The following is a 111,730-nucleotide window of genomic DNA, read 5'->3' as shown; positions in this document are numbered from 1 at the left end:
CACTACGGCGCGGTCGTGATGGACGGCGACCGAGTAGTCGAGTTGGTCGAGAAGCCCGAAACCGACGAGTACCGACTGCTCAACGCTGGCGTCTACGCCTTCGACCCCTCCATCTTCGACGCAATCGAGGCCACGCCCCGAGTGCAGGGCGAACTCGCGCTGACCGACACGCTGGTCCGACTCATCGAGGGGACCGACGGGAGCGGAGAGGGGGTCGATGGGGACGAAACCGGCCGCACGCCGCCCGAGAAGGCCACCGTCCGGGGCGTCGTCACCGGGGAACTCTGGGAGGACGCCACCTACCCGTGGGACCTGCTGGACATGTCGCGCGACCTCCTGCTCCACGGTCGGGTCACCGAACCCGAGCGCGACGATTCGGTCTGGGTCGCCGACAGCGCCACGGTCCACGACGACGCCACCTTGCAGGGACCGGTCGTGGTCGGTCCCGATACCGAGGTCAGACCCGGTGCGGTCGTGGGTCCCTACGCCGCCCTCGGCCGGAACGCGACGGTCGGCGCGAACGCCGTCGTCGCCCGGTCGGTGCTGGACGCCGACGCCCGCGTCGGCCCGAACTCGACTCTGCTCGACTGCGTGACCGGGCAGGGAGTCGCCTTGGGGGCCGAGACCACGGTCCCCGGCGGTCCCGGCGACGTGCGAGTCGGCGACACCGTTTTCGAGGGCCAGCGACTCGGCGCGGTCCTCGCCGACCGGGTGCGGGCCGAGGGCGACGTGAGCGTCGCGCCCGGCACGCTGGTCGCGCCCAGCGCCACCCTCCACACGGGCGTTACCGTATCCGAAAATATAAGCGAGCGCGCCGAGGTATTCCGTTGACATGTGCGGGATAATCGGGTACGCCGGCCAGACTGGGGATACGCTCGACGTGCTCCTCGACGGCCTCGAAGGCCTCGAATACCGGGGCTACGACTCGGCGGGGGTCGCGCTCTCGAACGGCGACCTCTCGGTCTGTAAGCGCGAGGGCGAACTCTACCATCTTCAGGAGGCCGTGGACGGCGCTCTCAACGGCCCGGTCGGTATCGGCCACACGCGATGGAGTACCCACGGCCGGCCGAGCGACGAGAACGCCCACCCGCACACCGACTGCTCGGACGACGTGGCAGTCGTCCACAACGGCATCATCGAGAACTACAGCGAGTTGCGTGCCGAACTCGCCGACCGCGGTCACGAGTTCGACAGCGACACCGACACCGAGGTCGTTCCCCACCTCATCGAGGAGCATCTCGCCGAGGACGCGACCTTCGAGGAGGCCTTCCGGTCTGCGGTCGGCCGACTGGAGGGCAGTTACGCGCTGGCGGCGGTCTCCGACGACTCCGAGGCCATCCTCGCAACGCGGCGGGACTCCCCGCTGGTGGTCGGCGTCGGCGACGACGCGGCCTACCTCGCCAGCGACGTGCCCGCCTTCCTCGATTACACCGACCGGGTGGTCTACCTCGAAGACGGCGAGTTCGCCCGCCTCGAATCCGGGTCGTGGACTGTCTCGGACGCCGAGGGGAAACTGCTCGACAAGTCGATTTCCCGCGTCGAGTGGGACGCCGAGGAGACCGCCAAGAGCGGGTACGACCACTACATGCTCAAGGAGATTCACGAGCAACCCCGCGCCCTCCGGAAATGCCTCCGGGGCCGGGTGGACGAACTCACCGGGTCAGTCGATGTCGAGGCCCTCGAGGGCCTGAACCCCGATTCGGTCCAGTTCGTCGCCTGCGGGACTTCCTACCACGCCGCGCTGTTCGGTGCCCGGACCCTGCGAGAGGCGGGCGTCCCCGCCCAAGCCTTCCTCGCCAGCGAGTACGCCGTCGCACCGCCGCCGGTCCCCGACGACACCCTCGTCGTCGGCATCACCCAGAGCGGCGAAACCGCAGACACCCTGTCGGCGCTCCGCGAGGCCCAGCGCCGGGGCGTCCGGACGCTGGCGATGACCAACGTGGTGGGTTCGACCGCGGCCCGCGAGTGCGACGACGCGCTCTTTATCCGGGCCGGGCCGGAAATCGGGGTCGCGGCGACCAAGACGTTCTCGTCGCAGGTCGTCGCGTGCAACCTGCTGGCGTCCTCGCTCGCCGAACGAGGAGACGCCCGCGAAGTCGTGCAGGCCCTCCGCGATTTGCCCGGACAGGTGCAGGAACTGCTGGACTCCTCGCGGGCGGAGGCGGTCGCCGAGCGGTTCCTCGACAGCGAGGGCTACTTCTTCATCGGGCGTGACTACAACCATCCGGTCTCGCTGGAGTCCGCGCTTAAGATGAAGGAAATAACCTACAAGCACGCCGAGGGGTTCGCCGCGGGCGAGTTGAAACACGGCCCGCTGGCGCTCGTGACGAGCGAGACGCCCGTCTTCGCCATCGTCACCGGCGACGACGAGACCACGGCCAAGACGGTCGGCAACGTCAAGGAGGTCGAAGCGCGCGACGCGCCGGTGGTCGCGGTCACCGACGGGGCCTCGGAGGTCGAACGCTACGCCGACGAGGTGTTGACGATTCCCGAAACTCACCCCCGCATCGCGCCGGTGCTGGCGAACGTCCAGTTGCAGTTGGTGGCCTACTACGTTGCGAAGAAACTGGGCCGGAGTATCGACAAGCCACGGAATCTGGCCAAGAGCGTGACAGTGGAGTAAGCTACTCTTCGGGTTCTGCTGGCGCGAACACTGCCGCCAGTATCCGGATAGACGCCGACCCATCGAGACACGCCGCCACGTCGAATCGCTCGCTCGCGGCGAGCGCCGAACCCGCGAGCGATACCAGTCCCAGTCCACCCAGTACTCCGTTCCCTGCGACGATAGCCGAAGCGAATAACGCACCCGAGACGACCGCGAGGCCGGCACGAACTGGGTCCGCCAGCGCACTCGCTCTCGTCGTTCGACCGACTCGTAGCGTCACCGCGGTTCGGAAGGCGTCGGACGGGATTCGACCGAACAACTCGACGACCGGTCCGAGCGTGCGACTCTCCCGGAGGTCTACCGTCGCCGCGTCCGGTTTTGGGCCGGCGGTTAGCCAGCGATACACCGCGGCCTCACGGCCCCACCGTCCGAGAGTCCGAACACACCGCGCCATCAGCGAGGTGCGAACTGCGGTCAGCGCGGTTCCGAACTCACTGCGGCCCGCACGTCCGTCTCCGCCGACGAGTCGTCGCATCCAGCGAATTATCCGGACGACCGCAGAGCCTTCGAGCGCCGAGGTCTGTTTCTCGGTCATCGTCCCCTCCCGGTCGATGCTCCCGGCATCACTCCTCGGTTCCGACCGCGGTGATGGGACCCTCGACCGTCACGCGACCGAGGTCGAGCGTAACCGTCCGTCCGACTTCCAACTCTTTCCCCTTGAACGTCGGGTCGTCGCCCGCCCCGGTCACGTCGAGTTCGACGCTGAGTTCGACGGTCCGTTTGCGGGGATGCTCGCGCTGTCGCAGTGTCCCGTTCGCGGTCGTGACCGTGACGATGGCGGGACCGACCGACTTGTTCCGGACTGCGACGACCCCGTCGCTACCGACGGGTCCGGTCGAAATCGCGTCGGCCACGTATGGTTGGACCTCCGTCACTTCCATCCGGACGGTCGCGGTCTGGTCCGCGCCAGTGCTATCACCGCCTCCGCCGAGGACGAACGCGCCCCCAACCCCGACGACCGTGAGGACGAGGAGCAGGACGAACGCATCGACCACGTTTACCTTGCCGAAAAGTCGCCCCTTTTCGTCGATTATAGCCATAATTCCGTAACTCCGTCTCCGTGTTTGAATTCGTGGTCGGTCAGCGTGCTAAACTGTTGTGCTTTGCCCTTCGGCGTTCGGTGGAACTGTCCGGCGACGACGAGCGGGTCCTCGCTATCACCTCGGATGAACTAATTTTATATATGTATAGAAAACAAATATATTTCTTTTAGAATTGCTTGTGTTTCTCTACTCGAACGATGGTGGACGCACTGGCGACGGCCACACCCGATTCGAGAATCGGGCGTCGGCGAGGACTGCTCGCTTTTCGACCGAGGAGACCGACGGGCTACCCGAGAGAGACTCGCCGGAACACGCCGATGGCCTCGGCACCGGTCCAGACGACGCCCGCGACGACGACGAATAGGCCGCCGAGAAGCGTCTGGAGGCCCGCCCACGGCGGGAGGACGAACAGCACGCCGTTCACCGCGAGTCGGAGGGTCGGCGGGAACTTCGCAACGATGCCGTAGTCGGCCGACGACCCGGCCGTCTCGAGAGCGGTCGCTGGTTTCCCGGTCGCGCTTTCGTCACCGGTCCCGAGGCGCTCAGCGTCGTATCCACCGGGGACTTTCACGCCCCAGAGAACTTCACCGGACGGGGACACCTCCACGACACGATGACCGCTCGTGTCCGTGACGAGTGTGTTCCCGTTCGGCAAGCGGTCGGCGTCTCGGGGCCACTTGAGTTCTTGGTCGGCCCACACCCACGTCTGTCGCCACTCGCCGTCCTGCCGACTGTACTCCACGATGCGGTTGTTCTCCGAGTCGGCGACCAACACGGCGGGCGGTTCGCCTTCCGCGGTCAGATAATCGGGGTTGTGTTGCTCGAACAGCACGTCGTAGTTGTCGTCGGAGCCGAGCGTGAGCGAGCGGTTTACCCCTTCGTCCAGTCGGACGAATATCACTTGGTCGAAGTTCCGAGGACTCGCCATCACGTACCCGTTCGACAGCATCTCCACGTCGTTGAGGTGCGCCCAGTCGTGTTCGTCGCTGGCCCCGATTTGCTGTCGGTCGAACCCGTCCGAGAGGTTCCACTCCTTGACGATGCGGTCGGTGGTGACGTTGACGACGAGAATGCGCTCCTCGGCGATGTCGGCGAGGAGGAATCGGTGTTCGTCCAGTCGGTCGGCATCGTGCCATCGACTGTTGGTCACACGGGGAGTCTTGGCCGCGTAGAGGCGTTCGACCTCGCCGGTCGAGAAGTTGAGTCGCTCGATGAAGTTTCGGGTACAAGGGTCGCTCTCGAACTCTGCACACGCTTGTCCGGACAGTTTCTCGGCGGCGACGTAGTTCACTGTCCAGCGCCCCTCGGGACTCGGGTCAACGTCGTCGTAGACGTTGTAGGAGTTGTTCACGTACACTTCTCGTCCGGCCGAATCGACCACTACGAGCGTCCCTTTCTCGCGGGCCGACGAGATAGCTCCGTTGACGCTCGTGATGACCGTGTAGTTCTCGGGGCGGTACTCGCTGGCGGTCGGAATTGGTTCGACGGCCGACGAGTCCACTCGGTCGAGCGCACCGCTGTCGCCGCCCGAGTCCAATCGCGCCCCGACGTAGTCTGCACCGACGAGACCAGCGCCGAGGAGAACCAAGAGGAGACACCCGATGCGGAACTGCCGACGACTCACTACGCCGAGGTTCATGTACTACGAATATGGTCAAATGATTCGTAATACACGTTCTGGTTCGAACTGCCCGACGGCCGTCCGTACCGGGCAGTCCTCAGAGGTACTTCCACGACGGAGTCTGACCGCACGCACTCGACCGTTCTGCGCCGATGGTCTCCAAGTAGACCTCCTCGGTATGCGACATGCGGAGGTGACACGACTCTGCTATCTCGGCCTGCCAGTAGAGGTCCGAGAGGTCTTGTGGGGCCGAGTACTGGACGATTTCGACGCCGCGGAGTGCCCAGAGGTCGCCCAGAATCAGGCCGACGGCGGCGACGACGACCACACCAGCGATTACCGCCGGGACGCCATCGTAGCCGAAGTCGGTCTCGGAGGCCTGCGAGACGAGCAGTCCGACGCCGACGGCGAGGAACAGGTAGAGCGGGAGCAGGTCCGGCGGGCCGTCGAGGTCTAATTCGAGAATTTGGACGAGATAGAGTCCTGTTCCCGCCGCGACCCACCACGTCTCTCGGGAGCGCAACGCCGCCCAGACGACGCCGAGACAACCGAGTGCCCCAAAGAGGCTTGCCCGTCCGAGCATGTTCCGCGCCCGGAGTGTCCGGTGCAGAACGGTGCCGGACTCTGATGCGAACAGTTGCGCGAAGACGACCTGATTCAGCAGTGCCGTGACCTCTCCTGCGAGAACGTACGGGGCGACAGCGAGTGCCGTAACTGTCACCATCCCGGCGACGACGCGCCCGAGGTCACGCTGTCGGGAGTGCTGGACGGTGAGACCGACGACGAGAAGCGGGAACACGATACCGAGTTGCCAGTAGCCAGCGGCCGCGGCCGCCGACAGGCCGCTCCAGAACGGTCGCCTTCGATAGCAGAGATAGACGCCCAGCAGACCGAAGAACATGACGTACATCTTCGGGCGGAGTCCGTAGGCAGGGAAGGTGTAGAACAGCGAGAACGTCGGGACGGCGAGACCAGAGACGACGCCCGCGGTTCTGTCGTCGGTGAGTTCGTAGGTCAGTAGCGACGCGAGCGTGACGACGCCGACCAGCAGGCCGCCCATGACGAGAACGTTCAGTTGGTGGGTGACGAGCGGGTCGCCGCCTGCGAGAGCGGCGAGACCGGACGCCGTCGCGTAGGTCAGCGGCGGCTTGACGTCCCAGATGTGGACGTATGGGAGGGAACCTTGGAGCGAGATGAGACCGGCGTACTCGAAGACCCACGCGTCCACGCCGAGCGGTGGCCGACGAGCGGTAAGTACGGGGAGCGTGGCACGAAGTTGGAGAAGTGACGCCACGACGAACGGCACGACGAGCAAGCCGCCGGGCCGGTCCGGAGAGACCTGCCCGGCAGTTTCTCCCATCTTGCGTACCACTCGTCGCAGACCTGTCATCACGTCCGGCACAAAACTCACCACCGTAATCAGTCTTTCGTGACTCACGTCGGAGCGAACTTCGAGGCGGTTTTCGTTACCTAAACCGGGACACGGAGGTTTAACTAACCTGAGAATCGAGGGCAACAGTATGGACCGTCGAACGTTTCTCCGATGGAGTACAGCGGCCACTGGCGTCTTTTCCGCGGGATGCACGCAGTCGGGTCTCTCGCCGCCGAGCGCGCCGCCCCGAACGGAGACCTACGGTCGAGAGCGAGGAGACAACGTGCGTTCAATCTCGACCCGTTCGGGGTGGCTCTCGGGGCAATTCGACGGGACGCAGGCGACGCTCTCGGGCACGCTGGCCCTCGACGACCAAACTGTTCTCGAAGACGACTTCACGTAGTCGGACCCGAGCGAAAGCGAGTTTGGCTGGCGGCTGAGAGAACCCGGCGGGTCGTCGGTCACGCCCCATCCCGACGAGGAGTACGTCGAACTCCAGACGGCGGCGACTGACGAAATCGTCGAACTGATTCAAGACGAGAACCTCCTCGATTTCGAGGCCCATCCTGACTGGCGATTCAACGTCACCGAGCGCAACGCACAATCGACCGTCGGGGCGGCGTGGGAATTCTGGTTCAACAATCCCGACGACCGTGTTCCGTGGTTGTTGCTCGACGCCGGCGGGGGCGGCAACATCGAATCGACGGAATCGGAAGACGACTCGTGTGGTGACGGGTTCTACGTCCGGAAGGACCAACTACTCACGAGGTACGTGGAGGACGGGTCGCCAAAGTGGTGCTGGGACGAGTTCGAGGACGCCCCTATCGACCACTCGGCTCCTCGCGTGCTGAGCATGGAACGTCTCGGGTCCCGCGGGACGGTCAACGCCTACGTTGACGGTCGGTTTCAAGCCAGCCTACAGGCCAGCAACGACCAGTACATTCTCGGCGGCGACGACATCGGGACCGCCATTCGCCTCCACGACCGGGGTGACCACGCGGAGAACGGCTACGTCTACCACGCAAGCATTCAGAAGGTCGGCGTCAAGCGCGCTCGGGGGTCGTTCACTCGAACCTTCCGCACCGACCGCCCCGTCGAGTGGAAACGACTGGAAGTCGTCGGCGAGACGCCGACCGAGACCGGCATCGAGACCCGGTTTCGGCGTCCCGGCGACGACCACTCGTGGCACTCATCGCCCGAGGACGTTCCGGTCTCGGCGGCTATCACGGTCGAAGTGGCCCTCGAAACCGACCGTCCTCGCAGAACGCCTCGAATCCACGAACTGCGGATGTCGTACGACTCGACCTGAGTGTTCGAAACTCAGAGTTTGTATCCGAGTGCTTCCAGTTGCCGGTCCACGTCTTCGGTCGCGGAGTCCGATTCGGGGGCCTCCGAGACGATTTCCTTGCGCTCGCCGTTGTCGTAGACGTGCCACGGTACCTTGACCAGTTCCTCGGTGTAGAGTCCGACGAAGTGGCCGTAGGTCTTCACCGGGATGGGACCGCTCCGGTCGCCGAGGTGTTCGCCGTGGTCGGCGGTCACGACGGTCTTCCCCGGTAGGTCTGCTATCAGTTCAGACACCGAGTCAAGAGCGAGTTCGAGATTCTCGCGGTAGGCCTGCCACAGCGTCTCGTCGGAGACGTCGCTCTCTTTGACCTGCTTCCACATCCCTTTCTTTATCTCGAACTCCTCTCGGCCGGTCGGACCGAGGTAGGGCGTATGGGGCTGGAGATAATGGATGAGAAGTCGTTTGTTCGGGTAGTTGTCGTTCGCCTCACGCGCCTTCTCCGAGACCGGTTCTGGCCCGACAGTCAGTTCTTCGATACTGTCGGCCTCCTCGCCTGCCTTCGACCGAACCGGGACGTACTGATGTAGAGACGACCCGAGTTGGTCACGAATCTTCTGATACCACGGGTTCGCCGAGACGTACACCGTGTCGTGGAGTTCCCGTCCGGTAAAGTTCGCCGTCAGAAACTCGTATGTCGCACCGGCGCGAGAGGTCCGCGATTCCACCCGTCCCCCGTCGGGTGATTGGCGCTCGTACTCGTCGTATCGACACGCGTCGAGAACTATCAGATTGTCCCAGTCCTGCTCAAAGATGTCGATGCCCGCGGGGTTGTAGTCGCACCGACCGAAGCGACTGTGGACGAACGTGTTGAGTTCCACTGCCGTCCGCCACGGATTCCGTAACCCCGTCTTTATTTGGGCCAGACTATACATATGCGTCGGCTTTTCCCCACCACGGTTTAAACTTAGTGAAAGATACTTGTCTTTGCCCGGTCTACGCGTAGCCGAGGTCCTCTAACTGCTCTTGGAGTTCGTCAGAAATCTCGCCGCGGCCTTCGTCGCTCTGGCGCTTCTGGAGCGATTCGACGGCCTCCCGAAGGGTCTCCTCGGGCGACTCCGGCCGGTCGCCGACGTGCTGGAATCCGTCGTCGTGGGTCTCGTAGCCGTAGTAGTCGCTCCCGACGGCGATGCCGTTCAGCGGGTCGTCGAGGGTCTCGACTCGCTCGTCGTCGAGGCCCTTCCGGGCGAGTTGGTCGCGGTGGCCCGGCATCAGGCCGTGGTACTCCACGAGCGCGTTCTCCCGGTCGGAGTCGTCTCGGAGGTCACGTCCCCGCGACTCCACGTCGATACCTGCGAGTTCCGCGACGGTGCGGTGAACGTCGAGGAGGGTCACGAGTCGGTCCGAGGACCCCTCGAATCCGGGACCGTGTATCGAGAGCGGGACGTGGCCGAGTTCGGGATAAGTACCGTAGCCGTGGTTCCACATCCCGTGTTCGCCCAGACACTCGCCGTGGTCCGAGAGCGTCACCACGTAGTCGAAGTCCTCGCGGAGTTCCGCGAAGGTCTCCCGGTAGAGGTCCGAGAGGTACCGAACTTCGTCGTCGTAGGCCCGCCGGAGTCGGTCGGGTTCCTCGACGGTGCCCGCCAAGGCGTCGCCGATAACGACGTTGAGCGGTTCGTCCTCCGACCGGTACTCCTCGGGCGGGTCGTAGGGCGTGTGGGCCTCCATGAAGTTGACAAAGAGGAACTCGTCGTCGCCGAAATCGGTGTCGCGCACTCGCTGGAGAATCGACTGGCCGCCCTCGTCGGGCACGTCCTTCACGAGTCGCTGGTGGCCCCGGAGTCGCCCCAGACCCGCCCGGACCGACGCCACCGTGTCGTTGTCGCTTACCAACACCTCCCAGAGGGCGCGGAGATACTTCTCGGGACCGTCGTCAGCGTGTCGGGCCGCGAACGACTCCCAGTCGAAGATTCGGTCGGCGTCGGCGTGGGTGAATACCCGTCGGGGGACGAACTCCTCGAAGCCTCGGTCCCAGTCCCAGTGGTCGCCGAGGTTGGGGTTGGTCGTCCAGCATCGCGTCGTGTAGCCCGCGTCCCGGAAGGCTTCGGCGAGGACCGGCGACTCCACGTCGAGGCTCGGCGACTTCGCGGTGACACCGGCCTCGGAGGCGTATTGGCCCGTGAACAGCGACGCGTGGGCCGGAATCGTCCAGTTGGCGGTCGAGTAGGCGCTGTCGAACCGTGCGCCGGGGAGCCAGTCGAAATGGTCGTCGAAGGCGTCCTTCCGGAGGGTGTCGAGGACCACGACGGCGACGCTCGTCATATCTTCGTGGAATAAGTTCGAACGTATAGTTGCCACGGTCGCTTACTAATCTCCGGCCGCGAGGACAAGGCCGACGAGGAGTATCGACAGGGCCGCGACGACCACGAGCGCGCCGAATAGCAGTTCTGGAGTCAACGCTACCGATTTCCGGCCGGTGTACCGCCGGATGCCGCTGACGAGCGAGACCTCGCCGAGCGCGAAGCCGACGAGTACCCCGAGACCGACCAAGGTCAGTGTCGGAATCCAGTTGTCTCTCATGCCGACGAGTTCACGGTCGGTATCCGAGTTGTTCGACCGAGACGTATCCGCCGGGGGTCGTCCAAGCCCTGTTTCGAATCCGCGAGAGAGTACATATCCCGTGTATCCAACAACGTGAGTATAAAGCTGTGACTTTTACTCCCGACCCTACCGGTCGTCGTCAGGGATGTAGCGTCTGACGACCGGGACTCGAACGCCGAGGGCGTCCTCTACGAGTTCGAGGATAACACCGTCCTCGGACTGGAGGCCTCCGACGACGCCAGTCAGTCCGAGCGAGAGGAGACCGACCGAAACCAAAAATACCGGAAGCGTAACTGCTGTCAACTCCGTCCAGCGCGAAAGCAGGAGTGCAGTGGGAACGACGATAGCCGGCGGAACGACGAACGTCCGCAGGGTCTCGTCCGAGAGCGGAGTTATATCGAACTTCAGCTTCAGCGTCGCGTAGACGACGGCGTTCAGTGTGATGAAAGAGATAGCAGAGGCGTACGCCGCCCCGACGAACCCGTATCGGGGTATCAACAGGAGGTTCAGTCCGAGGTTGCAGATGAACGCGAACAGGTTCGCCGCGAGTATCGGCGTCGTCTTACCGAGCGCCGAGAGGGTCTCCCGGTTTCGACCGACTGCGGCGTTCGTGAAGAACCCGAACGTAAGCACGGCGAGAGCGGGCGCGGCGAGCGCGTATCTGTCGCCGAAGAACAACGTCACCACGTCTTCGGGGAACGCGACGAAGGCGACGAACGCGGGGAACGTGACGAGGTATATCCACTTCGTCGTGACCGTGTAGATGGACTCGATTTCGTCGCGCTCGTCGGTCGAGTCGAGCCGCGACGCCAATGGGAGATAGAGAAATCCGAACGCGGCGTGAGCCAGCAACAGGCCGTTCGCCAGCGGGTAGGCCGCTCCGTATAGCCCGACCTCCCGAGAGGGCTGGAAATATCCAAGCATCACCGTATCGGTCTTGGTCAACAGGAGCATGAGCGTCGTCGAGACGACGAGCGGAGCCGAGAACGCCGTCATCTCGCGGGCGTACGTCCGGAATCTCCCGACGAGCGGCAAGAGCCGTCGGAGCAGGAGGTGGGCCGCGACGAGCGACGCGATAGCTGACGCCAAGTAGGCGTATCCGGCGGCGTAGATTCCGATTCCGGCTTCGAGGAGGACCCAGAGCAGGAGAATCCGACCGCCCGGATACAGGAGGTCTTTCACGTAGGTCTTGTACATGGTGTGTTCGAACCCTCGAATCGCGCCGACCGTCACCCGGAGTCCGGCGACGAACGGAATCGAGAGGACGAACAGTCGGAGGAGTCGCACGCCCTCCTCGCCGTCGAGTAAGAGCGCGTCGAGCGTTTCGAGGTTCAGCAGGAAGACGCCGGTGACGACCACCGAGACCAGTCCCGTCACGCCGATGCCGGTGAGCCAGACGCCCCGCTTGTCGGCCTCCGCGTCGAACCGGGGCATGTACCGGGGGACGCCCTGTGCGAACCCGGCCATCGAGATGATGCTTCCGAACGAGAGGATGGCGAGGCCGATGCTTATCTCGCCGTAGGCGCTTGGGTCCAGCGCCCGCCCGACGAGGACTCGCTCTATCAGCATCGATGCGGACCCGACGACGGTTCCGAGGAAGACGACGGCCGCGCTGGAGAGCAGTTGGCTCAACTCGCTGTTGGTGTCTGCCATGCTCTCACTCCGCGTATCCGAGGTCTCGGAGCCGTTCGGCTACGTCGTCGTCGTCACCGCTGGACTCGCGTTCGGGCGGTTCCGCGACGATTCGCTTTCTCGACTCGGACTCGACAACCAACCACGGCACGTCCACGAGTTCGTCGGTGTACTGACCGGCGGGGTGGCCCCACTCCCGAATTGGTATCGGAAATGACCGCTCGCCGACCATGTTGCCGTGGTCGGACGTGACGACGGTCTTGCCCGGCAGAGAGTCGAGGAGCGTCTCGACGTGGGGAAGCGCCGTCTCCAAGTTCTCGGTGTAGGCGTCCCAGATGGTGTCGGTGGGAACGTCGAGGCGTCCGCGCATGATGCGTTGCCAGAACGATGGCGGCGCGTCCGGGTCTTCGAGTTGCCCCTTGTCGAAGTCGGTGTCGGACTCGATGAACGGGTAGTGGGGCTGGATGTAGTGGACGACGAGGCGTTTGTCGGGGAACTCGTCTGCGACTTCGAGTGCCCGCTCGGTCGTTGTCTCGGGCGTCACCGTCCCGAGTTCGTCGTCCCAGTCGTCGCCCTGCCAGATGTTCCGGACGGCGTGGAGCGTCGGGTCGAGCCAATCGCGGTGTCGGTAGAGTTGCGGGTTGGCGGTCACGTACACCGTATCGGTCAGGTCACGTCCCGCGAAGTTCCCGCGGAGGAACTCGACGGTGTTCGACCCGCGAGACCGACGCTTCTCGGCCCGGCCGGGGAGCGAGTCGCGTTCGGCGAACATGTCGTATCGGCACGCATCGAGGACGACGAGGTTGTCCCAGTCCTCCTCGAAAATATCGACTCCGCTCCGGTTGAACTCGTACCGTCGTCCGCGACTGAAATAGAGCCTGTTCAGTTCCCGAAGCAGTAGCTTCGGATTGCTCAGACCCCGGCGCAGTTGCGCGCCCGTATACATTCGTGTGACAAATCGACGCCCCGCCCGTGGTAGCCTTTTCGATTCGCGTCCCCCTGCGCGGTCTCCCGCACAAAGACATATTTGTATTTCCCTTAGAAATAATTTAGATTCTAAAAGAAACCCGAAGGTGGCTAAAACCCGGCCGCTGAGGGCGTCCCCCGGCGACCGAACCGCTCTCAGAATCGCCCGGTGGCTTTATACGCAAAGTAGAAAAGTACCCGCTGTCATCGTCTATTCGTGTTGCGAGTGACTCTGCTCGGTCTGGCAGTTCTGCCGCTCCTCGGGGCGGCGCTCCTCCGGCGTCGATGGGCCGTGTACCTACTCGCCCTCGCCATCCCCCTCAAGACGCTCGACGTCGCCGTCGCCGCGAGCCATCCGTTCGACTTGCCCGAACTCGCCTTGCTCGTCGTCTGCGGCCACTTTGCGGTCGGCGTCTGGAACCGGCGCAGTCTGCGACTCGACCGTTCGACGACTGTCGCTTACGCCTTCGCGTTTGCCGTCGTCGCGCTCCTCACGGTGCTGTCTCTAGCTGTCAGACCTGCGAACGTCCTCGTCCATCCCTACGATGTCGCCACTGGTTTCGGTGCCTTCGAACTCGCGCGCCTCTCGTTTACGTCCACGAACGTCACGCAACTGTTTCTTCGGTGGTTCGTGGTCGGCGGTGCCGTCGTCCTCGCACTGACGATGACGCGACGCGAAGTGCGGGTCGTGACCCGATGGGTCGTCCTGAGCGCCGTTCTCGTGGGACTGTTCGGCGTCGCGTATCAGGCGAGCGTCCTCCTCGACGCCGGACTCGCCGACGCGCTCCACCTCCTCGGCTTTCGGCGGTTCCCCGCGTCGCCGTCAGTCGTCGGACCCCTCCCTCGGATGTATTCGTTCACCGGCGAACCGGGTGCGACCGCGAGCTATCTGCTGTACGCTCTCGCTATCGTGACGCCACTCGCGCTCTCTAATCGAGCCAACGACGTGTTCCGACGAGGAGAGGCCGTCGTCGCTGGCGTCGTCCTGTTCGTCCTGCTGGTCCTCACGACGGGCACGACCGGATACGGCGGGTTCGCCGTCTTCGTCGCCGTTCTGGTCGGGACGACGCTCGTCGTCGAGACGGTGCCGACGAGGCGTGTCCTCGCGCTGTCGGTTGCCGGTGTCGTGGTCTCGGTGGTCGGCGGAGTCGCGTTGCTCGTCGTCTCGGGCGTGGACGTGACTTCGATGCTCGCGTACCAACTCGGAAAACTGACGTTCAGCGAGGGGTCGGGGTCGCTCCGCGTCCAGTATCTCCGGTACGCCTTCGAGTTGGTCTCGGTGCGTCCGTTGCTGGGTCTGGGCGTCGGAACCCACCAGACGACGTCGCTGTTCGGGACGATACTCGTGGAGACGGGAGTCGTCGGCCTCGCGCTCTTTGTCGGGTATCACCTCCGGGCCTTCCGGGACTGCGCGATGCTCGAAACCGACTCGGCCTCGGACCGCCCGCTCGCCGTCGCGCTCGCAGTCGGCGGACTCACCCTGTTTCTGACGCTCCTCGTCGCCCGGTCAGCGTCCGCGCTCCAGTTGCCGTGGTACTGGTTCGCCGTCGCCCTCCCGCTTGCGTACACCGGGAGCGCGGTCCGGGATTCGAGTCGGGATAGCTAAGTAGTCCGGCGCGCGATGGAGACCTAACGCCGAATGATATCTGTCTGTTACGTCGTCTCGACGCTCGAACGGAGCGGCCCGACGAACCAACTATTCGATACCGTCTCGCGTCTCGACCGTGACAGATTCGCCCCCTCAGTGCTGACCCTCTCGCCCGAACCGGACGACTCGCTCCGCCCGAAGTTCCGGGACCTCGGCGTCGATGTCTCGTCGCTCGGCTTGTCTCGTCTCGATGGCTTTCTCCGAGGACGGTCGGCGATTCGTTCGTTCGTGGCCGACCGCGACCCGGACGTGGTTCACTCTCACGGCGTCCGCGCGGACTTCCTCTCGGCCACCCAGTTGGCCGGGTACGAGCGCGTCTCGACCATCCACAACTACCCCTACGACGACTATCCGCGGCTCTACGGCCGCTTGAAGGGGATTCCAATCGCGTGGCTCCACTGTTACTCGTTGCGCCGACTCGACCACCCCGTCGCCTGTTCGCCGACGGTCGAACGCCAGATGGCGACCCACGGCGTGGCGGCCGACTGCATCCCGAACGGGGTCGATGCGGAACGCTACTCGCCGCCGAGTCGAGAGCGTGTCGCCGAGGCCCGCCGGTCGCTCGACTTGCCGCCCGACGAAACGGTGTTCGTCTCGGTCGGCGCGTTCATCGAGCGCAAGGACCCCGAAACCGTGATTCGGGGGTTCTCGGAGAGCGGTCTCGGCGACTCGGCGACACTCGTGATGGTCAGCGACGGCCCGCTGTTCGACCGATGCCGTGACCTCGCCCGCAGAGACGAGTCGATTCGACTCCCCGGTCGCGTCGAGGAGGTCGGCCCCTACCTCGACGCCGCCGACTGCTTCGTGTCGGCGTCGCACGCCGAGGGGTTGCCGCTGGCGGTCCTCGAAGCACTTTCGACTGGACTCCCCGTCTGCCTGTCGGACATCGGCCCCCACCACGACCTCCTCGATGTTCGGTCCGGGGCTGGCGTCACCTTCGAACCGGGGTCGCCGAGCGCGCTGGCGACTGCTATCGAGTCCATCGACGACGCCGACCGCGATGCGATGGCGACGGCCGCGCGGGAGACGGTGACCGAAGAACTGAGTGCCGGGCGGATGGCCGAACGATACCAGCGTCTCTACGAGCGAGTCGCCGAGTCCCGGAGTAGCGTCGAGTAAATCCAGCCCCGAACCCGCGTCGGGACGAGGCGAATCGGTGCGCGAACGAGGAGGTTGGCCACCATCCGCGGTCGGGTTATCAGTCCTATCCGCCGGAGTTCACGCTGGAGTTCGGCCTCTTTGCGGACGTAATCGAGTCCTCCTCGGCGGTCGTAGAGGTCGTCGCCGCCGTGGGCGTGGACCAGCACCGCGTCGAGGTTCGTCAGGGTCGCACCGTTCGCCAGCATCCGCGCCCAGAGGTCGTAGTCCTCCACGGTGTTGGTGTCTCGGTAGTTGCCCGCGGCGACGACCGCCTCTCGCCGGAACATCACTGTCGGGTGATTGATGGGGTTTCGCGTCCGTGCCGTGGTCCGAACGTCGTCGACCGTCGTCGGGACTCGCCGGACCCGCTCGGGGTCGTCGGGGTCGGTCTCGAACTCGGCGACGTGGCCACCGACCGCATCCACCTCGGGGCGTCGTTCGAGGTATTCGACCTGTCGCTCGAATCGGGTCTCGACCGCTCGGTCGTCGGCGTCCATCCGGGCTATCAGGTCGTGGGAACACTCGGTGACGCCGACGCGGAGGGCCTCTCCGAGCGTCTCCCCGCGGTCTAAGGCGACGGTCTCGACCTGTTCGGGGTGGGACTGCTCGTATCGCTCGACGACCGCGAGGAGTTCTGGCGTCGTCGTCCCGTCGAGGACCACCAGTACCTCGTCCGGCGGGAGCGTCTGGTCGAGAACCGAGTCCAACGCCGCATCGAGTTCGGTCGGCACGTCTCCAGCGTAGACCGACAACAGCACTGAGAAGGGTGGCGGAGACATGAGGTATCCGAGATACCTGATAGAAACCTGTACGGGTGAATTAATGCTTCGGTACGAGTTACGCCCCGCGGTCTCCGAAAACGACCTCGCTTCCGTCTTTGAGAACGTCCCAAACCTGTCGCAGGACTATCTTCACGTCGAACCAGAACGACTGACTCCGGACGTATTCGACGTCGTACCGAAGTTTCTCCTCGGGTTGCTTGCCAGTCGCGCCGTGTATCTGGGCCAACCCGGTCAGTCCCGGCTTGATGAACCACCGCTTTCGCCACTCCACGACGCCGGTCCGGATGTCCGCGTCGAGTTCGGGCCGTTCCGGACGCGGGCCGACCACGCTCATATCGCCGACGAGAATCGACCAGAGTTGCGGAACTTCGTCTAAGTGGGTCTGGCGGAGGAACTTCCCGACACGAGTGATTCGCGGGTCCACGCCACCGGCGTCCTCGTCGCTGATAGTCGCGCCGGTCTCGGCCTCTGCGTCGGTCACCATGCTCCGGAACTTGTACACCTCGAACGTCTCGCCGAACTCCGCGGTCCGCTCCTGACTGTAGAAGACGGGACCGGGACTATCGAGTTTGATTGCGATAGCGATGACTGCGAGGAAGGGGGCGAACGCGAATAGCCCAGTCGCCGCGAACACCACGTCGAAGATTCGCTTGAACACGTAGTCCTGCCAGTCCCACGGTTCGAGTTCGATGTCCACTATCTCCTCGCTCGTGGCCGACGCGGCGGTCAACACGTTGTCGGTGTGGTCCCGGTGGACTTTCGCGTCCACGCCGTGTTCGTAGCAGGCGTCGAGCGCACCGAAGAACTCCGCTCGGTCGGGTTGAGCGAACGCCAGTACCGCGGTGTCGATGTCGTACTCCACGAGGACCTCGTCGAGGCGTGAGAGGCCCCCGAGGCAGTCGAGGTCGTTCGTTATCGAGTTGCCGCTCCCGTCGGCGACCGCCGGAGGAGCGACCTGTCGGTCCTGTTCGGAGTAGTACGGACTCGGTGGCGAGACGTAGCCGAGAACCGGGACGTCGGTCGCGTCGAGTACGTCCCGAATCTCGTCGGGGTCGTCGCCGATGATGACGGCCCGCTCTCTTCGGCCGGGTCGGTATCCGATGGCGACGAACCATATCGGGAAGACCACCAGCAGGCCGGCCACCGTCAACGCGAGCGTCGAGCGCGGAAGCGGATACGTGTAGTCGAAGTAGCCGACGGTCGCCATCGCAAACCCGGCGACGACGACCCGCTTCTGTGTGAGGAGAATCGTATCGAGGATGCGCCGGGGTCGGGGTTTGAACAGCGGAAGGAGGCTTCCGACGATGACGAGGGAACTCGTCGCCGTGGCGAGGAGCAACTGGTCGCCGGTCAACACGACGGCGGGAAGCCGTCGGAAGACGGGCACGACGGTCGTCAGCCATTGTGCTCCGGGGTGGTTTGCGACCACCACGGCAGTGACCGCTCCCAGAAGCGTGCCGACGATGCTCACGGCGCGGTACCAGTGTCCGGAGACCATCACGCTATCGAGCGCATGGAGTCCGCTTAAAAGCTATGAACTATCTTTCCCGTTCCGATTGCTGACACGTTTCAGTCGTCGGAGTCGCCCCCGAAAGCCGACGGCTCAGACGAGGACTATCCGACGGTGACGTTTCCGCCGTTCTCGACCTGACTCTCGGTGACGTTCACCGTCCGACTGCCGACCGAGTACGTGCCCGGATACGGAACCGTCACCGAGAAGTTGCCGTTCGGTCCGGCCTCGACTGCGCGCCGGTAATCGAACGACGCACCCTCGATTTCGACCGATTTCGAAACCGTCAGCGTCTGGTTTGCCGAGGCCGTACCGGTGATGTTTGCGCCGGGCACGAGTTCGAACACCTTCGCCGACCCATCGGGGCTAGCGTACACCGCTCGGTAGTGGCCCGCCCCGCTCGCACCGTTCGGCCCGGCACTGCCGAAGCGTTTGTGGAACCGGGCGTAGTTCGTCTTCGGCGGTGCCTTTCGGGGCAGGTCGAGGTTTTTCGTGACGACGAACCCGACCTTGGAGTGTAGTTGCCGGTAGTCTTCTGCGGGCTTGGGCGACCTGAGGAACTTCTCGTAGTGTTTCTCGGCAAATCTGTAACCCTTGGATTCGCCGCTCACGAAGTAGTTGTACATCCGGTTTCGGCCCCACTTGCTCAGCACGTAGTTCTGGGGATACTCCATTCCGCGGTCCTCGGCGTACGCGTCTATCCACGTCGCAGTCTCGAACTTGTCGTTTGCTATCTTCACCTGCTCGTGTCGGACCGCGGTCTGGACCGCACCCGCGCTACTCACGAACAACAACAGGATGACGAGCGCCGTAATCGCCCCTTTGTCGGGCATCGTGAGCGAGGGCACTCGGGACTTTCCGGACGGACGTGAGGTCTCCTCGCGGTCGAACGTCGGGGGTGCGGTTATGTCGAGTTTCGCAGAGACGACGACGAACCCGTATCCCGCCAGCACCGCGAGGAAGGGTGCCAGTTCCCCGACGAACCGACGCTGGAACGTCGCCAATACGAGGAAGTACCAGCCGTAAGTACAGACGACGAGCCACGCCCGGTGGTCGCGGTGGTAGGCCCGCCAACTCGCCAGCACGAACATCGGGAGCGCCAGAAGCCACGCGAACCCGGTCCCGAATATCGGGCCGAGGACGACGCCACTCGGTCCGCCGGCGAACAGGGATTTCGTTTCCGCCGGCCCGGAGTTGAATAGGAGCGTGCCGAGACGCTGATTCAGTCTCGCACCGTAGGACGGAAGGACCGTCTGGAGTGTCACTATCCCGACGAGCGCCCCCGCGACTTCTGCGCCACCGAGGACGAACGCGGGCATCTCGACTCGGCGAACGGCCTCTGAGACGAGCGACACGCCCAACACGCCGAACAGGAGCAACGCCGGGGAGTACGTCACCACGTCGGTGTGCCAGCCGAATCCGGTGTGAGCGAGGTGGGCCAACACCGAGGCCAGCGCCAGTCCGGCGAGTATCGGCACGTTGCTCACCAGCGACGACCGGTCTGCCCGCACGTCCGTGGCGGCCCGAACTGCCACGTAGACGCCGAGCGCGCCGATGAGGAGCGGTCCGGCATTCCACGCCATCACCTGTCCTGCCACCGCGAGGCCCAGCGCGCCGACTGCGAACCACGTCCGCGTCGTTCGGAGGTCCTCGCGGTCAACGTCGGCCAGTGCGACCAGCGACAGGGCAGTTAGCGCGAGCCACGGATAGTCGAACGCGTGGTGGTCGGCGAACCCGAGACCGGTCCGGAAGGCGAAGGCCGGAACCACCGCCAGAAACACGACCGAGGTCAGTCCGACGCGCCGGTCGCCCGTCACTCGGACCGCCATCACGTACACCAACAGACTGACGACGAGCGCGGACACGACGGGATACCACGCCAGCACCCATCCGGCGGCGTCGGCCCCGCCGAACAGGTTCGTGAGCCACCAGAGGGTGGCGACCATCAACGGTTCGCCCTTGGCAACCGGTCCCGGCAGACCGGACAGGACGCTGAGGTCGAAGACGCCCGTCGCGTTCACCGCGAGTTGTTCGACCCAGTAGCGGTAGTAGTAGGGGTCGTTCGACGGGAGGACGACGTACTCGCCGCGGAACACGCTCGGGAAGATGTAGGTCCGCATTACGACGACGAACGCCAGTGCGGCCCCGAGTCCGCCAGCGTCGGTTCGTGACACGTCGGGGAGCGAGAGGGAGGGCAGGGTCGGCCCGCTGTCGGAGTCGTCGTCGGTCGTCGCTTCGGCCTCACCGTCAAGGCTCGCCCTGACCGCGCTCGGGTCGGCGACTTCGTACTCGCCGCCGTCCTTCGCAACGATGTCCCGCGAGACGAGTTCGCCGAAGCTTCCCGAATCGAGCGGAACCTCGTCGAAGGTCCACCCGTCTGCGCGCTCGTCGATTGCGAGGACTTCGCGGAGGTCGGATTCGAGGTCCGGCTTCTCCGCCAGAAGGTCGTCGGTCGCCTCGCGTACACTACTCATGCTCGGCGAATGTCGTGATGAGGGTATAAACTCTGCGAACACTTGGTAGGGTCCGGCCGCTCCGACCCGGACGCGGCCCGGACCGTGCGAACACTCCAGCGACCGAGAGACGAGACCGCTCTACGGGTGGCGCTCACCCGACACCGACTGGCCGACACGACCGCCGGTTTTCCACCGATAGTTTGATAGTTGAGCACCCGCCCGTTCTGAATAATGCAATCCACGACACGACAGGACACCTCGGAATCTCTCCTCGGTTCGCTGGTCGGCGACGACTGTAGTTGGTGTAGCGCCGGCACGCTGGCCCGCGAGGAGTTCAAGGGCGACGACGCGGTGGTCTGCGACGAGTGCGGGACGCCCGGCGCGCGAGTCTGGTAAGCCGAATCGCCACGGCGTCGGTCAGAACAGCGCTTCCAGTTCGTCGTCGTCGTCGTGAACAAGGCTCTCCAGATTGTCGTCGCTCTCCTCGCGGATGTCGTCGATGTTGTCCTGCGTCTCGACCGCGACCTCCTGAAGCGCCTTGATTCGGGGCACGTCGGTCACGCCCGACAGAAGCGTGACGGCCCCGACGTGGTCGGTGTCGCCGACGGGGTAGTCGCCGCCCCGGACCTCCATGCTGGCGGTCTCGTTTTCTAGCCACTTCCGGCCTCGCTCGATGCCCTTCCGGTTGAGGTGGTCTTGGGGACCGCTGACGACCACCAGCGACCGGTCGGTGCTTCGGACCTCGCAGGGCAGGGTGAGTCGCCCGAGCGCGGCCTTTCGGACGAGACTGGTGATTCTGTTCGTGGTCTCGGTCGCGTCGAGGTCGTCGTCGGAGAAGCGTCCGAGGAGGCCGCCCGCACTTTCGGTCTGGACCGTCTCGGTGGCGTACCCGACCGTCGAGACGCCGCCGCAGGCGAGGGTGTTGATGATTTCGCTCGAATCCACGACGCTCTCGGCCACGTTGTCGCCCTCCCGGACCTCGCCCGCCGAGAACAGGATGCCGAACCGGCGGACGATTTCCTCGTTGATGCGGTCGTAGCCGCCCTGAACCGACTCGCCGGTCTCGCGCCACGCGCCGTTGTCGAACACCAATAGGTTGTCCACCTCGTCCACGAAGGTCTTGAACGACCGGGCGGCGTTGAGGGTGTAGATGCCGCCTTCGTCCTCGGCGGGCAGGATGCCAAGCCCATAGACGGGTTCGGTGTAGATGCGCTTGAGGTGATTTGCGAGGACCGGCGCGCCGCCCGACCCCGTGCCGCCGCCCATCCCCGCGACGACGAGGAAGGCGTCGATTTCGTGGACCGCCACTTGGTCGATTGCCCCCTGAATCTCGTCGATGTCCTCCTCGGCGATGTCCGCGCCGAGTTCGTTGTCCGCGCCCACCCCGTGGCCCTTCACGCGGGCCTGTCCGATGAGGACGCGGTTCTCCTCGGGAACGTTGTCGAGTCCCGCGAGGTCCGCCTTCGCGGTGTTGACCGCAATCGCCGACCGGACCACCCCGCTTCCGGTCCGGCGGTCGTACTCCACGAACTTGTCCACTATCTTTCCACCTGCCTGCCCGAAGCCTATCATTGCGAGCTTCATGTTTAGTGTCCCTAACGCCGATGTCCGCGAGTTACCCGGCGACTGACCGCGAATTGTGCCGGGCTTATCGGCTGTACTCCCACAGGACACCCTTCGTACCCATAGTTATACAGCGGCATACGGGGCTTCAGGCAGAGCCTCAGTCGGTCGCGCGGTCGATTCAGGCGGTGTTTATCGGGGATGGCGACCGTCGCGCTCCGCATTCTGTCGGAGCGATAGCGACAGTTCCCTGTCCGTCGATTTCCGGCCCGTAGGACCTCGTTACGCCCCGGTGGTGTCGGCGACCGCCCCGTCTCCTCGCGGGGTTCCGACGCGCGTATTATCCCCGGCCGACAACGCCGAAGTATGCGCCAGTTCATCGTCCTCGGTCACGACGCGCCCACGACGCCCGACTTCTCGCTCGACGACCTCGCGGGCGGCGCGGGTCGCCTCGACGTGTTGTGTCGGTGCGTCAACTCCGCCTTTTTCCTCTCGCACGACATTCGGGAAGACGTGCGTGTTCATCTCGTCCTCGGCGACGAGGTGACGATTCGGTTCGAAGGCTCCGAACTCCGACGCCTCAACCCCGACGAGCGAAGCACGGCGGCGCTGATTCGGGGCGCGCTGGAGGCCAAAGACGAGGCCATCGGCCACATGGAGGCCGAGGGGTCGCCGGGCGTCTACCTCTCGAAGCGCGGCTTCGAACCGGTCCTAGAGGAGACCACCCGCGAGGGCACCGTGGTCCAACTCCACGAGGAGGGCGACCCGATTGTGGACGTTGAACCGCCCGAGAATCCGGTGTTCGTCCTCTCGGACCACCACGACTTCGAGGCCGAGGAGGCGGAGATGCTCGGCGAGGCCGCCGACCAGCGAGTTCGGCTTGGTCCGGAACTCCTCCACGCCGACCACGCGATTACGGTCGCGCACAACTATCTGGACACCGAAGGGTTCACGTCGTACTGAATGTGATTCGTCTGATTTGGCGGAACACGCGTAACTGATGACCCGACTTCCAACTCGCTTTCTGACCTAATTACTCGGCGCGCGCTGGCGTCTTGCCGAACGGAGTGAGGCAAGGCCCGTGGGAGCTTGCCTCCCACGGCGCGGGTTCATCTCGCGCCATTTCGTGCGAGGTCGTCGGGAGCGGAGTCGTTCGAAAATCGAAGATTTTCGGGCTGTGGCGAATCGCTGATTCGCAACAGCACGGAAGACGCGGTTTGTCTTCCGGCGGCCGAGGCTGGCGAGACGCCTGTGGCGTCTCGCTGATCTGCGAACGTGGTTCGCAGAGACCGCAATCGGTTGGAGGGGATGTGGCCCGCGGTTGCGGTGCGATTGCGGTGACGCCTCGGCTTTGGGAGTAGCTAGCTTCGTCTTCAGAACTACGGTAACGGACGCAGTTCGCCGACCGAAAACAGCAAGAAGCTAGCTTCAGGCGTGAGCAACGCCGTCTCCCGCACAGCACCGTACTGCTACTGCGAACCTCACACCTCCCCAACCTCCTCGGTCACACCGGAAGACGTCGCTTCGCTCGTCTTCCGAGCCCTGCTTCGCTACGCTCAGCAGGACTCCGCTCCCTCGTCCCTCGCGCGCCAAGATTTAACCATTTTCCGAGCGACAAATCACTCCACTGTCTTCCGAACGACACCCTCACGGTCCCCGAATCCCACCACCGAGTATGAGAGTCAGCGTCATCGGCGGCAGTACCGTCACCGACGAGCAAGCCGAAACCGCCGAAGCCGTCGGGAAACTGTTGGCCCAGCGAGGACACGCCGTCGTCTGCGGCGGCCTCGGTGGTGTGATGGAGGCCACCTGCCGCGGCGCGAGCGAGGCCGGCGGCCGGACCATCGGCATCTTGCCCGGCGAGGACCGCACTGCGGCCAACCCCTACGTGGACACCGCAATCGCCACCGGACTGGGCCACGCCCGCAACCCGCTGGTGGTGATGAACGGCGATGCCGTCATCGCAATCGACGGCGGCGTCGGCACCCTCTCGGAACTCGGCTTCGCCGGAGTGTTCGAGCGACCGACCGCGGGCCTCGGGACCCACGACGCGCCGGGCGTGGAACCCGTCGCGTCGGCCAACGAGGCGGTCGAGTTCGTGGAGTCGGCGGTGTCCGAGCGTGAAAGTGCGGTGGCAGGAGAAATTTAGAGTTGCATATAAGAATTGTAAATGTGTTCTAAACATATGTGATTAATTGTTTGCTAGCGCCTGATCGACCAACCGGGGCTTCAAGCAGTGTTTACACCCCATCTCAGTTGCTATCGAATTCGACTTGCGATAACTCTCAAGAAGATTCACGCCCTATGTTTCGCAATGCCACTTTCCGAGGCCCAATGGGAGCAAGCCGAACCAGACGACAACGTTATCGCGCTGGTCTATAGCTTCCTCGAAAACGAGAAGCCGACCGCCTACTCCATCGAGGAGATATTCACCCACGCCGAGGCCAACGTCCAGCGCGAGTCGGACTCGACGTGGGAGGACGTGGGCGCGCTCCTCGGCGAGGCGTCCGCCGAGGACCAGTACCGGTGGGCGTTCGAGTATCTGGTCCACGCCGGGGAACTCGAAAAGCGGGTCCTCTACGACGGCGGCGAGAAGGTCGAGTACTACCGCGCGACGTAGCCCTCCGGCGGTCGGCCGAATCCGGAAGGATTAAACTTCGGACGCCCTTTGTTTCGATTGCGGGCCGGTGGGGTAGCTTGGTATCCTTCGGCCTTCGGGTGGCCGTAACCGCGATTCGAATTCGCGCCGGCCCACTTCTCCCGCATTCGTTTCGACTGACGAGCGCCGCGTAGCGTGTGCGAGAGTTTTATTTGGGTCAGAAATCGTACCACAGAACGTCAACCCTGACTGGCGGGGAGGCTGATTTCTCTCCCTACAATCGAACCTGCGGTGACAGGGTTGACGCGGACGGCCAAGGGCCTCGCTACGAAAGTAGCGGGAGTCAGCGCCGCGCAACATCCTTCGGCATCGAAAATCACGAGCGCCGCGTAGTCGTTGTAGTCCTCCAGACACATGGCTTTCATTGGACAACCGAAGCGCGACTGCTTCATCTGTAACTGAACACGCCCAACTGGGTGGCCGAACGCTTATACTTCTCATTCCATAAGTACGACTATAATGGCTATTTCGTCCCGGAACGGTGTCCCACACAACGGCGAAATCCGACTCTGGCCCGAGGACGAGTGGTGGATTGCGAGAGACATCGACACGGGTGTCACGTCTCAAGGGCAGTCCCGGCAGGCCGCACTGGATAACCTCGACGAGGCCGTCGCGCTCCACGACGACGAAATCGGGCGCGAACCGACCGACGAGGAGCCTCGTGAGATGGGCATCGACCGTTACGCATAGCCACGAGAAATCCGACGCACGCTATCATTTGGTCACAACCCTCTTGCGGACGCGCCCCGTCTTCGAAACGTCATGCACGTACTCGTAGCCGGTTCGCACGGACAGGTCGGCCAGCACGTCACCCGACTGCTGGCCGAGAGCGACCACGAGGTCAGGGGGATGGTCCGCGACGACGACCAACAATCGGACATCGAGGCCCTCGGGGCCGAACCGGTCGTCGCCGATTTGACCGACGACGTGACCCACGCCGTCGAAGGGGCCGACGCTATCGTGTTCGCCGCGGGGTCCGGCGGCGGCGACGTGTGGGGCGTGGACCGCGACGGTGCAATCAACATCATCGAGGAGGCCGAACAACAGGACGCGGACCGGTTCGTCATGCTGAGTTCCATCAACGCCGACTCGCCCGACGAGAGTCCCGAGGAACTCCGGGAGTACCTCGAAGCGAAGGCCGAGGCCGACGAACACCTCCGCGAGAGCGACCTCACGTACACCATCGTCCGACCGGGGGCGCTGACCGACGACGAGGGGACCGGTCGGATTCGGACCGGCGCGGACCTCGACAGGAAGGACGCCGAGATTCCACGCGAGGACGTGGCCGAAACCCTCGTCACCGCGCTCCCGATGGAGAGTACCCACGGCCACACCTTCGAGGTCCTTTCGGGCGACGACCCGATAGCCGAGGCGCTGGAGAATCCCCGCAGACAGCCATAAGCGCGCCGAAATATCAGCATTCGGTGAGAAACCGCGGCGAACAACGTTTTATAGCTCCGGTGGAACCGATGCACAACGACCAATGGACGCCGGGGACCGCGACGACGAGTTCGAACCCGCAGAGCCGATAGCCGCCCCTGCCGATTCGGCCGCCACCCGAAATTCGCCCCCGAGAACCGACGACGACCGACTCTGGATTCCCCTCGACACCATCGCGGTCCTGAACTGGCTCGGCGACGCGGGCGTCGATGGCGTCGAGGCCCGACTCGGCAGGGTGCTGGCCGACGACCCGACGGTCGAAACCGAGCAGGTCCGCATCGACCACGCCGAGTCCGAGGGCGTCCTCTCGCGGTTCGGCCCTGAGGACCGGGCCGGGGCGCGGGTTCCGCTCCGGAAACCCTTCGCCGGGACCCTCCTCGTCCTGTTTCCCGTCAAGAGCGCCAACGCGGCGGCGTCGCTGATGCTCGAACGCGCGGTGGACGACGCCGCGTCGGTGGTCTCGACCGAGATGGGCCGGGACGCGCTGACCGAACTCTGCAACATGATGGCAAACGGGTTCGTGGACGAGTGGGCCACCGCGTTCGACACGCCGTTCGACACCGGCGCGCCCGTCGCGGTCCAGAACCCCGAGATGACCCTGCTTCACCGCATCTTCTCGGCCTCGGAAATCGGTCTCTACCTCACCGCGCGCCTCCGCATCGAGGAGTACGACATCGACGCGACAATCTTCGCGTTCCCGAGCGAAGCCGAGTTCGTGACCAGACTCTCGCGGGTCGGCACCGAGGTCATCGACCGGTAGTCCGCCGACTTCGCCGACCTCGCGCTCCGAGAGAGAGAGGGTCCGCGACCTACTCCCAGAGCGTCACGCACGGCAGGTCCGGGTGGTCGAGTCGCAGGAGGGTGTAGCCGATGCCGGCCTCGCCCTTGAACAGGGAGGGGTTGTGCCAGTTGTCGGTCTGCTTCGGGACCGTGAACCGCCCCGTCTCCGAACGCAGTGCCCGCCGAACCGTCGCGCTCGCCAGTTCTCTGGCGGCGTCACGGTACCGGGGGTCGTCCAGTACGCGCCCGGCCTCCAGCAAGAAGTCCACGCGCGAGGCGTTCCCGCAACAGAGGTGGTCGAACTCCTCGACCCCGCCGAAGTCGGTCCCGGCGAGCGCGCGCTCCGCGCCCGTCGAAATTTCGTTACTTTCTAACACATCGCACATCCCGACCCGAGACAGTCCGATTCCGGACCGCCCCCAGCACCAACTGGTCGGCGAGGAGGGCAGGTCGGGGTTGTCGTTCAGCCAGTTCTGGGCGTCCGACGAGTAGGCGGCGTCCTCGTACTCGACTGCTTCGAGCGCGGCCGACCGGAATCTGTCCTCGCCGGTCGCGTCGGCGAGTCTGGCCAGCGCGTAGGCGATGCCTGCGGTACCATGGGCCATTCCGATTGCTGGCCGGTCGTCGGTCACGCGCCAGACGCGCGCGCCATCGACCTCGATTCGGTCGGCGAGGAGTTGCTCGCCCGCTGAAACTGCCTTCCGGAGCGCGGCGTCGTCGCCGGTCCGGTCGTGGAGCGCGAGGAGCGCCAGCACCGCGCCGGCGTTTCCGCTCATCACGTCGGCGTGGGGGTCGGCAGAGAATCGCTCGGGCGTCAGGCACTCGGCGCTCCGGCGAGCTGTGTCGGTGAACTCCTCGGCGTCGAGCAGTTCGCCGAGGACCGCGAACCCGTAGACGAACGACCCGACGCCGGTGCCCGCGCCGACCTCGCGGTCCGCCAGCAGGCCCTCGCCGACCGCCTCGGCGACCGGCGAGGCCACGCGCTCGGCGAACTCGCGGTAGGTTTCGGGGTCCTCGCCGGGGCCGGTCTCCTCGCTGTCTCCGGCCGCCTCGTCCGCTGTCGCTGTGAGCGCGCCGCAGAAGACGGCGATGCCGAGACGCCCCCGGTAGAAGTCGTCGCCGACGTTCGAGAGCGCGACTCCCTCGCCCGTCCCGTCGCACTGGAACCACGTCGGCGTCCCGTCTCTCGCGCGCGCAGACAACTTTAATATACGGTCGAAGATGGCTCTGGAGGCCTCTCGGCGGTCCGGGTCCTTCGACGCGCCCGCGGTGCCCGATTCGGAGTCGTCCGAGGAGGTCGGCGCGTCGTCCGGCGTCTCCGCGCCGTACGCCAGTCTCAGGAGGTCGAGTTGCGCGCCGAGGTCCGACTCGGAGAGGGATTCGATTCGCCGGCGCACCTGTTTGAGAGGACTCGCGTCGAAGGCGTCGGCCACCGGGTCGCCGTCGTGGCGCAGGGTCGTCTCGTCGGCCCGGACTGAGAACCGGGGCACGTCGGCCCGCCAGAGCGCCTCTCGCTCGGCCTCGTAGGCGGGCCAGAGGTCCCGGTCCACCTCGCCGGTTGCGAAGGGTCTGGCGAGTCGTTCCATCTTGCATCCCAACGCCCGGCCCGACCGGAGGAACTTGGGCGTCGTGAGCGGCGTGAGAACCGTCCCGTAGGTTTGGGTCGGTCGGTAGACGAATCGGACTTCCGCGTCGGCGAACGCGGCGAGCGGGCCGGTGTCTGCGAGGAGGTCGCCCCGATTGTCCAGCAACGCGCGGTAGGTCTCCCGGAACCCCTCGGCGAGGTCGTCGGCGTGGTCGCGGGGACCGATGCGCTCGCCGTCGAGTTCGGGAAGGCTCTCGCCCGAGAAGGTCACGCGCTCGTCGTACTCCAGTTCCATCACGTCGGTGTTGATGCGCTCGAAGGTCGGAACCTGCACGCCGGTCTGCTCGGCCGAGGCCGCGTCGAGACCCGCGGCGTTCTGCACGTCGCTGTTCGGCGAGTCCTCGGGGAGCATGTCAGTTCGCAGGAGGGAGTTCTGGCGCACCGCGGGCAGTTCGCTGGCCGGGGGCGTCGCCGACGCCGGCAGGTCGGGGTGGAGCAGAGTCTCCAAATCGACCACGACCGGATACTCGCCCTCGGCGACGAGGTTTTCGATGTGACCGTCGGTGAAGTTGAGCGCGTAGAGCAGACAGAGGAGCGCCCCGGCCCGGCGATAGTATCGGGAAACCGCCGTCTCGGTCCGGCAGGGTTCGGCGTCGGCCCACGCCATCCACCCGTAGTCCTCTCGGGGGAGGCAGTCGAGGGCGTCGAGGTCGATTTCGGTCCGGTCGTTTAGCCACGCGACGAACTCGGCGAATCGGGCCTCGGGGCGCACGTCGCGGGGCTTGTAGGCGAGTTCGAGGCCCGAGTCGAATGTGAGGTGGAAGACGACCCGGCCGCCCTGATGGGGGTCGCCGCGGTGGTCGAGGTCCGCGACTCGTCCGAGCGATTCGCTGGCGTCCGGGTCCGCTCCCGCCCCGAAGGTCTCGGCCAGCGCGTCCCGGTCGGCCCGGAGGCGCGCGCAGAACTCCTCGACGGCGGCGACCCACTGGTCAGTCAGAGTTACGACCATTCGGGCGAGGGTGGCGTACTCCTCGAACAGCGACCGGAGTTCGCCCTCGTGCATCTCGGCGACGAACCGGTCGTAGTACTGCCGGGGCGAGTCGGGCATCGCGGGGTCGTCGGCCAGCGCCAGTTCCCGGTCGTGGTCCGCGAGGAAGGTCTTGAACTCGATAAAGAGCGCGTGGGCCGAGAGTCGGGAGAGTCTGTCGAGCAACCAGCGTTCGAGTTGCGACCGAGCGCGTTCCGAGAGGAGGTCGGCCGAGGATTCCCAGTCCACCCGGTCGGACGCGAACCCGACGAACCGACCGAGGAGGTGGACGAACGGCACGTCGTCGGCGTCGTCTTCGATTTCCTCTGCCAACCGCGGCGGGTCGGCAGGATTGCGGGCCTCGACGTACTCGATGAGGTCGGCCAGTCGGTCGGTCCAGTCGGCCGAGGACGCCCCCTCGGGGAGCGCCCTGCTGTGGAGTCGTTTACGGCACTCCTCGGGCGAGAGACCCGCGATGCCGAGGCGGCGCTCGAACGCCGAGGAGTCGTCGGTCACGTGGTCTCGCCACTGGGCAATCCACTCGTCGGCGTCGTCTTTGAGGAGTTCCGCGTCGTCGGTCGGCGTGTCGAGGCGTTCGCGGAGGGTCCTCGCTCGGGCGGCGATACGTCTGGTGGCGTCGGTACTCTGGGGCATGTGAATCAGAATTGACGGAAATCGTCGCTTCACGTCTCGAAACGTTCGACGAGGACGCACTGCGCCCGTCGAGGGAAAAGCTGTTCAGTAGTTGCAACCATACCACGTCGGCGGAATCTCCTCGGCCTTCTGTACGTCGGGGGAGTCGTGGGAGTACTGTGCTTCGAACTGCGCCTTGGTATTGTCGTTTGCGGACATTACGCATGCAACTAATTCTCAGTGTCGTATAAGCTTTTCTACTGAATTCTGAAAGTAAGATGAAACAGCCTGCGCTACGATTAGAAGCAGAGTCGAACGCCGAAATACGTCTATAAGTCGTTACTGCCGAACGAATCGCCGACGAGACTGAAGCCGTGAGTCACGTCACGAACGTCGTCGGATGACACGTCACACTCGGCGTCGATGACGCCGAGGGTAGCGCGCTGTGGCCGAACCGCGTCGATGAGCAGTCGTCAACGAGAACGCGTCTCGCTCGAAACGTCGGTCCTCAGTAGCCGCAACCTTGGAGCGTCGGCGGAATCTTGTCGGCGGTCTGCACGTCGGGGGAGTCGCGGGAGTACTGTGCTTCGAACTGCGCCTTGGTATTGTCGTTTGCGGACATTGCACATGCAACTGCATACCACGCCTACATATAATTTTCTATAGTTGGATTAAATTATCAATTAGTAGGCTTGATATAGATTAGGTGGGGAAAGTACACTGAGTCGGATTCGCGTAAAAAGAGCGTCAGTCAGTAGTTGCAGTTGTGCAGGCGTCGGCGGAATCTCCTTGGCGGTCTGTACGTCGGGGGAGTCGCGGGCGTATTCGGTCTCGAACTGAGCCTTCGTGGTATTGTCATTCGTTGGCGTTTCACACCTAACCCATTCCTCCGTTAATCAGCGTGTTTCGAGCGGTTCGATGAGAAGGGCCGGCAGTCGTTGCCTCGGAACGGTCGCGTCGGCAGGAAAATAAGCGCGCGTTGGTTCAAACGCTACCGCGGTAGTGAAAACCGCTACGTCTTTCAGTAGTCGTTACAGCCGTACGTCGGCGGAATCTCGTCGGCAGTCTGCACGTCGGGGGAGTCTCGGGAGTACTGTGCTTCGAACTGCGCCTTGGTGCTGTCGTTTGCGGACATTGCACATGCAAATGGTTGCCATACACAAATATGCCTTTCTACAAATAAATTATATAATAATAAAGCATAAGAGTAATAATTTTTCTAACTATCTCGTAGATTCGAGGCGGGTCGGATTCGCACCCTGCGCGTTCGACGCGGGCCACTGCTTGCGCATCGAGAAAATGGGAGAGTACGAGTCGGGTCGCACGGGACTGTGCTGGCGAACCGGTGGGTGCCGACTTCGGACCGTGACCCCGATACACTGACGTCCGCCTGACGACGCATTCGGCGACAGAGACTACGCTATAATTCCTTCAGAATTGAAAACAATTCCTTCAAACAGGAATATTTATGTAGGGTTCTTCGTCCCACGTCGTAACCGCGGTACTCCGACCAACTACGCTAACTCGTCGAGGAACCGCCCGAAGACCTCGGCCTCGACTTCGCGGAGTTCCACCTCGTCGTCGGGACCGACGCCCGATTTGAGGTCCTCGGGGTCGGTATCGGTCTCGCCCTCCGAGAGGCGTTCGAAGAGCGCCTCGGCGGCGTCCGAGAGCTTCGGCCGGTAGTCCGCGACGAACTCCAGCATCTCGTCGGTGTCCACGTCCCGGTCGTTGAGTTCGGCGTAGGCGGCGTAACCGACCCCCGCCGCGAGGACGACCCGGAACTGGCCGACCTGCTCGCGCACCACGTCTCTGCGCTCCCACGTCGCTTCCAGCAGGTCCGCGCCGCTCTCGTCCTCGCCGCCGAGGAGTCGGTTGAGCGCGAACCCGTAGAGGCGTCCGGCGCTGTCCTCGCTGTGAATCTGGTCGGCGTACTGGTGGATGAGTCGCTCGCGGCGCTGGTCGGACACCTCGCCCGGTTCGGCCTTGCCCAGAATCATCAGCGCGTGGCCCCACCACTGGGAGAGTTCGTCGTCCTGCTCCTCGTCGTCGAGGACTTCCAGCATCGGTTCGAGTGCGTCGAGCGCACCCTTGGCGTTCTCCCGGCGAGCGTAGAGTTCGACCACGCGCTCGTACTGGCTTTTGGCTACCTCGGGATTGCCGTTCTTCCGGGCGACCTTCGCCATCCGAAGGCCGAGTTCGACCGACCGGTCGCTGTCGCCCAGCCGACCGCGGACCTTGATTGCCCGGTCGTAGTAATCGAGGGCGTCGTCGTAGTTTCTACTGTCCTTGGCGCTCTCGGCGCGCTTCTCGTAGTACACCGCTTGTGCCCGCCGCTTCCACGGGAGCAACTCCTCGACGTACTCGCCGAGCCACCGGTCGATTCGGCTCGTGTTCCCCGTGACGCTGTTCGTTCCCATGTGTGACCAACTCACGTGGAGTTTTATAAATCTCTCCATCGGGGAATTTAACGTCGCAGTCGCGCTGAACAGACCGTCGGCTGACGAGTGACGACAGCCCAAAAGAAAGACGGGATACGTCTCGACGTGGCGCGACGTTTACGCGAGGTCTTCGATGTTGTCGCAGATTGCCTCTGCGTACTCCGTGGTGCTGACCTTCTCGGCGTCCTCGCGCTGACGGGCGAGGTCGTAGGTGACGGTCCCCGACGAGATGGTCTTCTCCACGGCGTCGCGGATGAGTTTGCCGGTGTCGTCCCAGCCGAGGTACTCGAACAGGAGGCGACCCGAGAGGATGAGCGCGGACGGGTTGGCCTTGTCCTGTCCGGCGCGCTTGGGGGCCGACCCGTGGACCGGCTCTGCGAGACAGCGGTGTTCGCCGAAGTTCGCGCCGGGCGCGATGCCCAGACCGCCGATTTGGGCACCCGCGGCGTCCGAGAGGTAGTCACCGTTGAGGTTCGGCATGGCAAGCACGTCGAACTCGTCGGTGCGCAACTGCATCCACTGGAGCATCGCGTCGGCGAGGCGCTCCTCGACCATCACGGCGTCCTCCGGGATGTCAACCTCGTCCTGCTCCTCCCAGAGCGAGTCGGGCGCGGCGAACACTTCGTCGTCGGGGTACTCCTCGTCGGCGACTTCCATGCCCCAGTCACCGAACTGACCCTCGGTGAACTTCATGATGTTGCCCTTGTGGACCAGCGTCACCTTGTCGCGGTCGTTCTCGATGGCGTAGTCGATGGCCTCGCGGACCAGTCGCTTGCTCCCCTTCTCCGAGATGGGCTTGAGACCGAGACCGATGGGACCCTCGTGCATCGTCTCGTCGAAGCCCATCTCGTCCTCGACGAAGTTCCGGACCTTCTCGACTTCCTCGGTGCCCTGCTCCCACTCGATGCCGGCGTACACGTCCTCGGTGTTCTCCCGGAACGTCACCATGTCCATCTCCTCGGGCGCTTTCATCGGGGACGGAACGCCGTCGAGGTAGTAGGTCGGTCGGACGTTGGCGTAGAGGTCGAGCGTCTGCCGGAGCGCGACGTTCAGGCTACGGAAGCCAGCGCCGACCGGCGTCGTGAGCGGACCCTTGATGGCCACTCGGTGTTCGCGGATGGCCTCGACCGTCTCGTCGGGGAGGTTGGTGTCCTCGCCGTACTTGTCTCGGGCGCTCTGGCCGGCGTAGACGCGCATCCAGTGGGGATTTCGGCCTGTCTCCTCGGCGGCCTTCTGAAGCACCTTCTGGGCGGCCGGACCGACGTCCTGTCCGATGCCGTCCCCGTGAATCATGGGGATGATGGGGTTCTCGGGTACCTGCAGTTCGTCGTCCTCGACAGTAACTTTCTCCCCGCCTTCGGGGACTTCGACCTTGTCGTAGCTCATGACAACAGAACCTGCGAGGGAGAGGAATAAAAGGCCTGCCGTTTGGCCGCGTGAGTGCCACATACTCCCTTAAACTCCTAATATCTCCGACGAGTCGTCTCCTCACCCCATCCGCTTTTCCCGGCTTAGCCCGTACCTCGCGGACATGACCCGACCCGACACCGACCTTCACGAGAGCGTCGAGGAGGCCGCCGGAGACATCGCCAGCATGGAAATCCGGGGCGCGGCGACCATCGCCGACGCCGCCGCCGAGGCGCTGGCGGTCCAAGCCGAGGACAGCGACGCCGACTCGCCCGAGGCCTTCCGGGCCGAGATGCGCGCCGCGGGTCGCCGTCTTCGAGAGACCCGACCCACCGCGGTCAGTCTGCCAAACGCGCTCCGGTACGTCCTCCGGGGGATGGAGGGCGACACCGTGGCGGACCTCCGCGAGAGCGTCGTCGAGAGCGCCCACGAGTTCCAGCGCGAACTCGACCAAGCCCAAGACAACCTCGGGCGAATCGGCGCGAACCGCCTCCGGGACGGCGACACCGTGATGACCCACTGCCACTCGACCGACGCCCTCTCCTGCGTCGAGAAGGCCTTAGACCAAGGCAAGGACATCAGCGCCATCGTCAAGGAGACCCGGCCCCGAAAGCAGGGCCACATCACCGCCGAGCAGTTGCGCGACTGGGACGTGCCCGTCACCCTCGTCGTGGACAACGCCGCCCGCCGGTATCTGGACGACGCCGACCACGTGCTGGTCGGGGCCGACTCCATCGCCGCGGACGGCTCTGTCATCAACAAAATCGGAACCTCGGGCCTCGCGGTCAACGCCCGAGAGCGGGGCGTCCCCATCATGGTCGCGGCCCAGACGTTGAAGCTTCATCCCGACACGATGACGGGCCACACCGTCGAAATCGAGATGCGCGACGAGCGGGAGGTCCTCGGCGAGGACGACGAGCGCGACATCAACGGGGACCTCGACGGCGAGGGCCTCACGGTCGAGAATCCGGCCTTCGACGTGACGCCGCCCCGCTACGTGGACGCCATCGTGACCGAGCGCGGCCAGTTCCCGCCCGAGAGCATCGTGACGCTGATGCGCGAACTGTTCGGCGACCAGCAGGGCGGCGAACCGTGGGAGGAGTAGCCGAAACACTCGCTTTCTCGGCAGTCTGACGCCGAAACCCGGATTTCGACGCCGGAACCGCCCGGATAACTTTCCGTCGGAGCGTCGTCTCCGCGGTCATGGACGACACCGAGCGACGCCGGTTCCTCCGGGCCGCCCTCGCCGGGGCCGGTCTCACCGTCGCGGGTACTGCGGCCGCCAGCGAGTCAGACCGCAACGATAGCAACCGGAACGATTACGAGAGCAATCAAGAGACGACTCAGACGACGACTGCGGATGCTGGCGGTGCCGAGGAGGCCGGCCTCGTCACCGTCGAGAGCGACGAGAGCGTGGGCGCGACCGTCGAGCGAATCGAGGAGGACATCGAGGACAACGACGACCTTATCCTCGTGACGGCAATCGACCACGCCAGAAACGCCCAGAACGCGGGCCTCGACCTCCGGCCGACCGTCCTCGTGCTGTTCGGGAACCCCAACCTCGGCACGCGACTCATGCAGGCCAGTCAGACCGCGGGCATCGACCTGCCCCAGAAACTGCTGGTCTGGGAGGCAGAGGACGGCACGGTCAACGTGACCTACAACGACCCGGCGTGGTTGGCCGACCGCCACGACATCGCGGGACAGGAGGAGGTCCTGAACAGAATTGCGGACGCGCTGGAGACGCTGGCGACCGGTGGGTGACGGTTTCGAGTCCAGAATGCAGAAGCGAGAGACGTCCCGGCGCGTGGGGCACGCGCAGAACTGCGCGTGCTCCTCGCGCGAGGGACGACTGAACGACCAGCGGGAGTGAAGGAGGAGGCTGGGGAGGTGTGAGGTTTGCGGTCGCGGTGCGGTAGACGGCGTTGCTCAAGCCTGAAGCTAGCTCCAAGGAGTTCGTCGGTTTGAGGGAGTGTACGGGGAACTCACGGAAACCGCGACTGTGGTTTCGAAAGCCCTCGCACGGTTCGCGGTCGCTCACCGACATATCCTCCGCTCCCTCCGGTCGCTCCGGATAGGGGTCGCTGAGACGACCACGCAGACGCGAACCGCGCTCGCCCTTTCAGTCCGCCGAGGAATGGTGACTGTCGCATCGAGCGAAACGATTGATTGCCCCCGTTGCGCGGATTTCCCCCATTTCCGGCACCCACACCTTCTTTGGACTCACCGACGCCAGTTGACCCATATGTCACGATTACCCGAGAGCGTCGTCGGCGACGCCTACACCAGCCAGTTCGCGTGGGAGACCCTCGAGGAGTTAGTCGAGGTCGGCAACCGGATGGCCGGCCAAGCGGGCGAACGCGAGGGAGCCGAAGTCGTCGCCGACGCCTTCGAGGAGGCCGGACTCCGCGAAGTCGAAATCGACGAGTTCGAGATTCCGGGGTGGTGGCGAGGCTCCTCTCGACTCGAACTCGCCGACCCCCACGCCCGAACCTACGACGCCAGCCACGAGGTCATCGCCCTGCCGGGAACCCCCGCCGGAGACGCCGAGGGCGAGGTCGTAGACGTCGGTTGCGGCACTCCCGAGGAGTTCGCGGACGCCGATTTGGCGGGCAAGATTGCGATGGCCTCCAGCGAGACCCCCGAGGGTCACGGCAGATGGATTCACCGGATGGAGAAGTACGTCTCGGCGGCCGAGGCGGGCGCAGAGGCCTTCATCTTCCGGAATCACGTCGAGGGGTGCCTGCCGCCGACCGGCGAAATCGGCTACCACAACCGGCCCGGTCCGATTCCGGCGGTCGGCGTCTCCGCGGAGGTCGGCAAGCGCATCGCCCGGTACTGCGCCGCCGACGAGGCCAGCGCCGCGCTCTCGGTCGAGTGCCGGAACGAGGAGACCTCCTCCCGCAACGCCGAGGCCGTGGTCGGCCCGGACGACGCAGAACGCGAGGTTCTCGTCACGGCCCACGTCGATGCCCACGACATCAGCGAGGGTGCAAACGACAACGGCGCGGGGTCGGTGCTGGTCGCGGAGGTCGGCCGCTTGCTGGCGCAGGTCGAGGACGACTTGGATACTCGCGTCCGCCTCGTCACCTTCGGGTCGGAGGAAATCGGTCTCTGGGGCGCGTACCACTGGGCAGAGACCAACGACCTCGATTCGGTCAAGGCGGTCGTCAACGTGGACGGCGCGGGCAACTCCCGCAACCTCGGGGTCATGGCCAACGAGTTCGACGCGCTCGCAGAGGTCTTCGCCGACGTGACCGACGGCCTCGGGGCACCGCTCTCGCGCCGGGACACCATCAGTCCTCACGGCGACCAGTGGGCCTTCGTGCAGGAGGGCGTCCCCGCGGTCATGGCCTACACCGAGTCCGACGAGTCCGGCAGGGGATGGGGCCACACCCACGCCGACACGCTCGACAAACTCGACGTGCGGGACCTCCGAGCGGTCGCGGTCCAACTCGCCGAGTCGGTGCTGGCAGTCGCCGACGACGGCCGAGAGATACCCCACAAGTCCCGCGAGGAGATTCGGGACACCATCGACGAGGGCTACGTGCAGGAACTCAAGCGCGGCGGACGCTGGCCCTACGACGAGGGCGCGCGCGACTGACCGAACGGGTACGGCGACTGACCGAACGGGTACGTGACGAACGGATACGTGAGTCGGCCGACGCGACGAGAAATACAAATCATTCTAAAGAACAGCTATCTATTTGTTTCCGATAACAGACTATTTGTTTGTCCTCTCGCCGAGCGGTCGCCCGACCCGCGTGAAACCACGCGAAAGGTACCGAAAGCCGAGCTTACTCCCGGAACGAAACCCGGAAACGCCGGATTTCTCTCGAAACGGTAGGCCGGGTTCATGACGGGCCGGGAGAGTGCGCGGAAGTGATGGCACTCAGCAGACGCGAACTGCTCGGCTACGCAGTTGCTGGCGCGACTGGCATGGGAATCACGGCGACGGCCCAAGAGGGCGGCTCCGGCCCCGGCGTGGGACAGCAGTGGCAGTTGGGCGGCGTCTACGCCCGTCCGGCGGAAATCGGCGACTCGGCGATTACCTTCCGGGCCGTCGCCCAGTCGCGGTTCGACACAGACTACGAGGTCGAAGTAACGCTCTCCTACCGTCCGAAAGCGACCGACGAGACGGGCGATAGCAACGCGACCGGCGGCGCGACGAGCGCCGAAAGCGCCGAGTGGCGACGACTCGCCACCGAGTCCGGACCGCTCGCCGAGGACCTCTACCTCGAAGCCACCGCCGAGAACCTCGAACCCGGCCGGACCTACCAGTACCGGGCCGAGGCCTCCCTCACCAACTACGACGGCCAATCCCGCCGGGTCAGCGACACCTTCGAGGTCACGGCGGGCCGACCCTGCTCCGGTCCCTCGACTAACTGCCTGCGCGTCGAGACGCTGGCCCCCGAGACCAGCGACTCCGGCAGGGAGGTCACGCTCCGCGGGTCCGCAAAGGGTCTGAGCGCCTACAGCGAGGTCACGGGCCACTTCTTCTACCGGCCGCAGGGGAGCGACGAGAAGCACTGGACCGACTACGTGCCGGTCGAGACGGAGGGTGGACAGTCGGAGGGCGGCGATTCGGGCCAGTTCTCGGCGACGCTCTCGGACCTCCCACCGGGGACCTACACCTACTACGCCGAGGCCCGCGGGGAAGGTGGCAACCTGAAAAATATGTACGCTGAAGGCCGGGAGCGGACTTTCAGGGTGGAGTAAGATAGGGCGGGAGAGAGTGGAAAATTCGGTGGCGACTGGATTCGTCGGTCAGTCGGTCAGCCCGTACCCGCGCTTGAACAGCACGATGTCGAGCGCCAGAATGGCCGCTGTCAGGCCCGAGAGGACCGCCAGCGACCAGTTCGGGTCAACCTCCGAGACCCCGAGGAAGCCGTACCGGACGCCGTTGACCATGTAGACCATCGGATTTAGCATCGAGAGTTCCTGATACGGCGAGGGTAACTCTCGGACCGCGTAGAACACCCCGCCGAAGAAGACGAGGGGTCGGACGATGAACTGGTTCATCATGGTGAGGTTGTCCCAGTCGTCGGCCCAGAGACCGCCCACGACGCCGAAGCTGGAGAACAGGAGCGTGATGACCACCGCGAAGGCGGCCAGATAGAGCGGTTGGGCGACCCCGACCGGGGTGAAAAACGCCCCGATGACCGCGATGAGCGACCCCACGAGGAGGCCCCGAGTCGAACCGGCGACGATGTAGGCGACCACCATCCGGGAGTAGGACATCGGCGAGGTCAGGGTCTCCTCGATGTAGTCGTTCCACCGCCCGTGGAAGATGGAGAACGAAGCGTTCTCGAAGGCGTTCGAGATGGCCCCCAGCACGACCAGACCCGGTAGGATGAACAGGATGTAGGGAATCGGCTCGCTGGCCCCGCCGATGCTGATTTCGCCCACTCGGTCGCCCAGAATCACGCCGAACACCGAGAAGTACAGCACGTTGGTCACGAACGGCGGGACGAAGGTGTTGCGAGGACGCCGGAGGAATCGCAGAATCTCTCTGCGCGCGAGGGTCTTGAACCCGGTGAGTCCCGAGAAACTCATTCGGAAACACCCCCGTCTGCGGCGATGGTCTCGGCCGACTCCTGACTACTTCCGCCCTCGCGGGTCATGTCCACGAAGACCTCCTCCAGCGAGGTCCGGGAGATGTCGAAGTCCACGATTTCGTGGCCGGCGCGGTCCAGTGCCCGAACCAAGTCCGGTGCGACCAGTCCGCCCTGCGTGGCGGTCACGACCAACTGGTCGCCGTCCATCTCGACCGATTCGACGCGGGCCTCGTTCGCCCCGGTGCCACCGCCGCCGCTGGCGGAGAGCATCGGCAAGTCGGGTTTCCCGGCGGGAGCGTCCCGGAGCGTCACCCGAATCTTGTCCGGGCCGCGGTCCATCAACTCCTCCGGGGTAGCGACCGTCAGGAGAGTTCCGGAGTCCAGAATCGCCACTTCGTCGCAGAGACGCTCGGCCTCCTCGATGTAGTGGGTCGTCAGCAGAATCGTGGTCCCCGACTCGTTGAGTTCCGTGATGAGGTCCCAGAGGTCGTGGCGCAGTTGCACGTCCACCCCGGCAGTCGGTTCGTCCAGAATCAGCAAGTCCGGGTCGGTGATGAGCGCCCTCGCCAGCATGAACCGGCGCTTCATCCCACCGGAGAGCCAGTTGAATCGGGTGTCGCGCTTCTCGTAGATGCCGACCTGCTTCAGCACCTCGTCGGCGCGCTCTCCGGCCTCGTCGCCCGGAATCCCGTGGTATCCGGCCTTGTGTTCCAGCACCTCTTTGATTGGGAAGAAGTGGTCCACGTTGAACTCCTGCGGGGCGAGACCGATTGCGTCTCGGGCCTCCCGGTAGTCGTCCTCTACGTCGTGGCCGAACACCTCGGCACGACCGCCAGACCGCCGGACCAGTCCGACGAGGATGTTGATGAACGTGGTCTTGCCCGCGCCGTTCGGCCCCAGCAGGCCGAAGAAACTCCCCTCCGGCACGGACAGCGATACCCCGTCGAGCGCCTGAACCCCCTCGTACTGCTTTCGGAGGTCCTCGACTTCGATGGCCCCAGTCATTGGCGACTCGTAGACGAGTCCCGGCGAAAAGGGCGTTGATGCGCGTCGCCGGTCAGGCGAACTGGCGTTCGAACTCCCGAATCGTCACGTCGGTTCCGGCGACTACCAGTCGGTCGTCGGACTCGATTCGAATCGTCGTGTCGGCGAGGAACGCGCCGTCTCGCTCGACCCCGACGAAGACGTAGCCGTCTCGGGTTCCGTCCCGGACCTCGGCCAGCGACTCCCCCCGGAACGGGTCGCCGGGGGTCCGAATCACTCGAAGCTGACTGACCGGCGTAAGCACGTCCTCGCCGCGTAGCTCTCTGGCCAGCAGTCGGGCGCTGACGCGCTGAGTCGAGAGAACGTAGTCGGCCCCGGCGTCGAACGCGGCGGGCGATTTCGCGGTGTCGTCCACCCGAACGAGGATTTCGAGGTCCTCGGTCAGCGTCCGTGCGATGGCGACCACGAGGAGCGCCGTCGAGTCGTTCTCGACAGTCACGACGAGGGCGCTCGCGTCTTCGATACCCGCGGTTTCCAGCGTCTCGGGGTCGCGCAGGTCGCCGGTCACGTCCACTCGCGGTCCGTCCTCGCGGTCGATAGTCGTCGCGTCCACGTCTCGGTCCAGTGCGTCGCGGGCCGCTCGACCCCCGGCACCCATCCCGGCGATGACGACGTTCGAGTGGCGTCGGGGCGGTCGGACTCCGGCCGCTAACTCCCGCACGTCGGCGATGGTCTCCTCGGGACCGACCACGATGAGGACCGAGTTCGCCGTGACGCGCTCGGTCGGGTCGGGCGGGAGTCGCAGGTCGCCGTCTATCCACGCGCCGACCAGCGTGAGGTCCGAGTGGTCCGCGACGATTGTGTCCTCGATTTGAACGCCCGCCAGCGGACTGTTGCGCCTGACCAACACCTCCCCGATTCGAACGTCGCCCACCGCGGCGTCGTCCAGCGATTTGGGGAGTTCGGACCACGCGTTCGTCTTCTGGCCCAGTCGATGACCGATGAGGGCGTCCGGTGACGCAACGGTGTCGGCACCGACCTGCTTCAGCGCGCCTTCGTGGGTCGGCGAGTCCGTGAACGCGACTGTCCGAAGCGTCTCGTTGAGTCGGCGCGCGGTCAGGACGACGCTCGCATTCCGGTCGCCAGCGTCGGTGACCAGCGTTCCGGCCTCGTCTATCATGGCGCGTTCGAGCGTCTCGACCGTCTCGGGGTCGCCGTGAATCGCCTGATACCCGTCGTCGGAGAGTTGCTTGGCCTCGTCGGTGTCGGACTCGATGAGCACGTAATCGACGTTCAACCGCTCCAGTTCGTCCAGTAGGACGCCGGTGTCGCGCCGGTACTCGCAGACGATAACGTGGTCGTCTTTCGCGGTCAGGCGGTCACTGAGGTCGAGTGGCGCGCGCTCGAAAAGCGGAATGACCAGCACCCGGAGCGTGGCGAATCCGATTGCCACGCCGGTCAACTGCATGAAGACGACGAACGTGTTCATCAGCGGCGACGACCACGGCGCGTCCGCGCCGTACCCGGTCGTGGTCATCGTCTCCACGACGGTCTGGAACGACCGGAACAGCGAGTGGTCGTGGCCCTCCAGCGTCCGCATCCCGTAGTTGTAGAGGACGCTGTAGAACAGAATCACCGAGACGAGGACCACGGCGTACGCGATGATGAGGCGCTGGCGTCTGGTCAGCCACGGAATCGGCGAGTCCTCGCCCGTGAACCACTTCGACCAGTTGTTACTCATCGGTACTCGTCGCGCCGAGGTCGGTCACTGGTCACACGAGAGGCCATGTCGATTCGAAAGACGGTCTCGAAACCCAAGAGTCGTACTGCCGAGTCGATGCGTCTGGAGACCCGGTTTCTCAGAGATACCCCATCTGTTCGAGGTGTTCTCGGGCCTGTTCGTCCACCTCCTCGGTCTGCTTCTCGCGGTAGGCGCTGGCCGACGAGTCGGCCACGATTTCCTTGCGCTCGCCGTGCTGGCTGACGAACCACGGGACTTCGACCATCTCGTCGGTGTAGACGCGCTCGGGGTGGCCGTAACTCCGAATCGGGATGGGGAACTCGCGTTCGCCCAACAGCATGCCGTGGTCGGCCGTGATGACCGATTTGCCCGGTAAGTCGGGAAGCAGGTCCTCGACTTCGGTCAGCACGAGTTCGAGGTTCTCGCGGTAGACCTCACGGAGGAGGTCCTCGGAGGCGTCGATGCGCCCCAAGAATTTGTCGGCGAGGGGATTCGGCCGGTAGTCGGGGAACGCCCGCTTGCCCGTCTCGCCGAGGTAGGGGGCGTGCGGCTGAACGAAGTGGACGAGGAGGCGCTTGTTCGGGTACTCCTCGATGGCCTCGCGGGTGGCCTCGGCGACCGGTTCGGGGGGCACGCCGTCGTCGCCGTAGTCGATGTTGTCGCCCCACACGTCTACGACCTCGTGGAACTCGGCGTCCAACTCGTCCTTCCAGACGCGCTCTTGGTAGAAAATCGTGGACCCGGTGACGTAGACGGTATCGGACAGGTCCCGGCCGTCGAGGTTGCCCCGGAGGAACTCGGCGGTGGCCGACCCACGGGATTCTCGGAAGTCGAGGACCCCCTCGAGGTCGAACTGCCGCCCCACGTCGGCGAAGGTGTCGTAGCGACACCCGTCGAGGATGAGGAGGTTGTCCCAGTCCTCGTCGAAGAAGGCGGTGCCGTCGGTGTTGTACTTGCGTCTGCCGAGGCGGGTCCAGTAGAGTCGGTTGAGTTCCCGGAGGGCGGCGCGGGGGTTCTCGAACCCCTGCCGGAGTTGGTCCAGAGAGTACATCGGCGACGGTTTGCACTCGGCCGGCCTTTGTTATTCTCTCGTTGTGGCGGGCTTTCGGAACCGACGAGGCCCCCGAGACCGCTTCACCGCTTCTTCCGGAGGTCCACGGTCCGGAGTTCGTCGCGGGCGTGCCACGTCCGAGGACGGAAGGCGACCACGACCGCTGTGAGGTAGGCCGCGAACACGACGGCGGTCACGACGAGGCCCGGAATCTGCCCGATGGCCGCGCTGGCGGGCCACGTCGCCGGGTCGAAGGCGCTGACGCGGATGACCCACGCGCCCAGCAGGACCGTAAACAGCGGGAGATAGACCCTGCGAAGGCGGTGGGCCAGCGCCTCCTCGGACGTGATTTTCAGCGTCGGGGTCCGGTAGTCGTCGGCGAGGTGGGTGCGCCAGTCGTCGTCCACCAGTCCCTGCGAGGGGTCGAGACCGTAGGCCCAGACGTTCTCCTGCAACGCTCGGACCCGAGAGCGCCACACGTCGTAGGCCCGGTAGCGGTGGGCCTCGACCACGAGGAACAGCGCGATGGTGGCCGCGCCGACCAGAATGACGTAGTGGGGGTTGCCCGCGCTGGAGAACGCCCACGTCAGGATGGCCGCCATCACGAGGACCGACCAGTTGGTGGTCTTGTCGAGGCGCTCGCGCCAGAGCTTCATCCGGTGAATCTCCCCGCGGTAGAGGTGGGCCAGCGCCGAACTCGGTCCCATCTCGGCGTCCAGCAGGCCCTTCCCGACGGTGGGGTCCGCCGGGAGCGCGTCGTCGTCGCTCGGGCGCGAATCGCTCTCCGGGTCGGGCGCAGACCGGTCCTCGGGGTCGGGAGCGGACCGGTCTTCGGGGGTGGGTTCGTCGCTCATATTTTCGGACCTCCTCGGTTCATTCGATATTGTGTAGAAAGCGGATTACTACACAAAACAGTTCCGAACGAGCGGGTTGATAGCAAGTGCCACTACGGGGCGGCGGGTTCGGAGACGAGAACGGGAGAAACCAGCTTAAGACAACAGGACAATTATTAAAGAACCAAACTTAGGGTCAAGACAATCAAAAATATTTCTCTGCGGCGAGGAGAACCGCCCCACTCAGAAGTCGGTCAACTTCGCCTCGGTCGCGCCCTTGGCGTCGGTGTCGAACTCCGAGAGTTCCACGAATTCGAGGCCGTTGTCCCGGAGCGCCCGCCGGACGCGCTCGGACGCGCTCGGGGCGACCAGCATCCCGCGCACGTCCTCTCCGGCGGTTACACCGCCTCCGTGAGGCGAAGCATCTCCCTCCTCGTAGAGGGAAACGTACCGCTGTAACTGGTCGAAGTGGTTCAGCGTGGCCTGAATCCGCTTGACCTCCACGACGACCGGGGTGCCCGCCTCGTCGCGGGCGAAGAAGTCGATGAAGCCGTATTTCGACTCGCGCTCGTGTTCCACGATTCGCAGGCCGTCCTCCAGCACGTCGGGGTTCTGGTCGATGTACTCGTGCATCTCGGCCTCGGTGCCGGACTCCTCGTAGGTCGCGCCGTCGGTCGCGTCGTAGCGGGTGAGTCCGTGGGCCTCCAGAATCCGGACCTCGACGCGCTCGCTGGGATTCGTGCGCCGAGCGAGCAAGACTGCCTCGTTTTCGCTCGTCCGGGCCGAAACCGACCCACCGCCGGGCATCCAGTTGACCGGTTTGTGGCCGGTCGGTTGGTGGACCAGAAACGTCCCGTCGGGCTTGGCGACCAGAATCCGGTCTCCCGGCCCCAGATAGCCAGAGGTCCGGCCTTCGTACTCGACTTCACAGCGGGCCTGCACGGTCAGCATCGCGCCGTCCCGAAACGCCGTCTTCGCCTCGCTGACGAGGGTTTCGGGGTCGGGCGCGGTGAGTTGCTCGGCGACCATTCGTCTTTTCCCGGTGGTCAGCACCGGAGCAAAAAGGTACTGGATTACCGCAGACGATTGCAGAACCCCTCGTCAGAACTGTTCTTCGACCTGTCGGAGAGTATCGGTCATCGCTTCGGAGTTGTCCACCGTGAGGTGCGTCCGGGAGATGGACTCGAACTGGTCGCGGTACATCTGGTGAATCTCGAAGTCGGCGTCGCTCTCGTCGTCCACTCTGCCCGCGATTCGCTCCCGAACGACCTCCTCGTCGCACTCGACTTTCACCAGTCGGAACTCGGCGTCCAGCGTCTCCGAGAGGTCGATGGCGTGGTCCCGGTAGCCCTCCTCTTTGAACGTGCCGTCGAGGACCGCGCTCGTGCCCTCCTCGATGAGGTCGCTCGCCCGGTCGAACATCTCGCGGTAGACCATCCGGGCCTCCTCCTCGGTGTAGTCGGGGTCCGAGAGGAGTTCCTTGCGAATCACGTCGGTCCGGAGGAGCCGCCCGTCGAGTCGCTCGGCGATGTCCTCGGCGACGGTGGTCTTGCCGACGCCCGGCAGTCCGCAGACCACGACCAACTGGGGCGTCGTCTGCGATACTGCGCGTGCTTCGGTCTCAGACATGGGCACCACCGAACCTCCCGTAATCTGCCACGCGAATCCGGCTCATTGTAAGTACCGTAATCCACGAAGCCAATCCCTTATCAAGATGTGGTAAACCGGACGGGGGTGGGACGAGTAGGCCTCCCACAGCACCGGAACTGTCTGCTCGGCCGAATCACCGAACAGCTTTCGAGGAGGCCGCCGAGGACCGACACATGGACGACTCGCCCCATCCACCCGACGACCTCACCGACCTCGCCGTGGACCTCGTTCGCGTCCCGACCGAGAATCCGCCGGGCGACGAGCGCCCCGGCGCGGAGTTCGTCGCCGACTGGTTCGCCGAGCAGGGCATCGACGCCCGCCTCGTGGAGTCCCCGGACCCCGACCGACCGCAAGTCGTCGCGTGGGTCGGCGACGACCCGAGAGACGCCGAACTCGACACTCCCACGCTCGTCCTGAACGGCCACCTCGACGTGGTGCCCGCTGGCGACCCCGACGAGTGGTCCCGCGACCCCTTCGGGGGTGTCGTCGAGGAGGGCGTCCTCTACGGTCGGGGGAGCGCCGACATGAAGACCGGCCTCGCGGTGGCCATGCTGACGCTCCGCGATTTAGCGCCCGAAATCGGGGACGAGGCCGGAACGCTCGACGGGTCGCTCGTCTTCCACGCCGCGATGGGCGAGGAGACCGGCGCTCCCGGCACCCGGATGCTCCTCGAAGAAGGGTACGGCGGCGATATGGCGGTCGTGCTGGAACCCACCAACTTCCGGGTCGGAACCTCCGCGAAGGGCGTCGTGACCTACCGGGTCGGCGTCTCGGGGTCGGCGTCCCACGCGAGTCGGCCCGACCAAGGCGTCAACGCCATCGACGCCGCCAGACCCCTGCTCGCTGGCATCGAGGACTACGACGACCGACTCAGGGAGCGCGAGGACTCCCTCGTGGGCCGGGCCTACGCCACCGTGACCGAGTTCGAGGCCGGGACCGACTCGAACATGGCGGTGCTTCCCGGTCGGGCCGAACTCCTCTTGGACCGGCGCATCCTGCCGGGCGAGACGTTCGAGGAGGTCGAGGACGAAATCGAGGCCCTGCTGGCCGAGGTCGAACGCGACTCGGGCGTCGAGACTGACCTGACGCTCGTCAAACACTACTCCTCGGCCGGGATTCCCGCGGACAGTCCGCTGGCCGAGCGATTTCGGACCCTCTCGGCCGAGATGGCCGACGCGCCCCGAGAGCCGTGGGGACTGGAGGCCGCGACCGACGCCCGAGAGTTCGTCGCCCGCGGGACGCCGGCGATTATCTGGGGACCGGGGGAACTCGCGCAGGCCCACACCGTGGACGAACACATCGACCTCCGGGACGCCGGGGTCGGACTGGCGATTCTGAAGCGCGCAGTGCGAGGTATCTTGTCCGGGTGACAGATGCTCTCCGGCGTCGAACTCCCTGCGTCTTTTGCCGCCTCTCAGATAAAGTAGAAAAACTTATTGTACGACGATTTGCAGTGCAAGTGTCACGTTCAACCATGGCAGAGAATATACTCAGTATGGTCAGTCTCCTGTTCGCACTCGGATTCATGGCCATCATCCTTGCAAGTTTCTGGGTCGTCTTCGAGAAAGCCGACAAACCCGGCTGGGCGTCGCTGATTCCGATTTACAACACCTACGTCATGTTGAAAATCGGCGACAATCCGGGCTGGTACCTCCTGTTGATGTTCATCCCGCTGGTCAACCTCTACGCCGTCGGCAAGATGCACCTCGGCATCGCCAAGGCGTTCGGCAAAGGCATCGGTTGGGGCGCTGGCCTCTGGCTCCTCCCGTTCGTCTTCTACCCGATGCTCGCGTTTGGCGACGCCTCGTACCTCGGCCACGGCGGTAGCGGTGGTTCGACCGGCGGCCAACCCTCGATTTAGCCCGCAAAGATTTCCGGTCGGTCCGTTTTTTGCTCAGAGCGATACCCCGTCGAGACTCGCGTCCAAATCGTCCACGTAGTCGTTGAACGCCTCCACGAACAGGGGCACGTCCTCGGCGAGGCTCCGCACGTCGTGGGCCGAGGGCTGTTCGTATTGGGAGAGGAGGTAGATGCCGCCCTCGCCCCCGACTCGGAGGTAGGAGGTGGTCCCGTTCTCCCACTTGAGTTCCCAGCGATTCCCGGCGACGCGGGTGGCGTAGGTGCCGTACTCGCCGCCCTCGTACCGCGCCAGTTGGCGGGCGATTTGGTCGCAGACCTCTCGGACCCGACCGAGGACGCGCTCTCGCTCGGCCACCACCGAATCGGTGGATTCGACCGCAGGGAAGTCGGCGGGAACCTCGTCCAGCACGCCGTCGAGCGACCGGACGTAGCGATTGAACGCTGTCACGAAGGCCTCGTAGTCGGTCATGGCCTCGGCGAGGGCTTCCGGTTCGGGCGGTTGGTGGGTCGAGACGACGTAGGTCTCGTTCCGCCCGTCGTCGAACAGGAGAAACTGGAGGTCTCCGGCCTCGTACTTGACGGTCCACTCGCCGTCTGCGGTCTCGAAGGTGCGCTTGCCGTAGTCGCCGCCCTGCAATCTGGCGAGTTCGCGGGCGATTTTCCCGGCGTGACTTCGGACGCGGGCGACCACCTCGTCGCGGCGCTCGGCGGCCTCCTCGGCGGAATCGACCGGGAGGTCGAACAGCTCTGTCATCGGTCTCACTCGGCACGCGACGGATAAAAGGGGTGTGACCGAGAGGTTTCGCGCGGTCCTCGTCCTTCAGACCGGCGCGTGGCGGCGCGACTCTCGTGTCGCGCCGGACCGCGCGAGGGATGAGGACCGCAGGCCGGAGTCCTCGTGAGCGAAGCGAACGAGGGCACGGAAGACGTGATTTGTCTTCCGGCGGCCGAGGCTTGCGAGACGCGCGGCGTCTCGCTGATCTGCGAACGTGGTTCGCAGAGACCGCAATCGGTTGGGGAGGGTGTGGACCGCGGTTTCGGGGCGGTTGCGGAGCGGTGCTGTGCGGAGGCGGTTGCAGGAGACGGCGTTGCTCACGCCTGAAGCTAGCTTCCTCGTCTCGTTCGTCAGTTCGTAGTGGTGTCGTAGAACCCTCTGTCCGAAGGCAATTAGAAATTCGGTTCTCTCGTTCGATTCTCAGTCCTTCCAGTCCGGATTCTCCCGCGGCGGACTGAAGATGTCTACCCCCTCGACGCGCTCGTCACCGCGGTTCTCGGCGGCGTGGGGTTCGCCGCCGGGGATTGCGTAGGAGTCGCCCGCGCTCACGTCGATGTCCTCGCCGTCCACGATGAACGTCAGGGTCCCCTGCGTGATGTAGCCGGTCTGCTCGTTGTCGTGGCTGTGTTCGGGCACCTCCGCACCGGGTTCGATGTCGAAGTGCTGGACGTTCATCTTCTCCGCGCCCGCGAGGAGCGAGAGGTGAACGCCCTCGACTGCTTCGGTGGACTCCTCGGCGTCTGTGGGTACAACTTCCATGGGTAGGTGTACCGTAGATGGCGGGCTACCTAAAGGTTCGAGTTGCGGAAAGCGAGTAGCGAGTAGAAAAACGGGTAGCGGGCCGAGTTCGAACGGTTTGGGGTCCGAAGCGAGTGAGAGTATTCGGAGAGGCGAGCGTCAGGCGTGAGCCAAGGCGTCTCCCGCACAGCAACCGCGGGGAATCGGGACCCGCATCGGAGCTAGAGACGATTCTGATATGTTAGGAGTTGCATTACGATGCTGAAACACCCAGAAGCAATGCTCTACACTACCAATCACCGGTCGAGTCCGAACATTCACGTACCAAAAAGCCCGACTCACGAGCATGTACGCCGTCGTGGGGTGTAGCGACTGTCAGGCGCTCAAAATCGTGGAGGGCCGCCCGGAGACCACCCAGTGTCCTCGGTGCGGCAAGCGCCGGAAGTTCGAGAAACTGAAGAAGTTCGTGGAGACCGACGACGAGGACCACGCCCGCGAGGTGCGCTCCTCGATGCTGGCCAACCGGCAGGGCGAGGGCGAGGCCTTCGCAAAACTCGACTCGTTCACCGAGATGGAGTCTCAAATCGAGGAGGCCGGTCCCTCCGACGACGAGTACCTCGAAGCATCCGGCGTCGATACCGAGGAGGTCGCCGAGGCCGCCGAGCGCGTCGAGAATCGGTCGGCGAGTACCCGCGGCACGTCCCGGAAGGAGACCGTCCTCGCCGCCCTGCGGGAACTCGACCGGCCGACCGAGAACGAGGTGGTCTCGTTCGCCGACGAGCGCGGGGTGCCGGCCGACTACGTGCGAGATGCGCTGGCAAAACTGGTTCGCCGGGGCGAGGTCAGCGAGAGCAGGGGCCGGTATCGGTTGCTCTGAGAGAACCGGCTTCAGGAATGAGTCATGGCAAAGGTCCCGCGGTGGCGAGGCGCGGCCATGCAAGGGATGACAGATACGAGCGATGGGTGGAGACCGAATCGACTCGACTGGCACCGCGCCGGAAGGGGGAAACGATGGCAGGAACTCACCCTTCGCGGTGGACCACTCGGGGACCAATTTTGGATACAGGCGAGAGGGCAATAAACCTCGGCCATGTCCGCGGTGAAAGTAAAAGTGGTTGCCCGGCCTCGCCCGCCTGCCCGGAATGGGAACTGTTAGGGGCCATCCCCGTCACCACTCGGGTATGAGCGACGCGAACGACGCGACCGACCCGGACGCTCTCGCCGAGCGAGTCCGGGAGGGCGACCTTCGACTCCACGAACTCGAGGACCACACCGACTACGAGACGGCCGTCGAGGCCCGCAGACGCTTGCTCGAAGCAGAGACCGACGCCGACGTGGACGCCATCGGCGACTACACGTTCGAGGCCGAGGAGGCCGAAGCCAACATCGAGAACATGGTGGGCGCGGCCCAGATTCCGATGGGCGTGGCCGGACCGGTGCAAGTCGCGGGTGGTGCGGCCAGCGGCGAGTTCTACCTGCCCCTCGCCACCACCGAGGGTGCGCTCTTGGCGAGCGTCAACCGCGGTTGCTCGGTCATCGCCACTGCCGGCGGGGCCGACGCCCGCGTCACCAAGTCCGGGATGACCCGCGCGCCGGTGTTCCGAGTCGCCGGCGTCGCGGAGGCCGAGGAGGTCGTCTCGTGGGTCGGCGAGAACACCGACCGACTCCGGGAGGCCGCCGAGTCCACGACCAACCACGGCGAACTCCTCGACGTGGACACCTACGTCGTCGGCGATTCGGTCTACCTGCGGTTCGTCTACGACACCAAGGACGCGATGGGGATGAACATGGCCACCATCGCAACCCGCGAGGCCGCCGAAATCGTGGAGGACGAGACCCCTGCCTCGCTCGTCGCCCTCTCGGGCAACCTCTGCACCGACAAGAAACCCGCCGCCATCAACGCCGTCGAGGGCCGGGGCCGGAGCGTCACCGCCGACGTGAAGATTCCCCGCGAGACGGTCGAGGACCGCCTCCACACCACGCCCGAGGCCATCGAGGAGGCCAACACCCGGAAGAATCTGGTCGGAAGCGCCAAGGCCGGGAGCCTCGGGTTCAACGCCCACGCCGCCAACGTCGTCGCCGCGGCTTTCCTCGCCACCGGGCAGGACGCCGCGCAGGTCGTGGAAGGTTCGAACGCCATCACGACCATCGAGGCCCGCGAGGACGCGCTCTACGCCAGCGTGAGCCTCGCCAGTCTGGAGGTCGGCACGGTCGGCGGCGGCACCAAACTCCCCACGCAGGCCGAAGCACTCGATGTGCTGGGCCTGCGTGGCGGCGGCGACCCCGCCGGGAGCAACGCCGATGCGCTCGCCGAAATCATCGCGGTGGGCGCGCTGGCCGGTGAGCTTTCCCTCCTCGCGGCGCTGGCCTCCCGCCACCTGTCGAGTGCCCACGAGGACCTCGGCCGGTAAGCGTTCGGCCGACCCGTCCACCGCGAGCGTGCGCTCGGTGGAACTGACCACTGGGACGCGCCCGGTATCCCAAGCGACTGTCTGGGTGGTCTGAAAGGGGCCGGCCGGTGGCGTTTATTGTAGTCGCTGGTCGGCCCCTATCCGTCGCAACGACGTCCGTCGGATATGCCGGCCAGCGACCGCCACCGGCCGGGGGCTTTCTAAACCAGATACACACACGTTTCGGAAATATACTTGAATATCTAAGCACTATATACAATTCTGGGGGTGTTCGCTCTTACCGGAACGGTTCTATCGTTTCTTCGTCGCGTATCCGGTAGCCACAAGAGCGCCCGCCCCTAAGACCCACCTACCAATGGCTTCGCCCGCCACAGTCATCGGGTTCCTGCTCATCATGGTCATCAATACCGTCGTGGCCGCAGTCGCCATCCGGTTCTTCAGACTTCGGCTCTCGACCCAGTGGGGTGCGGTCCTCTACACCGCAGTCTTCATCCCGCTGATTTATGTCGTGACGACCATCCTGCTCTCCGGGTTCATCGGCTTCGGCGGGAGCGGGGTGCAGGACCGCGGAACCGCGCTGATTCTGGTCTGGGTCGTGCCCTTCACCCTCGCGGTGTCGCTGGACATCTTCTGGATGCCCGCGCCCGACGAGATAGATTTGCCAGACCAAGCGTCGTGACTACTGGTTTCTGCTGTTGAAACTCTCGTCCTTGGAGTCACAGGAGTAGACGAAACAGCAGTGTCCTCGAAAGCCCTCGCGCGGTTCGCGGTCTTTCAGCGACATATCCTTGGTTCGTCTCGCTTCGCTCGACTCACCTTCGGATAGGGGTCGGCTGAGGAGACCAAGTTGAACGCGAACCGCGCTCGCCCTTTCATTCCTCCGAGGGAGTCGGTTGGTCAATCGGGCGTTCGCTGGTGGTTGCATCACCGAGCGCCGCAGGTCGGGGGGCACCCGTCCGAATCGTCTCCCTTTCCGATTAACCCGGATGTGAACTACCCCATCCTACTCGCTCACCGCTGACGCGGTTCGCTCGGTGAGGGTGGGGCTTCCTGTTTCAACGACGCGCTTTGCAGACACCGAATTGGAGTCCGTAGGGAGCGCAGTCTCCACAGGCGTTGATTCGGAGTGTCCCACTCCTACATTTTCGAGACCGCGAGACAGGATGTTCCACGCCGCATTCACGTCTCGGTCCGCCTTGAACCCACACGAGGGACACGAATGCTCACGAACCCACAACGGCTTGTCTGTCTCGACGCCACACGACGCACATTCCTTTGTTGTTCCTCGTGGATTCACGGCGACGAAGTGCGTGCCTTGTCGTTCGCACTTGTATTCGAGCATTCGGAGAAACATTCCCCATGCCGACCCCGCGCGATTTCGTGAGTTGCCCGGTAGTTCGACCAAGCCTTTCGCGTCCAAGTCCTCAACCGCCACAAGATCGTACTCTCGGGCGTAGTAGTTCGATAGCTTGTGGAGGAAGTCTCGACGCTTGCGTTTCAGGTTGGCATGGCGCTGAGCAACCGTCTTGCGCTGTTGCTCCCAGTTGTTCGAGCCGTGTTCCTTCTGCGAGAGTTCGCGCTGAGCGCGTTCCAATCGCTCGCGTTCGTCGGAGAAGTCCGGTGACTCGACAGCAGTTCCATCCGTATCATGTACGTACTTCAGGATACCAACGTCGATCCCGACGACACGCTCTGGATTCTCCGGTTTCTCGGGCGTGTTCTCGTCCACGTCGATACCGAAGGTGGCGAACCACTCGCCCGTGGGTTCTTGCTTGACCGTGACCTGTTTGATCGTCGCGTTCTCGGGAATGTCTCGATGGAGGTTGATGGGTATCTCACCGATTTTGCTCAACCACAGGACAGGCCGACCACTCGTATTCTTGAGTTTGAAGCCGGACTGGTTGTAGGTGAGCGACCGATACTCCCGAGGCGGCTTCCACTTGAGCATTCCCACAGCACGTCCGTTCTCCTTGTGTGCTTTGAGCATGGAGAGGTTGTCGTAGACGCGCTTGACGACCATCTGCAACACTTTCGAGTGAACGTCCCCGAGGTCATTCCACCACGATTTCAGGTCGGGGAGCGTGCCCTGCACCTTGTAGCGTGCTGGAATCTCGTCTGTCTCGTTGAGTTTGTAGAGGACGTGGTTGTAGAGTTGTCTACAAGTATCGATGTGGTGTAGAAGCGTCTCGGTGAGGGCTTCCGGTGGGTCAAGTCGATACTTGTAGTTGTAGTGCATCTATGATTCTCGTTCCTCGATGAGTTCGTCCCATTTCTCTTGGACGAACGTGGAGAGATTCAGATGGTCGTCCTGAATCCACTTCTCTTGGTCGTCGCGGATAGAGATTGTCTTTTAAGTCGTTACATCGTGAATTATCCAACTTTTATACAAGTAGTTTATGATTTGCGTGGGGCTGTGGGCCGGTCATCGCGGGGTGTTTATGAGACAATGACGGCGCTGTCTCCCCTCCCTACTGCGTCCTCAGAACGCTTTGTATCCTGTTGTGCAAACGAGACGCGATGCGTCTCGTTAACGCTACTCGGTCGCTCTGCTCCCTGCGTTGTTGTCCGAATAATCGAAGATTTTCGTGATCACGAGAGAGATTCACTCTCGAACAACTCTTTGAGAAAGGGAACTTAGCGTCTGAAAACAGTTAAGACGCCGCCGGGACCACCCTCTCGCATGAACGTCATCGTCCACGGCGGGGCCGGAAGTAATCCCGACGAACCCGAACCCAGACAGGCAGTCCTCGACGAGGCCGCCGAGGAGGGCGCGGCGTCCTCCTCGGTCCTCGACGCAGTAGAGTCGGCGGTCCGCGTCCTCGAATCCTCGCCCCGGTTCAACGCCGGGGTCGGCGGCGCGGTCCAGAGCGACGGCGAAATCCGGACCGACGCGGGCCTGATGACCAGCGACCGCGAGGCCGGCGCGGTCTCCTCGATGGTCGGCGTCGAACACGCCGTCAGCGCCGCCAGAGTCGTGCTGGACGAGACGCCCCACGTCCTCGTCTCGGGCGACCACGCGGTCGAACTCGCCGAGGACTTCGGCGTCGAGACGGGCGTAGACCTCTGGTCCGACGACACCCGCGAGAAGTGGGACGACCTCGATTCAGTCCCCGAGGGCACGCCGAGCGAACACCTCGATTGGCTCGAATCCAAGTTCGGCGGGAATCCGGACAGCGCCGAGGAGGACGGCGACTCCACAGCGCCCAATCCCAAGGACCACGACACGGTGGGAGCAGTCGCCTACGACACCGAGACCGACGAGTTCGCGGCCGCAACCTCCACCGGCGGGCGATGGCTCGCTCTCGCGGGCCGAGTCGGCGACGTGCCCCAAATCGGAAGCGGGTTCTTCGCGGCCCCCGCCGGCGCGGCCAGCGCGACCGGAGCGGGCGAGGACATCGCCAAGGCGACCCTGACTCGCCGGGCGGTCCGCCACCTCGAATCTGGCTACACCGCCCAGCAGTCTGCCGACCGCGCAATCGAGGAGTTCGCCGAACTCACGGGGTCGTCGGCCGGCGTCATCGTCCTCGACGACGAGGGACGGGCCGGAAGCGCGTTTAACTCCGACGCGATGCAGACCGCGGTCAGTCGCCGGTCCGCGAGCGAGTAGCGTCGGCACGCCGACCGCTCCCAGTCGTTCGGTGACCGCTACACCCGGCGCTACCGACTGGGACCGAAAAAAGACCCACTCGGATGCTGGACTGCTTTAGGCTTCCGCAGTCGTGGTTTCGCTCGCTTCGGTGGTGGTTTCGCCTTCTTCGGTGGTCGTCTCGCCCGCTTCAGTCGTCGTCTCGCCGTCTTCGGTCGTTGTCTCGTCTGCTGTCGTCGTGGTCTCGTTGCCTTCAGTCGTGGTCTCGTCGCCTTCAGTCGTGGTCTCGTCGGGTTGGTTCATCTCGCCCGTGTCGGTCTCGTTGCTCGAGGCGATGTCGAGTTGCGCTGTCGCGCGAGCGCCGTCGGTGTAGACGCCGTGGGTGTACGTCCCGGCGGGGAACTGCCCGATAGAGACGTTGAAGCTCACGGTCGCGCTGGTTCCGGCGTTGACCTGCACGAGTTGGGCCTGAATGACGTTGCCCGCGATTCGGTAGGACACTTGCTTGGCCACGTCGTCGTTCCCGAGGTTGACGACTTGGGCCTCGACGGTGTACTGGTCGCCCTGCTGGACCGCCGAGGGTGCCTGCAGGCCGCGGATGCTGATGAGTTCGAGTCGGCCGTCTCCGACCCGCACCGCGCTGGCCGCCGCCGAGTCGATGGTCGCGCGCTCGACGCTGACGCTCTCGGCGGAGACGCTCTCGACGACGTTCTCACCGTCTGCTTGACCGGTCGCTCCGGTCTCGTCCTCGGTGGTCGTCTCGGCTTCGGTCGTCGTGTCTTGCTCGTCTTCCGCCATCGTGGTTTCTTCGTCCTCGGCCATCGTGGTCGTCTCGCCGCCCTCGGCCGTGGTGGTCTCGTCCTGAAGCGCGCCTTCTTCGGTGGTCGTCGCTTCAGCCATCGTGGTCGTCTCGCCTCCTTCGGCCGCAGTGGTTTCCTCGGCCATCGTCGTCTCGCCGCCCTCAGCCATCGTGGTTTCTTCGGCCTCGGTGGTGGTCTCCTCGGCTTCAGTCGTCGTCTCCTCGGCCATCGTGGTCGTCTCCTCTGGTTGGGCGGTCTGGCGCGCCTCGGCGTCGATGTTCACGATGACGAGCGTCCGGATGCTCATCTCTTGGACATCGACCGTCTGGATGGTCGCGCTTTCGAGGCTCACGCTGTCCATCTGAGTCTGACCGCCGGCCATCTCCTCGGTGGTGGTCTCGCCGGCCATCGTGGTGGTTTCCTCACCCTCGGCCATCGTGGTGGTTTCCTCGCCCTCTGCGGTGGTGGTCTCCTCACCTTCCGCAGTGGTGGTCTCGTCTTGGAGCGCGGCCTCCTCGGTCGTGGTCTCCTCCTGACCGTTCTGCTGGCCCGCGCTGGCCTCGGTGCGGAAGCTCTGGACGTTCATCTGCGAGACGTTCATGCGCTCGATGGTCAGGTCCTGCACCGTGACCGACTCGACCGACGCGTTACCGCTCAGCGACTGCGAGAGGGTCTGGTCGTCGGTCTGGAGGTTCTCTATCGAGACGTTCTCGAAGGATAGCTGTTGGAGTCTGACGTTCCGCAGGGTCGCGTTGTCTATCGGCTCCTGCGAACCGGCCACGTCCAGCGAGCTAACGTGTAGCATCTGAATCGTGGCGTCCTCGACCGTAGCGTTCGCCAACTCTAACTGATCAACCGTCACGTCCTGTAACGTCACTCCGTCTGTGGAGGCAGAAGCCGACGGCGACGTTCCCCCGAGGACCGCCAGCGGGACGCTGGCGAGAACGAGGAGTGTCACCATCAGCACTGCGCCTGTTTCTCGTTGCATATGCAGGCCATCATATCGGCGGAACCGGCCATAAACGGGACCAACCGTTCGGAACCGTTCGGTGTTTTGACGGGCTATTACTGGGGTTACAGCGGAATTATGCCACAGGTACGACGGCCCTAACTGCTCGGTGATATGTACTTGTGCAGGAACGTGGCTCGGCGGCGGCGGCGAATCCGGACCGGGTTAGACTTCGGAAGCGAACCGCGAGGCGCAAACTCTTTCCGGCGTTCAGGCCAACACGGAACCATGAGTAGCGATGTGGACCTCGAAGCCGAGAAGTACGAGAAGCACCGCGAGGCCGGCGAGATTCTCGCGCAGGTCCGCGAGGAGGCCGCCGAACGGGTCGAAGTCGGGACGACCCAGTTGGAAGTCGCGGAGTTCGCCGAGGACCGGATTCGGGAACTCGGCGGTGAACCCGCCTTCCCGGTCAACATCAGCGTTGACGAGGAGGCCGCCCACGCCACGCCCTCTGCGGACGACGACACCGAGTTTGGCGACGAGATGGTCAACCTCGACATCGGGGTCCACATCGACGGGTGGATCGCCGACACCGCCATCACGGTGGACCTCTCGGGCAACCCCGACCTGAAGGAGGCCAGCGAGGAGGCGCTGGAAGCGGCCATCGAGATGGTCGAACCCGGCGTCGAGACCGGCGACATCGGCGCGGAAATCGAGTCGGTCATCGACGGCTACGGCTACAACCCGGTGGTCAACCTCACCGGCCACGGCCTCGACCAGTACCAGCAACACGTCTCGCCCAACATCCCCAACCGGGCCGTCTCGCAGGGCGTCGAGTTGGAGGTCGGCGACGTGGTGGCCATCGAACCGTTCGCCACCGACGGCACCGGCAAGGTCACCGAGGGCAACGACGAGGAGATTTTCGCCCTCGAACGCGAGGGGTCGGTCCGGGACCGACAGGCCCGGAAGGCCCTCGAACAGATTACCGACGAGTTCCGCACTCTGCCCTTCGCTCAGCGATGGTTGGACGTGCCCCGCGCCGAGATGGCCCTGCGCCGCCTCAAGATGAACAACATCGTCCACGGCTACCCGGTCCTCAAGGAGGACGACGGGAAACTCGTCAGCCAGAAGGAACACACCCTTATCGTGACCGAGGACGGGTGCGAAGTGACGACGGAATCGAACTGACGCCGGACCACGAGACCCGGATTTTCGAGGGACCGAAGCGAGCGTCCCGACAGGGGTGAGCGGTTGCCAACTACGTGCCGAGTGTCGTTTACTGACTGCCTCCTTGACGACCGTCTCCTCGCCGGTCACTGCGACCACTGTTCGCCGACCACTACTTTACTAGTCACTGGCACTAGAACAATTTATACAATTCGGTAGGCAATATTTCGCTATTTTAAACAAATGTAGTCAAGTCTCTGGTGGGACTCGTCTCGAAAAGTACCGTTCCGTTGGCCGTCCGACGACGCCGGTGAACGCTTCGACCGTCCCTTTCCCCGAGAAACGGTGTGGCGCGTCGAATCGGTCCTCGGATGCGGCGGAAACCCCAACGACCCTCCACTGCGGGGGCAGTCGGCGGCGTTACGCGTTGTTCATCCGCTGGCTAGAAGTCTCGCCACAGATTTCGCACTCCGTGACGCGGTACGGTTCCCGCGAGAACTCGGCGTTCTCTCGCTTCTGGCTTTCAGTCCGAATCTGAACGGAGACCTCGTGTGGGGTCTCGCGTTCGCACTCGTCGCACGATTCCGTGATCGCTTGGAAGCTTTGGTTTTGTGTTGCCATCGTGACCTTCCTCTCGGTCTTTCCTTGTGCTGATAGGTGCATAAAAACCCCAATCCGTTGGGGGGCGTTCGAACCGTTCATTCCGGTGCCGTCTGGCGATTTTACCCCGAAAATACACGAGAATGGGTGAAACAGTTTATAGCCTCGTTAGAGGAAGTAATGAAACAAAAACTGCCTGCAACGGCCGGAGGTTTTATATACTAGTTCGAGGCGTCCGTGGTCCGGCCGACGAAACCCCCGAAACCGAACCGTGGCAGTTTCGAGACCGCCGTCTCGCGTTCGGCGGTTCTGTGTTCGGCCCGAGCGTGTCCAGAGCGCCGGGCGAACGCCGAGGACGCAGGAGTTCGAGGCCGACTGCATTGGGCGTAGACTGAGGAGTCCTCGGCGTCGAAACCGACGCTGACGCCCGATTCTCGACGCGCTGGCAGTCTCGTCACACCGCCGAGAACCGGCGATTTCGTGGTATCACGAAAGGCGATACTGTAGGCTTTCTAATAATATCGGTGGAAAGAAGGAACCGAAGCCATCTGCTGGCCGGATGGCAGTTTTGGCGTCAGATTGCGAGGAGCGACCCGGACACAGCGCGCGAGGCGAAGCCGGAATTTCGAGCGGGAAAACGCCCCGATTTCGGTAAAATCGCCCGATGCGCCGTGACGGTCGGGGTCGTCCCATCGTTGTGCATCGTTCCACGGTTCATCGCTCCGCGAAACGAACAGAAGCAGGCGCTAATTCGGTGTTACCGGATTTCGGCGTCCGAACCGGTTCTGTCGCCCGGAATCGAACGGTTTCGAACCGAGCGAACGCCACGAACCGAGGCCGAACCGCCGGATGCTAAGTTCTCGGCGGCGATAGGCGAGGTATGGACCAGATTTTCGCGCCGTGGCGCATCGAGTGGGTCGAGCGAGACGACGACGAGGACGCAATCGAGGGGTGCGTCTTCTGCGAACTCCCCGACCGGGAGGCCGACCGCGACAACCTCGTGGTCGCCCGGAGCAACCACGCCTTCGTCATGTTCAACAACTACCCCTACAACCCCGGTCACGCGATGGTCATTCCCCGCGAACACACCGGCGATTACCGGGACCTCTCGGAGGAGGCCCTGCTGGACCACGCCCTCCTCAAACAGCGGACGTTCGACGCGCTCGAAACCGCCCTCTCGCCCGACGGCTTCAACGCGGGCCTCAACCTCGGGCAGGGCGCTGGCGGGTCCATCGACGACCACCTCCACACCCACGTCGTCCCGCGCTGGCAGGGCGACACCAACTTCATGCCGGTCGTCTCGGACACGAAGGTCCTCGTGGAGGCCTTAGACGAGACCTACGACCGAGTTCGGTCGGCCTTCGCCGAGCAAGAAGGGGTCGATGGGTCGGGCGACGGCGCAGTTCGAGTCGAATAGCACCGGGTCCGTCACGGGCAAGCGACACTCCCTTGTCTGGGTAGTTCGAAGGACACGCCGATGAGCAACCGCGCGATTCGCCGGGTCGGCGCGGTCGTCTTGGCGGTCAACGTCCTGCTAGTGGTCGCCAAGGGCCTCGTCTGGTGGACGACCGGGAGCCTCGCGGTCGGGTCCGAGGCGGTCAACAGTCTCGCGGACTCGGCGTACAGCCTCGTCATCCTCGCGGGTCTCTACCTGACGACCCAGCCGCCGGACTTCAGCCACCCGCACGGTCACGAGCGAATCGAGCCGTTCGTCTCGCTGTTCATCGCGCTCGGGGTGTTCGCGGCGGGCGGCGCGGTCCTCTGGCGGTCTGTCTCGTCGGTCCTCGCCGGGAGCGTCTCGACCGCACCGGTCTCACCGTCAGCGGTGGCGGTGCTGGTCGGGACTGCTGTGGTCAAGTTCGGCCTCTACCGCTACTGTCTCCGAGTCGCCGAGGAGACCCATTCACCCGCCCTGACTGCCACCGCGCTCGACAACCGCAACGACATCCTGACCGCGAGCGCGGCGCTGGTCGGCGTTCTGGGGTCCACGGTCGGCCTGCCGGTTTTGGACCCGCTCGCGGCGGGCGTCGTCTCGGTGGGCATCCTCTACACGGGGTACGAAATCGTCCAAGACAACGTGGACTACCTCGTGGGGAGCGCGCCGCCCGAGGAGCTACGGGTCGAAATCGTCCAGCGCGCGCTCTCTCACCCCGACGTGGAGGGTGCCCACGACGTCATCGCTCACTACGTCGGCCCGGAAATCGACGTGAGCCTCCACATCGAAGTCGAGGGCGACCGGACCCTGTTCGAGGCCCACGACATCGAGACTGAGGTGATGGAGTCCATCCGGGAGTTAGACGAGGTGGACGACGTGTTCGTCCACGTGGACCCCAAGGAACTCGGCGAGTGGAAGGACGACGAGACCATCGACGAGTTGGTCGGCGGGGGCAACGTCGAGAAGTAAACCGAGTTTCAACGACTCGCCCGTTCTACCGCGTTCATAAAGTACGTTAAATGTTTGCAAAGATATATTATTTGACAGCCTAACTTTAGGGTCGCATGAACTGGAAATGTAACGTCACAGGCTTTGTTGCCGACCATCCGCGAGTGACGAACGTGCTTTGGACCGCCGTCCTGCTCTGGTCGATGACCGGCGTGGCGCTGGCTTCTGGTGGCGGCGCGACGAGCGGTCCGTAATCGAATCGCCTTCACCCGGCCCGACGACTCAGACCGGTTCGCCGAAGGCGTAGACCGTGCTGTGGCCCGTAATCTCCACGTCCACGAAGTCGCCGACCTCGACGCCGTGGTCGTCGGCGTTCTGGACGATGACCTGCCGGTAGGCTTCGTCGTAGCACTTCACGGAGTCGCCGGTGCCCTCCTCGACCACCAGCACCTCGTGGGTCTCGCCGACCATCGCGTCGTAGGCCTCGGCCACGACGTCCATCTTGGCGTCGGTCATCTCCTTCGAGCGGTCCTTCTTGGTCTGGCCGCCCAACCCCTTCATGTCGGCGGCGTCGGTGCCGGGGCGCTTGGAGAATCTGGTGACGTTGATTTTCTCGGGGCGGGTCTCGCGCAGGAGCGCCATGCTCTGGGCGTGGTCCTCGTCCTCCTCGGTCGGGAAGCCGACGATGAAGTCGGTCGAGAGCGTCCAGTAGTCCAGATACTCGTCGAAGGTCTCCACGATTTCGACGTACTCCGAGACTTGGTGCTGTCTGCGCATGTCGCCCAGCACGTCGTCGGACCCGGACTGGACCGGCGCGTGGATGAAGTTGTAGAGTTTGTCGTTCTCGGCGAAGACCTCGGCCAACTCGTCGCGGATGCCGTGGACGCCCTTCGGGTTCGCCATGCCGACTCGGACCCGGAAGTCGCCCTCGATGTCGCAGATGCGGTCGAGCAGTTCGTGAAGCTTTCGCTCGCCGTCGTCCCACCCGTAGACGCCGGTGTCCTGTCCGGTAATCCGAATCTCCTTCGCTCCGGCGTGGACCAGCGCCCGAGCCTTCTCGACGTTCTCCGCCACGGGCGGCGAGTCGATTTTGCCGGTCGCCTTCTTCGTGATGCAGTACGAGCAGTCCGACATGCAACCGCGAGCAATCGGTAGGATGCCGATAACGCCGTCCAGAATCGGTTCGGCGTCGGGCGTCGTGGTCGGACACTCGCCGTTGGTGACGGCCTCGGGCACTTCGTCCCAGTGGAGGACGTCGGCGTCCACGCCGGCGTCCCGGAACTCCTCGCCCTGCGCCAGCGCCATGCAACCGGTGACGATGAGGTCGGCAGTCTCGTCCTCTAGCTCCTCGGCGCGCCGGAGCATGTTGCGCTCGGTCTTCTCAACGACTGTGCAGGTGTTGAGGATGGCAACGTCGGCCTCGTCGGGTCCTTCGACGCGGTGGTGGCCCGCGTCCCGGAGCCGCCGCTCGATTTGACGGCTCTCGCCACGGTTCGACGTGCAACCGTAGGTTTCGATGTGATACCGGGCCATTCGCTGTGTAGCGTTTCGGCTACGGGGGCAAAAGCACGACGATGTTCCCTACGCCGGTGGTCTCGGACCGAGCGTTCGCCCCCACAACCGACTTGTTCGCAGGCGTTCACGTCTTCGACGTGTCGCTCGCGCTGTCGCTCGTCGTCGCCGTCGTCTCGACCGCCGTCATCTGGAAGGGAAGCATCTGGCTCGAAGACGCCGCCGAGGAGTTGGCGGCCTACTACGGCCTGCCCGCAATCATCCAAGGGGCAGTCATCGCCGCGGTCGGGTCGAGTTTCCCGGAGCTATCGAGTACCGTCATCGCCACGCTCGTCCACGGTGACTTCGAACTCGGCGCGGCCGCAATCATCGGGTCGGCGGTGTTCAACATCCTCGTCATTCCCGCCGTCTCGACGCTGGCGGGCACCGAGAACCTCGAAGCCGACCGGAGCGTCGTGTTCAAAGAAACCCAGTTCTACATGGTCGCAGTGGCGGCCACGCTGGTCGTCTTCTCGTTCGCGGTCATCTACTTCCCGAGTTCCGACGGGGCGCTCTCGGGCACGCTCAACCGACCGCTCGCGCTCCTGCTGGTCGCGCTCTACGGTCTCTACGTCTTCATCCAGTTTCTCGACACGCGGGACCTGCGGGAACCTCGGGTCAGCGAGGAGAACCCTGTCCGACTCTGGACCACGCTCGCGGTCAGTCTCGTTGTCATCGTAGTCGGCGTGGAGGGGCTGGTCACGGCCGTCCTCGACTTCGAGGAGATATTCGGCATCCCGAGTTTCTTCTGGGGGCTGACGGTGGTCGCGGTGGTCACCAGCCTCCCCGACACGTTCGTCAGCGTGCGCTCCTCGCAGAAGGGCGAGGGCGTGACCAGCCTCGCCAACGTCCTCGGAAGCAACATCTTCGACCTGCTGGTGGCGCTCCCGGCGGGGGTCCTCGTCGCTGGTGCGACAACGGTGAACTTCGGCGTGGCGGTCCCGATGATGGCGGCGCTGGTCGCGGCGACGGTCCTCTTTTTCGCACTGGCCCGGACCGACCTCGAACTCACGCCGGGCGAGGCCTACGCGCTGTTGGTCGCCTACGTCGCCTTCGTGGGATGGCTCCTGCTGGAGACGATGGGCGTGACGAGGCTCATCGGGTAGGCCGAAGGAAATTCGTCGCGGGGCGGTCGCTGAGAAGACATTTACTCCCGCGATTTGAAGCCCCAGCCATGCCCTCCAGACGACGCTTTCTGGCCGCCCTCTCAGCGACGGGAACCGCCGCGATAGCCGGGTGTTCCAGTACTCGCAGTCGGGACGACCCTCCGGCCGAGAGCGAGACGACGGACTGGCCGACCAGTCGCCACGACGCCGTGAACTCGGGATACGCCGCCGACACGGCCGGGATTCGGACCCCGGCAGAAGCGTGGCGGGCCGAAATCGGGATGGCGAGTGCGCCGCCGGTCGCCACCGAGGAGTCCGTCTTCGTTCCGGCAGGCGACCACCTCCTCGTCCTCGACGCCGAAACCGGCGACGAGTCGTGGCGCGTGGAGTACGAAGGCAAGGGTGCGACCGTCTGGGCACCACCCACTGTCTCGGACGGCGTGGCGTATCTCGGGGACGGTCGCCAGCAGGTTCGGGCCTTCGACGCCGAGACCGGCGAGCGACGCTGGCGGTTCGAGACCGACGGGAGCGTCTACGCCGCGCCGACGCTGGCGCAGGGGCGGTTGTTCTTCGGCACGAGCGACGAGCGAGTCTACGCGCTCGACCCCGAGACCGGCGAGAAGCGGTGGCACCGCAACGTGTTCGGGAGCGTCACCTCCTCGGTCGCTGTCCGGCCACCCGGCGTCTACGTCACGACCGAGGCCGGGGAGGTCTACGCCCTGTCACTCCACGGCGAGGGTGCGTGGCGTCGTCGCCTCCCCGACCGGATTCAGGCCCCGCCGACGGTCGTCGGTGGGACCGTCTTCGTCGCGTGCAACGACGGGCGAGTCCACGCGCTCCGGGCGAACCGCGCCGGGAGGACCGAGTGGCGGACTGATGTCGGCGGCTTTCCGGAGGGTGTCTCGGTCGCCCACGGCCGGGTCTACGTCGTCGGAATGCGATTCCACGCACTCGGTGCCGAGGACGGCGGAAAACGGTGGTCGGTCTTCTCGGCCGACTCCCCCGCAGGCCTTCCGGCGGTCGCCGGGGATACCGTCTACGTCGGCACCGAGGCGGGACGACTCCACGCCTACCGGCCGGGCGGCGGGGTCGGTGCGTTCGGCGTCCGATTCGGGCCGGAGCGGTGGACTCGAAAACTCGGCCAGTCGGTCGAGCGCGGTCTCGCCGTCGCCGACGGCCGGGTCTACGCGCCGGTTCGGGTCAGCGACGAGAAATCGGCGCTCGTCGCACTCGAATCGACCTAATCAGTAGTTCTTCCGGAAGTCCTCGACGATTTCGACACCCGAACTCGCGCCGATGCGCTCGGCCCCGGCGTCGAACATGGCCTTGGCCTGCTCGTAGTTGCCGACGCCGCCGCTGGCTTTGACCGGCAAGTACTCGCTCATCAGTTCCACGTCCTCGACTTTTGCACCACCGTCAGCGAACCCGGTCGAGGTCTTGACGAACGCGGCGTCGGCCTCCTCGGCGGCCTCGCAGGCGGCGTGCTTCTCGTTGTCCGAGAGGAGCGCCGTCTCGATGATGACCTTCACTGGGATGGGGACTGCGGCCACGACCTCCTCGATGTCCTCGCGGACGGCCTCGGTGTCGCCGGCCTTGAGGCGACCGATGTTGATGACCATATCCAGTTCGTCCGCGCCGTCCTCGTAGGCGATGGTGGCCTCCTCGCGCTTGGCGTCGGTGGCGTTCTGGCCGTGGGGGAACCCGATGACGGTGGCGAGGGGTACGTCGGGGGCGTACTCGTCGGCCTCGGCGACGTAGCACGGCGGGATGCAGGCGTTCATGCCGTACTCCTCTGCTTCGTCGAGGACCTCCTCCACGTCGCCGAGGGTCGTTTCGGGTCCGAGAACCGTGTGGTCGATTTTGCCAGCGAGTTCGTCGTCGTTCATACTCGGTCGAAATGCGGCGTGAGGGTAAAAATGCGATTATCTCGGGAGGCGATGACAACGATATGTATTTGCTACGCATTTCTTTTCCTTTCTTTAAGAATTGTATGGTGGTCTCAGTCGTCAGCGCAGGACCGGACGGAACCGACGAGAGAACCGCATTCCGTTCAGCGGCGACTCCCTATCAGGATTCGGGCAAGCACGAGTGCGGTCAGCGTCGGGGCGACGGAGAGCCACCCGAAGCCGCCGAGAATCGCCAGCAGTTCCCACGAGTAGAGGAGACCCGGACCGCTCACGAGAACAATCGCGGTAGCCATCCCAACTACGGCCCGAACCCACGGGAGCGTCGCTGGACCGGCCCAAAGCACCGCGAAGGCGTCCAGCGCGTCCACGAGGGCCACCGCGAGGAGGACCCACGAGACCCTGACGCGAGTCGGACGGGACACCTTCTCCGGCGGGTCGGGGACCGGAAAGACGAGTCTGATGCGCTCGGGGAGTCGAACGTCGGGGAGCAGTATCGGCGGGAGCGAGAAGCCGAAACCGAGGTCGTCGTCTCCGTCGCGGCGACCGCGCTCACTCGGGGGCGTCCGTCCGGCGTCCTCGTCAGCCATGGTTGTGCTACGTCACCGAGGCCCAAAATCTATTCGTCGCGGTCTTCCAGCAGTCGCTCGACTGCGTTCACCGCCGAGTCGAGGACCTCCTCGGGCGACCGGGAGGCGTCGATGCGGACGAACCGCTCGGGTTCGGCGTCGAACAGGCGTTCGTAGTTCGACTGAACCTGACTCAGGAAGGCCGCCTGCTCGAACTTGTTGGTGGCACCGCTCCGGGCCGCACCCGTCTCGGGGTCCACGTCGAAGTAGAGCGTCGCGTCCGGCGGCCGAGTCCACGGTTGGTGGACTCCTCGGATGTATTCGAGCGGTCGCTTCACGTGGTCCTCGATGCTGACTGCCTGATAGGCGTACCGGGAGTCCGAGTAGCGGTCGGAGATGACGACTTCCCCCTCGGCGAGGGCCGGCCGAATCGTCTCCGAGAGGTGGTTTGCGTGGTCGGCGGTAAAGAGGAACAGCTCTGCGAGCGAGTCGGCGTCGTCGTCTCCCATGGAGCGTTCGACGCCCTCGCCGTACCACGTCTCGGTGGGTTCGCGGGTGAAGACGAACTCGGGGAACTCCTCGCGCAGGACCTCCCAGACCGTCGTCTTGCCGCTCCCGTCGATTCCCTCCAGCGTGATGAGCATACTCGAAGGTGGTTTCGGCTCGTATAAAGACCTGCGAGTCTGGTCCGGGCGACCGGCGTCGGTCCCGAACGGCCGAGGAGATGGCGGAAACACCGGCCACGGCAGTTACTTTTACTTTCCGACGGTACTTATTTCGGATATGAACATTCTCGTCGCGGGAGGAACCGGGTTCGTCGGTTCGTCTCTCGTCCCCGAACTCGCCGACCGAGGCCACGACGTGACCGTCCTCGCTCGCAGTCCCGAGGAGGCCGACTTCCCCGAGAGCGTCGAACTCGTCCGCGGTGACGTCACCGCCTACGACTCCATCGAAGCCGCGTTCGAGGACCAAGACGTCGTCGTCAACCTCGTGGCGCTCTCGCCGCTGTTCAAGCCCTCCGGCGGGAAGTCCCACACCGAGGTCCATCTCGGTGGGACCCAGAACGTCGTCAACGCCGCCGAGGAACACGGCGTGCGCAAAATCCTCCAGATGAGCGCGCTCGACGCCGACCCCAACGGTCCGACCGAGTACCTGCGGTCGAAGGGCCAAGCCGAGCAAGTCGTGAAAGATTCGGACCTCGCGTACACCATCTTCCGGCCCTCTGTCGTCTTCGGCGAGGGCGGCGAGTTCGTCTCGTTCACGAAGGTCCTGACGACGCCCTACGTCACCGCCCTGCCCGGCGGCGGTCGGAGTCGATTCCAACCCATTTGGATAGGGGACCTCGCGCCGATGCTGGCCGATGGCGTGGAGGAGGACCACGACGGCGAAATCTACGAAATCGGCGGCCCGGAGGTCCTGTCGCTGGCGGAGGTGACCAAACTCGCCTACCGCGCGGAGGGCAAGTCGGTGACGGTGCTACCCCTGCCGATGGCGTTCGCGCGTCTCGGCCTGACCGCGGCCGACCCGATTCCGTTCGTCCCCTTCGGAAGCGACCAGTACCGGTCGCTCAAGTTGGACAACACCGTCTCGCACAACGATGTCGGCGCGTTCGGCATCGAGGAGGCCGATTTGACGACGCTGGCCGAGTATCTGGGCGTGGCAGACCGGCCGTAGTGGACGCCCGGCGACGTTCGCGTGACCGGTCCGCAGGCGGACCACGAGTCGGTGCTATTTTCGTGATAGCAGTTGACATCTCCGCCACAGTATAAACTTAAAAGGACATGTCCGATAACTGGTGGTGGTTCGCCGAACCGGAAATGGCGGCTTACCGTCCTTCGATTCGGTGTAATTCGGAGTTTCCGGTGAGCATGGTACGGACCAAAAGGATTATCACCCCTTCGCGGTTGTGTTTCTCCCAACGGAGTACGGTCCGGAAAATGAAGCTCGCAATGATTGGTTTCGGGCAGGCCGGTGGGAAGATAGTCGACAAATTCCTGGAGTACGACCAGCGGACGGGCAGTAATATCGTCCGTTCGGCGGTCGCAGTGAACTCCGCGAAAGCCGACTTGATGGGCCTCGACGAGGTCCCGCAGGACAACCGCGTCCTCATTGGTCAGTCCCGAGTGAAAGGTCACGGTGTCGGAGCAGACAACGAACTCGGCGCGGAAATCGCCGAAGAGGACATAGACGAGATTCAGGGGGCTATCGACAACATCCCCGTCCACGAAGTCGATGCCTTCCTCATCGTCGCGGGGATGGGCGGTGGAACAGGGTCCGGTGGTGCCCCGGTGCTGGCCAAGCACCTCAAGCGCATCTACACCGAACCCGTCTACGGCCTCGGTATCCTGCCCGGAAGCGACGAGGGGGGTATCTACACGCTGAACGCCGCGCGGTCCTTCCAGACGTTCGTCCGGGAGGTTGACAACCTGATGGTGTTCGACAACGACGCGTGGCGTCAGTCGGGCGAATCCATCGAGAGCGGCTACGAGGAGATCAACGAGGAAATCGTCCGCCGGTTCGGTATCCTGTTCGGTGCGGGCGAGGTCGGGGGCGACGACGCCGTTGCAGAGAGCGTCGTGGACTCCAGCGAAATCATCAACACGCTCGCCGGGGGCGGCGTCTCGACCATCGGCTACGCGGCCGAGGAGGTCGAAAACGCCAACTCCGGAAGCGGCCTGCTATCGCGGTTCACCGGGAGCGACGACGAACCCACCGACACCGCCAACACCACGAACCGCATCACGAGTCTGGTTCGCAAGGCGGCGCTCGGTCGGCTTACCCTGCCCTGTGAAATCGAAGGCTCCGAGCGCGCGCTCCTCGTGCTGAGCGGTCCGCCTCAGCACCTCAACCGGAAAGGCATAGAGCGCGGGCGGAAATGGCTCGAAGAGCAGACCGGTTCCATGGAGGTCCGGGGCGGCGACTACCCGGTTTCGGACTCGCAGTACGTCGCCAGCGTCGTCCTCCTGTCGGGGGTCAACAACGTCCCGCGGGTCAAAGAGCTACAGGAAGTCGCCATCGAGGCCCAAGAGAACATCGACGAGATTCAGGAACAGAGCGAAGAGAACTTGGAAGAACTAGTGGAGGACGACGACGATGAACTCGAACCACTGTTCTAAGCTCCTCGCCCTACTGGTCGCCTGCACGCTCGTCGTCTCGGCGGCCGGTCCCGCTGTGGCGATGTCGGCCTCGGCCAGCGGCGCGCCCAGCGAGGCCGAAGTCGGGTCGGACGTGTCCACCTCGTTCACCATCACGAAGCCGTTCAGCGACTACGACTCGTGGACGCTCAACGGGTCCACGGAACTGACCGGCGTGACGTGGACGGTCAAACTCTACGACCAAGGCGGCGACAAAATCGGCCAGAAGTCCTACGACGGCCAGTCGTTCGACCACGACCTCGAAAAGAGCGACGCCTACGAGGTCAAGGTCCAAATCGAGGGGACGGTCCCCGAGGTGACTAACTTCACCTACGACCCGGCCCAGAAACTCCTGCTGGCGGAACTCACGCAGGTCCGGCAGGGCGGCAGTAGCGAGGCCATCGACTCGTGGACCTTCCGGCCGTACACCACCGAGAGCGCCGACGCACGCTCGGCCATCGAGGACGCCGAGGCCGCCATCGAGGACGCCGAAGACAGCGGCGCGGGCGTCTCGGAAGCCCAGAGCGACTACGAGGACGCTATCAGCGCCTTCGACGGCGAAAACTTCGAGTTGGCGACCGACCTCGCCACGAAGGCTCAGGACAAGGCGGAGAGTTCCCAGCAGTCCAACGAGCAGACCCAGATGTTGCTCTACGGCGGCGTGGGTCTCCTCGCGCTGGTCGTCGTGGTCGGCGGGTTCCTCTGGTACCGCAACCAGCAGGACGACTACGACAAACTCCGATAGCGCGCTTCGGTTTTCGGACCCTCTGAATTTTCGGCCCGCGCGGGCCGAACTCGCGTTCTCCTCGGGAGCGATGGCTTCTGAGAGAGAAGATTCTTTGTATTGTCGAAGGAATTGAGTAGACAGTCTTACCGATTGTATTTCTGTCTTTGGGCGGTCGGCGCGGCCCGCGCCGACCGGCCGACCAATCCACCCACGAACGCTCGGTGGACCAACCACCAGCGAACGCTCGACTGGCCAAATCACAGGGTGGGATGAAGGGGCCGGCCAGTCGGGGGATTCGAGAAGAAAATACGGTTCCCGTTTTGCTGAAAACCGAATTCGCTCCTCTCCATCTCGGCCTCCATTCCGTACCCTCTTAAGGCAAGCCGCGCGAGTCCTACCCACGATGCGAGTCGTCGTCCCCTTCGCGGCCAGCGACCCGAAGACCCGGTTAGCCGACGCCCTCTCCGCCGAGGAGCGCCGGGCGTTCGCAGACGCGATGCTCGAAGACGTGCTGGCCGCGGTGCGAGCGACCGGCCGGGAACCCGAGGTGCTGGCCACCGCGCCGGTTGACGTGGACGCGCCGGTCACCGTGGACGAGCGACCGCTGACAGAGGCCGTCAACGGTCTCCTCGCGGAGTCCGCCGCCGCTGACTCGTCGGTCGCGGTCGTGATGGCCGACCTCGCGCTGGCGACTCCGGAGGCGCTGAACGACCTGTTCGAGCGCAAGAGCGATGTTGTCCTCGCGCCGGGGCGAGGCGGCGGGACGAACGCACTCGTCGCGCGCCACCCCAAGTTCCGGGTGGACTACCACGGGACTTCCTATCTGGACCACCGCCGGGCGGCCCGAACGGTCGGGGCCGACCTCGCCGTCGCGGATTCACACCGACTGGCGACCGACGTGGACGAGCGCGCCGATTTGGCCGAGGTGCTGATTCACGGCGGGAGCGCGACAGAAACGCGAGTCGAACCCACCGCCGACCCCCGCGAGACGAGTCGAGCGCGGGCGTGGCTTCGGCGGGCGGGCTTCGAACTCGCCGACGAGCGCGGGCGCACCGCAGTCACGCGAGCGTCCGAGACCTGACCGGTCAGTACACGTCGCGGGCGTCCATCAGCGTCACCAGCAGGTCGCTGACGCCCATCACGAGACCGTGGTCGAGGCCCCGCGCCCACACCGCCGACTCGTCGCAGACGCCCGGCAGGTCGTTGCCCCGGAGCGAACTCAACATCACGGCCGAGCGGTCCACCATCAGGATGCGCCCGAGCGACCAGTCGTTGTCCGGGATGGTGTTCCACTCGATGACCTCGGCCTCGGGCGCTCGGTCCTCGACTTGCTCTCTGGCGTCCTCGCCGGGCACGCCGACGACCACCTCGGCGTCACCCGCCGCGTCGCCGAGTCGCCGGAGGAGTTGCGTCTCGAATAACTGCTCGTCGGTGCCGACCAGAATCACCTCGTCGTCGGCCTCGGCGACGATTTCGGTCGCCCGGCGGGTCACCTGCTCGTGGTCCGAAATCTCCCACGACCCCGAGTGGCGCGTGTCGCTCTCGGTCTCCAGCGACGAGAGGGTTCGCTCGGCGGTTTCGAGTCGGGCCTCGTACTCGTCGCGGAGCGCCCGAATCGCGTCGTCGGCCGGAATCGCGCGGAACTCTCGGGGGTCGGTCTCTTGGACCTCGACTAACCCTTGGCCCTTCAACTCCTCGACGGTGTTGTAGACCCGCGTGTAGGGCACGTCGGCGATGCGACTCACCTCCTTGGCCGTCGCGCTCGAAACCCGGACCAGCGCGACGAAACACCGCGCCTGATACTCCGTCAGGCCGAGTTTCTGCAGAGTCTCGACTGCCCGATTGCCGGGCAGGTCGTCGATTTCTCCGGCCATGAACTTCAGGGGGGACTGTGCCGACCAAAAAGTTGTGGCTGGGTACTCATCGGGGGTCCTCCTCGGTCGGGGCGGAACACGAGGCCGCAGTGACCGGCCTACCGCTGTCGGTGCTATCGACGCGCTCGACCTCGACTCGCCAGTCGGGGAGGTCGTCTCGCGCCGTTTCGGCTTTCCACGTCCCGGAGACCGTTTCTCCGTCGGCGAACGCTTCGAGTAGGAGGTTTCGGAGGTTCTGCTGGAGACCATCAGAGAGTGGCATTGGCGGTGACGAACGTACCCCGCCCGTATAAGAGATACTTACTATGTAATGCAGAAACGCTAGTTTACGATTCGAGTGAAAAATTAGGTGAGTCGAGGTCTGGCGGGAGTAGCAATCGTTTTCCGGTCCGCGGAGGAACCAAGGGACGATGGCAGGTGCCGACATTCCGGGACTCGAGGAGTACGACATCGACCTCTCCTTCGACGAGGACGAGGTCCGACACCTCCTCGACACCGGACCCGAGGACGTGGACCCCGCCGACGAACTCACCTTCGCCAAGAACGTCTTCGTCCCCCTGACCACCGCCTGCCGGTACACCTGCACTTACTGCACCTACTTCGACCCGCCCGGTGAGGCCTCGCTCCTCTCGCCCGAGGAGGTCCGCGAAATTCTCCAAACTGGTGCGGACGCCGGTTGCACCGAGGCCCTCTTTACCTTCGGCGACGACCCAGACGACCGGTACACGCGGGTTCACGACCAACTCGCCGAGTGGGGCCACGACTCCATCCACACCTACCTCCGGGAGGTCTGCGAAATCGCGCTGGACGAGGGCCTGCTTCCCCACAGCAACCCCGGCGACCAGACCCGCGACGAGATGGCGCTGGTCGCGGACGTGAACGCCTCGATGGGCGTGATGCTCGAAACCACCGCCGACGTGGGTGCCCACGCCGGACCGCGGGTCAAGAACCCCGGTCAGCGACTCAACACGATTCGGAACGCGGGCGAGTTGGGGGTGCCGTTTACGACGGGACTCCTCGTCGGTATCGGCGAGGACTGGCGCGACAGGGCCGAAAGCCTGCTGGCGATTCGGGAGATGCACGAGCGGTACGGCCACGTCCAAGAGGTCATCGTTCAGAACGTGGTCCCCAACGAGCGTTCGAACTACGACCGGCCTTCGGTCGAGACGATGCGCCGCGTCGTGGCGATGGCCCGCGACTGCCTGCCCGAGGAGGTTTCGGTCCAAGTCCCGCCGAACCTCTCGCCGACCCGCGAACTGCTGGACTGCGGCGTGGACGACTTAGGCGGCGTCTCGCCGGTCACCGACGACCACATCAATCCCGAGTACAAGTGGCCGGCGCTGAAGGAGTTGGAGGACATCGCCGACGAGGCCGGGGTCCCGCTTCGGGAGCGCCTGCCGGTCTACCGGCGGTACCTGTCCGACGAGTGGGTCTCCGAGACAGTTCATTCGGCTATCAGGGCCGACGACGAGGCGGGCGAGCGGTATCGGTCGGTCCTTTCGACCTAAGTTCGCTGGGGCGTCGGAAAGAATGAGCTGTCTCTAGGAGCGAAAATTCAGTTCCAAACCTCGAAACCGCTGTCTCCGTCGGTCGTCTCGTCACCGATTTCGTCGTCGTTCTCGTCGCGGGTTACGTCGGCCGTCTCGTCGCCGGTCGCATCGGTCGTCTCGTCGCCGGGTTCGTCGCTGTCCAGTGCGACGAGTTCGACCACGAACACCGCGCCGCGCGGGTCGTTGTCCTCGACCCGGACCGACCCGCCGAACTGGCCGACGAGGGTGTCCACCAGATAGAGACCGATGCCGGTGCCCGAACTATCCAGACCCTGCTCCCCTCTGCCGAAGATGGTCTCCTTTCGCTCGTCGGAGACGCCCGGACCGTCGTCGGCGATGGCGATTTCGACCGTCTCGCCGCAGTCCTCGACGCCGATTTCGATTCGCGGTTCGTCGGTGTCGTTGTGCTGGACCGCGTTGTTCAGCAGGTTGCTGAACACCGACGAGAGCATGTTGTTCGCCTGAACGGTCGCGTCGGGAATCTCGCCGTCCACGACGAAGGTGGCGTCGTCGTGGGAGGTCCGAATCTTCCGGACCTCGGATTCGAGGACCGCGCCGGCGTCCACGGGTTCGAGGTGCGGGTCTCGGTCGCCCGTAATCGTCTTCAGCAGGGTCGAGACCGTCTCGGTGAGTTCCATGACGTGGGCGCTGTTGTCGAGCATCCGGTCGAGGAGTTCCTCGTGGTCGGGGTCCGAAATCCGGTCGCGGAGGAGTCGCCCGGTGCCGTGGACCACGTTCATGTCGTTTCGGATGTCGTGTTCGAGAATCTGGTTCAGGATGGCGAGTTGTTCGGTCCGGCGGGCGAGTTCGCGCTCGTTCTTCTTGCGCTCCATCGCGTAGCGCATCGTCCGGACCAGCAGTTCGCCGTCGATTTCGCCCTTCACGAGGTAGTCCTGCGCCCCGCGCTGGACCGCGTTGACGCCGAACTCTCGGTCGTTGAGACCGGTCAACAGGACGATTGGCTCGTCGTCTGTCCGTTCCAAGACCGAATCCAGCGTCTCCTCGCCACTGCTATCGGGGAGCATCAGGTCCAGCAGGATAATATCGACTGGTTTGGCGTCGAGCGATTCGAGACCGTCTTCGAGTCGCTCCTCGTGGACCAGCGAGATGTTGGGCGAGAGTTGACTGCTGTCGTCCAGCAGACTCCCCTTCATCTGAATCATCTCCTCGATGAGTCGCGCGTCGCCCTCGTTGTCCTCTATCAGGAGGATGGTTGTTTCGTCCTCAGTCATCGTTTGGCGGAAGTTTGACGATAGAGAGCCAGAACTCCTCTAAATTCTGTGCCACGTCGATGAACTGGTCGATGTCCACCGGCTTGGTGATGTAGGCGTTGGCGTGCAGTTCGTAGCTCTTGGCGATGTCCTCCTCGGCCTCCGAACTGGTCAGCACGACCACCGGAATCCGGCGGAGTTCCCGGTCCTCGTCTATCTCCTTCAACACCTCCTTGCCGTCCTTCCGGGGCAGGTTGAGGTCCAACAGGATGAGGTCTGGTTGAGGCGCATCCTCGTACTCGCCCTCGCAGTGGAGGAACTTCATCGCCTCCACGCCGTCGCCGACCACGTGGAGGTTGTTCAACACGTCGCCCTGTTCGAGGGCCTCCTCGGTCAGGCGCACGTCGCCGGGGTTGTCCTCGACCAGCAGAATCTCGATGGGTTCGCCGAATCCGTCATTCATCGGTCTCACCTCCGCTTTCCCCGCTCGTGCCCCCTTCGGCGTCTCGCACCGGGAGCGTAAAGGAGAACGTCGAACCCTCGCCGACCGCCGACTCGACCGAGATGTCGCCGTCGTGGCGGTCGAGAATCTTCTTGCACATCGCCAGTCCGATGCCGGTACCGGAGTACTCGTCCTTGCCGTGAAGCCGCGAGAAGATGCGGAACACCTCGTCTCGCTCGTCTTCCGGGATGCCGATGCCGTTGTCGCTGACCGCGAAGACGTACTCGTCGCCGTCGCGCTCGCCCGAGACGTGAATCTCCGGCGGCCCCTCGTCGCAGTACTTGATGCCGTTGCTCACCAGATTCTGGAGCAACATCACCATCTGGCTCTCGTCGCAGACCACCGTGGGCAGGTCGTCTCGGGTGACCTCGGCGTCGCTCTCGGCGATGGCGACCTGTAGGTTCTCCTCGGCCTGCGTGACCACTGACTCGAAGTCGGTCTCCTCGAAGTCGCCGCCCCGGCTATCGACCCGCGAGTACTGGAGCAGGTCGTTTATCATCTCTTTCATCCGGTTCGCGCCGTCCACGGCGTAGTCGATGAACTCCTGTGCGTCGTCGTCCAGTTCGTCTCTGTACTTGCGTTCGAGCAACTGCATGTACGAAGACACCATCCGCAGTGGTTCCTGCAAGTCGTGAGACGCCACGTAAGCGAACTGCTCCAACTGGGCGTTGGACTCCTCTAACTTCTCGACGGTCTCTTTCAACTCGATTTCGGCCTCTTTTCGCTCGGTGATGTCGCGGGCGATGACCTGAAACGTCTCGCGCTCGCCCGGCAAGTCCACCGAGACGAAGACGTTGTGGAAGTACTCGCCGTCGTAACCGTCCTCGAAGCGCCGGGTCTCGCCCGTCTCGATGACCTCTCGGCCGACCTCCAGTCGCTTGTCCGCGATGTCGTCCGGAACCAAGTCGTAGAGCGATTTTCCGGTCAACTCGTCGGGGGTCGCGCCGAAGGAGGCCGCCATGGCCTCGTTGGTCATGACGAACTCGCCGTCCGCGCTGATTTGGGCGATGAGGTCGGGCGAGTTGTCCACCAGCAGTTCGTACTTCTTCTCGGTGCGGTGCTGTTCGACCGCGTTGTCGATTTGGTTCGCCAACTTCTCGAACTGCTGTTCGCCCTCCGACTTCTGGAAGTAGTGGGTCACGCCCGCGGCGACCGCTTCGCTTGCGACCGCCTCGCTTCCGGTCCCCGTCAGGAGGATGAACGGCTGTTCGAATCCCCGGTCGCGGGCGGCCTCGAGGAACTCGATTCCGTTCGGTCCCGGCATCTGGTAGTCGGTAACGACGCAGTCCACTTCCGCGTCCGCGAGGCGTTCGAGACCCTCGCTCGCGTCGGCCGCCGTCGTCGTCGTCATGTCGTAGTCCGTTGCGAGAGTGTCGGCGACGAGTTGCGCGTAGAAACTGCTATCGTCGACGACCAACACCCGAATAGAGGTGTCCATGTATGTGGCCAATTCTCACCGTCTATCATAAGTGTGATGAAATAGTGTATTAATCTATCCTTCTCGCGAGTGTCGAATTGTAGGCCACGCCTCGGCGAGACCAGTGTCCGGTGGTCGTCCCGAAGCGACGACGAGAGACGACCGCCCCGACAGCGATTCGCCTGCCGACGCGCTCGCTACCTGAGATACTTGGTCTCGATTCCCGGCAGTCGCTTTCTGAGCGCGGTGTAGACCACCGACACGGCGAGACCGACGAGGGTGAGCGTCCGGACCGTGCCCGAGAACAGGACGAGTCCCGGTAGCGAGAACAGGCCCGCGAGAACCAAGTCCTCGGGCGCGCCGTCGTAGCGAACCCAACGCCGAGGACGAACCCATCGGCCCGCGGGATGGACGTACACCCCCCGGTCGTCGGTGGCCTCCCACGGTCGGAGTTCCAACCCGCCGCCGACAGCGTCGGCGACGCAGTGGACCGCGGCCGACAGCAGGAAACACGCCGCCCCGACCGTCTCAGGCGACGGTCGAAACAGGGCCGCACCCCCCACAACGAGGCCCGCCGTCGAGTAGTAGACCGGGAAGTGGAGCGTCCGGCGGTGCTGGCCCGAGAACAGGTCGAGGTCCGGGAAGACGCCGCCGACGAAGGCTGAGAGCGCCGCGATTGGCGCGAGTTCCGGCGCGAGGACCACCAGCGGCGCTGACAGCGCGACGCCCATCGCGGCATGAGTGGTGTTCATCACGGTGTCTCACTCAGTCGTCCGCGAGGGTCTCGGTCGGGGCGTCCGACTCGTCCGAGTCGGTTTCGGGGACCAGCGGCGTCCCGTCCGCCGACGGACCGAGTTCGGGGCCGAACGGCGGGTTCTCGGGGTCTATTTCTCGTTTCTGGCGGTAGTCGGTCGAACGCTCGACCGGGACCCGACCGACGGCGGTTATCATCTCGACGTACTCGGCGAAACTCCGGAACTCGCCGAACTCGCCCCCGGCGCGCTTGGTTATCTCCTCGCTCAGGATTGTGCCCATGAAGTCGTTCGCGCCGCACGAGAGCATCTTCAGACCCTGCTCGTCGCCGTACTTGACCCACGAGGACTGGATGTTTTCGACGTTATCGAGGAACAGGCGCGAGACCGCAATCATCAGTTCGTCCTCGTGGACCGTCGCGCCCGACTCTATCATCCCGCGGTCGTAGAGCGGCGTGTTCCGGTGGACGAACGAGAGTGGCACGAACTCGGTGATTGCTCCGGTTCTGTCCTGCAAGTCCCGGATGCGTTCGAGGTGCTTGACTCGGTGGGCCTCGTTCTCGACGTGGCCGTACATGATTGTCGAGGTCAGGTCGAGACCGACCGCGGCGGCGGCCTCCATCGCCTCGACCCACTCGTCGCTCCCGATTTTGCCGGGGCAGATGACCGACCGCACCTCGTCGGAGAGAATCTCGGCCGCGGTGCCCGGCACGCTGTCGAGGCCGGCGTCTTTCAAGCGACCGTAGACCTCCTCGTAGGACCAGTCGGTGCCTCGGCGAGCGTGATAGGCCTCCTCGGGGGTCATCGAGTGGAGGTGGACGCCGCCGCCGTTCATGGCCTCCATCTGCTCGACGTAGGTGCCGGGATTGGTCTCGTACTTCTCGGGGGGTTTGTAGTTCAGGTCGCCCCGGTCGCTCGTTTCGAGGAGTTCCTTGTGTTCGTCGTCCAGCACGAGACCGGGGTGGAGACCACTGACCGACGTGACCTCGTAGATGCCCATCTCGCGGGCCGACTCGACGATTTCGCGGGACTCCTCGGGCGTCTTGGTGAAGCCTGCGTGTTCCTCGTCGGCGTCCTCCTCGAAGTTCTGGGCGGTGTTCTTGAAGTTACAGAACAGACACCCGGTGTTGCACGCCGTGGTGACGTTGTTGTTCAGGTTGGCGACGAAGGTGACGCCCTCGCCGACCTCCTCGGCGCGGCGTCGGTCGGCGGCCTCCAGCACGCGCTCTTTCCGGGCGAGGTCGATGTCCTCGCTGTCGGTGCCGGTGGTCATGAGTTCGATGCCGTCGGCGACCGTGAGTCGCTCGCCGTCGCGGGCTTTCGCCAGCGCCGTCTCGAACGACTGGTCGGTCTCGGGCACGCACTCGAAGTCGAACTCTCCCCGCGGGACGTTCGTCCGGGCCGCGTCTTCCATCACCCGTGACGAGGACTTAGAGGGGTAAAAACTGACGGGTTACGGCAGTGTTGCTGGGTTGGGTTCGGGTTTGGAGTTTCCGGATGGAGGAGAACGGTTTCGACAGAAATCAGGACGGTGAACGCCTGTTGAACTCCTCGGTCGCTCGCAGTCGCTTGCCGAGTCAATACGAGAAGGTGCATACTTCGGGTGTGGAAGTGTCGGAAAGTACGCACGGGAATGGAAACGCCTTAGTCCGGCGGCGGCCACCCCTCGCACATGAGCGACAGCGACGGGGCAGGCAGTTCCGGGTCGGAGAGCGGCGAGGAGCACGCGAGTTCGACGACCGAATTCGGGTGGTTGCGATGACCAGCGTCAAGGAGTTCCGCATTGAGCGCGAACCGACCGCGACCACGCTGGGCCGAGGAGCCTTCGTCTTCACCGACGACTACTCGGTGTTCGACTGGGGCAAGATGCCCGACGAGATTCCGGACAAGGGTGCGAGTCTCTGCTCGATGGGCGCGCACAACTTCGAGTTGCTGGAAGACGAGGGCGTGCCGACCCACTACCGCGGTGTAGTGGATTCGGGGACCGGTGAAGTCGTCCCCCTCGCCGACGCCGAGGACGCGCCGACCGAGATGGCCATCGACCTGACGCAGGTGCCAGACCTGCCCCGAGAGGGTCGGAACTACGACTACGACGCTTTCCACGCCGAGGCCGCCGACAACTACCTGATTCCGCTCGAAGTCGTCTTCCGGAATAGCGTCCCCGTGGGGTCGAGTCTCCGCCGGCGGACCAATCCCGCCGACCACGGACTGGACTTCGAGGAGTGGCCCGAGGGCGCGGTCCAGTTGGAGGAACCCATCGTGGAGTTCTCGACCAAGTACGAGGAGAGCGACCGCTATCTCACCCGAAGCGAGGCCGACCGAATCGCCGGAATTGCCGACATCGAAGAACTCGAAGCGGTCGCCCGCGAGGTCAACCGCATCGTGACCGACCGGGCCGCCGAGGCCGAGTTGGTCCACGAGGACGGCAAAATCGAGTGTCTCTACTTCGACGGCGAGATTCGCGTCGGCGACGTGGTGGGCACCTTCGACGAGAACCGCTTCACCTTCCACGGCCAGCAGGTCAGCAAGGAGTTCATTCGCCAGTACCACAAGCGCACCCAACCAGAATGGGTTGAGGCCGTCGGTGCGGCCAAGCAGGAGGCCAAGGCGCAGGACGTTGCCGACTGGAAATCGCTGTGCGAGGAGTCGCCCGAACCGCTTGACGAGGGCGTCGTTGGGGCCGCGCAGGACCTCTACGCCGCCGGAACCAACGCCTACGTGGGTCGGGAACTGTTCGACGCGCCCTCGCTGGTGGACGCGGTTGACGCCGTTCGGAATCTTTGAAACTGGATTGGACGAGACTTCGGCCGCGGATTTTTCGGAGAGATTGATTTTTCACCTCGGCGCGTGCTGGCAGACCCTCGTGTTGTCGGAAGCGAAGCGGCCGACTGCTCGCCAGACGTGGTTTGTCTGCCGGTGGTCTGCCAATTCGCGCGAGGGACGACCGAACGTAGTGAGTGAGGGGGTTGGGGAGGTGTGAGGTCCGCGGTGGCGGGCGGTGCTGTGCGGTTGCGGGGACTCCTTTGCTCAAGCCTGAAGCTAGCTTCTTCTCGGCTTTCTCTGTTAGTGCGCGACTTACTCGAAAATAGTGAACGTGGTTTCGAAAGCCCTCGCGCGGTTCGCGGTCGCCCTTTCAGTCCGCCGAGGGGTGGGGATTGTGTCACCGGCCGAAATCAGTCCGTGGATACGCTGTGCGGAACAAAGATGGTCACACTGGGCTAGAGAAACAAATACAATTTCCAAAGAAATAAAAACAATGGTTTAGAAATCCTAGAACTATCTTCGACGCGAAATCGAGACCGGCGAACTGACCGAGGCCGTCCACGACGACCAGTAGAGTTCCGCGAGCAACCACACCAGCAGGGTCAGCACGATAGCGCCGAGCGCCAGCACCTCCGGGCCGCCCATCCAGACCGGCGTGACGTACATCAGGCCGTTGGCGGTCCGGCCGGGCAGGAGGCCCCGGACGACGGCCCACGCTCGGTCGAGGACCCCCGTCTCCTCGCCCGAGTTCGCGGTGTTGTCGAAGGGGTTGGCCGCGCTCCCGCCGCCGCCGGTCTTCGACTGGAGGTCCGCGCTGGCGGCGCTCGGGCCGCCGGTACTCTCGTCGCCCGTACCGAGGCGTTCGGCCTCGTAGGGGAACGCCACGTCCACGCTCCAGACGATTTCTCCCTGCGGGTTCACCTCGAAGACGCGGTTGCCGTTCGAGTCGGTGATGAGGGTGTTGCCGCCCGGCAGGCGGTCGGCGTCCCGCGGCCACTGCATCCGGGCGTCCTGCCAAATCCACGACTGCTCCCAGTCGCCGGTTCCGTTCGCGCCCTCCTCGCGCTGGTACTCTATCACGCGGTTGTTCTCCGAGTCGCCGACCAGCACCGCGGGACCGCCGTTCGACTCGTTGATGTAGTCGGGGTTGTGTTGCTCGTAGATGATGTCGTGGCGGCCGTCCTCGCCCAGCGTCCGGTTTTCGAGCAGACCGGTCTCGCGGCTTAGGAACACCACTTGGTCCTGATTCCGCATGCTGACCATGATGGTGCCGTCGTCCAGCACGGTCACGTCGTTGATGTGAGTCCAGTCCTCGGGATACGGCCCGCCGCCCTCTAGGGGGTACTCGCTCTGGGCGTCCCACGACCACTCGACCAGTCCCGTCTCGGTATCGACGACGTACACCCGGTCTTGGGCGATGTCGGCCACCACCAGCCGATTTTCGCCGATTCGGTCCACGTCGTGCCACCGCGTCGAGTGCTTTCGCGGCGTGATTCGGGCGTAGAGTTCCGTGACCTCGCCCGTCGAGAGGTTCACCTCCTCGACCACGTTTCTAGTGCAGGGCGTCGTCGCCGAACACTCCGAGGCGTTGAGGTGGTCGGCAGAGACGTACATCACGGTCCGGGACTCGCCTTTCACCGGGTCCACGTCCCAGTAGCGCGTGTGCGAATCGTTGTAGTACAGCACGCTCCCGTTGGACCGAAACGCGACCAGTTCGGCCCGCGCTCGCGGTCCGTCGCTGGCCTCGCCCATCCACGTGTTCGAGTCGGTGGCGACCACCGTGATGCCGTCGGCCCGCGGCGCGTCGAACGTCGGCCGGCCCTCGACCGACGCCGAGGACTCTGCGGAGAGGTACCCGCTTCCGACCACGAACGCCGAGGCCACGATGAGTCCGACGAACAGCACTCTAACCGCGTCCCGAGAACGCATTGGGGTGGCCTTTGCGTCCACCCGTCTTTGTTATCCGCCGGTTACGGATTCCAGCCTCACGTTACCGGTCTCACTAACCGAAAGAGATAATTAGGCTCGATGTGGCTCGAAACCGGTCGCAGGGTCGCCAGTCCTCAGTCGTCGGCCTATGGAACCACGACCGACCTGTCAATCGTCGGTCTGCGGTACCACGACCGACCTATCCGTCGGCCGGTCAGGAGTCGCCCGGTCCAACTCCGGACCCATCCCGAGTTGGTAGTCCGAGTCGTCGGTGTCCTCGCGCAGTTCGGTCCGGCCGCGGTGGACCGCCACGTCGTCCGCGAGGTGCAACCGAACCGCCTCCAGCAGGACCTCAGCTTCGAGCGGTTGGCCGCGCTCTTTCAGCACATCGACGCCCGCGCCATCCGGCACGTTGAACGCTCGCTGGGCCACGATGGGACCTTGGTCCAAGTCGGTGGTCACGTAGTGGCCCGTCACCCCCGCGATTCGGACGCCGGCCTCGACCGCCTGCCGGTAGGCCTTCGCGCCGGGGAAAGCGGGCAGGAGCGAGGGATGCACGTTGATGATGCGACCCTCGTACCGGAAGACCACGTTCGGCCCGAGAATCCGCATGTACCGGGCCAGCACCACGAGGTCGGTGTCGTACTCGGCGAGGAGTTCGAGCAGTTCGTCCTCGTCGGGGTTGCCCTCGGCGTCGCCGATGTCGTGGAAGGGGATGCCGTACTCGGTGGCGACCGGTTGGAGGTCGGAGTGGTTGCCGACGACGACCGAAAGCTCGGCGTCCAACGCGCCCGCCTCCGCGGCCTCACAGAGCCGTTCCAGACAATGGGACTCCTTGGTCACCAGCACCGCGATGCGCCGGGTCTCCCGGTCGGCCGGGAACCGGACCCGCACGTCCACCCCGAGGTCGTCGCCGAGTTCGTGAAGCTCCTCTCGCAACTCGTCGCGGGAGGCCTCCATTCCATCGGTATCGACGTGCATCGTCATCCGGAAGAGGTCGTCGCGGACCGCTTGGTCGATGTCCTCGACGTTGATTCCGCGCTCGAACAGCAACGTCGTGACGCGCGCGACGAGTCCGGTGTCGTCGTCGCCGACGACGGTGATTTCGGTCAGTTCTCGCTTCGTCATCGTACCTCCTGCACGGGGGACATGGTTGTGGGTTCTGACGGTACTCGCAGATAAAAGGAGACGTTTCGATGCAACATTCCCGCGTATATGCAAGTTCGTGAAACGAACTCGGATTCCGAAAGGGCTTTTGAGCATGAACGACCATCTCGAACCATGACTGCCTACACCGCCACGGTCACGGTCCGCCTGAAGGAGGGCGTCCTCGACCCCGAGGCAGAGACGACCAAGCAGGCACTCGAACGACTCGGCTTCGAGTTGGAGAGTCTGCGCTCGGCCGACCGGTTCGAACTCGACTTGGACGCCGAATCGGCTGGCTCGGCCGCCGAACGCGCCGACGAGATGGCCGAGCGCCTGCTGGCGAACCCGACCATCCACGACTACGAGGTCGAGATTTCGGAGCGATGACTGTCGCAATCGTCCAGTTCGGCGGCAGTAACTGCGACCGGGACGCCCGGCGCGCTCTCGGCCACCTCGACATCGACGCCGAACTCGTCTGGCACGAGGAGGGCCTGCCCGAAAATCCCTCGGGCATCATGCTCCCCGGCGGGTTCTCCTACGGCGACTACCTCCGGGCCGGCGCAATCGCGGCCAACAGCCCCATCATGGCCGAGATTCGGGAGGCCGCAGAGTCGGGCACGCCCGTCCTCGGGGTCTGCAACGGTGCCCAAATCGGCTCGGAGTCCCGCCTGACTCCCGGCGCGTTCACGACCAATGCCTCCGCCCGGTTCCAGTGCGAGCGAGTCCGCGTCCGGGTCGAGAACGCCGACACGCCGTGGACCGCCGACTACGACGAGGGCGAGGTCATCGAACTGCCCATCGCTCACGGCGAGGGCCGATTCGAGGTCACCGACGACCACCTCGCGGACCTGAACGACGAGAATCGGGTTCTGTTCCGGTACTGCGACGAGGAGGGCGCGGTCACGCCCGAAGCCAACCCCAACGGGTCGAAGGAGAACGTCGCGGGCGTCCTCGGCGAGTCCGAGAACGTCGCGGTGCTGATGCCTCATCCCGAGCGAATCACGCTTCCCGACATCGGCAGAACCGACGGGCAGGGCATCCTGCGCGGGTTCGAGGCCTGAAGTCCTCAGAACTCGGTTTTCCGGTTGTCCCCGCCCCGATTCCGACCGTAGGCGAAAAAGAGAAGCCAGACCAGCGCGACGACGACCAGCCAGCCGACTATCGCTACCAGCGACCACGCCGAAATCGGTCCCGCCGTCACCGCTATCGGGTCTGCTATTCCTGTCATCTATCTATCGAAACCGGCGTATCGCTGGCTATCCACTGGTCGTCGGTCTCGTCGCTGTTCCGAATTTCTATCCAGCCGTTCGAACAGAAGATAGTTTCGTAGTCGCCCCATCCCTCGGACATTGTGTCCGACACACCGGGTCGGCGGTCCCGGCGAACTCCCCGGTCCCCGGAACCGCCCTCGATGTGCCACCCCCGAGTCAGACACTCGCTCCTCGCGGACTTTGTTATCCGGGGCGTATCCGGCGAGTAGGGTCGGCTTAGACCGGCGAAATCCGGGTTGAAACTGTTTCGTGGTCCTCGTCTGGCGAGCGGTTCGCCACCGCGTCGGCAACGACGGGTTGGGAAACCTCGGGGCGCTGGCGGGCGCTCGGTGAATCAACCGCTGGCGAACGATCAACTGACCAAACCACTGCGAACGCTCGGCCGACCAGCCACGGAGGGTGGGATGAAGGGGCCGGCCGGTCGTGTGCAGTTTAGTCGCTCCGCGGCCCCTATCCGAGGCGGGCGGTGCTGAGAGCCGAGGATATGCCGCGGAGCGACCGCGAGCGGCCGGGGGCTTCGGAAGACACCTCCATCAGGTCGATTCTGCTACTTGCGTTTGAAGCAATATATACACACGGAAAAGAAATATGAATAATTGTAAAAAGAACAAATAATTATCTTATGCCTCGAAGCCCCGCGACAGAAGACACTTATCGAACTACGACCACCTCCCCGCTAATGCCCTCCAGACGCGACCTCCTGCGGACCTGCGGAATCGGCCTGAGCCTCGGTCTCGCGGGGTGTCTCGGCACCGATACCGAGTCGCCGAGCGGGACGACGACAGCGCAGACGACCACCTCCTCGCCGCCGACCGCCGAGGAGACCACCCCCGCCGCCGTGGCCGAGCGCGGCGTTCCCATCGTCCCCACGGTCGAATCGACCGAGACGAGGCCCTTCCGGGCGTTCTCGGTGGGCGACCGGGAGGGCGTAGCCAACCCCGAGGACAACCTGCCCCACCAAATCTGGGTCTGGAACGACACCGACCGGAAGCGCGAAATCTCGGTCGTGGTCGCTACGGGCGGCCAAACAGTGCTGGACGAGACTATCGAGTACCCCGCCCGCGCCGTCCTCGGCGTCGAACTCGCCGACCCGCGGGCCTACGACAGCACCGTCAGCACCGCCGACCGCCAGCACACCATCGAAACCCCGCGCTCGCGGTTCGACTGCAACGACTCCGTGACCGACGTGGTGGTCGGCCCCGACGAGATTTCGGAGTTCACGATTACGACCGAACTGGCCTGCGATACCGCGACTGTCTCGGAGTCGTGACTCGGCGCGAGGTCTTCACCACCGGTGGGTCGATACTCGCGGCCTCGCTCTCGGGTTCGCGTTCGCTCACACCTCACGGTCTTCGAAAAAAGAACCTCTCAGCCGTGCTTACCGCGTGAGCGGCAGGCTGAAACTCTTTTCGCGCTCCACCACGGCCTCCCACGTCGCCTCGCACTCGCAGGTTACTTCCGAGAAGACGCTCGGGTCCTGCCGGAGGTCGAAGTCCTTGATGGCCTTCTGAACCTTGTCGTCGCACTCGCCGCAGTTGTGCGGCCCGCGGTCAGAGCCGTGACCAACCGGGTCCGAGACCACGATGGCGTCGGCGTCGGCGGTGTCCTCCAGCACCTCGGCGACCGACCAGAGCCACGGCGGGCGGTAGCCGTCCCGGAAGTACAACTGGTCAACCATCGTGTACCGCTGGACGTTGGTCGGGTTCATCGAGACGGTGTGGGCGTACTCGGCGCACCGCCGGACCGACGACTTCATGTCCTCGACGGCCTCGGATTCGGAGAGGAAGGGCGGTTTCATCAGGAGGTACGCCTTGATTCCTGCGCCAGCGGCGTCGGCCTCCTCGCTCGCCTCGATGTAGTCCTCGAAGTCAAAATACTTGTTCACGCAGTCGTGGCGCACCCGGTCGGTCGCGGTTTCCAGACCGATTGCCACGTCGGTTTCGAGGCCCTGCTCGGTGAAGTCCTCGATTTTCTCCTGCTCCACGAAGTCGGGGAGGCTCTCGACCACGATGCGCTCGCGGTCCGAGAACGTCTCGGCGATGGCTTGGCGGGTTTCGGCACCGACCTCGCGCTCGTCCAAGAACGACCCGGAGGTGTAGATTTTGATGAGACCCGACTCGCCGTCGGCCTCTCCTTGCTCGATTTTCTCTCGCTCGTGGTCGAGGCACACGTCGATTTGGTCCATCAGCGCGTCGTGGGCGACCGACCCGCCCTCTACCGACTCGGCGACGTAGCCACACATCGTACACCCACCGGCCCGCGCCCACCGACACCCGCCGGTGTTGAGGATGATGGTCAGGCTCTGGTAGACGCCGCCGGGCGTGCGGTCCTCGTCTATCCAGACTCGGGTGGGTTCGTGGGGGTCGTAGGTCTTGTCCTTCTGGGCCCGGATGTCGCGCATCACCTTGTTGTGCGCGTCCATCCCCCGGCCCTGCTCGTAGACGTCCGGACTCGGTTTGCTCATTTAAGGGCGTCTAGCGACCGGGCGCGTAAATCGGCTTCGGGTTGTGGCGTGCAGATTCGTCTGGTTTCACCGGTCCGAAAACCGGTCGGTCGGACACTTCGGAGTTCGTCTCGCTCCTCGCGCGCAAAGTACTATATTTAACGTCGCAAGCGTCCGATACGGCGGACTCACGCCTCCGACTCGGGCCGTTTCTCCGAGCGCGACCGGCCCACGAATTCGATACCGAGACGCCAGCCCAGAACCGCCACGAACGCACCCACGGCGTCGGCAACCATGTCCGCGACCGAGAAGTAGCGTTGGGCCAGCGGGGCCTGCGCGAACTCCAAACCGATGCCGTAGCCGACCGTCAGCAGGGCCGCCAGCGCGGCCACGACCGTAGGACTCCGGCCGGGGGCGAGCGCGCTGGCGAGCGTCCCGGCGAGGACGGCGTAGCCCACCGCGTGAAGCCACTTGTCCATCCCGAACACGCCGAAGGGACCGAGGGTCGAGAGGCCGCCGCCGGGCGAGTCGAGAACCGAAGCGTACAGAATCCCGCCAGCGACGAACGCGACTGCCAACCAGCGGAGCCATCCCGGCGGACGAAACCTATCGTCGTTCATCGGGCGAGGGTTCGTCTCCGACCCGGTAAAAACCGGTGGTCGAGACGGCGTCCGGTTCGCTTCGGTGCGCTCGATTTCGGTGTGTAACCGGTTTCGGTTACGCTATCACGGCAACGACTAACAGGATTCCGGCCCAATATAAGGATAGAACGTTACTATGACTGACCTCGGCGGATACCAAGACCACGTTGCTCGCGTCGATTTGAGCGACGAGCGCGTAGATTACGAGGGCATCGACGACGAGGACGCTCGGAAGTACATCGGGGCGCGAGGCCTCGGCGTCAAGTACGTCTTCGACCAAGGGCCGGACGTGGACCCCCTCGGGCCGGACAACCTGCTGGCGTTCATGAACGGGCCGCTGACGGGGACCCAGACCGTGATGAGCGGCCGAATTGCGGTCGTCACCAAGTCGCCGCTCACGAACACCGTCACCGACTCCCATCACGGCGGGTGGTCGGGAGCGCGACTCAAGTGGGCCGGATTCGACGGCCTGCTGTTCGAGGGCGAGGCCGAGGAGCCAGTGTACGCTGTCGTGGAAGATGGCGAGGTCGAGTTACGTGATGCGTCCCACCTCTGGGGGTCGGGCATCCACGACACCATCGACGAGTTGGGTGACGAGGTAGACGGCAAGGTCGGCAAGAACGTCTCGGTGATGGCTATCGGACCGGGTGGCGAGAATCAGGTCCGGTACGCCTGCATCATCAACGAGGACGACCGGGCGTCGGGCCGAGGAGGGACCGGCGCGGTCATGGGGTCGAAGAACCTCAAGGCAATCGTGGTGAAGTCCTCGACCAAGATGCCCAAGCCCGCCGACCAAGAGACCTTCCAAGAGGGTCACAAGCAGGCGATGCAGGCGATTCAGGAGTCCGACGTGACCGCGCCCAACGAGGGCGGTCTGTCGATGTATGGCACCAACGTCCTGATGAACCTGACCGAGGAGATGGACGGTCTGCCGACCCGGAACGCCCGGAACACCTCGACCAGTAGCGAGGCCGAGGAGGACCCCTCGGAACCCAACATCGACGCCGAGAAGGTCTCGGGCGAGAACGTCCGGGAGAACATTCTGGTGGACGAACCCACCTGTCACTCCTGTCCCGTGGCGTGCAAGAAGGAGGTCGAGGTCAACGTCCATCACAAGGGCGAGGACCACAACATCCGGATGGAGTCCTACGAGTACGAGTCGGCGTGGGCGCTCGGCCCGAACTCGATGAGCGACGACCGGGACAAGGTGGCCATGATGATAGACCGGTGCAACGACATGGGCGTGGACACCATCGACGTGGGCAACACGATGGCGATGGCGATGGAGGCCACCGAGGAGGGCCACTTGGAGGAAGGCCTCGACTGGGGCGACGCCGACACGATGATAGAGATGATAGAGCGCATCGCTCACCGCGAGGACGAACTCGCGGACCTCTTGGCCGAGGGTGCGATGCGAGCCGCCGAGGAACTCGGTGACGCCGACATGTCCCTCGACGTGAAGGGCCAGACGATGGCGGCCTACGACCCCCGCGCGATGAAGGGGATGGCAATCGGCTACGCCACCTCGAACCGCGGTGCCTGCCACCTCCGGGGCTACACGCCCTCGGCGGAGATTCTGGGCATCCCGGAGAAGGTGGACCCGAGCGAACCCGAAGGCAAGGGCGAACTCTGCGCGACCTTCCAAGACCTCCACGCAATCAGCGACTCCTTCGACATCTGCAAGTTCAACGCCTTCGCCGAGGGCATCGAGGAGTACGTCATGCAGTTCAACGGCATGACCGGCCTCGACTTCTCGGAGGAGGAACTCATGAAGGCGGGCGAGCGCATCTACAACCTCGAACGCTACTACAACAACCTCGTCGGCTTCGACGGGAGTGACGACGACCTGCCGGTCCGGTTCGTGGAGGGCGAACCCAAGGCCATCCCCGGACAGGGTGGTTCCGAGGGCCAACTCGTGGAACTCGACCAGATGAAAGACGAGTACTACGAGGTTCGGGACTGGGAGGACGGCGTGGTCCCCGACGAGAAACTGGAAGAACTCGGCATCGACGTTGGACCGGGTACGGGCGTTAGTTCGGGTGGCGCGGCGGCCTCGGGCGACGACTGACGCTCGAAGCGCGACTTCGTTTTCCGTTTTTGGCGGGCGGTCTGACCGGACTGTGACCGTCATGATCCCGTCGTTTCCCCTGTTGAGGCAGTAGTCGATGGGAATCTCGATACCCCCGTACACGAGACCGATTGGGCCTCCACGTCGGACCGGGGAGGATAGTAAAACCAGTTGAGGAATACGAAATTATTGCTAAAATATGAGTATTTAATTCTCTTCGCGCGTTACGGCGGCGCACCGACTATCACGTCCTCCCACGCGCGTCGGCGAGTCGTCTCTTTCTCGTCGTCCGTTTCGTGCTAGACCCGACGGCGGGGTGGCCCGCCGAACTGATAATTAAGTTCATATTTAACGACGCTTGGAAGTAATATATCTTACTACTCAGATATTAATACAATATAGACTCACCGATAGAAATGTGTATATTATATTCTAGCAATGATAATTTGGGTAAGAAATCAAATGAAGAATGAAGAAAGAATTAACGAACCTAACCGTCGAACGTTCCTGAAGAAAGCCGCCCTCGCCGGGTTCGTTACGACGTTTGGCGCAGGCACCGCATACGCGAACGAGAGCGGCGGAAAGTCCGCGGAAGAACTCGCGCGCGAAGTCGAGAACGCCGACAATCCCGAGGAGGCGTTCCGGCGACTCTCCAAAGGCGACCAGAAGAAGGTCGTCCGGTATCTCACCGTCACCGACCACCGAGTCGAAGTCACCGACGGTAACGGGAACGGCCTCACGACGGAAGACGTGTCCGCGATGGCGTCCGGTTGTAAATCCGTGACTGCGAACTGGATTGGCGTAAACGGGTCCGGCGAGGAACTCTACCGATACAACCAGCTGGTTGATTGGTGCTATGACGGTTCGACCGTGAGCAACACGTACCGCCGACGCTGGGGAGACACCGACTCGGCGTTCTGGCAGTTCGTCGGCCACAAGGACAACACCGAACGCGGCGGCGACGGCAACTCGTTCTACGAGTCGTGGACGCAGGGCCACTTCCGCCTCTGTGCCGGTGGAAACATCGGTTGCGTGCAGAACACGTATCCGTGGATTGAGACGCTCGTGCGCAGTGACGGGTCGTACACGACAGACTCCAACGAAGGCAGTCAACTGTAGCGCGTCGTCACCCGCTATTTTGCTGTATCGAGGATGGGTCGTTTCGCCGCCGAAAAGAGGGACAGTGCGACACCGAGCAAGACGAGCGGAGCGAAGTAGAGTGCCCGGTACTGCCAGTCGCTTCCGAGATACAGCGCAGTCAGACCGAACGCCGCCGGAAACGCGAGAAGCAGGACCACCGCCGTCCCGACTCCGCGCTGGAACGGACTCGGCGTTCCCGTCGTTCGAGCGGCGCGATAGACGACGTACCCGACGAGTAGTGCGAGTAGCGGTAGAACGCCGAGAGCGGCCGATTCGAGCGACAATTCCATGATTTCTACATCACTTCCACCTATATCAACTTTCCGTTGGCGTGGATAGGATGCGTGCAGACGATGACCGCTGGCCGTCCTTCCGGTTCCTCGGGTCGAACCCGCTCGTTTCCTCTTTCAGTGACGACGCTCGACGAATCCGACCGCTACGGCTAACCCTGTTCCACGCGACCATCAAACATGGAGATGCGAGAAGCCACCGCAGACGACATCTCGACCATCAAATCGCTGGCCCACGAGTCGTGGACGAAGGCCTACGCCGACGCGGTGCCCGAGTCGGTCATCGAGGACGCCGTTTCGGAGTGGTACGCCGAGGAGACCATGACCAGAATCATCGGCGACGACGAGCAGGTGTGTCTCGTCGCCACGGACGACGACTCGGGCGACATCGTCGGGTTCGTCCACGGTGCGACCGACGACGAAGGGAAGGGCGATATTCTGCGCCTCTACGTCCACCCCGACCGGTGGAACGAGGGCATCGGGTCGGGCCTGCTGGACGCCATCGAGGAGGACCTTACGAACCGCGGCGCGGAGTCGATGCAGGCGATGGTGCTGGCCGACAACGAGATGGGCAACGCCTTCTACGAGGACCACGGGTTCGAGAAGACCGACGAGGCCGAGACCCAACTCGACGGGACCACCCGGACCGAGAACGTCTACGCCAAGGCCGACTGACCGGGCGAACCGGGAGTCCGTAAATCGGCGCGCGTCGGATTCGTACAGTATTGTCCGAATATGAAATTTCCCCGGACCGGCCGGCAAGTACTGCCGTTATTTATGACGGTAATATTTTCCTATTTCACATTCTTTCGGCGCATTACACAGTCGAAGGAATGATATGGCCCACCGTCGGAGATACAGTAGTTGTGTATGTCCTCTGAAAAACCGACTGGGGCCGACGACAAGCGGTTCGAAACGCTGTCCGTGACTTACGGCGAGGAGCCAGACCTCTCGAACGGAGTGGGCGACGTAACGTCGCCGATTCACCTCTCCTCGACCTACGCGGTCGATGGCATCGACATGGACACCGCGCTGGAGGACCTGAACCCCGACGACGACGAGTTTCTCTACACCCGACTCTCGAACCCGACCCGCCACGCGGTCGAGAAGCGAGTCGCGGCGCTCGAAGGCGGCGACCACGCGATGGCGTTCGCCTCGGGCACCAGCGCCATCGTCGCCACCGTGATGGCCGCGGTCGAACCCGGCGACCACGTAGTCGCCTTCGAGGACCTCTACGGCGGCACGAACACGATGCTCAAGGAGTTGTTCCGCGACAAACTCAACGTCGCGGTGGACTTCGTTGACGCCGCGGACCCCGAGAATGTCCGGGAGGCGACGACCGACGAAACCGCCTTGCTCTGGATGGAGACGCCGACCAACCCCCTGCTTCGACTCTGCGACATCGAGGAGATGGCCGAAATCGCGGACGAGTACGACGCGCTCCTCGGCGTGGACAACACCTTCATGGGACCGTACTTCCAGCGCCCGCTCGAACTCGGCGCGGACGTGGTGGTCCACAGCACCACGAAGTACATCAACGGCCACAGCGACTCGCTGGGCGGCGTGGCGGTCCTCTCGGACGACGACTACGCCCAAGAAATCGGCTTCCTCCAGCAGGTCGGGATGGGCAACGTGATGGCTCCCTTCGACGCCTACATGGTCCTTCGGGGGATGAAGACGCTTCCCCTCCGAATGCGCCAGCACGAGACGAACGCCGCCGAAGTCGCGGCCTACCTCGAAACCCACGAACTGGTCGATGCGGTCCACTACCCCGGCCTCGAATCTCACCCCCAGCACGACCTCGCCAACAGCCAGATGGACGGCCACGGCGGGGTCCTCTCCTTCGAGCTGGCGGGCGGTCTGGAAGCGGTCGAACACTTCGTCGCCGCGCTGGAGGAGTTCACCCTCGCAGTCAGCCTCGGCGGCGTCGAGAGCCTCATCGAGCATCCCGCGAGCATGACCCACTCGCCCCTCCCGGCCGAGGAGCGCGCCGAGTTGGGGATTACCGACAGTCTCCTCCGGGCCTCGGTGGGCGTCGAACACCCCAAGGACCTCATCGCGGACCTCGAACGCGGGTTCGAGGCGATGGCCGACGCGACCGAGAACGACCTCGCCGAAGCCACCCCCAACGACGACTGAGGCTCGATTCGGGACTATCCACCCTCAAATAGGGCGACAACCATCTGCTTCGCTCGGTGAAACACTCACATCTTCGGCGTCGTGGCGAACGGAGTGAGCGACGGCGCGGCGGACTCCGATTTCCATTCTATCCAATTCTCTCAATCCTACAGTTCACGTACCGATAACCACGGCCTCACGCACCTCCAGCGCGGTCTCGAACTCGGCTTCCCGATTTTCGCGCCGCCCCACGCGAAGCAGTTGCTCGGCGTGGGCGCGGGCCACCGCTTCCTCCTCTCGGCGCTCCCACCCCATATCGTCGCCCACCTCGGCCCAGAACTCGCCGGGGGCGAGGAAGATTTCCCGCACGTCGTCGGCGTGGACGCGCTCGTACTTCCGCCGGAGTTCGTCGCCTCGCGGTTCCAGTTCTCGGCGGGCCTCGGCGACCAGTTCCGGCACGCGCTCGCCGCTGACGCTGGCCTTCGCGGCGGTGAGGACCAACACCTGTCCTTCGATAGGGTTGTCGGCGGTCATCGTCTGCTGTTGGCTCTCGCTGTCGTCATCCGCCCGCTCGCATCGCCTTCTGGGAGAACTTCTCGACGAGCGTGTCGAGGGCGTCCTCGTCGCCCTCGAAGACGACCGTGACCTCGGTGAGTTCGACCGAGGGGCCGATGCTCACCTTCTCCGAGGAGATGCTCGCGCGCCATTCCTCGCCCACCACGTCGCCGTCGCCCTCCGGGTCGCCGCCCTCGATGTCGCCCCCGAGGTTCGAGAGGTAGCGCCGGGCGAGGCGCTCGGAGATGCCCCTGAAGGATTTCTCGACGCGCATCTATCGCGCTGTCCTCGCTCCGGTGCTTCCGCCAGCGACCGGCGGGAAGACGCTGAGGGTGTCGCCGTCGTCGAGTCGCGTGTCCGCGCCGTCGAGGTGAACCACGTCCTTGCCGTTCTTCATGATGGAGAGTTGGGGTCGCAGGTCGCCGTCCTCGAACACGTCGAGGTCGTACTCGTCCACGAGGTCGGTCAGGACCTCGCCGACCGTGGTCCCGTCGGGGTACTCGCGTTCGAGGGTCTTCTGGCCGACGGCCTCGCGGAAGTTGGCGAAGAAGCGCAGTTCCAGCATGTTACCGCCCCGGTCGGATGCCGTCGCTCACCAGTCGGGCGTGGCGCTCGCGGTCGATGGACTCGCCGAGGCCGTCGTGGTCGTAGAGTTGGCCCATTAGCGACCTCATCAGGTCGCGCCACGCCATCGCGTAGATGGGCGACTGGCCCCACGCCCGGAGTTCGGCCACGAAGTCGTCGTACTGCTCCCACCGGTTCTCGAAGCGTTCGAGGACATCCACGACTGCGCCCGCCGCGTCGTCGTCGCCCTCGCTCTCCTCGATGGCGCGGTTGAGGCGGTCCTCCCACCCTTCGACCGCCCGGTGCATGTCGCGGGCGGCGTCGTCGCCGTCGGCGGGGAGCGATTCGGTGATGGCGTCGGGTACCGTCAGCGAAATCTCGTCCATGCCGAGTCGTTGGACCTCGCCGGCCAAATAACCACGCCGTCCCCGACAGCGATTCCGGTCGGGTCCGACCCGACGCCAGCAGGATTTCGGGCGAATTCCGAGCCGGTATCTGAACCATTAAGTATTCTGACTGCTGGAATTTGAGACGATGGGCCTGTTCGGCGACGACGACGACGAAGTTCGCTACGAGTACGACGAGGAGTTCGTCTCACGAGTCGTGGCAAACGCCGAGGACGAGACGGTCACCGCGGAGGTCCTCACGCGGACCGACTCCAAGCGCTTCTTCTCGGGGTCGGGGTATCTCCGCGACAAGTCGCTGTTAGCCCACCTCGCGGCCGACGAGCAACCCCACTACGTCTTCCACAGCGAGTCGGGCCTCATCACGACCAGCGACGGGTCAAGGCTCGAACCCGGCACGGACTACCGGACCATCGCGGCGTTCACCGAGGAGCGCCTGTTTCTCGTGGTCGGCCAAGCGTCGGGCGACGAGTGCCGGTCGGCCTACTACGACGACATCACGGGCTTCAACGTCAAGAACGCAAACAGCAGGTTCGTGGTCGAAACCGACGACGAGGGCTACATCTTCGACGTGGCCGAACCCGTCGAGGAGCGCCACCTGCTCGACCTCATCGAGTTTCTCATCTTCTACACCGACATCGAGACGTGGGACTTCCCGGAAAACTGGCACTCGGGCATCCAGCGCAGACGGGCACAGCGCCTGAGCAGTCGGGCACAGGGCGCGTTGGACATCGACAGACTGGAGGGTCTCCTCGAACCGCTGGGCGAGGACGAGCAACCCCACTACCTGATTCCGGCCTCCAGCGTCACGGTCGAGCATCTGGAGAACGCTTTCAAACCCATCGACCGAATCGTGGTGACCGACCGCAGACTGCTCCTCAACGGCGAGGAGACCACCTACCGGTTCGAGGACTTCGAGGCCGACGACGAGGCCGAATTCGACACGGCCATCCCCTACAGCGCGCTCGACTGGATGGAGGGCCGGAGCAAGGACGGCGAGAGCGGGACGCTGGTCGTCCGCCAGACGTGGGGGCCGGTCTGTCGGGTTCACGTGCCGGAGTCGGCCGTCGAGGAGTCGCGGTCGGGTGCCGAGGACGTCGTGGACGCCATCCAGTACGTCCAGCGCCAGATTCTGACGAGTCGCATCGACTACGACGACACCGACCCGCTGGAGCGCATCGAGCAGTTGGGGAAGTTGAACCGCGCGGGGTACATCGACGACGACGCCTTCGAGGCGGAGAAGCGGTCGCTTCTGGATAATTAGGACGGTCTCTCGGGTGAAGCCACGATTTTGCGTTTTCGACCGGGCGATTTCGACTCGGTGAGTTCCGTTGCGTAGCGCGCGATGAGGGAGGAACCCGAGAAAAACAGGAAATCGAGAAGAAGCTAGCTTCAGACTTGAACAACGCCGTCTACCGCACCGCTACCGCGAACCTCACACCTCCCCAACCTCCTCGTTCGCGCCGGAAGACAAACCGCGTCTTCCGAGCCCTGCTTCGCTACGCTCAGCAGGACTTCGCTCACTCGTCCCTCGCGCGCGAGGAGCGGCGCTTCCGCGCCGCTCCCACACGCGCCGATACGCAGAGGATTATTTCTTTAGAAATTGTTCTGTTGTCTTTACCATTTGAAAACACGTCTATACTCGGCGACAACGGAAATCAACCACCACCGAATTTACGACCTAACCGAACATGTTCGGAACACCCTATTCCGCGACGGAGGACGTACTCTCGACCATGACCACAGACACTCGGTCCGCCGAGCGACCACCGAGCGGTGCCGACGACTCCCCCGACGAGGACACCGCCGACCCCGAGCAGACCACCGTCGAGGTCCGGTGTACCGGCCACGTCCGGACCGCCATCGGGGAGTCGGACCTCGCGTTCACCTTCGAGGGCACCACCCTCCGGGAGTTCCTCGACGCCTTCTTCGCCGAGTACGACGTGAAAGACCTGCTCCTCGCGGAGACGGACGCCGACGCCTCGACCAGCGGGTGGGCCGACGCGCCCGACGACCTGCCCGGTACGTGGAAGAAGAATCCCGAGGGCGAACAGACCCGGACTTACGCCCGCGTGACGGTCAACGGCACGTTCAACGAACACCTCGCGGGACTCGACACCGAACTCGGCGACGGCGACCGGGTGGGACTCATGTACCCCTTCATCTTCTGTTGTTGACATGGCTGTAGCCGAGACGGGGGCCGACGAGTCGCCATGAGCGCCGGAGTCGTCTCCCGGTGGGCGCGGCGCTTCGTCGCCGCCAGCGCGGTGTTCCTCGTCGCGTGGCAGGTCGCCGCAGTCGCCGGCACGCCCAGAGACATCCGGGTCGCGCTCGCAGTCCACGGTTTCGTTCTCCACACCGTCTTCGGCAAGGCCTACTCGCTGGTGCCCTCGTACTTCGACCGCACGCTGGCCGTCCCCCGAGCGCCGATGGTCCACCTGCCGCTGACCGCGCTCGGTGCGGTCGGCCTCGCGCTCGCGCCGCTCCCCCGAATCCCCGAAATCGCCGGTCTCGTCGGCGCGCTCCTGTGGTCGGCGGGCGTGGTCGTCTTCGTCGCTGTGCTGGCGTGGACCCTCCGGGACAACCCGACCGGCAGAGAGACCGGCACCGGCGAGGCCAACGCCGACCGCCGCCAAATTGACCGCTTCGCCAACGCCTTCGTGCCGGTCGTCTTGGGGTACCTCGTCGTCGGTAGCTACGCGACCCTGACCGGATACGCGAGTGTGCAGACGATTGGAGTCGCCCGCGCCGCCCACCTGCTGGCCGCCGGGACCGCTGGCCTCCTGCTTTTCGCTGTCGGGTTCCGGCTCTTTCCCCGGTTTCTGGTCGCCTCGCCGCCCAAATCGCTCGTTGCGGTCGTCCTGCCCGCCGGGGCTGTCGGTCCCGCTGTCCTCGCGTGGGGCCTCTACCGAGGAGCGTGGTTCCGCGCCGGCGCACTGCTCGAAGCGACCGCCGTGGTCGGGTTCGCACTGGCTTACGCCGTCCTGTTCGCTCGCTCGGAGCGCCGCCGGGTCGGCTTCTACGCGGTCCTCGCCGGGGTCATCGCGGGCGTCCTCGGCGTGCTGGTCGGTCTCCACTTCGCGTGGAACGGGGTCGCGCCCGCCCTGATTTCGGCCCACTTTCGGCTCAACGTCCTCGGTCTCCTCGGGTTGACCATCGTGGGCGCGACCTACCAGTTCTACCCGCCGACGGTCGGCACCTTCCGCGGGGCCTCGGACCGGACCGCGCTGGCGTCGGTCGCGCTGATTGGCGTCGGCTTGCTGGCCGAACTCGGCGGTGCGCTGGCCGACGCTCCCGACCTCCTGCTCGCCGGACGAGTCAGCGCGCTCGCCGGAGCGGTCGTCTTCGCCGGCCTCGTCCTCGGGGTGTTCGCCGAGCGATAACGTGCCCTACTCGCCGTCCAACCGCTTGGCCATCTGCACCTCGTCCACGAGTTCGCCCTCGACTTCGTAGTGGTCGGCGCGGGTCGCCTCGCGCTCCCACCCGTGTTCGTCCAGCATGTCGAGGGCGGCGTCGTTGGTCGCCGGGAGGCTCTGGTAGACCTTGATGCAGTCCTCGTCGTCGCCCCACGAGATTCCGCGTTCGAGGAGCGTCCCGCCGATTCCGTTTTCTCGGTACTCCGGGGCGACCCCGACCGTCAACTCGGCGGTGTGGCTCCGGGCCGGGAGTTCGAAGCCGTGGACGTGGACCCAGCCGACGATTTCGCGCTCCGACTCCCTGTCCTCCGATTCGTCACCCGCCGACTCGCCGCCCGCCGGCCGAATCTCGGCCACGAAGAACATCCGGGACTCGCGCTCGTTGAGCCGAATCAGCGCCCCCTCCTGCTCTATCGCATCCGCCACTCGCTCGTCCACCACGATTGCGCCCTCGTCGGCGACCTCCCGGATGCGGGCCGCGATGGCCTCGCGGTCGTCCTCGTCGGCGGGCCGGACCACGTACTCGAAGCCGTCGGTCTCGTGAATTTCAGTTTCCTCGTCGGGTTCGACGTAGAGTCGTCCGTCGCGCTCGGTCAGCGGCCCCGATTCGAGGAGGTCGTCGATGTACTCGTTGAACTCCGCGACCGGTAGCCGGGCCGGCGACTCGGTACCCGACCGGGGCGGCTTAGCCCCCGCCGTCTCCTCGACCCGGACCTCGTCGCGGACCTCCTCGCGGGTGGCCGACCCGTGGCGCTCGACGTACCGGTAGATTCGCCCCTCGACGTCGCTGTCGAACTCCAGTTGCGGTGTTCCCATGTCGCCCCGACCTACGCCAGCTGTCCTCATGGTTATTGAGTCGATAAGAGCGAGTATGCGGTAGATACGTTTGACCTATTGCTTTTCCTCGTGTCACACAGACGGTCGCTGGAGAAGCGATATACTTCGAGATTCACTCCCCCGCCGCGTCGAGCGTAGATTCGAGGCTTACGGCGATTTCTGAACCGGGGTCCCAGTCACCTGCATCGAGCCAGTCGGCCACCTGTTCGAGTGCTTGGTTCGCAAGCGGCGTCGATACCGAACCGCAGCATTCGATGAGTTGGCGCTCGTTGGTCCCGACACACGTGATGATGTTTCGGGCAAGCTGGTCGGCCCCGGCCTCACCGACCAGTTTCGACAGCAGGCGAAGGATGTCGATAATTTCCTCATCTTGACACGGTTCTGCGTCGTGAACGCGTAACCAGAGCGCGTCGGTTGCCCGCTCGTCGGGTGTCTCTGCGAGTATCGTCCGTGTTTTTCGCCTTATCCACGGATTCTCGTGGTAGTAGAGAAGGTCGATGAATCGCTTTCGGGCGAGTTCGTCCTCGCTATCGAATAGAGCTTCAATTCTCGGAGCGAGACACTCCCTATCTCGGACGACCGCCGACGTCCGCGGGTCGTCTGGGACCGACTGGTAACTGAACAGGTACGCATCAATGGCGTCCTCGGACCGCTTGAAGCGGAATGAGTCCAGGTCGCCGGCCATTCGGTAGAACTCGATTGCTCTCTCTGCATCCTCCAGATACCGGTCGAAGAGGTGACTGAAGTCGGTCTCGGGATTCCGAGTACTCGCATAGGACCGGAGCGTCTCTGCGAGCGGAAGTGGCCTGACGATTCCAAGCGGTCGAACTGCGTTCTCGCTATCGTCGTACGCAGTAACTCCGATACCGCTTTCGAGATGATACGCGAACGTAGACCACGTTGCATACTCGCCGAGGAGGACTGCGTGGTCAAGCCAATCTTGAGTACGTCCCGCGAGGAGAGGAACGATTGCAATGGCGGCGTCGGTCCGGTGTCGTTCCTCGTCAGTCCATTCGACGGCGAGCGAAGAGACCGGCGTCCCGTCGGTCGTAGAAAAATAGTATCGGTCCGTCTCCGCTTCGCCGTCACTCTCAACGGTAAGTTCACACATCGAGTCGGGATAGGCGGATTCGGACGGTGGTTCGTCAAGTTCCGGGACCCAACGCTTCTCCGTCATTCGCACTCACTCTCCAAGAGGCCGCGTGCGGTCTGACTCACAGTTTCGTCGTCTCCGGTAGCGAGCTTTTTTAGTTTCTCCGTCGCCCGCGGTCCCCCGATCTCACCAAGTAACTCGGCCGCTCGCCGGCGCACTCGCCGGTCGTTGTGCGCGTACAGGCCAACCGTAATCGAATCAACTGCCTCACCCTCTGGAACTGGAAGCTCGTCGGCTTCCTCAACAATATTGCGAAGCAAGGTCACCCATTTGGCCGCGAGGTCATCCCGGAACTCCCAACCGGTTATCCCCGTATCGAGAAGTCTCGAATCAGGCTTTTCTATCATTCGGTTGAGTGTCTCTTCCCGAAGTTCTGTTTCTCCGAACAGCGTCTCGTAAGCAGCTACGGCGAGCTCGTCGTCTTCGCTCTCGCGAACCCACGAAAGGACTGTTTCAAGCGTATCGGAGTCGTAGAGTTGGGGCTGTGATCGGGGAAATTTCGAGAGGCACCAATCACACAGGAGCCATTCGAAAGCCCGTAACTCTCGATAATCATCGAGAGCAACGGAAGACGAGGACTCGTAGATCGCAATCGCTTTTCGGGCGATTGATAGGGCCGCCCGTTCACGCTCCCCCTCTGCGTCGAAGTGCGTGGTCTTGCGGCAGTACGTCACGAGCGCCCATGCAAGTGCAGATTTCTTGATCGGCGTCGGCGGGCGTTCATCTGGAGTTCCATTCCCTGTTTTCCAGACGAAATACACGGTGTCTTCGTCTCGTGGTAGCGCCCACCATTCGTCGTACTCGAAGGTGAATATCCTTACTGGTTGCCCCGCCAAGAACGTCGGTATCGACCGCAACGCTGGCGTGAAACACCACTCGAAAGAAAAGACACTACGAGTGAATGATATCGTTCCCGGAAAATCAGGAACCGGAGTCGTATCGAGCGTGACCGAGAGTTCACCGAGTGGATGGGTCTTCCCTGACTCGTCTATCTCTTCGCTCAGTTCGAACGAAAGTGACGAAACTACTCCCATGAACGAAAGTAATACAATAACGTTGTTACCTATTTCTCCTGGACGTGCCGGACCGTGCTGGCGATACCCCGGGTACTCTCGGCCATCTCCGGCCCGGACATCTCGGCGCGGCCGACGGCGAAGGCCTTCGGTCCCTCGATAACCACCTCGTCGCCGACCCGGATGTCGTCGTCCGCGTCCACGACGCCCGGCGCGAGGACGCTCCCGTGAGGAGCGAAGGCGTCGATTTCGACGCGCTTGGTCGGTGCGTCAGATTCGACCCACTGGCGGGCACCGGCGAGGGTGAACGAGAGGACGCCGTACTGGGGCACCATCGCAGAGAGTTGCTCGCCGTCGTCGTCGTGGACCCGGAGTTTGGGGTACCGGGCCTCGGTCTGGATGCTGTCGAACAGGTCGTCTCCGGCCCCGTCGCCGAGTTGGTAGTCGGCGATGGCCCGGACCGTGTTGTGCTGGCGCTCGCGCTTGCCGTACTTGAGTTCGCCGTCGAGAGTTCGCATCAGGTTGCCCAGCGACTCGGTGGTGGTCGGGTGGTCTTCGACGGTGTACTCGAAGTCCATGCCGAGTTCCGATTCGACGCGCTCGCAGACCTCTCGGTAGCCCTCCGGCGGGACGTGGGCGATGACGCGGGGGTAGTCGTTGCGTTCGAGGTAGCGCCGCAGAACCTCGGCGACGAACTGCTTTTCGTCCTCGGACCAGCGACCCGTGACCACCGAATCGTAGTGCTGGGCCGGGTAGGTCAGTTCGAGTTCCTGCGGGACGACGCCGATGGGCGAGGTCATCGAGACGGTGTGGGCGCGGAACTGGATGGCGTCGTGGAACTGGCCGTGGCTCTGGGACTCGCTGTAGGGTTTGGTCGCCGAGCAGGGCACCAGCACGAGGGGGTGGTCGAAGCGATTCTGGTAGCGAGTCGTCACGCGGTCGGCGAACCGCTGGATTTCGACGCGCTGGAGGGTGTCCTCGGTGGTCGCCGAGAGTTCGGCGTCCCGGATGAGGGGCGTTCGCTGTTCGACGTAGCTCCACTGCTGGTCGAACTCCCGGAAGGCGGCGGTCAGCCACTGCTCGTGGCGGGCCTGCCCTTCGATGTAGTCCCGGAGTCGCCCGGACCGAACTCGCTCGCGGACGATTCCCAACTCGGCCCGGAGGGCGTTGACGTTGTGGTCGGCGCAGTCCTGCCGGGTGAACTCCGAGATGGGTTGCTGGCAGGCCGGACAGGCACAGGGGAGTTCCGAGAGGTTGTCGAGGAAGTGGAGGCCCTCGGAGGTCAGGTATCTGCCCTGCGTTCCGGCGACGTAGGCCCCATCGGTGTCCACCAAATCGACCCCGGCGTAGACCAGCGTGGCGACGTTCTCCGGCGTGGCGACCCCCGGCAGGTAGAGCGCGCTGTCGGCCGGGATAGCCTCCTTCGTCTCGACGATGGCGTCCTTGAATCCCGCGCCGTGGCCGACGAACCCCTGCGCGCCGGAGAGGACGTAGGCGTCGGCCCCGTAGTCGTCGGCAGTTTCGGGCGCGACGACGGCCGCGCTCGGGTAGTCCACGTCGGGGTAGTCGGGCGCGAACGAGTCCATGACTTCCTCGTCGGTTCCGCTGGGGAACCCTCGGTGGGGGAGGACGGTGAGGTTCTCCTCGCTTCCCTCGGGCAGTTCGCGGTCGGCAGTCCAGAGGCTTCCGGCGTCGGCGAGAAAGTCGTCCGCAATCGCGGGCGTCGTCACGGGGTCCGCGAGGCGCAACTCGGCGATTCGCGCCGCGCCGTCGCGGTCATGAACTTCGAAGTAGTCGGTCATACCACCGGTTCGGGGGTCGATAGGCAACTATCTTGCGAGTCCTCGGCGTCGGATTTCGTGTTCCGTGTTTTCGACTACGGGCGCGGACGCATCGTTACTGTAACTCTCGGCACGCCGCGAGCGTGCCTCGACAAACAAATGTCTTTCAGTGTATTGAACATCAAAAGAGTGCTCTTAGAAATAATTATGAGAGTGAAAGACGGCTAGAATTTACTCCGCGAGGTCAACCGTGTCGATTCGCTCGGGGACCACCTTCAGCGCGCTCTCGGGCCAGTCGTGGTAGGCCAGCGTGAATTCTGTCTCGGGGTTAGCCTCTACGAGTCGGGCGATTCCCTCCGCGGCCGAGCGGTACCCCTCGGCGTCCATCTCCTCGGGCACCTCGGCGGTCAGCGGGTACGTCTCCGAGAGGTCCCGCGGGAAGGGACCGAACGGGGCGACGACGCGCCACGACTCGTCGTAGCGGTCGCTCCGGCCGCCCTCCGTCAAGAGGACCTCGCCCTCGGGGTTCAGGCGTTCGAGGCGCTGGTGGTGGCGCACGACCTCGGGTCTGCGGGCGCTCTCGCCCGAGAGGTAGAAGAAGGCCCCTTTCGACACCGAGTCCTCGCGCTCCAGTTGGTCGGCGTGGTCGGTGAGCGCGCGGTAGCCGTCGAGCATCGCGGGGTGAGCGCGAGCGCGAGTCTCGACCAGTTCCAGCAGATTTCCGGCGCGGAGCGCCTGCTTGACCGTCCGCATCTCTTGGAAGGTGACGTGCAGGTTGTGTTCGGCCAGTAGCTCCTCGCGCTCTCGGTCGGCCAGACTCCGCATCTCGGCGGGGGTGTACTCGGCGCAGACCGGACACGAGCAGGGGAAGTAGTCCAAATCGTCCATCTGCTCGGTACCCCGGACGGTGAGATACCGGTCGTCGCGGGCGTAGAGGGCGTAGGCCGCCGAGTCGAACAGGTCGCACCCCATCGCCACCGCCAGCGCGAACATCATCGGGTGGCCCGCGCCGAACAGGTGGACCGGCGCGTCCGCGCCCAGACCGCGCTTGGCCCCGGCAACCACGTCCACCATCTCGGCGTAGCGGTAGTCGTTCATCAGCGGGACGACCGCACCGACCGGGAACACGTCCAAGTCGGTGGCCTCGGCGTGGCGACCGGCCTCCTCGCGCAGGTCGGGGTAGGTCGAACCCTGTACCGGCGCGTTGACCAGCATGTCGCCGACCTCGACGCCCTCGGCGACTTCGAGGCGCTCTTGGGTCGTGGCCAGTTCGTCCTCGGCCTCCTCGCGGGGCACGTCCGGCGGCGTCGGGATGTCTACGGGCGTCCCGATGTCGCTCCCGATGTCATGCTGGAACTGGAGGATTTCGGGGGTGGTCACGTCGATTTCGCCGTACTCGGCCAACTGGAACGACCCCGAGTCGGTCATGATGGCTCCGTCGAAGTCCAGCACGTCGTGGAGGCCCCTGTCGAGCGCCTCCTCGCGGTAGTCGTCGCTTCCGTAGAAGATGTAGGAGTTCGTAATCAGAATCTCCGCGCCGAACTCGGATTCGAGGCGCGAGGGTTCGACGGTTCGGACGTGGGGGTTGATGACCGGTAGGAGTGCGGGGGTCTCGACGGTCACGCCGGCACGCGGGACCGAGAGTTCCCCGATGCGACCCAGACCGTCTTGGTCGCGGATTTCGAAGTGGTCTCTCATTGGCGCGGAATAGCCCGAGGACGAGGGTAAGGGTTCCGTTCTCCCGCGTCGGTCCGGTTCCGCGCCGGACTGCAACTCGTCCTATTCGTCTGCGGTCCCGAACGCCTCGTAGTAGAGCAGTCCGAGTGTCGTCCGCCCGTCTCGAATATCGCGCTCTCGGATATGCTCCCGCAGTTCGTCCAGCGTGGTCGTGTCCACCCGAATCGACTCGTTGTGGTCCAGTTCCTGCTCGGCGGTCGGGGTACACCCGCGGGCCACGAAGAAGTGCAGGACCGAGTTCGCCACCCCGTTTGCCGGTTCGACGCTGGTCAGAAACTCCACGGTTTCGGCCTCGTGACCGGTCTCCTCGCGGAGTTCGCGGCGGGCCGCCGACTCCCGGTCGTCGTCCTCGGGTTCCATTCCGCCGACCGGGAGGCTTCGGTTGACCCGCCGGACCGCCTGTCGCCACTCCTCGATGACGACGACTTCGCCGTCGGGGGTGAACGGGAGGACCACGACGCTCTCGGGTTCCGAGAGGTAGTCGAAGTCGGTTTCGGTGCCGTCCGGGAGGCGGACCTCCTCGCGGCGCACGTCGAATCCGGGACACGAGTAAGCGACCTCCGAATCGAGGAGGTCCCACGCGAGTTCGTCTCGGTCGTCGCTCATACAGCGGGGTTCGGCCCGGAGAAAAAAGGTGCTTTGCTACTCTACGATTGGCCTCGGAGAGGTGACGCCGCCCCGAGACAGATTTAATATACCGCTTACTGGTTTATAGCATGCTCACAGCTGTTTTCGACCCTGCGATTCGACCGACGATGCTTCGCCGTGCGGGCGTTTTCCGCAAAATCCAGTTCGGCGGCCGGACGAGAGCGGCCGGGTCGGTCGGTAGGGAAGTCGAATTGGGGAAGTCTGGGTTTGGGACCCGAGCGACGATACCGGGGTCTCCTCGCGTAGCGAAAGCGACCCCGGAATCTCGAACTAGTTGCTGGATTACCATTCTCTGTCGAGGTGATTTGGCGTTTCAGTGGTGTACTCCTCGGCGCGCGCAGTTCTACGCGCGCCGACGAGAGCATTGCGGAAACGATAGCCGATAGCGCCGACTGGACGAGTGCCGGCACTCGGACCGAACCCCGCGAATCAGTCGCGCTCGGGAACAGCGGCCCGGCGTCGGCGACGCCGGTCTTTCCCGGTCTAATCCCCGGTTTCAGGGTGGCGAGTTGGGATTGCGGGCGACTGACTCAGCGGGTCCTCGCACTCTCCGGTCGAAGGGGTAGCTGGTAGTCGGCCCCCAGCGCGCGAGGAGGTTCGAAGCGGTCAGTGGTCCTCGTCCGCGGACTCGTCTCGGCGAATCTGGTCGCTGGGTGTCGTTCCGTCGGCGTCGTCGGTCGAAGATGGTCGTCGGTCTCCGTGAACGCGGCCTGCGATGTGGCCCGAACCGCGTTCTACCGCGGGTCGCACCCCACTACCGCCGCGATAAACCGTATGTCGAGATAGCAATTCTGCGGTGGTCGCGTTCCGAGCGGTTCGCGTCCACCCGTCGAAATAACGGGGAAAGAAATACGATTCGTTGCTTAGCTGATATACTTGTGTCTAATAGTCGTGCAAATATTTCTTAGACTGATTCTCACCGAAAAAGGACCGGCTTGAATCTACGGGGTCTCGGCCTCGGCGGTCGTGGCGCGGCGGTCGGTCTCGCGGGAACGATAGGCGTTGTAGCCCGCCAGCACCGCGACCAGCGCGCCGGTGAGGACGTCGCTCCAGAACGACGCGGCCCCGGTCGTCTCGAAGACGAACGGTGCGATGACCATCCAGAGGCCCAACAGGGCGACCAGCGACGCGGCCCCGGTGTTGATACCCCGGTCGTCGGACTGTATCGCGTTGTAGCCCGCGATGGTCCCGATTGCGCCGCCGACGATGATGTCGTTCCAGAAGTTGGCGTCCGGCATCGGCGAGAAGACGAACACGCCGACGATGAGCCACGCGCCGAGCAGTGCGGTCGCGGCCGAGATGTACCCCCCAGTGTTGTCGCTGTCCGTGGTTGTCTCACTCATGGTCGAACCCCCAATGGAGTTGGGTCCCGAGGAGAATAAATCGAACGCCCCGCCGGAGGACACTTCTTCGTCCCGGTCCCAGACTTTCGGCGGGGGAACACTGTGTCATCCGTACCTGCGATTATCGACATCCGAGACGACTTGGAGCGTGCCCGCCAGCACACCGACGAGGAGGTCGCAGACGAGTTCGAGACCGTCCGGGACCGACTCGACGCTTTCGCCGACCGGGACCTCGCCGACCGCGAGGGCGTCCTCGACGAAATCGACAACGAACTCCTCCGGATGGAGGAGCTATTGGACGACGAGGCCGGCCGCGCGGTCCGGTCTGCGCGCAATCGAATCCACGTCTTCCGCGACTCGCTGTCGGGGACCGACGAGGACTTCGCGGTCGTGGACTACGGCGTCCACCAGCACGAGGAACCCGAGTACGAGGGCGTCCTCCCGGTCGGCCAAGCAACCCTGAGCGTCACGGTTGCTAACACCGGCGACGACGCCGCCTACAACGCGGTGTCGGTCGTCGAAGCGAACACCTGAGACCGTCTCCGGCGCGAGAGTCGGACTCGCGTCCGACCGCAAACCTTTCGGCCACGCGCTTCCGGGTTTTCGGCATGGTGCTTCCAGAGGGTTTCGCGCTCCCGCCGCTCCCGTACCTCGTGGGCCTCCTCGCGGCGGTTGCGCTCGTCGCCGGGGCGCTCGCCCGGTCGGACCCCCACGTCTCCGACCGGACCGTCCTCGCGCTGACGCCGTGGGTCGTCGTCGGGTCGAGCCTCCACGTCCTCCACGTCTTGGAGTGGGTGCCCGAGGTCGTCAGCCCACTGCTCGGGACTCCGGCGGTCTACCTCACGACCTTCGTTCCGGCCGGACTGGTCTGGTTGACAGCGATACGGACCGACATCGACCCCGCGAGGCCGGTCGTCGCTGTCGGCGTGCTGGCCGCCAGCGCAGTCGTCGCCTACGCCCTCGCCCGAGGTGCTGGCGGCCTCCGACTGTTCTGGCCGCTTGTGGGTGCCGTCCTCGCCTTCCTCCTCGCCGGGATTCTCTGGGGTGCGACCCGGTGGACCCATCCGAGCGTAACCGCCGCGACCGGCGCGACCGGCGCGCTGGTGCTGTTCAGTCACTCGCTCGACGCGGTTTCGACCGCGGTCGGCGTGGACCTGCTCGGATTCGGCGAGCGCACCCCCATCTCGCGGGCCGTCCTCGACGTTGCGGCCTCGCTTCCGACAGCAGAGACCTTCGGCGTCGGATGGCTGTTCGTCCTCGTGAAACTCGCCATCGCCGAGGTCGTGGTCGTCCTCTTCGCCGATTTCGTCCGCGAGGACCCGACCGAGGGGTACTTGCTCCTCGGGGCGGTCGCCGCGGTGGGCCTCGGGCCGGGGGTTCACAACCTCCTGCTGTTCATCGTGACGGGGTAGGGGACCGAAATCGGTGTGTTTCGCGGGTATTTAATTTTGTTTCGTGCGCGTACCTGCGCGAGATGACAAGCGCCCGCGCTCCATGGCGCTTTCCACCGGCGAAAGCCTGATTCCACAAACCCCTGTTTGGGTGGACTGAAAGGGGCCGCTCGGTCGCGGGCTTTCTAAAACATCGTTTTGTCGGCCCTGACGACCTCGGTTCGGACCAGCGAGGAAGAAACTCACTCGTCACCTAGCCGACCCACCAGCGTTTTGACGGCCGGGTGCATACCGTGGCGGTATGTCGCTCGCAAATCGCCGCCCCAGTCGCCAGCCATGGTCGAAGTGATAACCGCCGGCCACGTCAACTGGGACGTGACCCTCCAAGTGGACGCCCTCCCGAAGCCGGACGGCGAGGCCCGAATCGACGCCCAGCGGCGCTCCGGCGGCGGAAGCGCCGCCAACGTCGCCGTCGCGCTGGCGGGCATGGAGTTCGAGACCGGACTGGTCGGGAGCGTCGGCGACGACGAAACCGGCGAGTTCGTCCGCCGAGGACTCACCGACGCGGGCGTGGACTGCTCGCACCTGCTGGAGGTCGAGGCCCGCGAGACCACCACGAAGTACCTCATCGTGGACGACGAGGGCGAGGTCATGGTGCTGGGCAACGAGGGCGCGAACGAGGCGGTCACGCCCGCCGACGTGGACCCCGAGTACGTCACCAGCGCCGACCACCTCCACCTGACTAGCCAGCGCCCCGACACCGCGGCCGAGTTGGCCCGGACCGCGACCGAAGCGGGCGTGAGCGTCTCCTTCGACCCCGGCAGGCGACTCGCCGAGCGCGACTTCGGCGAGGCGCTGGCCTACTCCGACGTGGTGTTTCTCAACGACCGCGAGGCCCGGACGATTCTGGACAGCGACCTCGAACACCCCTCGTCGGAACTCCACGGTCGCGTGGTCGTCATCAAGCACGGCGAGGAGGGCGCGCAGGTCGATACCCCCGAGGCGTCCATCGACCACCCCGGATTCGACGCCGAGGTCGTGGACACCACCGGCGCGGGAGACGCCTTCGCCGCGGGGTTCCTCGCGGTGCTTCTGCGCGACGGGAGCGTCGTCGGCCCGACCGCGGACTACGAGCGGGCGCTTGAGTTCGCCAACGCCTGCGGTGCCTTGGCCGCGATGGAGGAGGGCGCGCGGACCGCGCCGACGTTCGAGGACGTTGGGGCGTTTCTGGACGGGCAGTTTTAGCTTTCTTCGCCGGGCGGGAAGGGGAGTTCGCCGGTGTCCTCCTTCCGAATCACGTCGGCGGCGAATAGTTTCACTTCGTCGAGCAGGTCGGCCTCGTCGGCGAACGTCCGGCGCGTGACGTTCCACCGGTCGCCGACAGCGCCTATCATCGCACTCCGAATACCCTTTTCGTGGGCGAACAGGATGCGTTCGCGCTGGCGGTCGGTCATGTCTTCGAGGACGGCCCCGACCTCGATGCCGACGCCGAGGTTCTTTCCTTCGTGGGGGACGACGAACAGCACGACGTTGCTCGCACGGGCGAATTCGAGTGTCTGGGTCCCGGCGTCCATCTCGTCCAGTGGGATGTCGGGGTCGGTGGCGAGGAAGGCGTTGAACCCCTCGCGCCGAAGGCCGTCCCGGACGATTTCGAGGAAAGCGTACATCTCCTCGTTCTCGGTGACGTGGGACTTGTACGGCCCCATCACGTAGACGAGAAAGCGCCAGTGGGTGGTGGAGTCGAGGGTGTCGAGGAGGCGGTCTCGCATTCGTTTTCGGTCGATGTACTGCGTCTATTTATAAATAGCGGCTGTTTCAGCGGATGTTGACTCAAGAAGTGTTAAGGGTTATTAGAAACATGTGGAAGCATGTGGGAACGTGTGAAAACATGTGGGGACATGTGGAAACATTCGTCCCTAACTAACCCGGTTAGAATGGAGTAAACATGGCCAAAGCAGAACGCTACGACCCCCCGAAGCTCCCCGAGGAGAGCGTCCTCGAACTCGAAGACTACCTCGCAATGCAGAGAGCGGTCAGCGAGGAGACCCGGTACCGAATCGTCGCGGAACTCCTGCGAGAGGGCGAACTGAGCGCGAGCGAACTCGCCGACGCCCTCGACATCCCCTCGAACAAACTCCACTACCACCTCGACAAACTGGAGGCGGTCGGCGTCGTGGGCAATCGCTTGGAGAAGGAGCGCGGGGCCGACGGCCTCTACTCCTACTACGTGGCAACCTCGCTCGGTGAGGCCGTAATGCAACACGGCATCGGCGAACTCATCCGGACCGAGTGGGACATTCAGGACCGATACTCCTGACCGCTGGCCTTCGTCGTCGGCTTCGAGGGCACTCTCTGTTTGCCTAAAGATTAAAATTTTGTTCTAAAGCATTGTATAGGGGTCTTTATCGGTCTCTCCTCGGAGTTGCCGGCCCCGACGCCGAATCCTCACGCTTTTTCTCCCTCTCCCGACAACGTTCGCGCATGGCGAAACAACCCCATCTCCTCGTCGAGGAGGGCGACCTGAACGACATCGCGCTCATCCCCGGCGACCCCGGTCGCGTGGACCGCATCGCAAACCTCTGCGATAGCTCCGAGGTCGTCGCCGAGAACCGCGAGTACAAGGTCGTCAACGCCGAGTACGAAGGCACCGAACTCACCATCTGCTCGACCGGAATCGGCTGTCCCTCGGCCGCAATCGCGGTCGAGGAACTCGAAAACGTCGGCGTCGAGACGGTCATCCGCGTCGGGACCACCGGTGCGCTCCAAGAGGGCATCGAAATCGGCGACATGATTATCGCCACCGGCGCGGCGAAGAACGAGGGCACCAGCAAGCGCTACGAGGACGTGGAGTACCCCGCAGTCCCGGACTACGATGTCCTCACGTCGCTCGTGGACTCCGCGGAAGCGAACGACGAGGAGGTCCACGTCGGTCCCATCGCCAGCGACGACGCCTTCTACGCCGAGACCGAGGAGTACGTCGCCGACTGGGAAGAAGCAAACATCCTCTCGGTCGAGATGGAGGCCGCCGCGGTCTTCTCGCTGACCCGCCGCAGAGGCATGGCCGCCGGAGCCATCTGCACGGTGGACGGCAACCTCGTGGAGGGCACCCAGAAGGGCGAGACCGAGGACGAAGAACTGCCCGAGAAGGCCAAGAACAACGTCGAGCGCGCGATTCGGATTACGCTCGATGCTGTTGTCGAACTGGCTGAGTAAGTCTTCACCTGTTTTTAATAGCTGGCGACCAGCAGAATCGAGGTGGTCGTGTCTTCTTGAAGCCCCCGGCCGGTCGCGGTCGCTGAGCAGGATATTCGGCGCGTTCTCAGCACCACCCACGCGCCGAATAGTGGCCTACTCAGACGACCAAGCAAGCGCGACCGGCCGGCCCCTTCATCCCACCCAGCCGGTTGATTGACCGAGTGCATCCATGCCGGTTGTTC

Annotated in this window: 111 protein-coding genes and 1 tRNA gene (1 of these 112 running past the window's edge); 51 read left to right on the top strand and 61 right to left on the bottom strand. The window is 64.4% G+C overall.

Features of this window, described 5'->3' with window-relative positions:
• Positions 1-831, top strand: the 3' portion of a protein-coding gene (locus P2T57_RS09880; protein WP_276299033.1) for a sugar phosphate nucleotidyltransferase. Its footprint begins 429 nt before the window's first position; 831 of the gene's 1,260 nt are visible here — the last part of the coding sequence; the start codon falls outside the window, past its left edge; the stop codon is at positions 829-831.
• A gap of 1 nt (position 832) precedes the next feature.
• Positions 833-2,623 carry a glutamine--fructose-6-phosphate transaminase (isomerizing) gene (glmS, locus tag P2T57_RS09875; RefSeq protein ID WP_276299032.1) on the top strand — a complete coding sequence of 597 codons (1,791 nt, stop codon included), beginning with the start codon at positions 833-835 and terminating at the stop codon, positions 2,621-2,623.
• A 1-nt stretch (position 2,624) separates the two neighbouring features.
• Here the strand turns inward: glmS and P2T57_RS09870 are convergent, their stop codons facing one another.
• The 4 genes from P2T57_RS09870 to P2T57_RS09855 all read right to left on the bottom strand — a co-directional run bounded on the left by P2T57_RS09870 (position 2,625) and on the right by P2T57_RS09855 (position 6,689).
• Positions 2,625-3,200 carry a hypothetical protein gene (locus P2T57_RS09870; RefSeq protein ID WP_276299031.1) on the bottom strand — a complete coding sequence of 192 codons (576 nt, stop codon included), beginning with the start codon at positions 3,198-3,200 and terminating at the stop codon, positions 2,625-2,627.
• Positions 3,201-3,228: 28 nt separating this feature from the next.
• Positions 3,229-3,705, bottom strand: coding sequence for a DUF4330 domain-containing protein (locus P2T57_RS09865; protein WP_276299030.1), 477 nt, complete (start codon positions 3,703-3,705; stop codon positions 3,229-3,231).
• A gap of 289 nt (positions 3,706-3,994) precedes the next feature.
• A complete protein-coding gene (locus P2T57_RS09860; RefSeq protein ID WP_276299029.1) occupies positions 3,995-5,347 on the bottom strand; it encodes a hypothetical protein in 1,353 nt (450 codons plus the stop codon).
• A 79-nt stretch (positions 5,348-5,426) separates the two neighbouring features.
• Entirely contained in the window at positions 5,427-6,689 is a 1,263-nt protein-coding gene (locus P2T57_RS09855; RefSeq protein ID WP_276299028.1) for a DolP-mannose mannosyltransferase, read from the bottom strand.
• A gap of 160 nt (positions 6,690-6,849) precedes the next feature.
• On the opposite strand from P2T57_RS09855, the gene P2T57_RS09850 reads away from it, so the two are divergent.
• On the top strand, positions 6,850-7,104 hold the full coding sequence (locus tag P2T57_RS09850; RefSeq protein WP_276299027.1) for a hypothetical protein: 255 nt from the start codon (positions 6,850-6,852) through the stop codon (positions 7,102-7,104).
• Between the two features lie 261 nt (positions 7,105-7,365).
• Positions 7,366-8,010 (top strand): hypothetical protein, encoded by a 645-nt coding sequence (locus P2T57_RS09845; protein ID WP_276299026.1) that lies wholly within the window; start codon positions 7,366-7,368, stop codon positions 8,008-8,010.
• Between the two features lie 11 nt (positions 8,011-8,021).
• Here P2T57_RS09845 and P2T57_RS09840 read toward each other — a convergent pair whose 3' ends face one another.
• The 5 genes from P2T57_RS09840 to P2T57_RS09820 all read right to left on the bottom strand — a co-directional run bounded on the left by P2T57_RS09840 (position 8,022) and on the right by P2T57_RS09820 (position 13,168).
• Positions 8,022-8,921 (bottom strand): alkaline phosphatase family protein, encoded by a 900-nt coding sequence (locus P2T57_RS09840; protein ID WP_276299025.1) that lies wholly within the window; start codon positions 8,919-8,921, stop codon positions 8,022-8,024.
• 61 nt (positions 8,922-8,982) lie between these two features.
• Complete coding sequence (locus P2T57_RS09835; RefSeq protein ID WP_276299024.1) at positions 8,983-10,311, bottom strand: sulfatase-like hydrolase/transferase; 1,329 nt, start codon at positions 10,309-10,311, stop codon at positions 8,983-8,985.
• A gap of 45 nt (positions 10,312-10,356) precedes the next feature.
• Positions 10,357-10,569 (bottom strand): hypothetical protein, encoded by a 213-nt coding sequence (locus P2T57_RS09830; protein ID WP_276299023.1) that lies wholly within the window; start codon positions 10,567-10,569, stop codon positions 10,357-10,359.
• A gap of 147 nt (positions 10,570-10,716) precedes the next feature.
• Entirely contained in the window at positions 10,717-12,243 is a 1,527-nt protein-coding gene (locus P2T57_RS09825) for an oligosaccharide flippase family protein (RefSeq protein WP_276299022.1), read from the bottom strand.
• Positions 12,244-12,247: 4 nt separating this feature from the next.
• Positions 12,248-13,168 (bottom strand): alkaline phosphatase family protein, encoded by a 921-nt coding sequence (locus tag P2T57_RS09820; protein ID WP_276299021.1) that lies wholly within the window; start codon positions 13,166-13,168, stop codon positions 12,248-12,250.
• 237 nt (positions 13,169-13,405) lie between these two features.
• On the opposite strand from P2T57_RS09820, the gene P2T57_RS09815 reads away from it, so the two are divergent.
• Entirely contained in the window at positions 13,406-14,794 is a 1,389-nt protein-coding gene (locus P2T57_RS09815) for a hypothetical protein (protein ID WP_276299020.1), read from the top strand.
• Between the two features lie 33 nt (positions 14,795-14,827).
• Positions 14,828-15,955, top strand: coding sequence for a glycosyltransferase family 4 protein (locus P2T57_RS09810; RefSeq protein ID WP_276299019.1), 1,128 nt, complete (start codon positions 14,828-14,830; stop codon positions 15,953-15,955).
• On the opposite strand, the gene P2T57_RS09805 is transcribed toward P2T57_RS09810, so the two are convergent.
• From P2T57_RS09805 to P2T57_RS09795, 3 genes are all read right to left on the bottom strand, one after another.
• Positions 15,916-16,755: a glycosyltransferase gene (locus tag P2T57_RS09805; RefSeq protein ID WP_276299018.1), complete on the bottom strand. Its 840-nt coding sequence runs from the start codon at positions 16,753-16,755 to the stop codon at positions 15,916-15,918. The two genes, P2T57_RS09810 and P2T57_RS09805, sit on opposite strands and share 40 nt — an antisense overlap.
• Before the next feature lie 58 nt (positions 16,756-16,813).
• A complete protein-coding gene (locus tag P2T57_RS09800; protein ID WP_276299017.1) occupies positions 16,814-18,256 on the bottom strand; it encodes a sugar transferase in 1,443 nt (480 codons plus the stop codon).
• A gap of 116 nt (positions 18,257-18,372) precedes the next feature.
• Entirely contained in the window at positions 18,373-20,742 is a 2,370-nt protein-coding gene (locus tag P2T57_RS09795; protein WP_276299016.1) for an STT3 domain-containing protein, read from the bottom strand.
• 213 nt (positions 20,743-20,955) lie between these two features.
• Here P2T57_RS09795 and P2T57_RS09790 point away from each other — a divergent pair, with 213 nt between their 5' ends.
• Positions 20,956-21,120 (top strand): HVO_A0556 family zinc finger protein, encoded by a 165-nt coding sequence (locus P2T57_RS09790; protein ID WP_276299015.1) that lies wholly within the window; start codon positions 20,956-20,958, stop codon positions 21,118-21,120.
• A gap of 21 nt (positions 21,121-21,141) precedes the next feature.
• On the opposite strand, the gene P2T57_RS09785 is transcribed toward P2T57_RS09790, so the two are convergent.
• On the bottom strand, positions 21,142-22,308 hold the full coding sequence (locus P2T57_RS09785; RefSeq protein WP_276299014.1) for a tubulin/FtsZ family protein: 1,167 nt from the start codon (positions 22,306-22,308) through the stop codon (positions 21,142-21,144).
• 345 nt (positions 22,309-22,653) lie between these two features.
• On the opposite strand from P2T57_RS09785, the gene trmY reads away from it, so the two are divergent.
• From trmY to P2T57_RS09750, 7 genes are all read left to right on the top strand, one after another.
• Positions 22,654-23,250, top strand: a complete 597-nt coding sequence (gene trmY, locus P2T57_RS09780) for a tRNA (pseudouridine(54)-N(1))-methyltransferase TrmY (RefSeq protein WP_276299013.1) — start codon at positions 22,654-22,656, stop codon at positions 23,248-23,250.
• A 712-nt stretch (positions 23,251-23,962) separates the two neighbouring features.
• The gene (locus tag P2T57_RS09775; protein WP_276299012.1) at positions 23,963-24,436 is read left to right on the top strand and encodes a TIGR00725 family protein; all 474 of its coding nucleotides are present in this window, start codon (positions 23,963-23,965) and stop codon (positions 24,434-24,436) included.
• A gap of 165 nt (positions 24,437-24,601) precedes the next feature.
• A complete protein-coding gene (locus P2T57_RS09770; protein ID WP_276299011.1) occupies positions 24,602-24,907 on the top strand; it encodes a hypothetical protein in 306 nt (101 codons plus the stop codon).
• Positions 24,908-24,968: 61 nt separating this feature from the next.
• Positions 24,969-25,041, top strand: a tRNA-Pro gene (locus P2T57_RS09765).
• Between the two features lie 364 nt (positions 25,042-25,405).
• Positions 25,406-25,636 (top strand): type II toxin-antitoxin system HicB family antitoxin, encoded by a 231-nt coding sequence (locus P2T57_RS09760; RefSeq protein WP_276299010.1) that lies wholly within the window; start codon positions 25,406-25,408, stop codon positions 25,634-25,636.
• A gap of 72 nt (positions 25,637-25,708) precedes the next feature.
• Positions 25,709-26,347 (top strand): SDR family oxidoreductase, encoded by a 639-nt coding sequence (locus tag P2T57_RS09755; RefSeq protein ID WP_276299009.1) that lies wholly within the window; start codon positions 25,709-25,711, stop codon positions 26,345-26,347.
• Between the two features lie 82 nt (positions 26,348-26,429).
• Positions 26,430-27,146 carry a chemotaxis protein CheC gene (locus tag P2T57_RS09750; RefSeq protein ID WP_276299008.1) on the top strand — a complete coding sequence of 239 codons (717 nt, stop codon included), beginning with the start codon at positions 26,430-26,432 and terminating at the stop codon, positions 27,144-27,146.
• 49 nt (positions 27,147-27,195) lie between these two features.
• Here P2T57_RS09750 and P2T57_RS09745 read toward each other — a convergent pair whose 3' ends face one another.
• The 3 genes from P2T57_RS09745 to icd form a co-directional block, all read right to left on the bottom strand.
• Positions 27,196-30,432, bottom strand: coding sequence for a type 2 lanthipeptide synthetase LanM family protein (locus tag P2T57_RS09745; RefSeq protein WP_276299007.1), 3,237 nt, complete (start codon positions 30,430-30,432; stop codon positions 27,196-27,198).
• Between the two features lie 1,493 nt (positions 30,433-31,925).
• A complete protein-coding gene (locus P2T57_RS09740; RefSeq protein ID WP_276299006.1) occupies positions 31,926-32,831 on the bottom strand; it encodes a tetratricopeptide repeat protein in 906 nt (301 codons plus the stop codon).
• Positions 32,832-32,969: 138 nt separating this feature from the next.
• Positions 32,970-34,238, bottom strand: coding sequence for an isocitrate dehydrogenase (NADP(+)) (gene icd / locus P2T57_RS09735; protein ID WP_276299005.1), 1,269 nt, complete (start codon positions 34,236-34,238; stop codon positions 32,970-32,972).
• A gap of 145 nt (positions 34,239-34,383) precedes the next feature.
• On the opposite strand from icd, the gene P2T57_RS09730 reads away from it, so the two are divergent.
• The 4 genes from P2T57_RS09730 to P2T57_RS09715 all read left to right on the top strand — a co-directional run bounded on the left by P2T57_RS09730 (position 34,384) and on the right by P2T57_RS09715 (position 38,978).
• Positions 34,384-35,364, top strand: coding sequence for a ribose 1,5-bisphosphate isomerase (locus P2T57_RS09730; protein WP_276299004.1), 981 nt, complete (start codon positions 34,384-34,386; stop codon positions 35,362-35,364).
• 98 nt (positions 35,365-35,462) lie between these two features.
• Complete coding sequence (locus P2T57_RS09725; protein ID WP_276299003.1) at positions 35,463-36,023, top strand: DUF302 domain-containing protein; 561 nt, start codon at positions 35,463-35,465, stop codon at positions 36,021-36,023.
• A 481-nt stretch (positions 36,024-36,504) separates the two neighbouring features.
• Positions 36,505-37,863: a M28 family peptidase gene (locus P2T57_RS09720; RefSeq protein ID WP_276299002.1), complete on the top strand. Its 1,359-nt coding sequence runs from the start codon at positions 36,505-36,507 to the stop codon at positions 37,861-37,863.
• A gap of 281 nt (positions 37,864-38,144) precedes the next feature.
• A complete protein-coding gene (locus P2T57_RS09715) occupies positions 38,145-38,978 on the top strand; it encodes a hypothetical protein (RefSeq protein ID WP_276299001.1) in 834 nt (277 codons plus the stop codon).
• Between the two features lie 48 nt (positions 38,979-39,026).
• On the opposite strand, the gene P2T57_RS09710 is transcribed toward P2T57_RS09715, so the two are convergent.
• From P2T57_RS09710 to P2T57_RS09680, 7 genes are all read right to left on the bottom strand, one after another.
• Entirely contained in the window at positions 39,027-39,815 is a 789-nt protein-coding gene (locus P2T57_RS09710; RefSeq protein ID WP_276299000.1) for an ABC transporter permease, read from the bottom strand.
• Entirely contained in the window at positions 39,812-40,822 is a 1,011-nt protein-coding gene (locus tag P2T57_RS09705) for an ABC transporter ATP-binding protein (protein WP_276298999.1), read from the bottom strand. The genes P2T57_RS09710 and P2T57_RS09705 overlap by 4 nt, the downstream gene beginning before the upstream one ends.
• 52 nt (positions 40,823-40,874) lie before the next feature.
• On the bottom strand, positions 40,875-42,542 hold the full coding sequence (locus tag P2T57_RS09700; protein ID WP_276298998.1) for a potassium channel family protein: 1,668 nt from the start codon (positions 42,540-42,542) through the stop codon (positions 40,875-40,877).
• Positions 42,543-42,660: 118 nt separating this feature from the next.
• Positions 42,661-43,593, bottom strand: a complete 933-nt coding sequence (locus P2T57_RS09695; RefSeq protein WP_276298997.1) for an alkaline phosphatase family protein — start codon at positions 43,591-43,593, stop codon at positions 42,661-42,663.
• 83 nt (positions 43,594-43,676) lie between these two features.
• Entirely contained in the window at positions 43,677-44,447 is a 771-nt protein-coding gene (locus P2T57_RS09690) for a DUF2270 domain-containing protein (RefSeq protein WP_276298996.1), read from the bottom strand.
• A 222-nt stretch (positions 44,448-44,669) separates the two neighbouring features.
• On the bottom strand, positions 44,670-45,455 hold the full coding sequence (gene nucS, locus P2T57_RS09685) for an endonuclease NucS (protein WP_276298995.1): 786 nt from the start codon (positions 45,453-45,455) through the stop codon (positions 44,670-44,672).
• 72 nt (positions 45,456-45,527) lie between these two features.
• On the bottom strand, positions 45,528-46,055 hold the full coding sequence (locus P2T57_RS09680; protein ID WP_276298994.1) for a P-loop nucleotide/nucleoside kinase family protein: 528 nt from the start codon (positions 46,053-46,055) through the stop codon (positions 45,528-45,530).
• Between the two features lie 194 nt (positions 46,056-46,249).
• Here P2T57_RS09680 and P2T57_RS09675 point away from each other — a divergent pair, with 194 nt between their 5' ends.
• Both P2T57_RS09675 and P2T57_RS09670 read left to right on the top strand, forming a co-directional pair.
• Entirely contained in the window at positions 46,250-47,446 is a 1,197-nt protein-coding gene (locus tag P2T57_RS09675; protein ID WP_276298993.1) for a M20 family metallopeptidase, read from the top strand.
• Between the two features lie 104 nt (positions 47,447-47,550).
• Positions 47,551-47,937, top strand: a complete 387-nt coding sequence (locus tag P2T57_RS09670) for a DUF5684 domain-containing protein (RefSeq protein WP_276298992.1) — start codon at positions 47,551-47,553, stop codon at positions 47,935-47,937.
• 33 nt (positions 47,938-47,970) lie between these two features.
• Here P2T57_RS09670 and P2T57_RS09665 read toward each other — a convergent pair whose 3' ends face one another.
• The 3 genes from P2T57_RS09665 to P2T57_RS09655 form a co-directional block, all read right to left on the bottom strand.
• On the bottom strand, positions 47,971-48,690 hold the full coding sequence (locus P2T57_RS09665; protein ID WP_276298991.1) for a profilin-fold protein: 720 nt from the start codon (positions 48,688-48,690) through the stop codon (positions 47,971-47,973).
• A 66-nt stretch (positions 48,691-48,756) separates the two neighbouring features.
• Positions 48,757-49,032: a hypothetical protein gene (locus tag P2T57_RS09660; RefSeq protein ID WP_276298990.1), complete on the bottom strand. Its 276-nt coding sequence runs from the start codon at positions 49,030-49,032 to the stop codon at positions 48,757-48,759.
• Positions 49,033-49,131: 99 nt separating this feature from the next.
• Positions 49,132-49,470, bottom strand: a complete 339-nt coding sequence (locus P2T57_RS09655; protein ID WP_276298989.1) for a cupin domain-containing protein — start codon at positions 49,468-49,470, stop codon at positions 49,132-49,134.
• Between the two features lie 325 nt (positions 49,471-49,795).
• On the opposite strand from P2T57_RS09655, the gene P2T57_RS09650 reads away from it, so the two are divergent.
• The 3 genes from P2T57_RS09650 (at position 49,796) to P2T57_RS09640 (ending at position 52,539) form a co-directional block, all read left to right on the top strand.
• Complete coding sequence (locus tag P2T57_RS09650) at positions 49,796-50,326, top strand: DUF5817 domain-containing protein (RefSeq protein WP_276298988.1); 531 nt, start codon at positions 49,796-49,798, stop codon at positions 50,324-50,326.
• A gap of 304 nt (positions 50,327-50,630) precedes the next feature.
• Positions 50,631-51,860 carry a hydroxymethylglutaryl-CoA reductase (NADPH) gene (gene hmgA, locus P2T57_RS09645; RefSeq protein ID WP_276298987.1) on the top strand — a complete coding sequence of 410 codons (1,230 nt, stop codon included), beginning with the start codon at positions 50,631-50,633 and terminating at the stop codon, positions 51,858-51,860.
• Between the two features lie 355 nt (positions 51,861-52,215).
• On the top strand, positions 52,216-52,539 hold the full coding sequence (locus P2T57_RS09640) for a DUF7991 family protein (protein ID WP_276298986.1): 324 nt from the start codon (positions 52,216-52,218) through the stop codon (positions 52,537-52,539).
• Positions 52,540-52,863: 324 nt separating this feature from the next.
• Here P2T57_RS09640 and P2T57_RS09635 read toward each other — a convergent pair whose 3' ends face one another.
• A complete protein-coding gene (locus P2T57_RS09635) occupies positions 52,864-54,096 on the bottom strand; it encodes an RNA-guided endonuclease InsQ/TnpB family protein (RefSeq protein WP_276298985.1) in 1,233 nt (410 codons plus the stop codon).
• Between the two features lie 444 nt (positions 54,097-54,540).
• Here P2T57_RS09635 and P2T57_RS09630 point away from each other — a divergent pair, with 444 nt between their 5' ends.
• Entirely contained in the window at positions 54,541-55,467 is a 927-nt protein-coding gene (locus P2T57_RS09630) for an isoaspartyl peptidase/L-asparaginase (RefSeq protein ID WP_276298984.1), read from the top strand.
• Positions 55,468-55,563: 96 nt separating this feature from the next.
• Here P2T57_RS09630 and P2T57_RS09625 read toward each other — a convergent pair whose 3' ends face one another.
• Positions 55,564-57,234 (bottom strand): hypothetical protein, encoded by a 1,671-nt coding sequence (locus tag P2T57_RS09625; protein ID WP_276298983.1) that lies wholly within the window; start codon positions 57,232-57,234, stop codon positions 55,564-55,566.
• Between the two features lie 249 nt (positions 57,235-57,483).
• On the opposite strand from P2T57_RS09625, the gene map reads away from it, so the two are divergent.
• The gene (gene map / locus P2T57_RS09620) at positions 57,484-58,383 is read left to right on the top strand and encodes a type II methionyl aminopeptidase (protein WP_276298982.1); all 900 of its coding nucleotides are present in this window, start codon (positions 57,484-57,486) and stop codon (positions 58,381-58,383) included.
• A 399-nt stretch (positions 58,384-58,782) separates the two neighbouring features.
• Here map and P2T57_RS09615 read toward each other — a convergent pair whose 3' ends face one another.
• Both P2T57_RS09615 and P2T57_RS09610 read right to left on the bottom strand, forming a co-directional pair.
• A complete protein-coding gene (locus P2T57_RS09615; protein ID WP_135824011.1) occupies positions 58,783-58,983 on the bottom strand; it encodes a DUF7835 family putative zinc beta-ribbon protein in 201 nt (66 codons plus the stop codon).
• 200 nt (positions 58,984-59,183) lie between these two features.
• Complete coding sequence (locus tag P2T57_RS09610) at positions 59,184-59,420, bottom strand: hypothetical protein (protein WP_276298981.1); 237 nt, start codon at positions 59,418-59,420, stop codon at positions 59,184-59,186.
• A 422-nt stretch (positions 59,421-59,842) separates the two neighbouring features.
• On the opposite strand from P2T57_RS09610, the gene P2T57_RS09605 reads away from it, so the two are divergent.
• From P2T57_RS09605 to P2T57_RS09595, 3 genes are all read left to right on the top strand, one after another.
• Positions 59,843-60,379, top strand: coding sequence for an HIT family protein (locus tag P2T57_RS09605; protein WP_276298980.1), 537 nt, complete (start codon positions 59,843-59,845; stop codon positions 60,377-60,379).
• 60 nt (positions 60,380-60,439) lie between these two features.
• Positions 60,440-61,366, top strand: coding sequence for a cation diffusion facilitator family transporter (locus P2T57_RS09600; protein WP_276298979.1), 927 nt, complete (start codon positions 60,440-60,442; stop codon positions 61,364-61,366).
• A 95-nt stretch (positions 61,367-61,461) separates the two neighbouring features.
• The gene (locus P2T57_RS09595) at positions 61,462-61,599 is read left to right on the top strand and encodes a DUF7503 family protein (protein WP_276298978.1); all 138 of its coding nucleotides are present in this window, start codon (positions 61,462-61,464) and stop codon (positions 61,597-61,599) included.
• A 28-nt stretch (positions 61,600-61,627) separates the two neighbouring features.
• Here the strand turns inward: P2T57_RS09595 and P2T57_RS09590 are convergent, their stop codons facing one another.
• A complete protein-coding gene (locus tag P2T57_RS09590) occupies positions 61,628-62,878 on the bottom strand; it encodes a tRNA (N(6)-L-threonylcarbamoyladenosine(37)-C(2))-methylthiotransferase (protein ID WP_276298977.1) in 1,251 nt (416 codons plus the stop codon).
• 41 nt (positions 62,879-62,919) lie between these two features.
• Here P2T57_RS09590 and P2T57_RS09585 point away from each other — a divergent pair, with 41 nt between their 5' ends.
• Entirely contained in the window at positions 62,920-64,002 is a 1,083-nt protein-coding gene (locus P2T57_RS09585; RefSeq protein WP_276298976.1) for a sodium:calcium antiporter, read from the top strand.
• A gap of 68 nt (positions 64,003-64,070) precedes the next feature.
• Positions 64,071-65,246, top strand: coding sequence for an outer membrane protein assembly factor BamB family protein (locus P2T57_RS09580; protein ID WP_276298975.1), 1,176 nt, complete (start codon positions 64,071-64,073; stop codon positions 65,244-65,246).
• Here P2T57_RS09580 and deoC read toward each other — a convergent pair whose 3' ends face one another.
• The 3 genes from deoC to tmk all read right to left on the bottom strand — a co-directional run bounded on the left by deoC (position 65,247) and on the right by tmk (position 67,119).
• Entirely contained in the window at positions 65,247-65,888 is a 642-nt protein-coding gene (deoC, locus tag P2T57_RS09575) for a deoxyribose-phosphate aldolase (RefSeq protein WP_276298974.1), read from the bottom strand. It lies immediately after the preceding gene.
• A gap of 164 nt (positions 65,889-66,052) precedes the next feature.
• Complete coding sequence (locus P2T57_RS09570; RefSeq protein WP_276298973.1) at positions 66,053-66,496, bottom strand: hypothetical protein; 444 nt, start codon at positions 66,494-66,496, stop codon at positions 66,053-66,055.
• A 29-nt stretch (positions 66,497-66,525) separates the two neighbouring features.
• Complete coding sequence (tmk, locus tag P2T57_RS09565; protein ID WP_276298972.1) at positions 66,526-67,119, bottom strand: dTMP kinase; 594 nt, start codon at positions 67,117-67,119, stop codon at positions 66,526-66,528.
• A 139-nt stretch (positions 67,120-67,258) separates the two neighbouring features.
• On the opposite strand from tmk, the gene P2T57_RS09560 reads away from it, so the two are divergent.
• From P2T57_RS09560 to cofC, 4 genes are all read left to right on the top strand, one after another.
• A complete protein-coding gene (locus P2T57_RS09560) occupies positions 67,259-68,149 on the top strand; it encodes a complex I NDUFA9 subunit family protein (protein ID WP_276298971.1) in 891 nt (296 codons plus the stop codon).
• Positions 68,150-68,412: 263 nt separating this feature from the next.
• The gene (locus P2T57_RS09555; protein WP_276298970.1) at positions 68,413-69,591 is read left to right on the top strand and encodes a tubulin/FtsZ family protein; all 1,179 of its coding nucleotides are present in this window, start codon (positions 68,413-68,415) and stop codon (positions 69,589-69,591) included.
• Positions 69,569-70,354: a hypothetical protein gene (locus tag P2T57_RS09550; RefSeq protein ID WP_276298969.1), complete on the top strand. Its 786-nt coding sequence runs from the start codon at positions 69,569-69,571 to the stop codon at positions 70,352-70,354. Before P2T57_RS09555 ends, P2T57_RS09550 begins: the two co-directional genes overlap by 23 nt.
• A gap of 385 nt (positions 70,355-70,739) precedes the next feature.
• The gene (gene cofC / locus P2T57_RS09545) at positions 70,740-71,417 is read left to right on the top strand and encodes a 2-phospho-L-lactate guanylyltransferase (protein ID WP_276298968.1); all 678 of its coding nucleotides are present in this window, start codon (positions 70,740-70,742) and stop codon (positions 71,415-71,417) included.
• Between the two features lie 4 nt (positions 71,418-71,421).
• Here the strand turns inward: cofC and P2T57_RS09540 are convergent, their stop codons facing one another.
• Both P2T57_RS09540 and P2T57_RS09535 read right to left on the bottom strand, forming a co-directional pair.
• A complete protein-coding gene (locus P2T57_RS09540) occupies positions 71,422-72,210 on the bottom strand; it encodes a TrmB family transcriptional regulator (RefSeq protein WP_276298967.1) in 789 nt (262 codons plus the stop codon).
• Positions 72,211-72,256: 46 nt separating this feature from the next.
• A complete protein-coding gene (locus P2T57_RS09535; RefSeq protein WP_276298966.1) occupies positions 72,257-72,472 on the bottom strand; it encodes a hypothetical protein in 216 nt (71 codons plus the stop codon).
• A 148-nt stretch (positions 72,473-72,620) separates the two neighbouring features.
• Here P2T57_RS09535 and cofG point away from each other — a divergent pair, with 148 nt between their 5' ends.
• Complete coding sequence (cofG, locus tag P2T57_RS09530) at positions 72,621-73,718, top strand: 7,8-didemethyl-8-hydroxy-5-deazariboflavin synthase subunit CofG (protein ID WP_276298965.1); 1,098 nt, start codon at positions 72,621-72,623, stop codon at positions 73,716-73,718.
• A 47-nt stretch (positions 73,719-73,765) separates the two neighbouring features.
• Here the strand turns inward: cofG and P2T57_RS09525 are convergent, their stop codons facing one another.
• The 5 genes from P2T57_RS09525 to cofH all read right to left on the bottom strand — a co-directional run bounded on the left by P2T57_RS09525 (position 73,766) and on the right by cofH (position 79,056).
• Positions 73,766-74,992, bottom strand: coding sequence for a hybrid sensor histidine kinase/response regulator (locus P2T57_RS09525; protein WP_276298964.1), 1,227 nt, complete (start codon positions 74,990-74,992; stop codon positions 73,766-73,768).
• Positions 74,985-75,434 carry a response regulator gene (locus P2T57_RS09520; protein ID WP_276298963.1) on the bottom strand — a complete coding sequence of 150 codons (450 nt, stop codon included), beginning with the start codon at positions 75,432-75,434 and terminating at the stop codon, positions 74,985-74,987. The genes P2T57_RS09525 and P2T57_RS09520 overlap by 8 nt, the downstream gene beginning before the upstream one ends.
• Positions 75,427-76,911, bottom strand: coding sequence for a sensor histidine kinase (locus tag P2T57_RS09515; protein WP_276298962.1), 1,485 nt, complete (start codon positions 76,909-76,911; stop codon positions 75,427-75,429). The genes P2T57_RS09520 and P2T57_RS09515 overlap by 8 nt, the downstream gene beginning before the upstream one ends.
• Before the next feature lie 176 nt (positions 76,912-77,087).
• Positions 77,088-77,645, bottom strand: coding sequence for a metal-dependent hydrolase (locus tag P2T57_RS09510; protein ID WP_420028488.1), 558 nt, complete (start codon positions 77,643-77,645; stop codon positions 77,088-77,090).
• Between the two features lie 10 nt (positions 77,646-77,655).
• On the bottom strand, positions 77,656-79,056 hold the full coding sequence (gene cofH, locus P2T57_RS09505; RefSeq protein WP_276298960.1) for a 7,8-didemethyl-8-hydroxy-5-deazariboflavin synthase subunit CofH: 1,401 nt from the start codon (positions 79,054-79,056) through the stop codon (positions 77,656-77,658).
• Positions 79,057-79,400: 344 nt separating this feature from the next.
• On the opposite strand from cofH, the gene P2T57_RS09500 reads away from it, so the two are divergent.
• Positions 79,401-80,426: a phosphoribosylaminoimidazolesuccinocarboxamide synthase gene (locus tag P2T57_RS09500; RefSeq protein ID WP_276298959.1), complete on the top strand. Its 1,026-nt coding sequence runs from the start codon at positions 79,401-79,403 to the stop codon at positions 80,424-80,426.
• 492 nt (positions 80,427-80,918) lie between these two features.
• On the opposite strand, the gene P2T57_RS09495 is transcribed toward P2T57_RS09500, so the two are convergent.
• Both P2T57_RS09495 and P2T57_RS09490 read right to left on the bottom strand, forming a co-directional pair.
• On the bottom strand, positions 80,919-82,334 hold the full coding sequence (locus P2T57_RS09495) for an arylsulfotransferase family protein (protein WP_276298958.1): 1,416 nt from the start codon (positions 82,332-82,334) through the stop codon (positions 80,919-80,921).
• 168 nt (positions 82,335-82,502) lie between these two features.
• Positions 82,503-83,462 (bottom strand): formyltetrahydrofolate deformylase, encoded by a 960-nt coding sequence (locus P2T57_RS09490; protein ID WP_276298957.1) that lies wholly within the window; start codon positions 83,460-83,462, stop codon positions 82,503-82,505.
• Between the two features lie 153 nt (positions 83,463-83,615).
• Between P2T57_RS09490 and purS the strand changes: the two genes are divergently transcribed.
• Positions 83,616-83,867, top strand: a complete 252-nt coding sequence (purS, locus tag P2T57_RS09485; RefSeq protein WP_276298956.1) for a phosphoribosylformylglycinamidine synthase subunit PurS — start codon at positions 83,616-83,618, stop codon at positions 83,865-83,867.
• Positions 83,864-84,541: a phosphoribosylformylglycinamidine synthase I gene (gene purQ / locus P2T57_RS09480; RefSeq protein ID WP_276298955.1), complete on the top strand. Its 678-nt coding sequence runs from the start codon at positions 83,864-83,866 to the stop codon at positions 84,539-84,541. The genes purS and purQ overlap by 4 nt, the downstream gene beginning before the upstream one ends.
• Before the next feature lie 5 nt (positions 84,542-84,546).
• Here the strand turns inward: purQ and P2T57_RS09475 are convergent, their stop codons facing one another.
• Complete coding sequence (locus P2T57_RS09475; protein ID WP_276298954.1) at positions 84,547-84,708, bottom strand: hypothetical protein; 162 nt, start codon at positions 84,706-84,708, stop codon at positions 84,547-84,549.
• Positions 84,705-84,842 (bottom strand): hypothetical protein, encoded by a 138-nt coding sequence (locus P2T57_RS09470; RefSeq protein WP_276298953.1) that lies wholly within the window; start codon positions 84,840-84,842, stop codon positions 84,705-84,707. Before P2T57_RS09470 ends, P2T57_RS09475 begins: the two co-directional genes overlap by 4 nt.
• A 588-nt stretch (positions 84,843-85,430) precedes the next feature.
• Between P2T57_RS09470 and P2T57_RS09465 the strand changes: the two genes are divergently transcribed.
• Positions 85,431-86,021 (top strand): hypothetical protein, encoded by a 591-nt coding sequence (locus P2T57_RS09465; protein WP_276298952.1) that lies wholly within the window; start codon positions 85,431-85,433, stop codon positions 86,019-86,021.
• Between the two features lie 108 nt (positions 86,022-86,129).
• Here the strand turns inward: P2T57_RS09465 and P2T57_RS09460 are convergent, their stop codons facing one another.
• Together P2T57_RS09460 and P2T57_RS09455 are read right to left on the bottom strand one after the other, a co-directional pair.
• Complete coding sequence (locus tag P2T57_RS09460) at positions 86,130-87,215, bottom strand: archaeosine biosynthesis radical SAM protein RaSEA (RefSeq protein ID WP_276298951.1); 1,086 nt, start codon at positions 87,213-87,215, stop codon at positions 86,130-86,132.
• 167 nt (positions 87,216-87,382) lie between these two features.
• Positions 87,383-87,814, bottom strand: a complete 432-nt coding sequence (locus tag P2T57_RS09455; protein WP_276298950.1) for a VanZ family protein — start codon at positions 87,812-87,814, stop codon at positions 87,383-87,385.
• 157 nt (positions 87,815-87,971) lie between these two features.
• Between P2T57_RS09455 and P2T57_RS09450 the strand changes: the two genes are divergently transcribed.
• Together P2T57_RS09450 and P2T57_RS09445 are read left to right on the top strand one after the other, a co-directional pair.
• Entirely contained in the window at positions 87,972-89,903 is a 1,932-nt protein-coding gene (locus P2T57_RS09450; RefSeq protein ID WP_276298949.1) for an aldehyde ferredoxin oxidoreductase family protein, read from the top strand.
• A 462-nt stretch (positions 89,904-90,365) separates the two neighbouring features.
• Positions 90,366-91,022 carry a hypothetical protein gene (locus P2T57_RS09445; protein WP_276298948.1) on the top strand — a complete coding sequence of 219 codons (657 nt, stop codon included), beginning with the start codon at positions 90,366-90,368 and terminating at the stop codon, positions 91,020-91,022.
• 14 nt (positions 91,023-91,036) lie between these two features.
• Here P2T57_RS09445 and P2T57_RS09440 read toward each other — a convergent pair whose 3' ends face one another.
• On the bottom strand, positions 91,037-91,333 hold the full coding sequence (locus P2T57_RS09440; RefSeq protein ID WP_276298947.1) for a hypothetical protein: 297 nt from the start codon (positions 91,331-91,333) through the stop codon (positions 91,037-91,039).
• A 180-nt stretch (positions 91,334-91,513) separates the two neighbouring features.
• On the opposite strand from P2T57_RS09440, the gene P2T57_RS09435 reads away from it, so the two are divergent.
• Positions 91,514-92,008 (top strand): GNAT family N-acetyltransferase, encoded by a 495-nt coding sequence (locus P2T57_RS09435; protein ID WP_276298946.1) that lies wholly within the window; start codon positions 91,514-91,516, stop codon positions 92,006-92,008.
• A gap of 195 nt (positions 92,009-92,203) precedes the next feature.
• Complete coding sequence (locus tag P2T57_RS09430) at positions 92,204-93,472, top strand: trans-sulfuration enzyme family protein (RefSeq protein ID WP_276298945.1); 1,269 nt, start codon at positions 92,204-92,206, stop codon at positions 93,470-93,472.
• A gap of 153 nt (positions 93,473-93,625) precedes the next feature.
• On the opposite strand, the gene P2T57_RS09425 is transcribed toward P2T57_RS09430, so the two are convergent.
• From P2T57_RS09425 to P2T57_RS09410, 4 genes are read right to left on the bottom strand one after another with little or no spacing between them, the layout of a single operon-like run.
• The gene (locus P2T57_RS09425) at positions 93,626-93,985 is read right to left on the bottom strand and encodes a DUF8048 family protein (RefSeq protein WP_276298944.1); all 360 of its coding nucleotides are present in this window, start codon (positions 93,983-93,985) and stop codon (positions 93,626-93,628) included.
• A gap of 25 nt (positions 93,986-94,010) precedes the next feature.
• Positions 94,011-94,280: a MoaD-like domain-containing protein gene (locus tag P2T57_RS09420; RefSeq protein WP_276298943.1), complete on the bottom strand. Its 270-nt coding sequence runs from the start codon at positions 94,278-94,280 to the stop codon at positions 94,011-94,013.
• Positions 94,281-94,571 carry a ubiquitin-like small modifier protein 1 gene (locus tag P2T57_RS09415; RefSeq protein ID WP_276298942.1) on the bottom strand — a complete coding sequence of 97 codons (291 nt, stop codon included), beginning with the start codon at positions 94,569-94,571 and terminating at the stop codon, positions 94,281-94,283. It abuts the gene before it with no gap.
• 1 nt (position 94,572) lies between these two features.
• A complete protein-coding gene (locus P2T57_RS09410) occupies positions 94,573-94,956 on the bottom strand; it encodes a DUF7971 family protein (protein WP_276298941.1) in 384 nt (127 codons plus the stop codon).
• Between the two features lie 148 nt (positions 94,957-95,104).
• On the opposite strand from P2T57_RS09410, the gene P2T57_RS09405 reads away from it, so the two are divergent.
• The 3 genes from P2T57_RS09405 (at position 95,105) to P2T57_RS09395 (ending at position 98,357) form a co-directional block, all read left to right on the top strand.
• On the top strand, positions 95,105-96,238 hold the full coding sequence (locus tag P2T57_RS09405; protein WP_276298940.1) for a PH domain-containing protein: 1,134 nt from the start codon (positions 95,105-95,107) through the stop codon (positions 96,236-96,238).
• Positions 96,239-96,710: 472 nt separating this feature from the next.
• Complete coding sequence (locus P2T57_RS09400) at positions 96,711-97,151, top strand: MoaD/ThiS family protein (protein WP_276298939.1); 441 nt, start codon at positions 96,711-96,713, stop codon at positions 97,149-97,151.
• Between the two features lie 36 nt (positions 97,152-97,187).
• Entirely contained in the window at positions 97,188-98,357 is a 1,170-nt protein-coding gene (locus P2T57_RS09395) for a hypothetical protein (RefSeq protein ID WP_276298938.1), read from the top strand.
• 6 nt (positions 98,358-98,363) lie between these two features.
• Here P2T57_RS09395 and P2T57_RS09390 read toward each other — a convergent pair whose 3' ends face one another.
• From P2T57_RS09390 to P2T57_RS09355, 8 genes are all read right to left on the bottom strand, one after another.
• Entirely contained in the window at positions 98,364-99,206 is an 843-nt protein-coding gene (locus tag P2T57_RS09390; RefSeq protein WP_276298937.1) for a GNAT family N-acetyltransferase, read from the bottom strand.
• A 133-nt stretch (positions 99,207-99,339) separates the two neighbouring features.
• Positions 99,340-99,912, bottom strand: a complete 573-nt coding sequence (locus P2T57_RS09385; RefSeq protein ID WP_276298936.1) for a hypothetical protein — start codon at positions 99,910-99,912, stop codon at positions 99,340-99,342.
• 488 nt (positions 99,913-100,400) lie between these two features.
• Positions 100,401-101,414 (bottom strand): HEAT repeat domain-containing protein, encoded by a 1,014-nt coding sequence (locus P2T57_RS09380; RefSeq protein ID WP_276298934.1) that lies wholly within the window; start codon positions 101,412-101,414, stop codon positions 100,401-100,403.
• Positions 101,415-101,443: 29 nt separating this feature from the next.
• Positions 101,444-103,195, bottom strand: coding sequence for an archaeosine synthase subunit alpha (arcS, locus tag P2T57_RS09375; protein ID WP_276298933.1), 1,752 nt, complete (start codon positions 103,193-103,195; stop codon positions 101,444-101,446).
• A gap of 210 nt (positions 103,196-103,405) precedes the next feature.
• Positions 103,406-104,872 carry a tRNA guanosine(15) transglycosylase TgtA gene (gene tgtA, locus P2T57_RS09370; protein ID WP_276298932.1) on the bottom strand — a complete coding sequence of 489 codons (1,467 nt, stop codon included), beginning with the start codon at positions 104,870-104,872 and terminating at the stop codon, positions 103,406-103,408.
• An 81-nt stretch (positions 104,873-104,953) separates the two neighbouring features.
• Positions 104,954-105,517 carry an NUDIX hydrolase gene (locus P2T57_RS09365; RefSeq protein ID WP_276298931.1) on the bottom strand — a complete coding sequence of 188 codons (564 nt, stop codon included), beginning with the start codon at positions 105,515-105,517 and terminating at the stop codon, positions 104,954-104,956.
• 648 nt (positions 105,518-106,165) lie between these two features.
• Positions 106,166-106,309, bottom strand: a complete 144-nt coding sequence (locus P2T57_RS09360; protein ID WP_276298930.1) for a hypothetical protein — start codon at positions 106,307-106,309, stop codon at positions 106,166-106,168.
• A 191-nt stretch (positions 106,310-106,500) separates the two neighbouring features.
• Positions 106,501-106,902 (bottom strand): SPW repeat protein, encoded by a 402-nt coding sequence (locus P2T57_RS09355; protein ID WP_276298929.1) that lies wholly within the window; start codon positions 106,900-106,902, stop codon positions 106,501-106,503.
• Positions 106,903-107,004: 102 nt separating this feature from the next.
• On the opposite strand from P2T57_RS09355, the gene P2T57_RS09350 reads away from it, so the two are divergent.
• The 3 genes from P2T57_RS09350 to P2T57_RS09340 all read left to right on the top strand — a co-directional run bounded on the left by P2T57_RS09350 (position 107,005) and on the right by P2T57_RS09340 (position 109,538).
• Complete coding sequence (locus tag P2T57_RS09350) at positions 107,005-107,436, top strand: DUF7553 family protein (RefSeq protein WP_276298928.1); 432 nt, start codon at positions 107,005-107,007, stop codon at positions 107,434-107,436.
• Between the two features lie 74 nt (positions 107,437-107,510).
• Complete coding sequence (locus P2T57_RS09345) at positions 107,511-108,314, top strand: DUF63 family protein (protein ID WP_276298927.1); 804 nt, start codon at positions 107,511-107,513, stop codon at positions 108,312-108,314.
• A 315-nt stretch (positions 108,315-108,629) separates the two neighbouring features.
• On the top strand, positions 108,630-109,538 hold the full coding sequence (locus P2T57_RS09340; protein WP_276298926.1) for an ATP-dependent ribose-1-phosphate kinase: 909 nt from the start codon (positions 108,630-108,632) through the stop codon (positions 109,536-109,538).
• Here the strand turns inward: P2T57_RS09340 and P2T57_RS09335 are convergent.
• Entirely contained in the window at positions 109,535-110,062 is a 528-nt protein-coding gene (locus P2T57_RS09335; protein ID WP_276298924.1) for a DUF7509 family protein, read from the bottom strand. The genes P2T57_RS09340 and P2T57_RS09335 overlap by 4 nt on opposite strands.
• Before the next feature lie 176 nt (positions 110,063-110,238).
• On the opposite strand from P2T57_RS09335, the gene P2T57_RS09330 reads away from it, so the two are divergent.
• Complete coding sequence (locus P2T57_RS09330; protein WP_276298923.1) at positions 110,239-110,610, top strand: ArsR/SmtB family transcription factor; 372 nt, start codon at positions 110,239-110,241, stop codon at positions 110,608-110,610.
• Positions 110,611-110,774: 164 nt separating this feature from the next.
• Positions 110,775-111,506, top strand: coding sequence for a nucleoside phosphorylase (locus P2T57_RS09325; RefSeq protein ID WP_276298922.1), 732 nt, complete (start codon positions 110,775-110,777; stop codon positions 111,504-111,506).
• Positions 111,507-111,730: the final 224 nt, after the last annotated feature.

Origin of the sequence: Halorussus lipolyticus (assembly GCF_029338375.1) — an archaeon.
In the GTDB taxonomy this organism is placed as follows: domain Archaea; phylum Halobacteriota; class Halobacteria; order Halobacteriales; family Haladaptataceae; genus Halorussus; species Halorussus lipolyticus.
Note: the sequence above shows the minus strand (reverse complement) of the source record. Positions and strands in the feature narration are given on the sequence as shown.

Bases quoted from the DNA above. Each gene is read 5' to 3' on its own strand.
- glmS (WP_276299032.1), top strand. From the start codon at position 833: ATGTGCGGGATAATCGGGTACGCCGGCCAGACTGGGGATACGCTCGAC.
- P2T57_RS09870 (WP_276299031.1), bottom strand. From the start codon at position 3,200: ATGACCGAGAAACAGACCTCGGCGCTCGAAGGCTCTGCGGTCGTCCGG.
- P2T57_RS09865 (WP_276299030.1), bottom strand. From the start codon at position 3,705: ATGGCTATAATCGACGAAAAGGGGCGACTTTTCGGCAAGGTAAACGTG.
- P2T57_RS09860 (WP_276299029.1), bottom strand. From the start codon at position 5,347: ATGAACCTCGGCGTAGTGAGTCGTCGGCAGTTCCGCATCGGGTGTCTC.
- P2T57_RS09855 (WP_276299028.1), bottom strand. From the start codon at position 6,689: ATGGGAGAAACTGCCGGGCAGGTCTCTCCGGACCGGCCCGGCGGCTTG.
- P2T57_RS09850 (WP_276299027.1), top strand. From the start codon at position 6,850: ATGGACCGTCGAACGTTTCTCCGATGGAGTACAGCGGCCACTGGCGTC.
- P2T57_RS09840 (WP_276299025.1), bottom strand. From the start codon at position 8,921: ATGTATAGTCTGGCCCAAATAAAGACGGGGTTACGGAATCCGTGGCGG.
- P2T57_RS09835 (WP_276299024.1), bottom strand. From the start codon at position 10,311: ATGACGAGCGTCGCCGTCGTGGTCCTCGACACCCTCCGGAAGGACGCC.
- P2T57_RS09830 (WP_276299023.1), bottom strand. From the start codon at position 10,569: ATGAGAGACAACTGGATTCCGACACTGACCTTGGTCGGTCTCGGGGTA.
- P2T57_RS09825 (WP_276299022.1), bottom strand. From the start codon at position 12,243: ATGGCAGACACCAACAGCGAGTTGAGCCAACTGCTCTCCAGCGCGGCC.
- P2T57_RS09820 (WP_276299021.1), bottom strand. From the start codon at position 13,168: ATGTATACGGGCGCGCAACTGCGCCGGGGTCTGAGCAATCCGAAGCTA.
- P2T57_RS09810 (WP_276299019.1), top strand. From the start codon at position 14,828: ATGATATCTGTCTGTTACGTCGTCTCGACGCTCGAACGGAGCGGCCCG.
- P2T57_RS09805 (WP_276299018.1), bottom strand. From the start codon at position 16,755: ATGTCTCCGCCACCCTTCTCAGTGCTGTTGTCGGTCTACGCTGGAGAC.
- P2T57_RS09800 (WP_276299017.1), bottom strand. From the start codon at position 18,256: ATGGTCTCCGGACACTGGTACCGCGCCGTGAGCATCGTCGGCACGCTT.
- P2T57_RS09795 (WP_276299016.1), bottom strand. From the start codon at position 20,742: ATGAGTAGTGTACGCGAGGCGACCGACGACCTTCTGGCGGAGAAGCCG.
- P2T57_RS09790 (WP_276299015.1), top strand. From the start codon at position 20,956: ATGCAATCCACGACACGACAGGACACCTCGGAATCTCTCCTCGGTTCG.
- P2T57_RS09785 (WP_276299014.1), bottom strand. From the start codon at position 22,308: ATGAAGCTCGCAATGATAGGCTTCGGGCAGGCAGGTGGAAAGATAGTG.
- trmY (WP_276299013.1), top strand. From the start codon at position 22,654: ATGCGCCAGTTCATCGTCCTCGGTCACGACGCGCCCACGACGCCCGAC.
- P2T57_RS09775 (WP_276299012.1), top strand. From the start codon at position 23,963: ATGAGAGTCAGCGTCATCGGCGGCAGTACCGTCACCGACGAGCAAGCC.
- P2T57_RS09770 (WP_276299011.1), top strand. From the start codon at position 24,602: ATGCCACTTTCCGAGGCCCAATGGGAGCAAGCCGAACCAGACGACAAC.
- P2T57_RS09760 (WP_276299010.1), top strand. From the start codon at position 25,406: ATGGCTATTTCGTCCCGGAACGGTGTCCCACACAACGGCGAAATCCGA.
- P2T57_RS09755 (WP_276299009.1), top strand. From the start codon at position 25,709: ATGCACGTACTCGTAGCCGGTTCGCACGGACAGGTCGGCCAGCACGTC.
- P2T57_RS09750 (WP_276299008.1), top strand. From the start codon at position 26,430: ATGGACGCCGGGGACCGCGACGACGAGTTCGAACCCGCAGAGCCGATA.
- P2T57_RS09745 (WP_276299007.1), bottom strand. From the start codon at position 30,432: ATGCCCCAGAGTACCGACGCCACCAGACGTATCGCCGCCCGAGCGAGG.
- P2T57_RS09740 (WP_276299006.1), bottom strand. From the start codon at position 32,831: ATGGGAACGAACAGCGTCACGGGGAACACGAGCCGAATCGACCGGTGG.
- icd (WP_276299005.1), bottom strand. From the start codon at position 34,238: ATGAGCTACGACAAGGTCGAAGTCCCCGAAGGCGGGGAGAAAGTTACT.
- P2T57_RS09730 (WP_276299004.1), top strand. From the start codon at position 34,384: ATGACCCGACCCGACACCGACCTTCACGAGAGCGTCGAGGAGGCCGCC.
- P2T57_RS09725 (WP_276299003.1), top strand. From the start codon at position 35,463: ATGGACGACACCGAGCGACGCCGGTTCCTCCGGGCCGCCCTCGCCGGG.
- P2T57_RS09720 (WP_276299002.1), top strand. From the start codon at position 36,505: ATGTCACGATTACCCGAGAGCGTCGTCGGCGACGCCTACACCAGCCAG.
- P2T57_RS09715 (WP_276299001.1), top strand. From the start codon at position 38,145: ATGGCACTCAGCAGACGCGAACTGCTCGGCTACGCAGTTGCTGGCGCG.
- P2T57_RS09710 (WP_276299000.1), bottom strand. From the start codon at position 39,815: ATGAGTTTCTCGGGACTCACCGGGTTCAAGACCCTCGCGCGCAGAGAG.
- P2T57_RS09705 (WP_276298999.1), bottom strand. From the start codon at position 40,822: ATGACTGGGGCCATCGAAGTCGAGGACCTCCGAAAGCAGTACGAGGGG.
- P2T57_RS09700 (WP_276298998.1), bottom strand. From the start codon at position 42,542: ATGAGTAACAACTGGTCGAAGTGGTTCACGGGCGAGGACTCGCCGATT.
- P2T57_RS09695 (WP_276298997.1), bottom strand. From the start codon at position 43,593: ATGTACTCTCTGGACCAACTCCGGCAGGGGTTCGAGAACCCCCGCGCC.
- P2T57_RS09690 (WP_276298996.1), bottom strand. From the start codon at position 44,447: ATGAGCGACGAACCCACCCCCGAAGACCGGTCCGCTCCCGACCCCGAG.
- nucS (WP_276298995.1), bottom strand. From the start codon at position 45,455: ATGGTCGCCGAGCAACTCACCGCGCCCGACCCCGAAACCCTCGTCAGC.
- P2T57_RS09680 (WP_276298994.1), bottom strand. From the start codon at position 46,055: ATGTCTGAGACCGAAGCACGCGCAGTATCGCAGACGACGCCCCAGTTG.
- P2T57_RS09675 (WP_276298993.1), top strand. From the start codon at position 46,250: ATGGACGACTCGCCCCATCCACCCGACGACCTCACCGACCTCGCCGTG.
- P2T57_RS09670 (WP_276298992.1), top strand. From the start codon at position 47,551: ATGGCAGAGAATATACTCAGTATGGTCAGTCTCCTGTTCGCACTCGGA.
- P2T57_RS09665 (WP_276298991.1), bottom strand. From the start codon at position 48,690: ATGACAGAGCTGTTCGACCTCCCGGTCGATTCCGCCGAGGAGGCCGCC.
- P2T57_RS09655 (WP_276298989.1), bottom strand. From the start codon at position 49,470: ATGGAAGTTGTACCCACAGACGCCGAGGAGTCCACCGAAGCAGTCGAG.
- P2T57_RS09650 (WP_276298988.1), top strand. From the start codon at position 49,796: ATGTACGCCGTCGTGGGGTGTAGCGACTGTCAGGCGCTCAAAATCGTG.
- hmgA (WP_276298987.1), top strand. From the start codon at position 50,631: ATGAGCGACGCGAACGACGCGACCGACCCGGACGCTCTCGCCGAGCGA.
- P2T57_RS09640 (WP_276298986.1), top strand. From the start codon at position 52,216: ATGGCTTCGCCCGCCACAGTCATCGGGTTCCTGCTCATCATGGTCATC.
- P2T57_RS09635 (WP_276298985.1), bottom strand. From the start codon at position 54,096: ATGCACTACAACTACAAGTATCGACTTGACCCACCGGAAGCCCTCACC.
- P2T57_RS09630 (WP_276298984.1), top strand. From the start codon at position 54,541: ATGAACGTCATCGTCCACGGCGGGGCCGGAAGTAATCCCGACGAACCC.
- P2T57_RS09625 (WP_276298983.1), bottom strand. From the start codon at position 57,234: ATGCAACGAGAAACAGGCGCAGTGCTGATGGTGACACTCCTCGTTCTC.
- map (WP_276298982.1), top strand. From the start codon at position 57,484: ATGAGTAGCGATGTGGACCTCGAAGCCGAGAAGTACGAGAAGCACCGC.
- P2T57_RS09615 (WP_135824011.1), bottom strand. From the start codon at position 58,983: ATGGCAACACAAAACCAAAGCTTCCAAGCGATCACGGAATCGTGCGAC.
- P2T57_RS09605 (WP_276298980.1), top strand. From the start codon at position 59,843: ATGGACCAGATTTTCGCGCCGTGGCGCATCGAGTGGGTCGAGCGAGAC.
- P2T57_RS09600 (WP_276298979.1), top strand. From the start codon at position 60,440: ATGAGCAACCGCGCGATTCGCCGGGTCGGCGCGGTCGTCTTGGCGGTC.
- P2T57_RS09595 (WP_276298978.1), top strand. From the start codon at position 61,462: ATGAACTGGAAATGTAACGTCACAGGCTTTGTTGCCGACCATCCGCGA.
- P2T57_RS09590 (WP_276298977.1), bottom strand. From the start codon at position 62,878: ATGGCCCGGTATCACATCGAAACCTACGGTTGCACGTCGAACCGTGGC.
- P2T57_RS09585 (WP_276298976.1), top strand. From the start codon at position 62,920: ATGTTCCCTACGCCGGTGGTCTCGGACCGAGCGTTCGCCCCCACAACC.
- P2T57_RS09580 (WP_276298975.1), top strand. From the start codon at position 64,071: ATGCCCTCCAGACGACGCTTTCTGGCCGCCCTCTCAGCGACGGGAACC.
- deoC (WP_276298974.1), bottom strand. From the start codon at position 65,888: ATGAACGACGACGAACTCGCTGGCAAAATCGACCACACGGTTCTCGGA.
- P2T57_RS09570 (WP_276298973.1), bottom strand. From the start codon at position 66,496: ATGGCTGACGAGGACGCCGGACGGACGCCCCCGAGTGAGCGCGGTCGC.
- tmk (WP_276298972.1), bottom strand. From the start codon at position 67,119: ATGCTCATCACGCTGGAGGGAATCGACGGGAGCGGCAAGACGACGGTC.
- P2T57_RS09560 (WP_276298971.1), top strand. From the start codon at position 67,259: ATGAACATTCTCGTCGCGGGAGGAACCGGGTTCGTCGGTTCGTCTCTC.
- P2T57_RS09555 (WP_276298970.1), top strand. From the start codon at position 68,413: ATGAAGCTCGCAATGATTGGTTTCGGGCAGGCCGGTGGGAAGATAGTC.
- P2T57_RS09550 (WP_276298969.1), top strand. From the start codon at position 69,569: ATGAACTCGAACCACTGTTCTAAGCTCCTCGCCCTACTGGTCGCCTGC.
- cofC (WP_276298968.1), top strand. From the start codon at position 70,740: ATGCGAGTCGTCGTCCCCTTCGCGGCCAGCGACCCGAAGACCCGGTTA.
- P2T57_RS09540 (WP_276298967.1), bottom strand. From the start codon at position 72,210: ATGGCCGGAGAAATCGACGACCTGCCCGGCAATCGGGCAGTCGAGACT.
- P2T57_RS09535 (WP_276298966.1), bottom strand. From the start codon at position 72,472: ATGCCACTCTCTGATGGTCTCCAGCAGAACCTCCGAAACCTCCTACTC.
- cofG (WP_276298965.1), top strand. From the start codon at position 72,621: ATGGCAGGTGCCGACATTCCGGGACTCGAGGAGTACGACATCGACCTC.
- P2T57_RS09525 (WP_276298964.1), bottom strand. From the start codon at position 74,992: ATGACTGAGGACGAAACAACCATCCTCCTGATAGAGGACAACGAGGGC.
- P2T57_RS09520 (WP_276298963.1), bottom strand. From the start codon at position 75,434: ATGAATGACGGATTCGGCGAACCCATCGAGATTCTGCTGGTCGAGGAC.
- P2T57_RS09515 (WP_276298962.1), bottom strand. From the start codon at position 76,911: ATGGACACCTCTATTCGGGTGTTGGTCGTCGACGATAGCAGTTTCTAC.
- cofH (WP_276298960.1), bottom strand. From the start codon at position 79,056: ATGGAAGACGCGGCCCGGACGAACGTCCCGCGGGGAGAGTTCGACTTC.
- P2T57_RS09500 (WP_276298959.1), top strand. From the start codon at position 79,401: ATGACCAGCGTCAAGGAGTTCCGCATTGAGCGCGAACCGACCGCGACC.
- P2T57_RS09495 (WP_276298958.1), bottom strand. From the start codon at position 82,334: ATGCGTTCTCGGGACGCGGTTAGAGTGCTGTTCGTCGGACTCATCGTG.
- P2T57_RS09490 (WP_276298957.1), bottom strand. From the start codon at position 83,462: ATGACGAAGCGAGAACTGACCGAAATCACCGTCGTCGGCGACGACGAC.
- purS (WP_276298956.1), top strand. From the start codon at position 83,616: ATGACTGCCTACACCGCCACGGTCACGGTCCGCCTGAAGGAGGGCGTC.
- purQ (WP_276298955.1), top strand. From the start codon at position 83,864: ATGACTGTCGCAATCGTCCAGTTCGGCGGCAGTAACTGCGACCGGGAC.
- P2T57_RS09475 (WP_276298954.1), bottom strand. From the start codon at position 84,708: ATGACAGGAATAGCAGACCCGATAGCGGTGACGGCGGGACCGATTTCG.
- P2T57_RS09465 (WP_276298952.1), top strand. From the start codon at position 85,431: ATGCCCTCCAGACGCGACCTCCTGCGGACCTGCGGAATCGGCCTGAGC.
- P2T57_RS09460 (WP_276298951.1), bottom strand. From the start codon at position 87,215: ATGAGCAAACCGAGTCCGGACGTCTACGAGCAGGGCCGGGGGATGGAC.
- P2T57_RS09455 (WP_276298950.1), bottom strand. From the start codon at position 87,814: ATGAACGACGATAGGTTTCGTCCGCCGGGATGGCTCCGCTGGTTGGCA.
- P2T57_RS09450 (WP_276298949.1), top strand. From the start codon at position 87,972: ATGACTGACCTCGGCGGATACCAAGACCACGTTGCTCGCGTCGATTTG.
- P2T57_RS09445 (WP_276298948.1), top strand. From the start codon at position 90,366: ATGAAGAATGAAGAAAGAATTAACGAACCTAACCGTCGAACGTTCCTG.
- P2T57_RS09440 (WP_276298947.1), bottom strand. From the start codon at position 91,333: ATGGAATTGTCGCTCGAATCGGCCGCTCTCGGCGTTCTACCGCTACTC.
- P2T57_RS09435 (WP_276298946.1), top strand. From the start codon at position 91,514: ATGGAGATGCGAGAAGCCACCGCAGACGACATCTCGACCATCAAATCG.
- P2T57_RS09430 (WP_276298945.1), top strand. From the start codon at position 92,204: ATGTCCTCTGAAAAACCGACTGGGGCCGACGACAAGCGGTTCGAAACG.
- P2T57_RS09425 (WP_276298944.1), bottom strand. From the start codon at position 93,985: ATGACCGCCGACAACCCTATCGAAGGACAGGTGTTGGTCCTCACCGCC.
- P2T57_RS09420 (WP_276298943.1), bottom strand. From the start codon at position 94,280: ATGCGCGTCGAGAAATCCTTCAGGGGCATCTCCGAGCGCCTCGCCCGG.
- P2T57_RS09415 (WP_276298942.1), bottom strand. From the start codon at position 94,571: ATGCTGGAACTGCGCTTCTTCGCCAACTTCCGCGAGGCCGTCGGCCAG.
- P2T57_RS09410 (WP_276298941.1), bottom strand. From the start codon at position 94,956: ATGGACGAGATTTCGCTGACGGTACCCGACGCCATCACCGAATCGCTC.
- P2T57_RS09405 (WP_276298940.1), top strand. From the start codon at position 95,105: ATGGGCCTGTTCGGCGACGACGACGACGAAGTTCGCTACGAGTACGAC.
- P2T57_RS09400 (WP_276298939.1), top strand. From the start codon at position 96,711: ATGACCACAGACACTCGGTCCGCCGAGCGACCACCGAGCGGTGCCGAC.
- P2T57_RS09395 (WP_276298938.1), top strand. From the start codon at position 97,188: ATGAGCGCCGGAGTCGTCTCCCGGTGGGCGCGGCGCTTCGTCGCCGCC.
- P2T57_RS09390 (WP_276298937.1), bottom strand. From the start codon at position 99,206: ATGGGAACACCGCAACTGGAGTTCGACAGCGACGTCGAGGGGCGAATC.
- P2T57_RS09385 (WP_276298936.1), bottom strand. From the start codon at position 99,912: ATGGCCGGCGACCTGGACTCATTCCGCTTCAAGCGGTCCGAGGACGCC.
- P2T57_RS09380 (WP_276298934.1), bottom strand. From the start codon at position 101,414: ATGGGAGTAGTTTCGTCACTTTCGTTCGAACTGAGCGAAGAGATAGAC.
- arcS (WP_276298933.1), bottom strand. From the start codon at position 103,195: ATGACCGACTACTTCGAAGTTCATGACCGCGACGGCGCGGCGCGAATC.
- tgtA (WP_276298932.1), bottom strand. From the start codon at position 104,872: ATGAGAGACCACTTCGAAATCCGCGACCAAGACGGTCTGGGTCGCATC.
- P2T57_RS09365 (WP_276298931.1), bottom strand. From the start codon at position 105,517: ATGAGCGACGACCGAGACGAACTCGCGTGGGACCTCCTCGATTCGGAG.
- P2T57_RS09355 (WP_276298929.1), bottom strand. From the start codon at position 106,902: ATGAGTGAGACAACCACGGACAGCGACAACACTGGGGGGTACATCTCG.
- P2T57_RS09345 (WP_276298927.1), top strand. From the start codon at position 107,511: ATGGTGCTTCCAGAGGGTTTCGCGCTCCCGCCGCTCCCGTACCTCGTG.
- P2T57_RS09340 (WP_276298926.1), top strand. From the start codon at position 108,630: ATGGTCGAAGTGATAACCGCCGGCCACGTCAACTGGGACGTGACCCTC.
- P2T57_RS09335 (WP_276298924.1), bottom strand. From the start codon at position 110,062: ATGCGAGACCGCCTCCTCGACACCCTCGACTCCACCACCCACTGGCGC.
- P2T57_RS09330 (WP_276298923.1), top strand. From the start codon at position 110,239: ATGGCCAAAGCAGAACGCTACGACCCCCCGAAGCTCCCCGAGGAGAGC.
- P2T57_RS09325 (WP_276298922.1), top strand. From the start codon at position 110,775: ATGGCGAAACAACCCCATCTCCTCGTCGAGGAGGGCGACCTGAACGAC.